This is a genomic window from Armatimonadota bacterium (genome assembly GCA_031459715.1).
Taxonomy (GTDB): Bacteria; Sysuimicrobiota; Sysuimicrobiia; order Sysuimicrobiales; family Humicultoraceae; genus Humicultor; species Humicultor tengchongensis.
In genome coordinates this window covers 1-83,530 of record JAVKIA010000008.1, presented here as the reverse complement: position 1 = coordinate 83,530, position 83,530 = coordinate 1, and the positions used below count along the sequence as shown (strand labels likewise).

84 protein-coding genes and 2 riboswitches are annotated in these 83,530 nt (G+C 69.5%); of the genes, 66 read left to right on the top strand and 18 right to left on the bottom strand.

Going from position 1 to position 83,530, the window contains the following annotated elements; translation table 11 throughout:
- The first annotated feature begins 94 nt into the window (after positions 1–94).
- Together QN152_05235 and QN152_05230 are read left to right on the top strand one after the other, a co-directional pair.
- Positions 95–415, top strand: coding sequence for a MazG nucleotide pyrophosphohydrolase domain-containing protein (locus QN152_05235; GenBank protein ID MDR7538922.1), 321 nt, complete (start codon positions 95–97; stop codon positions 413–415).
- A complete protein-coding gene (locus QN152_05230; protein ID MDR7538921.1) occupies positions 412–1,431 on the top strand; it encodes a dipeptidase in 1,020 nt (339 codons plus the stop codon). Before QN152_05235 ends, QN152_05230 begins: the two co-directional genes overlap by 4 nt.
- Here QN152_05230 and speB read toward each other — a convergent pair.
- Genes speB through QN152_05215 form a run of 3 tightly spaced genes read right to left on the bottom strand, consistent with a single transcriptional unit; the run spans position 1,428 to position 3,614 of the window.
- Positions 1,428–2,273, bottom strand: a complete 846-nt coding sequence (gene speB / locus QN152_05225; GenBank protein MDR7538920.1) for an agmatinase — start codon at positions 2,271–2,273, stop codon at positions 1,428–1,430. The two genes, QN152_05230 and speB, sit on opposite strands and share 4 nt — an antisense overlap.
- Before the next feature lies 1 nt (position 2,274).
- The gene (speE, locus tag QN152_05220; GenBank protein MDR7538919.1) at positions 2,275–3,123 is read right to left on the bottom strand and encodes a polyamine aminopropyltransferase; all 849 of its coding nucleotides are present in this window, start codon (positions 3,121–3,123) and stop codon (positions 2,275–2,277) included.
- Positions 3,120–3,614 (bottom strand): arginine decarboxylase, pyruvoyl-dependent, encoded by a 495-nt coding sequence (locus QN152_05215; GenBank protein ID MDR7538918.1) that lies wholly within the window; start codon positions 3,612–3,614, stop codon positions 3,120–3,122. The genes speE and QN152_05215 overlap by 4 nt, the downstream gene beginning before the upstream one ends.
- An 80-nt stretch (positions 3,615–3,694) precedes the next feature.
- Between QN152_05215 and QN152_05210 the strand changes: the two genes are divergently transcribed.
- The 5 genes from QN152_05210 (at position 3,695) to QN152_05190 (ending at position 9,654) form a co-directional block, all read left to right on the top strand.
- The gene (locus tag QN152_05210; protein MDR7538917.1) at positions 3,695–4,045 is read left to right on the top strand and encodes a VanZ family protein; all 351 of its coding nucleotides are present in this window, start codon (positions 3,695–3,697) and stop codon (positions 4,043–4,045) included.
- Positions 4,042–5,784, top strand: coding sequence for an ATP-dependent DNA ligase (locus QN152_05205; protein ID MDR7538916.1), 1,743 nt, complete (start codon positions 4,042–4,044; stop codon positions 5,782–5,784). Before QN152_05210 ends, QN152_05205 begins: the two co-directional genes overlap by 4 nt.
- Before the next feature lies 1 nt (position 5,785).
- Complete coding sequence (locus QN152_05200; protein MDR7538915.1) at positions 5,786–7,471, top strand: hypothetical protein; 1,686 nt, start codon at positions 5,786–5,788, stop codon at positions 7,469–7,471.
- 109 nt (positions 7,472–7,580) lie between these two features.
- Positions 7,581–8,846 carry an ABC transporter substrate-binding protein gene (locus QN152_05195; protein ID MDR7538914.1) on the top strand — a complete coding sequence of 422 codons (1,266 nt, stop codon included), beginning with the start codon at positions 7,581–7,583 and terminating at the stop codon, positions 8,844–8,846.
- 22 nt (positions 8,847–8,868) lie between these two features.
- Positions 8,869–9,654: an ABC transporter ATP-binding protein gene (locus QN152_05190; protein MDR7538913.1), complete on the top strand. Its 786-nt coding sequence runs from the start codon at positions 8,869–8,871 to the stop codon at positions 9,652–9,654.
- A gap of 4 nt (positions 9,655–9,658) precedes the next feature.
- Here the strand turns inward: QN152_05190 and QN152_05185 are convergent, their stop codons facing one another.
- From QN152_05185 to QN152_05160, 6 genes are all read right to left on the bottom strand, one after another.
- Positions 9,659–11,803: a glycogen debranching N-terminal domain-containing protein gene (locus QN152_05185; GenBank protein ID MDR7538912.1), complete on the bottom strand. Its 2,145-nt coding sequence runs from the start codon at positions 11,801–11,803 to the stop codon at positions 9,659–9,661.
- Between the two features lie 84 nt (positions 11,804–11,887).
- Positions 11,888–12,934: a glycosyltransferase family 4 protein gene (locus tag QN152_05180; protein MDR7538911.1), complete on the bottom strand. Its 1,047-nt coding sequence runs from the start codon at positions 12,932–12,934 to the stop codon at positions 11,888–11,890.
- Positions 12,935–13,018: 84 nt separating this feature from the next.
- Complete coding sequence (locus QN152_05175) at positions 13,019–14,059, bottom strand: branched-chain amino acid ABC transporter permease (GenBank protein MDR7538910.1); 1,041 nt, start codon at positions 14,057–14,059, stop codon at positions 13,019–13,021.
- The gene (locus QN152_05170; GenBank protein ID MDR7538909.1) at positions 14,056–14,976 is read right to left on the bottom strand and encodes a branched-chain amino acid ABC transporter permease; all 921 of its coding nucleotides are present in this window, start codon (positions 14,974–14,976) and stop codon (positions 14,056–14,058) included. The genes QN152_05175 and QN152_05170 overlap by 4 nt, the downstream gene beginning before the upstream one ends.
- A complete protein-coding gene (locus QN152_05165) occupies positions 14,973–16,922 on the bottom strand; it encodes an AMP-binding protein (protein MDR7538908.1) in 1,950 nt (649 codons plus the stop codon). Before QN152_05165 ends, QN152_05170 begins: the two co-directional genes overlap by 4 nt.
- Positions 16,919–17,791 carry an ABC transporter ATP-binding protein gene (locus tag QN152_05160; protein ID MDR7538907.1) on the bottom strand — a complete coding sequence of 291 codons (873 nt, stop codon included), beginning with the start codon at positions 17,789–17,791 and terminating at the stop codon, positions 16,919–16,921. The genes QN152_05165 and QN152_05160 overlap by 4 nt, the downstream gene beginning before the upstream one ends.
- 54 nt (positions 17,792–17,845) lie before the next feature.
- Here QN152_05160 and QN152_05155 point away from each other — a divergent pair, with 54 nt between their 5' ends.
- The 10 genes from QN152_05155 (at position 17,846) to QN152_05110 (ending at position 27,188) form a co-directional block, all read left to right on the top strand.
- Positions 17,846–19,144 carry a phenylacetate--CoA ligase family protein gene (locus QN152_05155; GenBank protein MDR7538906.1) on the top strand — a complete coding sequence of 433 codons (1,299 nt, stop codon included), beginning with the start codon at positions 17,846–17,848 and terminating at the stop codon, positions 19,142–19,144.
- Between the two features lie 156 nt (positions 19,145–19,300).
- Positions 19,301–19,471 carry a 30S ribosomal protein S21 gene (gene rpsU / locus QN152_05150; protein ID MDR7538905.1) on the top strand — a complete coding sequence of 57 codons (171 nt, stop codon included), beginning with the start codon at positions 19,301–19,303 and terminating at the stop codon, positions 19,469–19,471.
- A gap of 112 nt (positions 19,472–19,583) precedes the next feature.
- Entirely contained in the window at positions 19,584–20,012 is a 429-nt protein-coding gene (locus tag QN152_05145) for a GatB/YqeY domain-containing protein (protein ID MDR7538904.1), read from the top strand.
- A gap of 66 nt (positions 20,013–20,078) precedes the next feature.
- A complete protein-coding gene (locus tag QN152_05140; GenBank protein MDR7538903.1) occupies positions 20,079–20,528 on the top strand; it encodes an NUDIX domain-containing protein in 450 nt (149 codons plus the stop codon).
- Between the two features lie 13 nt (positions 20,529–20,541).
- Positions 20,542–21,843, top strand: coding sequence for an aspartate aminotransferase family protein (locus tag QN152_05135; protein MDR7538902.1), 1,302 nt, complete (start codon positions 20,542–20,544; stop codon positions 21,841–21,843).
- 304 nt (positions 21,844–22,147) lie between these two features.
- Positions 22,148–24,802: an alanine--tRNA ligase gene (gene alaS / locus QN152_05130; protein ID MDR7538901.1), complete on the top strand. Its 2,655-nt coding sequence runs from the start codon at positions 22,148–22,150 to the stop codon at positions 24,800–24,802.
- Positions 24,799–25,257, top strand: a complete 459-nt coding sequence (gene ruvX / locus QN152_05125; GenBank protein ID MDR7538900.1) for a Holliday junction resolvase RuvX — start codon at positions 24,799–24,801, stop codon at positions 25,255–25,257. The genes alaS and ruvX overlap by 4 nt, the downstream gene beginning before the upstream one ends.
- Before the next feature lie 80 nt (positions 25,258–25,337).
- Positions 25,338–25,664, top strand: a complete 327-nt coding sequence (locus tag QN152_05120; protein MDR7538899.1) for a DUF1292 domain-containing protein — start codon at positions 25,338–25,340, stop codon at positions 25,662–25,664.
- 10 nt (positions 25,665–25,674) lie between these two features.
- Complete coding sequence (gene mltG / locus QN152_05115) at positions 25,675–26,661, top strand: endolytic transglycosylase MltG (GenBank protein MDR7538898.1); 987 nt, start codon at positions 25,675–25,677, stop codon at positions 26,659–26,661.
- A complete protein-coding gene (locus QN152_05110) occupies positions 26,658–27,188 on the top strand; it encodes a YqeG family HAD IIIA-type phosphatase (protein MDR7538897.1) in 531 nt (176 codons plus the stop codon). The genes mltG and QN152_05110 overlap by 4 nt, the downstream gene beginning before the upstream one ends.
- 44 nt (positions 27,189–27,232) lie before the next feature.
- Here the strand turns inward: QN152_05110 and QN152_05105 are convergent, their stop codons facing one another.
- Positions 27,233–27,397: a hypothetical protein gene (locus tag QN152_05105; GenBank protein MDR7538896.1), complete on the bottom strand. Its 165-nt coding sequence runs from the start codon at positions 27,395–27,397 to the stop codon at positions 27,233–27,235.
- Between QN152_05105 and QN152_05100 the strand changes: the two genes are divergently transcribed.
- The 14 genes from QN152_05100 (at position 27,396) to QN152_05035 (ending at position 39,522) form a co-directional block, all read left to right on the top strand.
- Positions 27,396–27,749, top strand: coding sequence for a hypothetical protein (locus tag QN152_05100; protein MDR7538895.1), 354 nt, complete (start codon positions 27,396–27,398; stop codon positions 27,747–27,749). The two genes, QN152_05105 and QN152_05100, sit on opposite strands and share 2 nt — an antisense overlap.
- Positions 27,746–28,690: a transglycosylase SLT domain-containing protein gene (locus QN152_05095; GenBank protein ID MDR7538894.1), complete on the top strand. Its 945-nt coding sequence runs from the start codon at positions 27,746–27,748 to the stop codon at positions 28,688–28,690. Before QN152_05100 ends, QN152_05095 begins: the two co-directional genes overlap by 4 nt.
- Before the next feature lie 39 nt (positions 28,691–28,729).
- Positions 28,730–28,840, top strand: a riboswitch (cyclic di-GMP riboswitch).
- A gap of 138 nt (positions 28,841–28,978) precedes the next feature.
- The gene (locus QN152_05090; protein ID MDR7538893.1) at positions 28,979–30,085 is read left to right on the top strand and encodes an ABC transporter substrate-binding protein; all 1,107 of its coding nucleotides are present in this window, start codon (positions 28,979–28,981) and stop codon (positions 30,083–30,085) included.
- A gap of 24 nt (positions 30,086–30,109) precedes the next feature.
- Positions 30,110–31,054, top strand: coding sequence for a TAXI family TRAP transporter solute-binding subunit (locus QN152_05085; GenBank protein MDR7538892.1), 945 nt, complete (start codon positions 30,110–30,112; stop codon positions 31,052–31,054).
- Positions 31,055–31,870, top strand: a complete 816-nt coding sequence (locus QN152_05080; protein ID MDR7538891.1) for a hypothetical protein — start codon at positions 31,055–31,057, stop codon at positions 31,868–31,870.
- A 3-nt stretch (positions 31,871–31,873) separates the two neighbouring features.
- The gene (locus QN152_05075) at positions 31,874–32,635 is read left to right on the top strand and encodes a hypothetical protein (GenBank protein MDR7538890.1); all 762 of its coding nucleotides are present in this window, start codon (positions 31,874–31,876) and stop codon (positions 32,633–32,635) included.
- On the top strand, positions 32,635–33,672 hold the full coding sequence (locus tag QN152_05070) for a hypothetical protein (GenBank protein MDR7538889.1): 1,038 nt from the start codon (positions 32,635–32,637) through the stop codon (positions 33,670–33,672). Before QN152_05075 ends, QN152_05070 begins: the two co-directional genes overlap by 1 nt.
- A 143-nt stretch (positions 33,673–33,815) precedes the next feature.
- Positions 33,816–33,893: riboswitch (cyclic di-GMP riboswitch) on the top strand.
- Between the two features lie 180 nt (positions 33,894–34,073).
- Positions 34,074–34,916, top strand: a complete 843-nt coding sequence (locus QN152_05065) for a sigma-70 family RNA polymerase sigma factor (protein ID MDR7538888.1) — start codon at positions 34,074–34,076, stop codon at positions 34,914–34,916.
- A 17-nt stretch (positions 34,917–34,933) separates the two neighbouring features.
- Complete coding sequence (locus tag QN152_05060) at positions 34,934–35,287, top strand: roadblock/LC7 domain-containing protein (GenBank protein MDR7538887.1); 354 nt, start codon at positions 34,934–34,936, stop codon at positions 35,285–35,287.
- Positions 35,288–35,558: 271 nt separating this feature from the next.
- Complete coding sequence (locus QN152_05055; protein MDR7538886.1) at positions 35,559–35,957, top strand: GspH/FimT family pseudopilin; 399 nt, start codon at positions 35,559–35,561, stop codon at positions 35,955–35,957.
- Positions 35,958–35,966: 9 nt separating this feature from the next.
- Positions 35,967–36,410, top strand: coding sequence for a type II secretion system protein (locus QN152_05050; GenBank protein MDR7538885.1), 444 nt, complete (start codon positions 35,967–35,969; stop codon positions 36,408–36,410).
- Complete coding sequence (locus QN152_05045) at positions 36,385–37,140, top strand: type II secretion system protein (protein ID MDR7538884.1); 756 nt, start codon at positions 36,385–36,387, stop codon at positions 37,138–37,140. Before QN152_05050 ends, QN152_05045 begins: the two co-directional genes overlap by 26 nt.
- Positions 37,141–37,183: 43 nt before the next feature.
- Complete coding sequence (locus QN152_05040; protein MDR7538883.1) at positions 37,184–38,479, top strand: hypothetical protein; 1,296 nt, start codon at positions 37,184–37,186, stop codon at positions 38,477–38,479.
- 119 nt (positions 38,480–38,598) lie between these two features.
- Positions 38,599–39,522, top strand: a complete 924-nt coding sequence (locus QN152_05035; GenBank protein ID MDR7538882.1) for a DUF4143 domain-containing protein — start codon at positions 38,599–38,601, stop codon at positions 39,520–39,522.
- On the opposite strand, the gene gspE (QN152_05030) is transcribed toward QN152_05035, so the two are convergent.
- Entirely contained in the window at positions 39,507–41,795 is a 2,289-nt protein-coding gene (gene gspE / locus QN152_05030; protein ID MDR7538881.1) for a type II secretion system ATPase GspE, read from the bottom strand. The genes QN152_05035 and gspE (QN152_05030) overlap by 16 nt on opposite strands.
- A 234-nt stretch (positions 41,796–42,029) precedes the next feature.
- On the opposite strand from gspE (QN152_05030), the gene QN152_05025 reads away from it, so the two are divergent.
- The 14 genes from QN152_05025 to QN152_04960 all read left to right on the top strand — a co-directional run bounded on the left by QN152_05025 (position 42,030) and on the right by QN152_04960 (position 55,937).
- The gene (locus QN152_05025) at positions 42,030–43,571 is read left to right on the top strand and encodes a DnaB-like helicase C-terminal domain-containing protein (GenBank protein MDR7538880.1); all 1,542 of its coding nucleotides are present in this window, start codon (positions 42,030–42,032) and stop codon (positions 43,569–43,571) included.
- Positions 43,572–43,595: 24 nt separating this feature from the next.
- Entirely contained in the window at positions 43,596–43,874 is a 279-nt protein-coding gene (locus tag QN152_05020; GenBank protein ID MDR7538879.1) for a helix-turn-helix domain-containing protein, read from the top strand.
- Positions 43,871–44,110: a hypothetical protein gene (locus QN152_05015; GenBank protein ID MDR7538878.1), complete on the top strand. Its 240-nt coding sequence runs from the start codon at positions 43,871–43,873 to the stop codon at positions 44,108–44,110. Before QN152_05020 ends, QN152_05015 begins: the two co-directional genes overlap by 4 nt.
- Before the next feature lie 66 nt (positions 44,111–44,176).
- Positions 44,177–44,443, top strand: a complete 267-nt coding sequence (locus QN152_05010; GenBank protein MDR7538877.1) for a hypothetical protein — start codon at positions 44,177–44,179, stop codon at positions 44,441–44,443.
- A gap of 97 nt (positions 44,444–44,540) precedes the next feature.
- Positions 44,541–46,391, top strand: coding sequence for a type II secretion system ATPase GspE (gene gspE / locus QN152_05005; protein MDR7538876.1), 1,851 nt, complete (start codon positions 44,541–44,543; stop codon positions 46,389–46,391).
- A gap of 50 nt (positions 46,392–46,441) precedes the next feature.
- The gene (locus QN152_05000; protein ID MDR7538875.1) at positions 46,442–47,629 is read left to right on the top strand and encodes a type IV pilus twitching motility protein PilT; all 1,188 of its coding nucleotides are present in this window, start codon (positions 46,442–46,444) and stop codon (positions 47,627–47,629) included.
- A 15-nt stretch (positions 47,630–47,644) separates the two neighbouring features.
- Positions 47,645–48,868, top strand: coding sequence for a type II secretion system F family protein (locus QN152_04995; GenBank protein MDR7538874.1), 1,224 nt, complete (start codon positions 47,645–47,647; stop codon positions 48,866–48,868).
- Between the two features lie 4 nt (positions 48,869–48,872).
- On the top strand, positions 48,873–49,331 hold the full coding sequence (locus QN152_04990) for a type II secretion system protein (protein MDR7538873.1): 459 nt from the start codon (positions 48,873–48,875) through the stop codon (positions 49,329–49,331).
- 227 nt (positions 49,332–49,558) lie between these two features.
- Positions 49,559–49,981, top strand: coding sequence for a prepilin-type N-terminal cleavage/methylation domain-containing protein (locus QN152_04985; GenBank protein MDR7538872.1), 423 nt, complete (start codon positions 49,559–49,561; stop codon positions 49,979–49,981).
- Between the two features lie 67 nt (positions 49,982–50,048).
- Complete coding sequence (locus QN152_04980; GenBank protein MDR7538871.1) at positions 50,049–51,698, top strand: glycosyltransferase family 39 protein; 1,650 nt, start codon at positions 50,049–50,051, stop codon at positions 51,696–51,698.
- Entirely contained in the window at positions 51,695–53,242 is a 1,548-nt protein-coding gene (locus QN152_04975) for a glycosyltransferase family 39 protein (protein MDR7538870.1), read from the top strand. Before QN152_04980 ends, QN152_04975 begins: the two co-directional genes overlap by 4 nt.
- The gene (locus tag QN152_04970) at positions 53,239–54,000 is read left to right on the top strand and encodes a glycosyltransferase (GenBank protein MDR7538869.1); all 762 of its coding nucleotides are present in this window, start codon (positions 53,239–53,241) and stop codon (positions 53,998–54,000) included. The genes QN152_04975 and QN152_04970 overlap by 4 nt, the downstream gene beginning before the upstream one ends.
- A gap of 118 nt (positions 54,001–54,118) precedes the next feature.
- The gene (locus tag QN152_04965; GenBank protein MDR7538868.1) at positions 54,119–55,435 is read left to right on the top strand and encodes an O-antigen ligase family protein; all 1,317 of its coding nucleotides are present in this window, start codon (positions 54,119–54,121) and stop codon (positions 55,433–55,435) included.
- Between the two features lie 64 nt (positions 55,436–55,499).
- Positions 55,500–55,937, top strand: coding sequence for a GtrA family protein (locus tag QN152_04960; protein MDR7538867.1), 438 nt, complete (start codon positions 55,500–55,502; stop codon positions 55,935–55,937).
- Positions 55,938–55,949: 12 nt separating this feature from the next.
- Here QN152_04960 and QN152_04955 read toward each other — a convergent pair whose 3' ends face one another.
- Positions 55,950–56,384, bottom strand: coding sequence for a hypothetical protein (locus QN152_04955; protein ID MDR7538866.1), 435 nt, complete (start codon positions 56,382–56,384; stop codon positions 55,950–55,952).
- A 225-nt stretch (positions 56,385–56,609) separates the two neighbouring features.
- Here QN152_04955 and QN152_04950 point away from each other — a divergent pair, with 225 nt between their 5' ends.
- On the top strand, positions 56,610–57,557 hold the full coding sequence (locus QN152_04950) for a MoxR family ATPase (GenBank protein MDR7538865.1): 948 nt from the start codon (positions 56,610–56,612) through the stop codon (positions 57,555–57,557).
- Positions 57,558–57,644: 87 nt separating this feature from the next.
- Here QN152_04950 and QN152_04945 read toward each other — a convergent pair whose 3' ends face one another.
- From QN152_04945 to QN152_04935, 3 genes are all read right to left on the bottom strand, one after another.
- Positions 57,645–59,057 carry an NYN domain-containing protein gene (locus QN152_04945; protein ID MDR7538864.1) on the bottom strand — a complete coding sequence of 471 codons (1,413 nt, stop codon included), beginning with the start codon at positions 59,055–59,057 and terminating at the stop codon, positions 57,645–57,647.
- Between the two features lie 134 nt (positions 59,058–59,191).
- The gene (locus QN152_04940) at positions 59,192–59,626 is read right to left on the bottom strand and encodes a DUF86 domain-containing protein (protein MDR7538863.1); all 435 of its coding nucleotides are present in this window, start codon (positions 59,624–59,626) and stop codon (positions 59,192–59,194) included.
- Complete coding sequence (locus tag QN152_04935; protein MDR7538862.1) at positions 59,616–60,035, bottom strand: nucleotidyltransferase domain-containing protein; 420 nt, start codon at positions 60,033–60,035, stop codon at positions 59,616–59,618. The genes QN152_04940 and QN152_04935 overlap by 11 nt, the downstream gene beginning before the upstream one ends.
- Before the next feature lie 152 nt (positions 60,036–60,187).
- Between QN152_04935 and QN152_04930 the strand changes: the two genes are divergently transcribed.
- From QN152_04930 to QN152_04895, 8 genes are all read left to right on the top strand, one after another.
- Positions 60,188–61,345: a DUF58 domain-containing protein gene (locus tag QN152_04930; protein MDR7538861.1), complete on the top strand. Its 1,158-nt coding sequence runs from the start codon at positions 60,188–60,190 to the stop codon at positions 61,343–61,345.
- The gene (locus QN152_04925; protein ID MDR7538860.1) at positions 61,333–63,609 is read left to right on the top strand and encodes a DUF3488 and transglutaminase-like domain-containing protein; all 2,277 of its coding nucleotides are present in this window, start codon (positions 61,333–61,335) and stop codon (positions 63,607–63,609) included. The genes QN152_04930 and QN152_04925 overlap by 13 nt, the downstream gene beginning before the upstream one ends.
- 1 nt (position 63,610) lies before the next feature.
- Positions 63,611–64,816, top strand: a complete 1,206-nt coding sequence (locus QN152_04920; GenBank protein ID MDR7538859.1) for a phospholipid carrier-dependent glycosyltransferase — start codon at positions 63,611–63,613, stop codon at positions 64,814–64,816.
- Positions 64,807–65,562: a glycosyltransferase family 2 protein gene (locus QN152_04915; protein MDR7538858.1), complete on the top strand. Its 756-nt coding sequence runs from the start codon at positions 64,807–64,809 to the stop codon at positions 65,560–65,562. Before QN152_04920 ends, QN152_04915 begins: the two co-directional genes overlap by 10 nt.
- 335 nt (positions 65,563–65,897) lie before the next feature.
- Positions 65,898–66,269, top strand: coding sequence for a hypothetical protein (locus QN152_04910; GenBank protein ID MDR7538857.1), 372 nt, complete (start codon positions 65,898–65,900; stop codon positions 66,267–66,269).
- The gene (locus tag QN152_04905) at positions 66,259–66,846 is read left to right on the top strand and encodes a prepilin-type N-terminal cleavage/methylation domain-containing protein (GenBank protein MDR7538856.1); all 588 of its coding nucleotides are present in this window, start codon (positions 66,259–66,261) and stop codon (positions 66,844–66,846) included. Before QN152_04910 ends, QN152_04905 begins: the two co-directional genes overlap by 11 nt.
- A 38-nt stretch (positions 66,847–66,884) precedes the next feature.
- Positions 66,885–69,077, top strand: coding sequence for a DUF4900 domain-containing protein (locus QN152_04900; GenBank protein ID MDR7538855.1), 2,193 nt, complete (start codon positions 66,885–66,887; stop codon positions 69,075–69,077).
- Positions 69,074–69,520: a prepilin-type N-terminal cleavage/methylation domain-containing protein gene (locus QN152_04895; GenBank protein MDR7538854.1), complete on the top strand. Its 447-nt coding sequence runs from the start codon at positions 69,074–69,076 to the stop codon at positions 69,518–69,520. Before QN152_04900 ends, QN152_04895 begins: the two co-directional genes overlap by 4 nt.
- Here the strand turns inward: QN152_04895 and QN152_04890 are convergent.
- Both QN152_04890 and QN152_04885 read right to left on the bottom strand, forming a co-directional pair.
- Complete coding sequence (locus tag QN152_04890) at positions 69,505–70,815, bottom strand: hypothetical protein (protein MDR7538853.1); 1,311 nt, start codon at positions 70,813–70,815, stop codon at positions 69,505–69,507. The genes QN152_04895 and QN152_04890 overlap by 16 nt on opposite strands.
- 20 nt (positions 70,816–70,835) lie before the next feature.
- Entirely contained in the window at positions 70,836–72,023 is a 1,188-nt protein-coding gene (locus QN152_04885; protein MDR7538852.1) for a hypothetical protein, read from the bottom strand.
- Positions 72,024–72,316: 293 nt separating this feature from the next.
- Between QN152_04885 and QN152_04880 the strand changes: the two genes are divergently transcribed.
- From QN152_04880 to QN152_04845, 8 genes are all read left to right on the top strand, one after another.
- Complete coding sequence (locus QN152_04880; protein ID MDR7538851.1) at positions 72,317–72,865, top strand: prepilin-type N-terminal cleavage/methylation domain-containing protein; 549 nt, start codon at positions 72,317–72,319, stop codon at positions 72,863–72,865.
- Positions 72,866–72,915: 50 nt separating this feature from the next.
- On the top strand, positions 72,916–73,713 hold the full coding sequence (locus tag QN152_04875; protein ID MDR7538850.1) for a hypothetical protein: 798 nt from the start codon (positions 72,916–72,918) through the stop codon (positions 73,711–73,713).
- Positions 73,714–73,811: 98 nt separating this feature from the next.
- A complete protein-coding gene (locus QN152_04870) occupies positions 73,812–74,312 on the top strand; it encodes a type II secretion system protein (GenBank protein ID MDR7538849.1) in 501 nt (166 codons plus the stop codon).
- Between the two features lie 179 nt (positions 74,313–74,491).
- Positions 74,492–75,574, top strand: coding sequence for a type IV pilus assembly protein PilM (gene pilM / locus QN152_04865; GenBank protein ID MDR7538848.1), 1,083 nt, complete (start codon positions 74,492–74,494; stop codon positions 75,572–75,574).
- Entirely contained in the window at positions 75,571–76,131 is a 561-nt protein-coding gene (locus QN152_04860; GenBank protein MDR7538847.1) for a PilN domain-containing protein, read from the top strand. Before pilM ends, QN152_04860 begins: the two co-directional genes overlap by 4 nt.
- Positions 76,128–76,742 carry a type 4a pilus biogenesis protein PilO gene (gene pilO, locus QN152_04855; protein ID MDR7538846.1) on the top strand — a complete coding sequence of 205 codons (615 nt, stop codon included), beginning with the start codon at positions 76,128–76,130 and terminating at the stop codon, positions 76,740–76,742. The genes QN152_04860 and pilO overlap by 4 nt, the downstream gene beginning before the upstream one ends.
- 52 nt (positions 76,743–76,794) lie before the next feature.
- The gene (locus tag QN152_04850) at positions 76,795–77,697 is read left to right on the top strand and encodes a diguanylate cyclase (protein MDR7538845.1); all 903 of its coding nucleotides are present in this window, start codon (positions 76,795–76,797) and stop codon (positions 77,695–77,697) included.
- Between the two features lie 87 nt (positions 77,698–77,784).
- A complete protein-coding gene (locus tag QN152_04845) occupies positions 77,785–78,777 on the top strand; it encodes a sensor domain-containing diguanylate cyclase (GenBank protein MDR7538844.1) in 993 nt (330 codons plus the stop codon).
- A 2-nt stretch (positions 78,778–78,779) separates the two neighbouring features.
- Here QN152_04845 and QN152_04840 read toward each other — a convergent pair whose 3' ends face one another.
- Positions 78,780–79,433 carry a hypothetical protein gene (locus QN152_04840; protein MDR7538843.1) on the bottom strand — a complete coding sequence of 218 codons (654 nt, stop codon included), beginning with the start codon at positions 79,431–79,433 and terminating at the stop codon, positions 78,780–78,782.
- 110 nt (positions 79,434–79,543) lie between these two features.
- Here QN152_04840 and QN152_04835 point away from each other — a divergent pair, with 110 nt between their 5' ends.
- From QN152_04835 to QN152_04820, 4 genes are all read left to right on the top strand, one after another.
- The gene (locus QN152_04835) at positions 79,544–80,320 is read left to right on the top strand and encodes a prepilin peptidase (GenBank protein MDR7538842.1); all 777 of its coding nucleotides are present in this window, start codon (positions 79,544–79,546) and stop codon (positions 80,318–80,320) included.
- 123 nt (positions 80,321–80,443) lie between these two features.
- Positions 80,444–81,088, top strand: coding sequence for a hypothetical protein (locus QN152_04830; GenBank protein MDR7538841.1), 645 nt, complete (start codon positions 80,444–80,446; stop codon positions 81,086–81,088).
- 23 nt (positions 81,089–81,111) lie between these two features.
- Positions 81,112–82,806 (top strand): AMIN domain-containing protein, encoded by a 1,695-nt coding sequence (locus QN152_04825; protein ID MDR7538840.1) that lies wholly within the window; start codon positions 81,112–81,114, stop codon positions 82,804–82,806.
- 7 nt (positions 82,807–82,813) lie between these two features.
- Positions 82,814–83,290, top strand: a complete 477-nt coding sequence (locus QN152_04820) for a hypothetical protein (protein ID MDR7538839.1) — start codon at positions 82,814–82,816, stop codon at positions 83,288–83,290.
- The last annotated feature ends 240 nt before the right edge of the window (positions 83,291–83,530 follow it).

Genomic DNA, 83,530 nt, shown 5'->3' with positions numbered 1-83,530 from the left:
ATAGCAGGTTGATTGGGAGTGACCGTTGCGACCCGCCCCCGGAGGGCGGAGGAGCTGCGAAGGCGAATGGTGCCTCGGTACCTCGGGGGGGACGATGGATTTCTACCAGTTCCAGCAACGTATCGCCACTATCTACGGGGAGCGTGACCGCGTGCGCGGTCTGGACGGGACCTTCCGCCGCCTGGTGGAGGAGGTGGGAGAGCTGGCCCGGGCGCTGCGCCGCCGCGACCCGGCGGCGCTGGAGGAGGAGGTCGGCGACGTCCTGGCCTGGACGGTGAGCGTCGCCGCTCTGGCCGGGGTGGAGGTCGCCCGCGCCGTCGCCCGCTACGCCGCCGGCTGCCCCCGCTGCGGCGCTGACCCCTGCGCCTGTCCGGGAGAGCACCCTTTGGTCCTGCGGGCCGGCCGGGATGGATGAGCGCGGCGCACCTGGTGGCGCTGCTGGCGGTGGGCCTGGGGGTGGCGGCCGTGAGTGACTACCGGCAGGTTCACCGCGACGCGGTCGTGGTCGACCTGCATGCGGACACGCTGCTGGATCTGGCAGAGGGGAAGCGCACACTGGACGGGGCCTCCGGTGGCGGACAGGTGGACCTGCCGCGGTTGCGCCAGGGCGGGGTGGACGTCCAGGTCTTCGCCGCCTATATCGACCCACGCCTGGCCGAGCGCGGCCGGCAGCGGGCGGAGGAGCTGATCAGCGCCTTCCACCGGGCCATGGAGCGCCACCGCACCGAGATCCTGGCAGCACGGACGGTGGCAGAGATCGAGGCGGCCGGCCGGGCCGGGAAGATCGCCGCGGTTCTCTCTGTGGAGAACCTGGGCGATGCCCTCCAGGGCGAGGTGGCGCGCGTGGATTGGCTGTACAGCCGGGGCGTGCGCCTGGCCAGCCTGACCTGGAACCGGGCCAACGCACTGGCCGACGGCGCGGCGGAGGCCCGCCACGGCGGGCTCTCCCGCCTGGGGCGGGACGTCCTGGCGCGGATGGAGCGGCTGGGGATGGTGGTGGACGTCTCACACCTCTCCGCCGCGGCGTTCTGGGATGTGGTGGCGGCGACGCGGAGCCCGATCATCGCTACCCACTCCAACGCTGCCGCCGTGCAGCCCCACCGGCGCAACCTCACCGATGAGCAACTGCGGGCCATCGCCGTCCGGGGTGGGGTGGTGGGGATCAACTTCTACCCGGAGTTTCTGGGAGGTCCCAGCCTGGAGCGTGTCGTCGCCCACATCGACCACATGACCGCGGTGATGGGAATCGACCACGTGGCCCTGGGCTCGGACTTCGACGGGATCGAGAAGGTCCCACAGGGGCTGGAGGATGTTTCCCGGCTGCCCAACCTGACCCAAGCGCTGCTGGAGCGGGGCTACACCCCCCAGCAGGTGCGCAAGATCCTGGGGGAAAACGCCCTGCGTGTCTTCCGCCGGGTGTGGGGGCGCTAGCTGCGGTCAGAGCGGCGGCCGGCCCAGGTGAGCAACGCCTCGCGCACCAGTAAGGCCGCCAGGACGCATGTGCGAATGGAAGGGTCGTACGGCGGCGCCACCTCCACCAGGTCCAGGCCGACGACCCGCAACGGGGCCAGGGTGCGTAGCAGCGCCAGCAAGTCCTCCGCCGCCGGGCCGCCCGGCTCAGGGTTCCCCGTGCCCGGTGCGGCCGCGGGGTCCAGGACGTCGATGTCCACCGAGAGGTAGAGCGGGCCTTCTTCCAGGCGCGTCCACAGCGGGTGGCCCACCAGGAGCGTCCGCTGCACCGCCAGCAGCCGTCTTGCCTCCGCAAACTCCTCACGGGTCCCCGCCCGGGCGCCCAGCAAGGCGATGCGCTCTTCTCCCACCACTTCCGACAGGCGGCGGACCGTGCAGGCGTGTGACCAGGGTGTCCCCTCGTACGCCTCCCGCAGGTCCAGGTGCGCGTCCAGCACGAGGACCCGCAGGCCGGGGTGGCGCGTAGCCAGGGCGCGGACGGCGCCCACGGTCACTGTGTGCGTCCCCCCAAGGATCACCGGGAGGCCGGCGGCCTCGCTTACGGCGCGCGCAACTTCCTCCACCATCTCCTCGGGGGGAAGGTGCTCCACCGGCAGGTCTCCAGCGTCCAACAGGGCCCTCTCCTCCAGGTCGCGGTCGAGCAGGGGGCTGTACGACTCGAGGGACTGCGAGGCCCCGCGGATCCCCGCGGGCCCAAACCGGGCACCGCGGCGGAAGGAGGCCGTGCGGTCGTAGGGGACTCCCAGCAGCGTGGCCGTGGGGGCCGACCCCGGGGGGAGGGCGGAGCGTGCGGCCAGGAACACCCTACGCGGTCATGCCCAGCTCGCGGGCGAGGAAGGGCGGCAGGTCGAAGGCGGCGCGGAAGCCTGCGGGAGTCAGGTACTGCAGGCCGAACCCGGCCGTGCGCCGCGTCACCTCCTCTGCGGGGGTCTGCGCCGGGTCGCCTCCGGTTGTCCCGACGGTGAAGGACCACAGTGCCCCCGGGTACGTGGGGACCGTGGCCAGGTAGGTGCAGACCAGGGGGAAGGCCTTCCCCAAACCTGCTCGCACGGCGCGCAGCAGGTCCAGCTGGTAGAGGGGGGAGCCGCTCTGCACGGCTACGAGGCCCCCTGAGCGGAGGCGGCGGCGGAGGTCGGCGTAGAAAGCCTGGCTAAAGAGGCCCACCGCCGGCCCCTTGGGGTCGGTGGAGTCCACAAGAATCACGTCGAAGGTCTCGGTGGACTCGCGCACGTAGCCGATCCCGTCGGCGATGACCAGGCGGGTGCGCGGGTCGTCGAAGGCTCCTCCGGGGATCTGGGGGAGGAAACGCCGGGTGACCTCGACCACCTCCCGGTCGATCTCCACTATCACCGCCTCCGCCAGAGGGTGCTTCAGCGCCTCCTCCAGGAGGCCGCCGTCTCCGCCGCCGATAATGAGCAGGCGGCGGGGCGCGGGGTGGGCCAGCAGCGGCACGTGCGCCAGCATCTCATGGTAGATGAATTCGTCGCGCTCGGTGGTCTGCACCGCGTCGTCCAGTACAAGGATGCGGCCGAAGTCCGAGTTCGCGATTACGCGAATCTCCTGGAAGGAGGACCGTCCCCGGTACAGCTCCTGGTCGATCCGGTAGGCGTGGGCGAAGCCCGCTCCCCCGGCGTCGTGCAGCCACTGATTCATCTCGTCCCTCCCTGAGGCGGGGCGCCGTCAGGTGCCGGCCACATCAGCGCCGCGGCCACCACGCAGCCAGTGCGCTCCACCACGTGCTCGCGGGAAGCAACGTGCACCTCGTCCAGGCGCAGCTGGCGAAGGCGGAAGGCCTCCTCCACCATGCGTCGGACGATCAGCTCGGCGTTCTCCGCCGTCCCCATGTGCGAGTACTCCATGATCACCCCGTAGGCCTCTCGGCAGATGCCGACACCTAGGGCGGCGGCGATGCGCTCCCCCGGGGTGTGGCTTACGATCTGGGCGTAGACCGCCGGCACCAGCATCCCCGGATAGAGCCGGGGCAGGGGCACCACCGAGGCGCCCGGGGGCACGATGCTGGTCACCTTAATGAAGTTGAGGTTGGCGATCCCGGCGTCCATCAGGGCGCGGTCGAAGGCGTTCAGCTCGGTGGCTGCCTCGCCCGCGCCCGCCACCAGGCTCACTGCTTTGGGGAACTCCCACATGGCCCGCCTCCCTCTGTGGTCAACGCCTCCATTAACCCCATGAGGGATTGGGGCGTCAAGGGCGAAGCTATATTGGTGGTATGATCTACCGTCCGTCGCCTCGTCTGGCCCGGGTACTGGTGGTGTTATGGGCCGCCGGGATCCTGGTCTTTTCGCTCACGCCCGACCCGCCGGGGGGCGGCCTGGTGCCGGACAAGGTGGCTCACATCGTCGCCTACGCGCTCCTGGGGCTGCTGCTGCGGTGGGCACTTCCCGATTCGTCCCCGGGGCTCCCGACCACGGTGACGGTCCTGGCCGTGGTGACCTACGGGGCGGTGCTGGAAGGGCTGCAGGGGCTGCTGCCCGGGCGGCAGGCGGAGTGGTGGGACCTGGGTGCTAACACGCTGGGCGCTGTGGCCGGCGTCCTGATAGGAGGCTGGCGCGCCGGATGAAATACCAGGTGCTGGCCGAAGCCTATGCGGCCATCGAGCGGACGACCTCCCGCCTGCAGATGACCGCTCTCCTGGCCGACCTCTTCCGCGCTACTTCTCGGGACGACATCGCCCGCGTCGTCTACCTGACCCAGGGGAAACTCTACCCCGACTTCGAGGGGATCGAGATCGGCGTGGCTGAAAAGACCGCCCTGCGGGCGGTGGCCCAGGCCGCAGGCGTTCCGGAGGAGGCGGTGGCGCGGCGACTGGCCCGGGAGGGAGACTTGGGGACGGCGGCGGAGGCGCTGCTGGCGGGGCACCCCCGTCGCCAGCCGACCCTGACCGTGGATGAGGTCTACACCGCCCTGGACCGCGCCGCCCGCGCTTCCGGCAGCGGAGCCCAGGCGGCGCGCCTGGCAGAGGTGGCCGGCCTGCTGCAGCGGGCTACGCCGCTGGAGGCGCGTTACCTGGTACGCACCGTCACCGGTAAGCTGCGCCTGGGCGCGGGGGACATGACGGTGCTGGACGCCCTGGCCGAAGTCTACGGCGGCGGGCGGCAGGCGCGTGCCGAGGTGGAGCGTGCCTACAACCTGACCTCCGACCTGGGGTTTGTCGCCGCCCGCATCGCCCGGGGCGGGCTGGCCGCGGTGCGCCGCGTCTCGGTGGTGGTGGGCAAGCCCATCCGGCCCATGCTGGCGGAGCGCCTGGGGGACGCCCGGGAAATCCTGCAGAAACTGGGCGGCCGCTGCATCGCTGAGTTCAAGTACGACGGGGAGCGGCTGCAGATCCACCGCCAGGGGGAGGAGGTGCAGATCTTCTCCCGCCGCCTGGAGCGGATCAGTGCCCAGTACCCCGACGTTGTGGCGCTGGTGCGGACCTACCTGAAGGCGCGACAGGCGATCATCGAGGGGGAGGTGGTGGCCGTTGACCCGGACAGCGGCGAGCTGCGCTCCTTCCAGGACCTGATGCCGCGGCGGCGGAAGTACGGCATAGCGGAAGCGGTGCGGGAGATTCCCACCGCCCTCTTCGTCTTCGACGCCCTTTACCTGGATGGGGAGGACCTGACCCGCATGCCCTACGCCCGACGGCGGGCGGCACTGCAGCGGGTCATCACCACCGGGGAACGCTTCCAGCTTGCCGCCTCCCGGGAGGTGGAGGACCCGGAGGCTCTGCAGGCCTTCTTCGAGGAGGCCATCGCCGAAGGTTGCGAGGGGCTGCTGTGCAAGGCCCCGGGCGGGGTCTACCAGGCCGGGGCGAGGGGATGGCTGTGGATCAAGTTCAAGCGGGAGTACCGCAGCGAGATGAGCGAGCCGGTGGACCTGGTGGTGGTAGGGGCGTTCCACGGCCGGGGCAAACGCGCCGGCGCCTACGGCGCTCTGCTCATGGCAGCCTGCGACCGCGCCACCGACCGCTTCTTCACCGTGTGCAAGGTCGGGTCGGGCTTCAGCGACCGGGACCTGGCTGAGCTGCCCCGCCGCCTCAAGCCCCACCTGCGCAGCACCCCCGACCCCCGGGTGGAGTCCCGCCTGGAGCCCGATGTCTGGTGTACGCCGGAGCTGGTGCTGGAGATTGTGGGCGCCGAGATCACCCTGAGCCCGGTGCACACCGCGGGGTGGGACCGCTTCCGCCAGGGCAGCGGCCTGGCCATCCGCTTCCCCCGCTTCACAGGCCGCTACCGCGAGGACAAGGGGCCATCCGACGCCACGACCGTGGAGGAGATCGTGGAGATGTACCGGCGGCGCCTGCGACGCACGGCCTGACGTGGGGCGGTCGCTGGCCTTCCTGGGACTGATCCTTTCGGGACTGATCCTCCTGGGGCCGATTCCTCTGGGGACGGTGATCCTGCTGGAGCTATCTCCGGCGCGGGCCGATCCGGCCTTTGTCCTGGGAGCCAGCTTTGCGCGGCCGCCGACCTTCCTCCCGCTGCGCCAGGCCGGAGTGCGCACCGTCAAGCTCACCGCAGACTGGAGTGCCATCGAGCCGGCCCGGGGGAAGCTGTCCTGGGCGGACCTGGATCTGATGGTGGAGACGGCCCGGCGCGCCGGGTTGCAGCCGGTGGTCGTCCTGACCTTCACCCCGACCTGGGCCTCGCTGGCCCAGGGCGCGGAGGCACGCGACCCCCTGGTGGCCACACGGATGCCCCCACGACAGATCGCGGACTGGGAACGCTTCGTGGGTGCGGCGGTACGCCGCTATCGGGACCGGGTCAGGGACTGGCAGGTCTGGACCACACCCGCCCTGCCGCACTTCCGCGGCACCGCCTCCGAGTACCTGGCCCTGCTGGTGGGGGCACGCAGGGCGTCTCAGGCCGCAGATCCGACCAGCCGTATCGCCGCCGCGTCTCCGCCGGGATTCGATCTGGCCCACGTGCAGCGGCTGATCACCCAGGCACCCGATGCGGTCTCCATTATCTCTCTGGCCCCAGCCGGCCTGTCCCCCGAGCGGTGGCTGCGACCGCTGGCGGCCCTGCGACAGCGAATCCTGCAGGAGGCCAATAGGGCGCTGTGGCTGGAGTGGACGCCCGGCGCCGGCCTTGAGGCGGGAGCTCTGGTACGGGCGGTGGCGGTGGCGCGGGCCGCCGGGGCGGAACGCCTCTTTGTGGTCCCAGAGGCGCGGCAGGTGGAGGAGGCGGCTGGGGGGATACTGGAGGTCCTGCAGGACATGGCGTTCGGCGGCCACCTGGTTCGCGATCCCGGGGTATATGCCCTGGTCTTCGGGGCGCCCGACCAGGCAGCGTTGCTGGCCTGGCGGACGGGTGACCCTGCGCCGCTGGAGGTGCCCGTCCTGGCGGGAGCGCGCGTGCTCTCGACGGACGGGACGGCTGTGGCCTCTTCCGGCGAGGGCAGGGTCCGCCTCCTCCTGGGCCCCGCCCCCGTGCTGGTCAGCGGTATCGCCCCGGCTCTGGTGGAGGAGGCGGTGGCGACGCAGCGGCAGCGGGGGCCTCTCCTCCCGGTGGTCCCCCCGGAGGAGGACTACTCCCGGGCAGCCGGGGTCAGCCTGCGTCCGGGACAGGAGACCGGCGGGCGGGGCCTCTCACTGGTTCCAGGCGTGCGCGGGGCGGCGCCCGTAGAGACGGTAGAGGTGAACGGCGAGGCGGCGCTGCGCATCCCGCCGGGGCGGGAGGCCGCCTTCATCTACTTCGACGTAGACGACACCTTCCTGTTCTTCAACGACGGGAGGTTTCGGGTCACGGTCACCGTGGAGACCCTCGGCGCCAGGGCGCCGCAGAGCCTGGGCTTCAACCTTTTCTACGATGCCAGGAGCGGGTACCGCTTCACCCCGTGGCGGTGGGTGGAGCCGGGGGAGGGGTGGACGACGCAGGCCCTCACGCTGGAGGACGCCAGCTTCGCCACCACCGCCGGATGGGACTTCGCCATCAATGCGGGAGGAAACCGCCGTGAGGCCCTGGTGATCCGTGCCCTGGCGGTGCAGAAGGTGGCGCGCTAGCCCCCGTCGAACCTTGGCCATCAAATCTAGGTCCTCCGGAGGAACTAGCCCCCTGGCATTACCATTTGCCGGGGAGCTTGGGACCTGGATCGTCGAGGGGGGAGGCCAGGTGGGAGGGTGGGCGAGACACTGTGCGCTGGCGCTGGGATTCCTGCTCCTCGTTGCCATTGTGCCTGTGGCGGCGCAGGCTCCGCCCATCCCCGCCAGCATCAAGGTGGGGGCGCTGTTCGACACCACCGGCCCCACGTCCGACGTGGGCAAGGACTACAGTGTGGGGGCGCTGCACCACGTCCGCTACATCAACGAGGTGCAGGGCGGGATCCGGGGCAAGGTGAAGATCGACCTGGTCTGGTCGGATTACGCCTACCGTATCCCCGACGCCCTGGCGCTGTACCGGAAGTACCGGGACGTGGACCGGGTGAACGCCATCATTGGGTGGGGCACCGGGGATACGGAGGCTCTCAAGGAGCAGATCTCCGAGGACCAGATCCCCTACATCTCTGCCTCCTACTCCTCGCACCTGAACAACCCGGCGAAGACCCCCTACAACTTCTACCCGGTTTCCTCCTACTCCGATCAGCTGCGCGCGGTGCTGAAGTTCGCCGCCGAGCTGGCCAAGAAGGAGCGGATCGCCAGGCCCAAGTTCGTCTTCGTCTACCCCACACACCCCTACGGCCAGGCTCCCATCCCCGCGGGCAAGGCCTACGCCCGGGAGCTGGGGTTCGAGGTGCTGCCCGACCAGATCGTGGAGCTCGCCGCCCTGGAGGCCCGCTCCCAGGTGAGCGCCATCAGGGCCGCGGGGGCGGACTTCGCCTGGTTCGGGGGGACGACCAACTCCGCCTCGGTCACCGCGCGTGACGCCAAGCAGGCGGGGCTGAAGACCCGCTGGTTCGTCAACGTCTGGGGCTTCGACGAAAACATGATCCGGCTGGTGGGCGCGGCCGCGGAGGGGGTCTACGGCAGCACCCCCCACGCCTACTACGGCGAGCCGGGGGTTGCCGGCATGCGCACCATCTTCGACGCCTACAGGCGTTTCGAGGGGAAGGAGGTCCCGGCGTTCCAGTGGGGGACAACGCAGACGCCCTACATCGCCTCCTACATCCGCGGCTGGCTCAACGTCTTCCTGCTGAAGAAGGCTCTGGAGATCATGGTGGACAACTGGGCATCCTACCGCAGCTTCAACGGTCCGGCGGTGCGCTCGGCCATTGAGCTGCTGAAGGAGTGGGACCCGGACGGCCTGGCCCCGCCCATCACCATCACCCGCACCGACCACCGGCCTTCCACGACCACGCGCATCGTCCAGGTGCAGGACGGGCGGATCCGCGTCGTCCAGGGGGTCACGGTGGAGCGGCGCCCCGACTGGCTGGGCTTCTGAGAGAGAGGGCGGCCGCTGCGCTGTGCTTTCGCTGAACAACATCGAAGTCGTCTTCTGGGGGACCATCCTGGTGCTCAAGGGGGTCTCCCTCTCCGTCCCCCGCGGGAGCATCACCGCGCTCATCGGCGCCAACGGCGCGGGGAAGACCACTACGCTGAAGGCCATATCCGGCCTGGTGCGGCTGGAGCGCGGGGAGGTGGCCCGCGGGAGCATTGAGTTCGACGGCCAGCCTATCACCAACCGCCTGCCGGAGGAGGTGGCCCGCCGCGGCGTCGTCATGGTGCGGGAGGGCCGCCGTCTCTTTGAGGAGCTCTCAGCCGAGGAGAACCTGCTGGTAGGGGCCGCCCTCCACCCCCGCGGCCGACGGGAGGCCCTGGACCTGGTCTACACGTACTTTCCCCGGCTAAAGGAGAGGCGGCACGTGCGCGCCGGCTATCTCTCCGGCGGCGAGCAGCAGATGCTGGCCATCGGCGCCGCCTGCATGGCCCGTCCCAAGCTCCTGCTGCTGGACGAGCCCAGCCTGGGGCTGGCCCCGCTGGTGGCGCAGGAGATCTTCGCCCTGGTGCGACGGCTGAACCGGGAGGAGGGGATCACCATCTTCCTGGTGGAGCAGAACGCCCGCATGGCGCTGCAGCTGGCAATGTGCGGGTACGTCATGGAGAATGGGAAGATCGTCCTGGACGGGCCGGCGGAGCGGCTGCGCGAGGATGCCGACGTCAGGGAGTTCTACCTGGGGATGAACAAGAGCGGGCGGCGCAGCTTCACCGAGGTGAAATCCTACACCCGGCGCAAACGCTGGCTGGCCTGAGCAGTCAGACCTCCTCCGGGGACCAGGGGCGCTCCACCACCTCCAGCGTGCCGGTGCGTACGGAGGCCGTCCAGCGCGTCTGTTCGCCTTCGCGGAACACTTCCAGGTCGACCACCGCCTGACCCACCGACACTCCCGCAAGGTGCAGCCTTGGCAGCCACTCGGGCAGGGTGGGGTGGAGGAGAAGGCGGCCGCGCGGGGCGTCGGCCCTCAAACCCAGCATCATGCGCAGAAGGGCAAAAACCGCCCCTGCCGCCCACCCCTGGGGGACGTTGGCCTCCGGATACTGCACGGGGAAGGAGCGGGGACCCCGCTGCAGCCCGGCAAACAGCTCGGGGAGGCGGTAAGCGTGGAAGTGGGCAGCAGCCTCCAGGATCCCTTCGGCCACCCGCAGCGCCTCGCCCACGAATCCGTACCGTTTGAACCCCAGGGCGATCAGGCTGTTGTCGTGCGGCCAGACCGCACCCACCTGGTAGCCGAAGGGGTTGAAGGCGGGGTGGCTGCTGCTCAGCGTCCTGATGCCCCATCCGGAGAACATATCGGGCGCCATCAGGCGGGTGACTACTCCCCGCGCCTCCTCCGGAGTGGCGATGCCCGACCACAGCGCATGCCCCGCATTGCTGACCACGCTGCGCACCGGACGCTTGCTCCCGTCCAGAGCGAAGTAGTAGGTCCCCTCCTCCGGCCACCAGAAGGCCTGGCGGAAATGTACCTGAAGTGCGGCCGCTTCGCGGCGCAACCTTGCGGCCTCCTCGGGCCGGCCCAGCGCCTGGTAGAGCTCGGCCATGCGCCGCTTGGCGTCGTAGGCGTAGCCCTGGAGCTCCACCAGGGCCACGGGAGGCGGCACGTCGGCTCCCTCCGCGTCCACCACGGCATCTCCTGAGTCTTTCCATCCCTGGTGGGTGATCCCCCGGGGGGAACGGCGGCGGTACTCCTGGAACCCATCACCGTCCAGGTCGCCGTGCTCCTCCACCCAGGCCAGGGCGCGTTCCGCCACCGGCAGCAGCTCCGTCACCAGCTCCATGTCCCCCAGCCAGCGGTAGGTCTCGTGTAGGGTGATCAGGTACAGCAGGGAGGCATCGGCCGTGCCGTAGTACGGGGTATGGGGGATCTCCTGGAACTCTGCCAGCTCCCCGTGACGCACCTCGTGCAGGATCTTGCCGGGCTGGGCGTCGCGCCAGTCGTCCACTGCGGTCGCCTGCAGGGCGCCCAGCTCCCGCAGCACCGCCGGGGCGAACTGGCCGCTCACGGGCAGAGTCTGCAGGCTGATGATCAGGCTGTCCCGGCCGAAGAGGGTGGCGAACCAGGGGATGCCCGCGGCGACCACGCAGTGCTTCTCGGCGGAGTCGGCTGCGGCCAGGCGCAGGACCGTCAGGTCTTCCACGGCCTGGCGGTAGGTCTGCCTCAGGTCCTGGTCAGGCGTGGCGCAGGTGGCGAAGGCAGCGTACCACTGTTGCCGCCGCTCCTCCAGCTCGTCCAGCAGGGCGGCACCGCAGGCAGCGGGCGCCTCCAGGACCCGGTCCCCCAGCAGGGGGATGAAGTGCAGGCAGGCATGCCAGGGGATCCGCGGGGGCAAGGTGAGCTCGAAGATGATCCGCGGGGCGGCCACATCCGGCGGCGTGTCCGCGCGGGCGACGCGCAGGATCAGGCCCCGCCGGTAGTGTGCCCGCTGGTAGAGCCAGCGGATCTCCTCCGCCGCCGCGCGCACCTGGATGGTGCGCCGCCGCGGCATCTCCAACCCCCGGATCTCGAAGAGGTCGGCGAAGTCGCAGTCCGCCTCGATGACCAGGGGGAAGGTCACCGGCCGCAGCCCGTAGTTGGTGACCTCCAGGTCATCGTGCACGCCTCCGCGCAGGGTGCGCTGCAGGTGGAAGCCCAGGGTGCCGCGGCGCACCCGTCCCTCCGGCGCCTCGAACTCCGGGTTGACGTAGAGGAACTCCGCCGCGTAGTGGCGCAGCGGCGCTGAGGAGACCAGCAGCCAGGGACGGTGCGCCAGGTGCAGGCGGTAGGTGGAGAGCAGCCGGGTGTCGCTGACGAAGAAGCCGTGCTGCTCGATGGCTTCCACCTCCCCCTCCGGCGAGGTGACGAAGAGGCTGCTCCCCTCGACCAGGGCGATCCGGGCTGGGCCCAGCTGGATGCGCGGCGCCACGGGTTCTAGCCGACCCCAGAAATTCGCTGCCGCGAATTCCCGGGGACCCCGGGCGGTCCCAGGCGAGATCTCCCGGACATGGCCCTAGGCGGCGACGGGCTGGGGCGCCCGCACCAGTAGCGTTTGATAGACGGCTTCGTAGGCGCTGGTCATGCGTGCGGCGCTGAAGTGCTCCTCCACGTGTCGCCGGCAGGCCTCCCGGGAGATCTCCGGCACCCGGCCTACAGCTTCGATCATCTCCTTGAGGGTGCGGCAGACGAATCCGGTCCGCCCGTGGACCACCACCTCGGGGACCGCGCCGCAGGCAGAGGCAATCACCGGAGTCCCTGTGGCCATGGCCTCCACCATGGTGATGCCAAACGGCTCCGGCCAGTCCACGGGGAAGAGGTAGGCGTAGGCTCCGCCCAGCAGCTCGTCTTTGGCCGCCTCGTCCACCTCCCCCACGAACTCCACCAGAGGGTGGTCCAGCAGCGGCTTGATGGCGTGCTTGAAGTACTCGCTGTCCGCAGGGTCCACCTTGGCCGCGATGCGCAGCGGCATGTCCACGGCACGGGCGATCTCGATGGCCCGGTCCGGTCGCTTCTCCGGGGAGATGCGGCCCAGGAAGACCAGGTACTCCCCCGGCTGCTTCCGCAGGACGAAGTGCTCGGGGACGATGCCGTTGTAGACGTTGGCCACCCAGTTCGCGCGCGGCAGGTGCTGCCGCTGTGCGAAGCTGATGGAGACCAGGGGCGCCTCCGGGAAGTAGCGGTAGACCCGCTGCACCTCCTCCAGGTCCAGGCGGCCGTGGAGGGTGGTCAGGGTTGGGGTACGGGTGAGGCGGGCGAAGGGGAAGGCGAAGTAGTCGGCATGGTTGTGGATGATGTCGAACTCCCCGGCCCGTTCGTAAACCATCCCCAGCTCGATGGTAGTGAAGGCCACCGCGTCGTGGAGGCGACGGGCCAGCCGCAGTCCGCGCTCGCAGACCGGCACCAGGTGGGCTGAGGTGTGGCTGTCGCCGCTGGCGAACAGGGTCACCTGGTGGCCGCGGCGCACCAGCTCTTCGGTCAGGCCGTAGACGACCCGCTCTGTGCCGCCGTACATCTTGGGGGGCACGCTCTCGTAGAGCGGCGCGATCTGAGCGATGCGCATGGCACTCCCTCCTGAAGCCACGGGGTGGAAAACCAGGAGGCAGGCCCGCCGGGGCCTCCCCGCACAGAATTGTAGCGGAGCGGCTCAATAGGTGAAGGGCCAGAGGTCCAGGTAGCGCTTCAGCTTTCGCGCCAGGTTGGCCAGACCGCCAGGCTCCCAGATGAGCAGGCCGATGAGCACCGCGCCGAAGACTATCTCCCGCACCGAGGTTGCGGCTTTGCCGAAGCCGGGCGCCAGGGCCACCACCGCCGGGGTAACCATCTTCAGCACCTGCCCCAGCAGGATGACGAAGGCCGCCCCCAGGTGAGGACCCCAGATGCTGTGCAACCCGCCGATGACGATCATAGCGATGAAATCGATGGACTGGATGATGCCGAAGTGCTCGCTGCTGATGACTCGGTTGTAGTGGGCGAAGAGGCTGCCGGCCACCCCGGCGTAGAGGGCGGACAGCGCGAAGGCCAGCGTCTTGGTGGAGAGGAGGTTCACACCCAGGACCTGCGCGGCGTAATCGCGATCCCGTACCGCCATCAGGGCCAGCCCCACCCGGCCGCGCACCAGGTTAGCGGCAAAGACTCCCCCCACCAGCCAGACGGGCAGCAGAAGGAAGTAAAACATGGTCTCTCCGCGGATCTCCAGGCCGCCCACCCGCGGTGCCGGCACCACGTTGCCCCCCGAGCCGCCCACCGTGTGGACGATCACGTACTCGGTGATGAACTGGAAGGCCAGGGTGGCGATGGCCAGATAGAGCCCCTTGATCCGGAGGGAGGGGAGGCCGACCAGCGCCCCCACCAGAAACGCGGTCAGGCCCGCCAGCGGCAGGGCCAGGAGGAAGGGCAGCCCCAGGCGGGTGGTGGCCAGCCAGGAGGTGTAGGCGCCCACGGCCACGAAGGCGGCGTGGCCCAGGGAGATCTGGCCGGCGAAGCCAGTGAGCAGGGAGAGCCCCACGGCACCGATGGCGAAGATGCCGATGGCGTTCAGCAGGAAGAGGTAACGGCCCAGCAGCAGCGGCGCCAGGAGCAGCAGGAGCAGCAGCAGGCCAAACCCCGCCCGGGTGAAGCGCATGTCCAGCAAGGCCATGTCCTGGGCGTAGGAGGTCTTGAAGTCGCCGGCGGGGCGGATGCTCACAGGCGCTCGATGTGTTCGGTGCCGAAGAGGCCGTGGGGGCGGATCAGCAGCACCAGCAGGATCACCAGGAAGGGGGTGATCTCCTTGAACCCGTAGAGGGAGAACCCGGGCAGGCGGATGTGGGCGTCGATGTAGCTGCCGAGGACGTTCTCCACCACCCCAATGATGAAGCCACCGAGGATGGCCCCGGGGATGCTGTCCAGCCCGCCCAGGATGACCGCGGCCAGGGCCTTCAGGCCGACGAAACCCAGGGCGAAATTGACCCCCAGCCACAGCCCCAGCAGGATACCGCCCACAGCGCCGGCCACGGCGGCGAAGGCCCAGGCGGTGGCAAACACCCGTCGCAGGCTCACCCCCAGCGTGGAGGCGGTGAGCTGCTCGTTGGCCGCGGCGCGCATGGCGATGCCCCACAGGGAGTAGCGGAAGAAAAGGGAGAAGAGCACCAGCAGCAGCAGCGCCGCTGCAGCGCTGACCACGCCCACACGGGGAACGGCCAGGTCCCCCAGACGCAGAGCGTCGGCGGGCAGCACCGGGGGGAACTGGCGGGTGTCGCCCCCCCAGATGCCCACCATCAGCCCGCGGATGATGTACCCCAGGGCCAGGGTGACGATGATCACCGAGAGGAGGGGCTGCCCGAACAGCGGCCGCATGACCGTCCGCTCCACGGCCACCCCCAGGGCGGCCGATGCCAGCAGGGTGGCCGCCAGCGCCAGGAGGAAAGCCGGCAGCGCAGGCAGGGCCAGGCTGCGGGTGAGGGCGATGGCCAGGTACCCGCCGAAGAGGACCAGCTCCCCGTGGGCCAGGTTGAGGATCTTGGTGGACTTGTAAACCAGGGCAAACCCCAGGGCGATGAGGGCGTAGATGGAGCCCACGGCCAGGCCCACCGCCGCCCCCTCCAGGACGAAGGTCCCGCTCACGCCTCCACCGAGAGGATGCGCATCACCGGCCGCAGCTCCGCAGTGCGCCCGTCCTCGTAGCGCACGGTGACCACCGCCTGGAAGCTCTCCGCGCCCGCATAGATGGCGGTGATAAGGTGGCGGTAGCGCTGCTGGATATGTCCCCGGCGCAGCTTGCGCGTGCGGGTCAGCTCCTCGTCGTCGGGGTGGAACTCCTTGTACAGGGAGACGAAGCGCCGCAGGCGCCAGGCCGGCTGCAGGCGGAGGTTGGTCTCCTGCACCAGGCCGCGCAGCAGCTCCAGCACCTCCGCCTTCTGGGAGAGGTCGGTGTAGGCGGTGAAGGCCAGGCCCCGGTCTTCCGCCCACTTGCCCACGGTGCGCATGTCGATGTTGAGGATGGCCGCCAGGTAGGGCTGCCCGTCGCCCACCACCATGGCCTCGCTGATGTAGGGGGTGAACTTGAGCATGTCCTCGATCACCCGCGGGGCCACCCGGGTGCCGTCCGCCATGGTGATGACGTCGCCCATGCGGTCGAAGAGGATGATGTCCCCGGAGGGGTCCAGCGTCCCGTAGTCGCCGGAGTGGAGCCAGCCGTCCTTCAGGGCTGCGGCCGTGGCCTGGGGGTTGCGGTAATAGCCCAGGAAGACCGAGGGGCTGCGCTCCAGGATCTCCCCCTGCGGCGAGAGGCGGACCTCGGTGTTGGCGATGGGGGCGCCCATGGTCCAGAAGCGCACCTGGCCATCGCGGTGCACGCAGGAGATGCCGGCGATCTCCGTCTGGCCGTAGATCTGCTTCAGGTTGAGTCCCAGGGCGCGGAAAAACTTGTGGTAGTCGGGGCCCAGGGAGGCTCCGCCGTTCCAGGCCACGCGCATGCGCACCAGCCCCAGCTTGTCCAGGATGGGTCGGTAGACCGTCCAGGTGCAGACGGCGCGCAGCAGGCGCAGCCACGCCGGAAGGGGGCGCCCCGCCGCCTCCAGCTCTACGGCCTGGACGCCCAGGCGCATGGCCGCGCGGTAGATGGCCTGCCGCAGACGCCCCGCGTCCAGGATGCGCACCGTGACCATAGTGTGCATCCCCTCGTAGATGCGGGCCGGAGCGAAGGTGAAGTGCGGGCCGATCTCCCGGAAGTCCCGCTGCGCGGTCTCCGGTTCCTCGGGGAAGTTGACGGTGAAGCCTACGGTCTGGTGCAGGCTGTAGGAGATCATCTGCTCGCCGATCCAGGCGAAGGGCAGGTAGCTGACGAACTCGTCGCTGGAGGTGATGTGCGGTTCCACCGTCAGAAAGTTTTCCGCCTGGCTGAGGAGGTTGCGGTGCGAAAGCATGGCCAGCTTGGGCATGGCGGTGGTGCCAGAGGTCTGGCAGAGGATGGCCACGTCCTCGGCGTGGGTCGCAGCCACCAGCCGGGTGAAGGCCTCGGGGTCTTGGGCGTGTGCCTCCCGTCCCAGCTCCTCCACCTGACTGAAGGGGACAAGCTTGGGGTGGCGGTAGCGCCACATGCCGCGCCAGTCCTCCACGACGATCCGCTTCACAGTGGGCAGCCGGTCCTCCACCTGCAGGACCTTGTCGGTCTGCTCCTGGTCCTCGCAGAAGACCATGCGGGCGCCGGCGAAGTCAATAAGCGCCGCCAGCTGCTCGGCCAGGCTGTCCTGGTACATGCCGCAGGAGACGGCTCCCAGGGTCTGCGCCCCCATGGCCATGTAGTACAGCTCCGGACGGTTGTCGCCGATGAGCATGAGCACGTCGCCGCGGCGCAGGCCCAGCGCGGCCAGCCCCAGTGCCACGGCCCGGGCGTGCTCCAGGTACTCCCGCCACGTGATCTGGCGCCAGATGCCGAACTCCTTCTCCCGGAAGGCCACGCGCCCGCCGAACCGCTGCGCGTTGGCCAGCAGACGCTTGGGGAAGGTGTCCGCCGCCGCAAGGGTCGCGGGCGCTGCAGGGGTGGGCGTGGCCACGGCCCGGGCGGTCACGTTCCGCTCCTTCCGCGGGGAAAAGGTCCTGCCCGGCCGGTTCCGCCCGGTGCGGCCTCCTCCGGCCCGCCCCCGTTTGCCACCGCGTGCTCCTCGCCCAGGTAGGCGCGGATCACGTCGGGGTGATGCTGGATCTCCTGCGGCGGCCCCTCGGCGATCTTCTTGCCGTAGTCCATGCAGATCAGCCGGTCGCACAGGTCCATGATCACGCCCATGTCGTGCTCGATGAGGATCATGGGCAGCCCGCGCACCTCGCGCAGCTCCAGGATGTAGCGGGCCATGTCCGCCTTCTCCTCGGCGCTCATCCCGGCCATGGGCTCGTCCAGCAGGAGCAGTGCAGGTTCCATGGCCAGGGCCCGGCCCAGCTCTACCTTCTTCTGGATGCCGTAGGGCAGCTCGGCGACGCGGTGGTGGCGGAACGCCTCGATCTCCAGGAAGTCGATGATCTCCTCCACCCGGGCACGGTGCCGCAGCAGCTCCCGCTGCGCCGGACCCCAGTAGATGCCGCTGGCCACGACGCCGCTACGCATGTGGATCAGCCGCCCGGAGGTGATGTTGGCCAGTGCGCTCAGCGCCGGGTAGAGGGCAATGTTCTGGAAGGTGCGGCCGATGCCCAGGCGGGCCCGCAGGTGTGGCGGCAGCCCGGTGATTTCCCGCCCGGCGAAGATGATGCGCCCGCTGCGGGGGTGGTAGAAGCCGTTGATGCAGTTGAGGACGCTGGTCTTGCCCGCGCCGTTGGGCCCGATGATGCCCAGCAGCTCCCCGGCGCGCAGGGAGAAGGAGAGCCCGTCGACGGCCACCAGCCCGGCAAAGGCCAGGGTGAGCCGCTCTACGGCCAGGACGGTATCGACCAGCGGCAGCTCGGCCATTAAAAGGGGAATTAGGCCTGCCCCCCAGGCGCTTCCTGCCCGGGAGGGTCACGGATGGCCGGGCAGCGCTGCTCTGCACCCGGGCGAGGTCAGGGGCGGTGCGGTGCCGAATCTTCCTGGCCGGTGGCGGAGTTCTACGACCCTGCAGAAGGTCTGTCCCCGGAGGCCTGGCATGCGCGGCTGGCCCGGAGGCTGGGGGAGACCGTGGCCCTGGCCTGGGCGCGTACCGCGGCGGGGCGCCGCGCGGTGGCGGCTGCCGGGCGTCCGCTAGCCGATCTGCGCTGGCCGGAGGACCTGGCCCTCCTGCCGTTGTTGCGAAAGGCTGACCTGCCCGCCCTGCAGGCGGCCGACCCGCCCTTCGCCGGGTGGGTGGCGGTACCCGTGCAGGAGCTGAGCCACATCTTCGTCTCCCCGGGGCCGATCTACGATCCCGCCGGCCGGGGCGAGGACTACTGGGGGTTTGCGCCGGCGCTGCACGCTGCCGGGTTTCGCCGTGGTGACCTGGTGCTGAACACCTTCGCCTACCACCTGACTCCGGCAGGCCACATGTTCGACCGGGCGCTGGCAGCCCTGGGGTGCGTGGTTATCCCGGGCGGGGTAGGTAGTACCGAGATCCAGGCGCGCACCGCCCGCGACCTGCGCATCCGGGGCTACATCGGCACGCCGTCCTTCCTGGCCGCGCTCCTCCAGAAGATCGACGGGCCATCGCCGTTCGCTGTGGCCTTCGTTTCCGGGGAGATGTTGCCCGACGCGCTGCGCCGCGACCTGCAGGCCAGGGACATCTGCGTCTTCCAGGGGTATGCCACCGCCGACGTGGGGCTAGTGGCCTACGAGTGCCCAGAGCATAACGGCCTGCACCTCTCGCCCCGTGTCTTTGTGGAGATCATTGACCCCGAGCGCGGTACCCCGCAGGCGCCGGGCGCGGTGGGAGAGGTGGTGGTTACCTTCCTCAGCGAGGTTTACCCTCTGCTGCGGCTGGCCACCGGAGACCTCTCCACGCTGGACCCCTCGCCCTGCCCCTGCGGACGCGGGAGTCCCCGCCTGGCACGGCTGGTGGGCCGGGTGGGAGAGGCAGTGAAGGTCCGGGGCCTGTTCGTCCACCCCGAAGAGGTGCGCCGGGCGTTCATCCGCATTCCGCAGGTGGACCGCTACCAGCTGGTGGTCTCCCGAGAGGGGCACCGGGACCGGCTGCTGGCCCGGGTGGAGCCGTCCGCCGGTGCGCCGCTGGACCCGGCGGCGGTGGCGGCGCGACTGCGGGAGGCGATCACCCTGCGCGTGGAGGTGGAAGTCCTGGCGCCGGGCACGCTTCCGCCCGAGGTTCCCCCGCTGCTGGACACGCGGCGCTGGGAGTGAACTCCGCGCGGTGACTGCGCAGTGAGGCCTCGTGGTGTATCATAAGTGGTAGTTTGCGATTGGCCACCGCGGCCGTGCGTCCCTGCAGGGTGTGGCCCCCGGGAGCACGTCCGGGAAATCTCCATGGTCGGGCGAATCGAGAAAGTAGGTGGGGGCGTGGCAGAGGTCCGCGTGGGCAAGGACGAGAGTCTGGACAGCGCCTTGCGACGGTTCAAGCGCCAGGTGAAGCGGTCGGGCATCCTCTCGGAGGCCAAGCGCCACGAGCACTACGAGAAGCCCAGCGCCAAGCGGCGGCGGAAGCTGGCGCGGCGGAAGCGCGGCCGCTAGGCCCATGTCCGGGGATTCCTGCGCAGCGCTGCCCGGAGCCCCCAGAAGTCCGCGGCAGCGAATTTCCGGGGCGGGCTAGCGCATCCCTGCGGCGGTGAGTCTGGGAGAGCGGTTGGAGGCAGACCTGCGGCAGGCCCTGCGGGCCGGCGACGCCGTGCGCGTCTCCACCATCCGGCTGGTCCGCGCCGCCATCAAGAACGCGGAGATCGCCAGGCAGCGGCCGCTGTCAGACGAGGAGATTCAGGACATCCTCCTGGGCGAGGTGAAACGCCGGCGGGAGGCCATCGAGGCCTTCGAGCGCGGCGGGAGGGAGGACCTCTCCCGCCGGGAGGCGCTGGAGATGGCCGTACTCACCGAGTACCTGCCCGCGCCGCTATCGGAGGAGGAGCTGCGGCGGATCATCGCCGAGGTCATATCCGAGCTGGGGGCTGCATCTTCGGCGGAGGCCGGCCGCGTCATGGCCGCCGTCATGCCCCGGGTGCGGCGCCGGGCGGAGGGCGCGGTGGTCAGCCGGCTGGTGCGGCAGGCGCTTGGGGGCTGACCTGCGCAGCACCGCGCCGGGGCGGTCGGCGGAGCGTCCATGGCACGACGGAGAGCAGGCAGACCGGTGAAGCGGGCCCGCAGCGCCGGGGGAGTGGTCTTCCGCCACACCCCCCAGGGTCCGCAGATCCTGCTGCTGCAGCACCAGGGGGGCAAGTGGATGCTGCCCAAAGGGACCATCGAGGCGGGGGAGACGCCGGAGGCAGTGGCCCGCCGGGAGGTCCGGGAGGAAGCCCGCCTTTCCAACCTGCGTGTGGTCGGCGACCTGGGACTGGAACGTTATTTCTTCTTCTGGCGCGCCGAGGACACCTACTACGACAAGACGGTGCACTACTACCTGATGGAGTTCCTGGGCGGGGAGGAGCCGGTGCCGCAGCGGGAGGAGGGGTTCATCGCCTGCGAATGGGTCTCCCTGGACGAGGCGGTGGCGCGCGTCGGATACAAGGAGACGCGGGAGATCATCCGCCGCGCCCGCGCTCTGCTGGAGGCCGAGTCGGCGGCCCCCGCCGGGGGATAAGGGGAGGCCGGCGATGATTCCCGACCCACAGCAGCGGCGGCGCATCGTCCGGGAGACCTTCGACAAGTACGCCCGGTTCATCAACCCCGGGCTGGTGAAGCTCTTCCGCCTGGGCGGGGAGGCTGTGGAGTGGGAGGCGGAAGGGGCGGTCGTCCGGGACATCGAGGGAAAGGAGTACCTGGACTTCTCCGGAGGGCCGGGGGTCTTCATCCTGGGGCACCGCCACCCACGCGTGGTGGAGGCAGTGATTGCCCAGATGCGACGCATGCCGGCCTCGGTGCGGGCCATGGCCCGGCCGCCGGAGGCGGACCTGGCGGCGCTGCTGGCCCAGGTCACCCCCGGGGACCTGCAGTACAGCTTCTTCTGCCACAGCGGCACCGAGGCCAACGAGGGAGCGATCAAGCTGGCGCGTCTGGCCACGGGCAGGCCGGGGATCATCGCCACCGAGGGGGCCTTCCACGGCAAGACCCTGGGGGCACTCTCTGCCAGCGGGCGGGAGAAGTACCGCGCGCCTTTCCAGCCCCTGGTCCCGGGCTTCAGGCACGTGCCCTTCGGCGATGCGGCCGCGCTGGAGGCGGCCATCGACGACCAGACGGCGGCGTTTCTGGTGGAGCCTATCCAGGGGGAGGCTGGGGTGATCATCCCGCCTCCCGACTACCTGCCGCAGGTACGGGAGATCTGTGATCGCCGCGGCGTCCTGCTCATGGTGGACGAGGTGCAGACGGGGATGGGACGCACGGGCCGCATGTTCGCCTGCGAGCACGCGGGGGTCACTCCTGATGTGCTCACCATGGCCAAGGGCCTGGGCGGGGGCGTGATGCCGCTGGGCGCGTTCATCGCCCGCCCGGCGCTGTGGGAGAAGATGGCGGCCGACCCCTTCCTCCACTCCTCCACCATGGGGGGAAACCAGGCGGCCTGTGCCGCCGGCGTGGCTACCATCCAGACCATCCTGGAGGAGGGACTCATCCCCCGCGCCGTGGAGCTGGGGGACCTGCTACTGGCTGCTCTGCGCCGCGTGCAGCAGCGCTACCCGCGGCTTGTCCGCGACGTGCGGGGGAAGGGGCTGCTGGTGGGCGTGGAGCTGGAGAGCGCGGATGTGGCCCTGATGGTGGCGGCCTGGTCGCTGGGCCGGGGCCTGATCGTCTACTTCTCGCTGAACAACCCCATGGTGCTGCGTCTCGCCCCTCCCCTGGTGATCACCCCGGAGCAGATCGCCACAGGAGTGGAGCGTCTGGAGGGGGCCCTGGCCGACGTGGCAGGGCTGCTGGCGGAAGCGGAGGCAGAGGTGTCCTCCTCAGCCGGCACCGGGGGTTGAGGGGCGGACAGATCCGGCTATAGTAGATACGCATCCACAACCGCGATGCGGGGGTCAATCCCCGGGGTGGCCCCAAGAGAGGAGGCGGCGGTGCAAGCCTCCAGTCGCCAGGGGGAAAGCCGCCCCCAAGCCGCGGACGAGCGACGCCGCCGGGACCTGGCCGGTCCCCGGGTTCAAGTCCGCCGGGTTTCGCCCGTTAGCGCGAGCATAAGTGCCGGGCCGCTGCAGGGTCCGGAAGCGGGGTGGTACCGCGGGAGCACCTCTCGTCCCTTGGGATGAGAGGTTTTTTCTTGGGGGGAGTGTGATGACGGAGACAACCTGGACCTGGACGCGCATCCGGGAGACATTCCTGCAGTTCTTCGCCCAGCGGGGGCACACTGTGGTCCCCAGCTCCTCGCTGGTGCCGGCCGGCGATCCCACGCTGCTGTTCACCAACGCCGGGATGGTGCAGTTCAAGAACGTCTTCCTGGGGCTGGAGCAGCGGCCGTACGACCGGGCGGTGACGGTGCAGAAGTGCCTGCGTGTCTCCGGCCACCACAACGACCTGGAGGCGGTGGGACCCAGCCCGCGACACCACACCTTCTTTCTCATGTGCGGCAACTTCGCCTTCGGCGCCTACTTCAAGCGGGAGGCCATCCGCTACGCCTGGGAGCTGGTGACGCAGGTGTACGGCCTGCCCCCGGAGCGGCTGTATTTCACCGTCTTCGAGGGCGACGAGCAGGCGGTGCAGGCCTGGCGAGAGCTGGGCATTCCCTCCGAGCGCATCTTCCGCATGGGGGAGAAGACCAACTTCTGGATGATGGGCGACGTGGGCCCGGTGGGGCCCACCAGCGAGCTGCACTACGACTGGGGACCGGCCTACTGCACTTGCGGCCGCCCCGACTGCAGCGTGGCCCTGGACAACGACTGCGGCCGCTGGCTGGAGATCTGGAACCTGGTCTTCATGCAGTACGACCAGGGTCCCGACGGCCGGCGCACGCCACTGCCGCGGCCGGGAGTGGACACGGGGATGGGTCTGGAACGGATGGCCGCCGTCCTGCAGCAGCGGTACAGCAACTTCGACACCGACCTGTTCGCCCCGCTGCTGGCCCGCATCCGCACGCTGCTGGGCCACTCTGCTGAGGAGATGCAGGAGGCTATCGTCGCCTACCGGGTCATGGCCGACCACGCCCGCGCCGCCGCCTTCCTCATCGCCGACGGCGTGATGCCCGGAAACGAGGGACGGGCCTACGTCCTGCGGATGATCATCCGCCGCGCTGTGCGCTACGGGCGGCGGGTGGGGCTGGAACGCCCCTTCCTCAGCGAGGTCGCCGACGCGGTGGTGCAGGCCATGGGCGCGGTCTACCCGGAGCTGGAGCAACGCCGCGAGTTCATCCGCCGCACGGTGATCGCGGAGGAGGAGCGGTTCGGCCAGACGCTGGCCGTGGGGCTGCAGCGGCTGGACGAGGCCATCGCCGAACTGCGGCGCACCCGCCAGGTGATCCTGCCCGGGTCCGTCGTCTTCCGCCTCTATGACACCTTCGGCTTTCCCGTGGAGATGACCCGGGACATTGCCCGCGAGCAGGGGCTGGCGGTGGACGAGGCCGGCTTCCAGGAGGCGATGGCGCGGCAGCGGGAGCGGGCCCGGGCGGCCAGCGGGTTCAGCGGCGAGGAGGCGGCGGCCGCGCGCCTGCTGGCCGACCTGCCGGAGACCACCTTCCTCGGCTACCGTGCCTATCAGGCGCGGGCCAGGGTGCTGGCCCTGCTGCGGGGGGGCACCCGGGTGGACGAGGTCAGCCAGGGCGAGGAGGTGGACGTGGTCCTGGACCGCACGCCCTTCTACCCGGAGGGTGGCGGGCAGGTGGGCGACACCGGACGCATCGCCCACCGCCGCGGGGAGGTGACGGTGACAGACACGCAGCGGGTGGGGGAGGGGGTGATCGTGCACCGGGGCCGTCTGGTCCGGGGGACGGTGCGCGTGGGAGACGGTGTGCGCGCCGTCATCGACCGGGGACGGCGGCGGGACATCATGCGCAACCACACCGCCACCCACCTGCTGCATCGGGCGCTGCACGAGGTCCTGGGGGAGCACGCCCGGCAGGCCGGCTCGCTGGTGGCCCCTGAGCGCCTGCGCTTCGACTTCACCCACCTCTCCGCCCTCACCCCCGAGGAGCGCGCCGCCGTGGAGCAGCGGGTCAACGAAAAGGTGCTGGAGGCGCTGCGGGTACGCCCGCGCTGGATGCCCTACCAGGAGGCGCTGCGGCGGGGGGCGATGGCCCTCTTCGGGGAGAAGTACGGGGAGCGCGTGCGCGTGGTGGAGATCGACGGGTACAGCCGGGAACTGTGCGGCGGTACGCACCTGAGCGACACGGGGCAGGTGGGGCTGTTCAAGATCGTGGCCGAGGGCAGCGCCGCCGCCGGCATCCGTCGCATCGAGGCGGTGACCGGGCGGGGGGCCATGGAGTACCTGCGCGCCCAGGAAGGAGCGCTGCGGGAGGTTGCAGAGCTGCTGCGGGTGGCACCTGCGGATGTGGTCTCCGCGGTGCGCAAGCTCCAGGATCGCCTGCGGCAGTTGGAGCGGGAGCGCGCCACCCTCAGCCCGGAGGAGGTGCGCCGCCTGGTGGAGGAGGCACCGCAGATCGGCACGGTGAAGGTGGTGATCTACCGCAAGGACAACCTGTCGCACGAGGCCCTGCGCCGCGTGGGCGACCGGGTGCGGGACCTGGCGCCGTCCGCGGTGGCCGTCCTGGGCAGTGAGAGCGACGGTAAGGCCAACCTGGTGATCATGGTCGGCCCGGAAGCGGCGGCGCAGGGGATCGAAGCGGTGGCCCTGGCGCGGCAGGTGGCGCCCATCGTGGGCGGGAGTGGGGGCGGAAACGCCACCCTGGCCCAGGCCGGCGGCCGCGACCCCAGCCGTCTGCCCCAGGCGCTGGAAGAGGCCAGGGCTCAGGTGGCCGCGCTGCTGGCGGCACGGCGGTGAGCCGGATCCTGGCGCTGGATGTCGGGGAGCGCCGCATCGGGGTGGCCCTCAGTGACCCCAGCGGCACCGTGGCCCAGCCTCTGCTGACAATAGAGCGGCGGGGGTGGGAGGCGGACCTGGCCCGGATCGCCGAACTCGTACGCGCGCACGGTGTCCGCCTTGTCGTCGTCGGCTACCCCTACACCCTGCGCAAGGAGCGGGGAGCGCAGGCCGGTCGGGTGGATCGCTTCATGGCCCGGCTGCGGGGGGCCGTGGAGGCGGAGGTGGTCCCCTGCGACGAGCGCCTGACCACCGTGGCCGCGGAACGGGCGCTGCTGGCCGGCAACGTGCGCCGCGCCCGGCGGCGCGGGCTGCGTGACGCCGTCGCCGCCGCCCTTCTCCTGCAGGGCTACCTGGACCGGGAAGGAGAAGGAAGGTCCCGTCGCTGTGAGGGGAAGGAGGCTCCTTCCTTGTGAACGGGGACAGGGAGGTGGTACACTGCACGCGTCCCGACGTCGAAGCTGCGACGGCCGGGCGTCGCGGCGGGAGGTGCCCCGTGAGCAAGCACGGTGAGACCATCAGCCTGGTGGACGACCAGGGGAACGAGCACGAGTTCAGCATCGTGGACGTCATCGAGGTGGCGGAGCAGCGCTACGCCATCCTCCAGCCTGCGGAGGGCGGGGAGGAGGCGGTGATCTTCCGCGTGGAGGACGACGAGACGCTGACCACGGTGGACGACGAGGAGGAGTTCGACCGCGTGGCCGCCGCGCTGCGGGACCTGGAGGAGTACGACGCCATCGAGATCGCCGACGACGCGGAGGCAGAAGGAGCAGGGGATGGCGAGGCGGAAGGCGAGGACGAGGACCCATCCGCCGGGGAGTGATGCCTGAGGCGTGCGCGGCATCACTGCCGTCGTCATGGTGGGGGCCCTGGCGCTGGCCGGGGCCGTCCTCGTCTCCTCCGGGCTGCAGCCCGCGGCGCGGGAGGCGCCGCAGCGGGTGGTGGTCATCCCCCCGGGAGCCTCGCTGGATCAGATCGCCGGAGTACTGGCCGAGGCGGGCGTATTGCGCTCCCCGCTGGCCTTCATCCTGGCCGCCCGCATACGTGGCGTAGGCGGGCGGCTGCAGTCGGGGGAGTACCTCCTCTCGGCCGCTATGTCCCCGCTGGAGATCCTGGAGAAACTAGTCCGGGGTCAGGTGCTGCTGCACCGCGTCACCATCCCCGAGGGCTACACCGCAGACCAGATCGCCGACCTCGTGGCCATGAAGGGCCTGGCGGAGCGGGAGGCCTTCCTCCGTCTGGTGCGGGAGGAGGGCGGCTCCTTCGCCTTCGACTTCCTGGAAGGGCGGCGCAACCTGGAAGGCTACCTGTTTCCGGATACGTACGCCTTTCCCCGAGGTCTGGTTGAGCGGCAGATCGTGCAGGCGATGCTCGCCCGGTTCGACCAGCGGGTCAGCCCCGAGCTGCGGCGGGAGATCCGCGCCCTGGGTATGACCCTGCAGGAGGCCATCACCGTCGCCTCCATGGTGGAACGGGAGGCCAGGCTGGAGGCGGAGCGCCCGATCATCGCCGGGGTGATCTACAACCGCCTGCGGCGGGGCTGGCGGCTGGAGATCGACGCCACCGTCCTCTACGCCCTGGGGCGGCGCGGCGGCCCGCTCACCGCGGCCGACCTCCTGGTGGACTCCCCGTACAACACCTACCGCCAGGCCGGGCTGCCGCCCGGTCCTATCGGCAACCCTGGCCTGGCCGCCATCGAGGCGGCGGCCCGCCCCTCCTCGACGCCCTACCTGTTCTACGTGCTGCGGCCCGACGGCAGTCACGCCTTCAGCACCACACTGCAGGAGCACCTGCGCAACATCCGGCGGTGGCGGCGGTGAGGCTGCGCGACCTCCTGCGGCCGCGCCTGTGGCTTCCTTCCATCACCGACGTGGACGTGACGTGCTTGCGGGTGCGAGGGATCCGCGGCATTGTCCTGGACCTGGACAACACCCTGGTGCCCTACGGTGCCGCCGACCCTCCCGCGGAGGTCTGCGCCTGGGTAGCGCGGGCGCAGGCAGCGGGCTTCCCCATGGTGCTGGTGACCAACAACCGCTCCCCCCGGAGCCGCGCGCTGGCCGAGCGTCTGGGCCTGCCCATCGCCCCGGGGTGGGCCAAGCCCGCCAGTTCCATGTTCCGCCGGGCCATGGAGATGATGGGGACAACGCCGCACCAGACCGCGCTGGTGGGCGACCAGCTCCTCACCGACATCCTGGGGGGCAACCGCCTGGGGCTGTTCACCATCCTGGTGGAGCCTCTGGGGAGGCGGGACTTTCCCGCCACTCGCTGGATCAACCGCACGGTGGAGCGGATGGTCCTGCGGCTGCTGCGCCTCTCCGGCCCACCGCGCTCCCCGCGAAGTCCGTGAGCGCGGCCCAGGTCTGTGGGTACGCAGGCGCGGGCATATAGTGGCTAGATCAGGACCTCCAGGGGCTTCTGTGCGCGCGCGCCGCCACCCGACCCGTACCGAGCCATACCCGCCGTCGCCGCCGGACGGCTCCGCCTGAGGCCGGAGGGCGGGGCAGTGGAGTCGTCGAAGTCCTCCCGGTCGTTGGACGCGCTGACGAAGTCATCCATGTCCCTGCGGGCGATCCTCCAGGAACTGACCCCCGACGACGCGCAGGCGGCGGCGGTCGGCGCCATGGACGGGACCGTGGTGCAGGCGGTGGTCAAGGACCTGGAGGCCGACCTGGGGCGGATGGGCCAGGACCTGGCCGTTCTGCTCAAGTTGGGCGCATACTGTGCGCGCAAGCTGGACGGAGGGGAGGTGGACTCCGTCTCCCTCTCCAGCGACCGCCTCTCCCTGCTGGTGGTCATGCTCACGGCGGAGCACTTCCTGGTGATCGTGCTGCGTGCGGGGGGCAATGTGGCCCGGGCCCGGCTGGCGATCAAGAAGCGCCGCAGCGAGCTGGTCGACCTGCTGACGTGAGGGACGGGCAGGTTGCCGCGGGCCTGGCCCTGGCGCTGGCGGTGGCGGCGGCCAGGCCGGCGCCCCTGGCCGCGGCTTCCACTCTGGACGCAGGAATCGCCCTCTACCGGCAGGGGCACCTGGCGGCCGCGGCGGAGGCCTTCCACCGGGCGGTGCGGGAGCGGCGAGGCCAGGCACAGCCGCGGTTCTGGCTGGGGATCACGCTGGTCCGTCTCGGCCGCCCCCTTGAGGGCGCCGAGGCGCTGCGGGCCGCTGCGGTGCTTGCTCCGCGAGACGGACACGTCTGGCTGTGGTGGGGGCACGCCCTTGCCTCCAGCGGCGACCTGCCGCAGGCTGAGCGGGCGCTGCAGCGCGCGCTCCTCCTGGTCCCCCGGGGGGCGGAGGCGGAGGTGGCCCGCCAGGGGCTGCGTGCCATCCGCGGAATGGCCCTGGGCGGCATCCCGGCGGGGGCGTGGCCGCCCGCCCTGGACCCGCGCGTCTACGCCGCCATGGCCCGCTTCTACAACGCCCGCCTGGCCGCAGAGGACGCCCAGGTCATCGCGGAGGCCATCCTGGGGTTCTCCCGGCAGTACAACCTCGACCCCCGGCTCATTGCCGCCGTCATCGCTGTGGAATCCGGATTTTCTCCCACCGCCCGCTCCCACCGGGGCGCCAGAGGGCTGGGGCAATTGATGCCGGAGACGGCTGCCGCCCTCGGCATCCACCCCGACGACCCCGTGCAGAACATCTACGGGACGGTACGCGTGCTGCGAGGGAACCTGGATCACTTCGGGTGGGAAAACCTCCACCTGGCCCTGGCGGCGTACAACGCCGGAAAGGGCGCGGTGCAGCGGTACGGCGGCATCCCGCCCTACGAGGAGACGGTGCTCTACGTGCGCAACGTGGGCGACCTCTACCGCCGGCTGCGTGTCGTCTACCCGGCAGGGGCGGGCAGGGTCTAGGTAGGCCGCGCTCCGGGTATGGGAAGGACGGGTAGGTGCCTGCGATAAGGGCAAACCCACCGCGAGGTGGGGACGCAAAGCCACGGGACCCAGGGGAGATGCCGCAGCGTCCGCGGGCGCGCTGCGGGTAGGGTCAGCCGGGCTGCCGACAGGCGAGGACAGCTACGGTTCATTCTGGCGCAGCGCCCTCGGCCTCTCGGCATTCAGGCGAGGCTGAGGGCGCTGCGCCGTTCGTTGCTCCGGAGACGTCCTCCGGCAGGAAGGTGCCATTGGCTGATGAGGCAAGCGATGAGCCGGCCACCGTGGGGGCTGCTCCTGTCGGTCCTCCTGTTGCCGGCGTGCGCGCCGGCCGCCTCCACGGCCGGCGCGGCGCTCACCCTGGGGGTGATCGTACCGCCCGCGGAGGGGACGCGCGGTGCGGCCGCTTTCCTTGAGGGAGCCGAGCTGGCCGCAGGCCAGATCAACGCCGACGGAGGCGTGCGCGGCCGACCGCTGGTCCTGCTGCGCCTTGAGGAACGGGCCATCGAGAGTGCCCCCCAGCTCGTGGCCGCACTGGCGGCGCGGGGAGCGGTGGCCGTCCTCGGGCCGCTTGGCGACGCCTCCGCCGTGGCCGCCGCCCCCGCGGCGGAGCGCCACCGCCTGGTCCTGATCACGCCGGGCGCGGCCGTCCCGCTGCCCTACGGCGGACACTACGTCTTCCGCACGGCGCTGCCGGCGCACAGCCAGGCGCAGGCCGTCGCCGCCCACCTGGTGGACCGGTTAGGAGCGCGCCGCATCGCTGTAGTGCACGACAGCAACGCCTACGGGACCATGGTTGCCCTGGCCTTTGAGCAGGCTGTCCGGGCCAGGGGTGCCGTCGTCACCGGGTGTCGCCTCTTCCGGCAGGGGGAGCGGGACTTCACCCGGCACCTCCGGGGGGCTCTCGCCGAGGGGGCGCAGGCCATCTTCCTGGCGGCGTATCCCCCGGAGGGGGCGCTCTTCCTGCGACAGGCCCGCGCCGCGGCTCCCGGCCTGCCCGTCGGAGCAGGTGGCGCCCTATACACCGAGGACACCTCCACCTGGGCCGGGACCGTCGCCAACGACCTGTACGTGCCGGCGGGTTTTCTGCCGGACGTCCCCCTCCCCCTTGTCCGCAGCTTCGTCGCCGCCTACCGCGAACGGTACGGCCGTACACCCGAGCAGATCGCAGCCCAGGCCTACGATGCGGTGCGCGTGCTGGCCTTTGCCCTGCGCCGCGCGGGGGCGGACCGGGAGCGGATGCGGAACGCGGTGGCGACGCTGCGGCGCTTCCCCGCCGTCACCGGCAACCTGACGTTTGACCGCTTCGGCGACCCCCTGGGCGCTGTGGTGGTAGCGCGCCTCAGCGGGGGGCGCTTTGTGGCAGTGAGGCAGTAGGGGGAGTGGCCGACGCGCTGCGCGGTGGTCCTGATCCTGGCCGGCGCCATCGGCCTGAGCGGTCCGGCGGAGGCGGGCCAGCGCACGTACGTCGTGGTGGCCACCGGCGAGGTGGGAGGCGTCTACTTCCCGCTGGGGACCGCGCTGGCCGAGATCTGGTCGGCGACGGTTCCGGGAGTACAGGCGATGGCTCAGGTAACTGCCGGCTCCGTGGCCAACGTTCGGCTGGTCGCCCGCGGTGATGCGGACGTGGCCTTCGCCCAGCACGACGTCGTCTGGTATGCCGCCCGAGGGGTGGAGCCGTTCGCGGAGCTGGGCCGGCCGCTGGCAGGGAACCTGCGCGGCGTGGCCATGCTCTACCCGGAGGTAGTGCAGGTGGTGACGCTGAAGGGTCGGGGGATCAACGGTATCACCGATCTGAAGGGGCGGCGCGTGGCGGTGGGAGCACCAGGGAGCGGGACCGCAGTGAACGCCCGGCAGATCCTGCGTCACTTCGGCCTGGATGCCGCCCGCATGCACCAGGAGTTTCTCACCTTCGCCGAGGCGGCCGACCAGCTCAGGGACGGGCTGATCGACGCCGCCTTCTTCACCGCGGGCATTTCCACCGCCGCCGTGCAGGAGGCGACGGCCGGAGGGGACCTGCAGCTATTACCCATCCCGCGGGCTGCAGCGGACGCCCTGCGCGTGCAGTATCCCCTCTACAGCGCCGCGGAGATTCCGGCACGCGCCTACCGCGGGCAGGACCGTCCTGTGGATACCGTGGCGGTAGTGGCCATGCTGCTGACGCGCCAGGAGGCGGACGAGCAGCTCGTCTACAGCCTGACCCGGGCGTTGTGGGAGCATGCTGACCGACTGCGCCGGGCCCACGCCCGTGGCCAGGATATCAGCCTTGTGGCCGCCCGCCGGGGGATGCCCATCCCCGCGCATCCGGGGGCGCACCGCTACTACAGGGAGCGGGGGATCAGGTAGATGCCTGCCCTCTCCCGGCTGCAAGCGGAGACGCTGCTGCGGGTGGCCCGCGCGGAGCGGCCGCTGTACGACGACCTGCGGCCCGCCTATCTGCGTCTCGACCCGCTGGTGGCGCTGCTGCGGCGTCGTGGCTTCAGCGGCCTGATGTACGCCGCCGGCCGCCCCGGAGAGGCGGCGCTGTGGTTTGACTGCGGTCGCCTGCACGGTGCCTGGGTGCTGCCCGCGGGTGCGGGCGACGTGCTGCTGCAGCAGGAGGACCCCCTGGCGGCGCTCCGCCTGGTGTGGGCGGACCCGGACGCGCTGGTCTCCGTCCATCCGGGGTCGGCTCCGCCACTCGGCGCTGCCGCCGATGCCGCGCTGCGCGGGGCGGAGGAGAAGGACGGGCGGGGCGCGCCTGCGGATGGGCGCGCCGCAGGCGGCGGGGCCGGACTGGTGGCCCGGCTGCGCGGTCTGCCGACCCCCCGGGTGGCGGCTGGCGGTGAGGGTTCAGGTCGCAGCCCGGGAGCTGTGCCGTGGGAGCGGTTGCTGCCTGAGGCGCTGGCGCGGGTGCGACGGCACCGTGGAAGCCCGCTGGCCCTGCAACTGGAGGAGGCGGCCAATGCGGCGATGGCACCACACGCCACCGCCTCCGGGGGCGCGATACAGGGCCGCCTCAGCCCGGAGCAGGGCGCCGCCGCCCTGCGCCGCGTGGCAGAGGGGCTGCGGCGGGTGGCCGGGTCGGCCTTCACGGAGCGGCTGCTGCTGACGCTGGCCCGAGACTTCGCCTGCGAGGACGCCGTGAAGCAGATCCTGCAGTCCGCAGCGCAGGGAGACTGAGAAGTGGTCGCGCTGATGCTGCCGCTCCTCCTGGTCGCCGCCGGCCTGGCGGTCTTCCTGCCCGTGCCGGTAGACGCGGGCGCGCGCCTGGTGCAGCACCTGCTCAGCCTCACCTTGCAGGTCCTGGCCGCGGCTGCTGCGACGACGGCCCTCCTGCGGGCGGCGCGCACCTACGGTCCCCGAGACCGCGAGCGACGTGTCTGGCACCTGGCGGCCTGGGCACCGGGGGTGTGGGTGGTAGGGCTGCTGGTCTACGCCCTGCGGGAGTGGTCCGGCCCGGCGCGCCTCTACCCGTCCGCGGCCGACGCCTTCCAGGTGACGGCCTTCCTCCTGCTGCTCGCTGCCCTGGGGGATGAGTTCCTCCTGGTGAGCCCCATGCTCCCGTCGTGGCAGCGGCTGGCGCTGGCGGGTTGCGGTGCGCTGCTGGGGGTTACGCTGGTCGGCTGGTTCATGTGGCCGGTGCTCTCCAGCCCGCTCCACCCCCTGGAGAAGGGTCTCGACCTCTTCTACGCTGGCATGCCGGCTCTGCTGGTGCCGCTGGCCCTGGGACCGGCCATCGCCTTCCGCGGCGGCGTCTCCGGATACGTCTGGCTGGGGGTGGCTGCAGGCGTGGCCTGCCTGGCCCTGGCCGGTCCGGGCCTGGCCTACCTGGCCTCCTACGAGCTGTACACGCACGTTCACCCGGTCAACCTGTTGCGCGTGACCGGGCTTGCGGCGCTCTCCGCCAGCGGGACCTGGCACCGGCGGATGATCGAGGCACTCTGATGGCGGTACGCGGCGGCACTGCGTCGCTAGTCCTCACCCCTGCCCGCTGGGCCACCTGGGTGGCGCAGCGGCACCAGTGGAACGGCTACCTCTGGCTGCGCTGGCCCGAGAGCGAGGCGGTCCTGCTCTTCGTCGACGGCCGTCCCCGCATCCACCTGTGGGACGGCAAAGGGTGGGCGGAGGGGGAGCACGCCCTCACCTCAGTGGCTCGCCGCCTGGAGCGGATGCCTCCGCCGCGCTGGGGACAGGTGCCTCTTCCGGCGCGCTGGGCGGCGGCACTGCGCGACCTGGCGCTGGTACATCCGGCCCTGCCGGCGGAGGTCGTCTCCACAGAAGCCTGGGTCCGGTGGGCCCAGCAACACGGGTTCAACGGCGTCGCCGTGCTCATCGGCGATGCTGCGGCCGCGTGGATCGTGCAGGACGGCCTGGTGCGGGCGGCGCGCTTCCACCAGGGAGCTGTCCTCGGGACAGACGGTACCTTCCCTTTGCAGGAGGGGCTGCTGCAGATCTACCGCGGCCGCGTGGCCGTGGACCTCTTCCCGCCCCCGGAGCCTTCACCGCAGCGGGAGCCCGCACAGCAAGAGCTCGCCCCGTCGCAGCGGGAGCCCGGGCAGCAGGAGCCCGTCCCCTCGGGTGAGGCGGAGGCGGTTTCCCCGGTCGCGGCGGATGAGCCCCCCTCCGCGGTCCCGCCACCTGTAGAGTCTCCCCTACCCGTGCCGGCAGAATCCAGGGAGCCCACGGTGGTCCCGGCCGGGAGTGAGGTGTCTCGTCGATTTCGGGGCGACGAGCGCTTCCTCCTGGCCCCCACCGTGGACCTGGCCAAACCCGAGGCGCTGCGCGACCTGATCATCCGGTTCGGCCAGGAGATCGTCGGGTGGCTCCCGCTGCTGGACGGCAGCCGCACCCTCGAGGAGGTTGCGCGCGCGGCGGCCGTCCCGCTGGACCAGGTGGACGGTGTCCTCAGCGGCCTGGTGGACCGCCGGCTGGTCTTCCGCCGCTACAGTCCTCGTCCCCGCGCCGGGCCGTCCGCATCCTGAGAAAATGGCGTGAAGGGGGCGGGAGGATCCGGGCGGAATCGGCGGAAGGTGGGGCGAAGGCCGCTGTGGACAGATTTCTTGCGCGACGCAGCAGGAGTTGCGGGAGGTGTGTAGAATAAGGTGAAGCACAACTTCATAGGAAGTCCCCGAAAAGGCAAACCCATCGCGAGGTGGGGGCGCAAAGCCACGGGACCAGGGAAGCGGTCGGCCGGGCTGCCGAAGGGAAAAAGGCGTTTGAAGTCCCCCTCGGTGGCACCACCGAGGGGGACTTCGCTTTCAGGCGGACATCGCACCTCACATCGCTGCATGCATCGCCGCTCTGAGCCTGCTGCCCCGACAGGCTCAACCTGCCGCGGGCATCTCACCGGCTTTCGGGGTCACGCCGCCGGAGGGGAGCACCGATGGCAGCCCGTGGCCAGCTGGGCACATATCCCACAGCAGCGTCCTCTCGCACGTCCACACCGCACGACGGAGGGGCGGCGCCGTCCCTGCCACCGCAACAACCGGCGCGGGGCGAGGACGAGCTGGTCGCCCGCTACCGGGCCACCCGCGACCCCGCGGTGCGGGAGGAGATCGTCCTGACCTGCACGCCGCTGGTGCGGCGCATCGTGGCCGACTTCATCTTCTCCGGAGTCCCCGGCGACGACCTGATGCAGGTAGGCTTCATCGGTCTGCTCAATGCCGTGGAGATGTTCGACCCCACACGCGGGGTCAAGTTCGTCACCTACGCCAGCCACCTCATCCGCGGGGAGATCCGACACTACCTGCGCGACCACCGGGACACCATCCGCAAGCCGCGCTGGCTGCAGAAGCTTAACCACCAGATCGAGGAGGCGGCGGCCCGGTACATCAGCGAGGAGGGGCGCTTCCCTCCGCTGGAGCAGCTGGCCTCGGAGCTCAATGTGGAGGAGGAAGGACTCCTGGAGGCCCTGAAGACGCGGGAGGTGCTGCGCACCATCTCCCTGGAGGCGGATGAGGAGACCGGTGACCTGCGCGTCGACCGCGACCGCACCCGGCACAAGTCTCCCACCGCCACCCAGCTCCCCCTGGAAGACCGCATCGTGCTTTTCGAGGCCATGGAAAAGCTGAACCCGCTGCAGCGGCGGGTGCTCTACTACCTCTTCTTCACCGACCTGACCCAGATGGAAGCAGCCAGACGGATCGGCATCTCACAAAAACACGTCTCCCGGGTGCTGGCCAACTCGCTGACCAAGCTGAGGGCGCTGCTGGACCCGGCGGTGTGAACGGGAGGATCCGGACGATGTCACAGATCAAGGACGTCCTGGCGGAGCTGGCCAAGGTGGAGGGCGTGCTGGCGGTGCTGGTCGTGGGCCGCGACGGCTTCGTCATTGAAGGCATCACCACCGAGGATGTGGACCTGGAGGGGATCGCCGCCATCGTGGCCAGCAACGTGGCGGCGGCGGAGGCCATGGGCACCGAGATGGTGCGCGGGATGATGCGCGGCCTTCTCATGGAGTTCGAGGAGGGGCCCGTGGCCGTAGGGCCGGCCGGCCCTGATGCCCTGCTGGTGGTGGTGGGCAATGCCCGCTGTAACCTGGGGCGCATCCGTCTGGAGATGAAGCGCAACAGCCAGCTGGCCGCGGCGCTGGTCTGAGATCCGGGCGCCCCCGCGGATTGCAGGGCGGCAAGTCCGCGGAGTGCGAGATCGTACCCCGCCCCCCCGCGTCGCATGGGGGCGTGGACTCCCACCCGGTCCACGCCCCCGCGGCGTGTCTATGGGCGGGCAGCGGCGGGCATAATGCCTGCGGAGCAGCAACGGGAAGGTCGTCAGAGCCATGTCGCCATCCGGGTCGCGCCGCGCCGCCCGCCGGTGCTGGAAGGTGTGCCCTGTCTGGACCGCATCAGGCCTCTCCACCCTGGAGAGCGTGATCGTGATCAGCGTACTGGGCGTCGTGGTGGGGATGAGCATCTCCGGCGTGCGCGGGGCCCTGGCCCGAGAGCGGGTGGACGGCTGGGTGCGCACCATAACCTACGACATCGCCGCCGCCCGCCAGGCCGCCCTGACGCGCCGCACCACGGTGACGGTCAGCATCACCTCCCACGCCTACACCGTCGGCGCCGCCGACGGAGGGACGCTGCGCCAGGCCCTCCTTCCCGAGGACATCGTCCTCAGCACCACCTGCCCGGCGGCTGCTTGCTCTTTCAACCGCCGCGGCGTGCCCCTGGCCGCGGGCACCATTACCGTGACCAACACCACCACCGGGCGCACATATACCGTGCGCATCACCCAGGGCACGGGTCGGGTGTCCTACAGCGAGCCCTGAGGTGCAGCGGTGCTGATCCCCCGCGTCGGGGAAGACGAGGCGGGCTTCACCCTGGTGGAGCTGGTCGTGGCTACCACCGTGCTGGCCCTGATGGCCACCACGGTCCTGGGCGGGCTGCTCTACGGCATGACCGAGGCGCGCCGGGGGAAGGTGAGGGCTGAGGCCGCGGCCTGGGTGCAGGCCGAGCTGGACTACCTGCGCCTGCAGGGCTACTCCTTCCTGGCCGATGATGTGGCCGCCGGGACCCGCACCCTGACCCACGACGGCGGGTATACCACCTACGGCGACCTCACCGAGCCGCGGATCCCTGCGGGGTTTCACCACGCCGTGATCCAGGCCCGGGACATTACGGATCCACCGCTGCGCAAGCTGACGGTCATGCTTTACGAGCGGGCGGACTCCCCGCCGTATACCATCCTCAGTACCTATGTGGCCAACTTCAGCACGCCCTAGCGTGCCCCGTCTCCCTGCAGCGAGGGCCGGACGGGTATCCCGGCCCGGTCCCGCCGGGATGACCCTGATCGAGGTGCTGGTGGTGATGGGACTGATGGCGGCGCTGGCGGGATCCATGACCACGCTGGTGGGGGCGGCGGTCCGCAGCAAGCTCATCGTGGCGGTGCGCTCTGCCGACACAGAGACGGCGCGGCAGACCCTGGAGTGGATGTCGGAGCGGCTGCGCAACGCCGGGTTGAACCTGGTCCCCGCAGAGCAGAGCGAGGCGCGCTGCCGGGACATGGTCGTGGCTGAAGACGCCGCCCTGCGGCCCACAGCGACGGCGGTATACGTCAGCGGGGAGATCCTGAACAGCGATACGGTCGCCGGCAACGAGGTGATCACCCTGGGCTACTTCCTGGGTCCCGATCCGGAGACGGGCACCCAGGTCGTCCTGGAATACCAGCAGTCCTGCGCCCCGGGGGCCGCACCGGTTACCATCCCCCTCTCCGACCCTCGGGTCACGGTGACGGCCCTGACCTTCGACTACTACTCCAGCGCCGGCCTGCGGGTAGTGGACCTGGCCTCCCCAGCAGAGATCCGGCGCATCCGCCTGATACGAATCACGCTCACGGTCCAGGCGTCGCAGGGCTCCTCCGGCGTGCAGGCCCAGACCTGGACGCGCGACGTGATGCTGCGCAACCCCGAGCCCAACGCCAATGCCTGGAAGAACCCCAACGAGGACATCTAGCCCTACCGCGGTCGGCGTCCCCGGCACCGCCGCCGGGTCGGTGATGATGTACATCCTCCTGATGATGGGGCTTGTCACCGTGATCACCCTGGGGGTGATGCGCTTCATCGCCGCCGACCTCTCCGCGGGTATCCGGCAGCTGCAGGCGGTGCGCGTCTTCAACATCGCCGAGGCGGGTATCCACTACGCGCTGGGGCGGCTGCAGCAGCCAGGGGCGGTGGGCTACCGGGGAGAGACCGTTACCCTGGAGGCCGGAGGCAGCGTGCTGGGCAGCGCGGCGGTCACCGTTAGCTGCCTGGACGGCCAGCCCCCGCCGTGCAGCGGCGCCACCGCCGCCTTCCGCCGCATCGTCTCCGTGGCCACGCTGTCTGTGCCCGGGCCCACCCGCACAGTGGTGGTGACGGTGGAGGGGTTTCCGCAGGGCACAAGCCCCTACGTCATCTGCGCCTACACCTCGGTCACGGTGAACCAGGGTATCACCATCTACGGGGACGTGGCCGCCGACGGCTCCATCAGCCTGCTCGGCCCGGCCAGCAGCCCGGCTCGGGTGCGCGCCGATCCCCCGCCGCCGTACACCAACAACGGCTACTACACGGGCAGCGCCCGGGCCACGGGTCCCATCACCTGCTCGCAGGGGTGCGCCACCCAGGTCCAGGGGACGACCACGCCTTACGCCCCCGGCCCCATCTGCCCGACGGTGGCGCTGCCCGAGTTCTCCCCCGGAACCAACGACCGCACCGTGACCACCGCGGGGTGGACCATGGACGCCACCACCGGGTACGACTGGGACGAGATCGTCCTGGAGGCGGCCGGAGAGTCGGGCGGCTGCACCGGTGCTACGCCCTTCACGGACCTGCGCATCGACACCGGCGCGGCCGGTACCACCACCGTGGTCAACGTGCGCACCCTGCGCCTGGGCCGCTGCGGCCGGCTGATCCTGCTGGGGGAGGGGAAGGTGGAGCTGCGTGTGGCCGAGCTCAGCAGCCAGGGGCTGGTTGTCGGGCAGTACGGCCGCTTCGGCATGCTGCCCACGGATACCGCCGAGACGCCCCAGCCGGCTCCCGCCGGCCGCCTGCGCATCTACGTCCGCTCCACCGCCCAGGATCCCGCCGCGGTGCAGATCGACCGGGCCAGTATCGTGGTGGGCACGTTCATCGTGCCCAACGGGCGCTGGGACGAGGACCGAGCCGTGGGCTACATCGGCAAGATGTACGGCGCCGTCCTGGCTCAGACGGTGGATGTGGACCGCGACTTCGTCTTCACCTACGACCCCACGGCGGAGATCGCTTCGCCCACCTACGGCAGCTTCACCCGGCTGCGCGCCTGGAAAGACCAGTAACGCAAAGATCTGCGATAGAAGCGCAATCTAGCCGTTAAGTGGGTGAATTTCACCCGCTGCTCACGGGCTCCGCGAATGTCTTGCTGCTCCCCCGCCTGTCCGAGTCCCTGGTCGGGCGTATGGAGGTCCTCACCCTGTGGCCACTCTCGCAGGGCGAGATCGACGGTGTGGTCGAGGACTTCATTGATCGGGCCTTTGCTTCCACATTTTCCCTGCGGGCCACCGTGGTGCCTCGGGAAGAGGTAGCGCGGCGTATCGCCTGCGGGGGATTCCCCCAGGTTGTCCTCCGGGCCTCCTCCCGTCGTCCCGCATGGTTCCGCTCCTACCTTACCACGATATCGCAGCGCACCGTGCGCGACCTGGCGGCGATCGAGCGGCTGCACGAGGTCCCGCGGTTGCTCAGCGCGCTGGCGGGGCGGATGGGGGCCCTGCTGAATGCCGCCGACCTCTCCCGCACCCTGGGAATTCCGCTGACCACCCTGCAGCGGTACCTGGCGCTCCTGCAGACAGCATTCCTCCTGTATCTCTTGCCGGCGTGGACGCCGGGGGTGCGCCGGCGCCTGCTGAAGTCCCCCAAGATCCTGCTGGTTGACACCGGGCTCGCCGCGCATCTGGTGGGGCTGGACAGTCGGGGCATGCTGGCGAACGTGGAACTGTGGGGAGCGTTTGTCGAGGCGTTTGTGGTCGTTGAATTGCTCAAGCAGACCGGGTGGAGCGCCACGCGCTGCTCGCTGTACCACTTCCGTACCGCGCGGGGGGAGGAGGTGGACGTGGTCCTGGAGGCCCCCGACGGCAGAGTGGTCGGCGTGGAGATCAAGGCGGCCGTCTCCATCGACGCCGGCGACTTCCGGGGGTTGCGCGTCCTGGCCCAGGCCGCCGGGCGGCGCTTCCTCCGGGGAATCCTCCTCTACTTCGGCGAGGAGGCTGTGCCCTTTGGGGACAACCTGTATGCCCTGCCCATCTCCGGCCTCTGGCAAGTGCCGCAGCCGCGCGTCATTGGACGCTCCGGCCGGGCGGCCCGGCGCGGTCAGTCGGCGACGTAGACCACCCGCAGGATCTCATCGATGGTGGAGACGCCGGAGAGGACCTTCTCCAGGCCGTCATCGCGCAGGGTCTGCATCCCCTCCCGCACAGCCAGAGCCTTGATCTCCGAGGAGGGGGCGCGCCGCACCACCAGCTCGCGGATGGCGTCGCTCATCATCAGCAGCTCGAAGACGCCGATGCGTCCCCGATAGCCTGTGAAGCGGCACTCCTCGCACCCCTGGCCGCGGAAGAGGGAGACCTCCCGCTGCGGGTCCAGTCCCAGCCGCTTCAGCGCGTCGGGGGGCGGGGTGTAGGCGATCTTGCAGTGGGGGCAGATCTGGCGGGCCAGGCGCTGCGCCAGGATGGCCACGGTGGAGGAAGCCACCAGGAAGGGCTCGATCCCCATGTCCACCAGCCGGGTGATGGCCGAGGCGGCGTCGTTGGTGTGCAGGGTGGAGAGAACCAGGTGCCCGGTGAGGGCCGCCTGCACGCCGATCTCCGCGGTCTCCCGGTCGCGCATCTCCCCCACCATGACTATGTCCGGGTCCTGGCGGAGGATGCTGCGCAGGGCGCTGGCGAAAGTCAGCCCGGCTTTGACATTGACCTGCACCTGGTTGATCCGCGGCAACTGGTACTCCACCGGGTCCTCCACGGTGACGATGTTCTTCTCCAGGCTGTTGATGGTCCCCAGGGTGGCGTAGAGGGTGGTAGTCTTGCCGCTGCCGGTGGGTCCGGTGACCAGGATCATCCCGTAGGGGGTGCTGATGGCCTGCTCCCACTGGCGCAGCGTGTCGCTGTGGAAGCCCAGCCGGTTAAGGCCAATGAGCGGGGTGGACTGGTCCAGGATGCGCATCACCACTTTCTCCCCGAAGATGGTGGGCAGGGTGGAGACCCGCAGGTCCACGGTGCGGCTGGGGGACTTGTAGTGGATGCGCCCGTCCTGCGGGCGGCGCCGCTCGGCGATGTCCAGGTCGGCCATGATCTTGGCCCGGGAGATGAGGGCGGCGCGCACGTCCCGCGGCGGCTTCATCACGTCGTGCAGCACCCCGTCGATGCGGTAGCGCACCAGCAGGCCGGTCCGCTGCGGCTCGATGTGGATGTCGCTGGCCCCCTGGCGGATGCCCTCGTCGATGATGGTGTTCAGCAGGCGGACCACAGGAGCGTCCTCGACCAGGGTCTTCAATAGCTCGATGGAGACCTCGTCCTCGCTGGACTCGGCCGTCTCCAGGGCCTCCTGCGCCACCGCCTCGCTGGCCGTCTCCATCTGGTAGTGGCGGTTGATGGCCGCCAGCAGGTCGTCCTCGGTGGTGATGACCGGCTCCACCTCCTGCCCGGTCATCAGGCGGACGTCGTCCACGGCGATGACGTTTAAGGGGTCGATCATGGCCAGCACCAGCCGGCCGCGCTCCCAGGTCACGGGCATCACCCGCAGCCGCAGGGCCAGGGAGTGGGGGATAAGCTTCACCGCGTCGGGGTCCACCTTCACCTCGGTCAGGTTGACGTAGCGGTAGCCCCACTGGCGGCCCATGGCCTGCGCCAGCTGCACCTCGGTGATCACCTTCATGTCCAGGAGGATCTGCCCCAGCCGTTCCCCGGTGCGGCTCTGGATCTCCAGGGCCTGGGAGAGCTGCTCGGGGGTGAGCAGCCCCATCTCCTGCAGCACCGTCCCCAGGGTCTCGGTGCGCCGCCCCCCCACCCGGGTGCCGCGCCGCACCGGGGCCTGGGGCCGCGCCTCCGTCCCGGCCTGTGTCGGGCCGGGGGCGGAGGGTGTGCTCTCGGCGGGCTTCATCTGCGTGGGCCGGGTCGGCATGGGCCCCGACGAAGGCGGTCCCACCTGCCCGTCCGGGGAGCCCGGGGCGGTGACGGGAGGCGGAGGGGCAGGCGCGGGACTGCGCGGCAGGGGGGGAGCCTCAGGCGACGCGGCGGGAGAGGCGGCCAGGCGGGCCTGGATCTGCGGGTCGTGGGGGGCCAGGGCCGCCGCCTGCTGGTAGGCTCGCAGCACCCCGTCGGTGCGCCCCAGGCGGAGGTAGACGTCCCCCAGGGCCAGCAGCAGGCCCACCGCCTCCTCGGTCGCCCCGCGCAGCAGGTACAGGTCCACCAGATCCACGTAGACCCAGGGCTCGTCGGGCAGCAGGTCGAGGAGACGGCGGTAGAGGGTGATGGCCTCCTCCACCGGACCCTGTTGCGCCTTCGCCCGCGCCTCGTGGTAGCGCAGGGCGGCTTCCAGCACCCGGTCCTCCGGGGGCAGGCCCAGGCGGGCTTTGTACTCCTCCAGGCGGATGGCGTCGCTCACAGGATCTCCGCAGGCACGTGAGGTGCTGGGTCCAGGGGATTCATGCCCCGGCGCGGGGCAAACCAGACGGCGACTAGGCGGCCCGGGTTGTGGGCATATGGCTACTTGCTATGCGGAGGTTCAGCCTACTATCCGCTGCGGTTGCATCCAAACCTGATCGAAGAGCGCAGTGAGTTTGTCAGAAGTTCCCGGGAAGCGTGCTCGCCGCGCCCCTCCTGCGGACGGTGAGTGAGCATGGACTACCACGACGTTGAGGCCTCCCTGCTCAGCGGCTTCCTCCGCGACCGCCACCTGTTAACTATCGCCCTGAACGAAGGGTTTCACGCGGACCTGCTGGCCACCCCGGTGGCCAAGCGGCTGGTGAAGGCCCTCTTCGACCTCTACGGGCGCAGCGCCGCGGTGGACGAGGTGGCGGTGCGCGCCTACCTGGACGACCACGGGCTGCTCTCTCCGGAGATGGAGCGGTACGTGGGGGCGGTGGTGGCGCGCACCCCGCCCAACGCCGGGCAGGTGATCGGCTACCTGGACCTGCTCAAGGCGCGGGAGAGCCGGGAGCTGCTGCAAAAGGTGCACGAGGAGCTGGGGGCCTTCCTGCACAAGGGGGGAGACCGGCCGCAGGACATGATCCAGATAACCAGCGAGGCCATCGGCCGGCTTATGGAGATTCAGAAGCGGCGCATGCGCAAGCAGGTCGCGCCCGTCTCCACGGCGCTGGGAGACCTGGTGGAGTTCGCCGACCGCTCTGACCCTGTGCGCCAGCTGGGATTCTCCATCCGCCCCTTCGACCGCCTGAACGAGGTCCTCTCCGGGCTGCGCCGCGGCTTCTACTACGGGCTGGCCGGAGCGCCCCGCCGGGGCAAGACCAACTTCGCCCTGGAGCTGGCCACCTTCATCGCCGCCAACCACCGCACCCCGGTCCTCTACTACACCTGGGAGCAGACACGCCGCGTCCTGGGAGCCCGGCTGATGGCCCGCGAGACCGGGCTGAACCCCACCTGGATCCTGGCCGGGGCCGACCCGGAGGGGCGCTCCATCGCCCCCAGGCTGCGCGAGGCAGTGCAGCGGATGGCCCGCTACGCCCCCTACCTCTACGTGGTGGAGGCGGGGCGGCAGCACACCCTGGACCGCATCCGCGCCCACGCCTACAACCTGATGCAGGAGTTCGAGACCTCCGACATCGTCATCTTCTTCGACTACCTGCAGAAGATCCCGCTCTCCGAGTATGTGGACGACCAGCGGGCGCGCACCGACTTCATCTCCACGGCCCTGGCGGAGATGAGCCTGGAGCTCAACTGTCCCATCTTTGCCATCTCCCCGCTGGACAAGGAGGGCTGCCGCCTGGACGAGCGTCCGGCGGACGAGGCCGAGGAGTTCAACGTCTACAACCGGCCCACCATGCACCACTCCATGGGCAGCGGGGACCTGGAGTACGACCTGGACGTGGCCATGGTCCTGGCCAAGGACTGGAAGGCCACGCACGACCTGGCCACCCTGCTGGAGTCCCGGGCGCGCAGCGAGGGGTTGGACCCGGCGCTGATGCCCAAGGTGGACATCATCAACCTCTTCGTGGACAAGAACCGGGATGCGCCGGAGACCGCTTCCTACATCGTGCAGTACGCCTTCTTCGTCACCCTGAACAAGTTCCTGGAGGTGGACTACAAGCTGGAGAAGGAGTACCGGCCCGACTTCCACGCCTTCGCCAAGACCCAGGAGATCTACACCTACCTGCGGGAGGGCGGGCACATACCCACGCGCGAGGTGGCGCCGCAGGCCTAGAGGCGGCGCGAGGAGGACAGGGACATGATCGTGGACCGGGAAGCGCCCATCTACCCCATCCGCACGGTGGCCCAGCTCACCGGCGTCAACCCCCGGCGGATCCGGGCCTGGGAGGAGCAGTACCACCTCATCGCGCCGGCGCGCACCGGCGGCGGGCACCGCCTCTTCTCCGAGGAGGACGTGGAACGGATCCGCTGGATCAAGGCCATGGTCGACCGGGGGATGAGCCTGAAAGGCATCCAGCGGGTGCTGCAGGCCCATCCACCGGCGGAGCTGGCCGCCGAGGGGAGGGGAGGCCGGTGAAGATCCAACTGGAGCGCCAGCCTATCGTGGTCTGGACCCTGCTGCACCGCATTGACGGCGAGCTGCCGCTGCCCCCGACCGCCCGCATCTCCGACCGCTTGAACCAGGCGCGGGACTTCCTGCCCATAACCAACGCCCGCGTCTACACCCTGGACGGGCAGTTGCTCTACGAGGCGCCGGTGGCGCTGCTCAACCGGCAGCAGGTGGTGATGATGCTGGAGCGCGAGGCCTCCTAGGGAGGCTGCGGCAACCAGATCCGGCCGGGCCAGCGGGCTGCGACCGGGACTGTGGGAGGGAGAACGATGGCCAAGGGAGTGACGTTCAGCGTGACGGTGCGAGACGCCGTGGGCAACATCTCGGTGGCGGACGCCCGCGGGGCGATCGACGAGCCGCCGGTGATCGAGCACGTGATCATCGACCCGCCGGTGGTGCCCTCGGGCGGGGTGGCCCGGGTGACCATCGTGGCCCGCGACCCGGAAAACGACGCCCTCACCTTCGAGGTCCGGGCCAGCGAGGGGACTCTGGAGCCCACCAGCGAGCCCAACGTCTTCCTCTGGCGCGCCCCCTAGCCGCATGTCCGGGAATTCCCCTGCAGCATTGCCCGGGCAGCGGCGATGAGCGGAGGCGGCGGGCGGCGAGCACCCGGAGGCATCCGGCGGAGGGATCATGGCTGAGCTGAACATCACCGTGCGTGACCCGCACGGGCAGGCCACCTCCCGCAGGGTGGAGGTGGACGTCGCGGGGGGAGACGCCGCTCCCGCGGCTCCGCCGTCCCGGGACAGTGGCGGCCCCGGTCGCTATACTGAGGCTTTGCGGGGTCATCCCCGGCGAGTTGCCCCGATGCGCAGACGCGTGCCCATGGGGCGGATCCTGGTGGAAGCCGGCCTCCTCTCCGAGGCCCAGCTGGAGCGCGCCCTGCAGCAGCAGAAGGAAACAGGCGAGCGCCTGGGCCGGGTGATCATGAGCATGGGCCTGGCCTCTCAGGAGGACATCGCCCGGGCCATCGCCAAGCAACTGGGCATCGACTTCGTCAACCTGGCGGACGTCCTGCTGGAAGAGGACGTACTGCTCCGCGTCCCCGAGCATATCGCCCGCCGTCACCACGTCATCCCCATCAGCGCCGACGACAGCAGCCTGGTGGTGGGTATGGAGGACCCGCTGGACGTGGTGGCCCTGGACGACCTGCGCAAGCTCACCGGCCTGGAGATCCGTCCGGTGGTGATAACCCCCGACGCCTTCCAGCGCGCCCTCAGCCAGTACCCCGTGGGGGTGGACCAGACGCTGGCGGAGATCCGCCCCGCGGAGACCTACGAGGAGGAGGTGGCCACGGAGCGGTTGCGCGCCGTGGCCGAGGACGCGCCCATCGTCCGCCTGGCCAACCAGGTTATCGTCCAGGCCATCCGTCAGGGGGCCAGCGACATCCATGTGGAACCGCAGGAGCAGCGGGTGCGCATCCGCTACCGCATCGACGGGGCCCTGTACTCGGTGATGACGCCCCCCAAACACGTGCAGGCGGCCCTGGTCTCCCGCATCAAGATCATGGCCGGGATGAACATCGCCGAGCGCCGCGTCCCCCAGGATGGTCGCATCGAGATGCGGGTGGACAACCGGGACATCGACCTGCGCGTTTCCACCATCCCCACCGTCTGGGGGGAGAAGGTGGTCATGCGCATCCTGGACAAACAGGGGGCCTTTGTGGGCATCGAGAAGCTGGGCCTGCTGCCGGAGGACCACCAGCGCTTCGAGCGCATCATCACCCGGCCCCACGGGATCATCCTGCTCACCGGCCCCACCGGAAGCGGCAAGACCACCACCCTGTACGCCATCCTCAACCGGCTGAACAAGGTGGAGGTCAACATCACCACCATCGAGGACCCGGTGGAGTACCAGCTCCCGGGGATCGCCCAGGTGCAGATCAACCCCAAGGCCGGCCTGACCTTTGCCACCGGGCTGCGCGCCTTCCTGCGGCAGGACCCGGACATCATCATGGTGGGGGAGATCCGCGACGAGGAGACGGCCAGGATCGCCATCCACGCCTCCCTCACCGGGCACCTGGTGCTTTCCACCCTGCACACCAACGACGCTGCCGGGGCGGTGACCCGCCTGGTGGACATGGAGATCGAGCCCTTCCTGGTCTCCTCCTCGGTGATCGGGGTGATCGCCCAGCGCCTGGTGCGGGTGCTCTGCCAGCACTGCAAGCAGTCTTATGTCCCCACCCCGGAGATGCTGAAGCGGGTGGGGCTGGCCGACCTAGCTCCGGTGCCCACTTTCTACCGGGCCACTGGCTGCGAGTACTGCAGCAACATCGGCTACAGGGGGCGGACGGGGCTGTTTGAGATCATGCCCGTAGACGATACCATCAAGGGGCTGATCGTCGACCGGGCGCCCAGCGGGCGGATCAAGGAAGCGGCCATCGCCGCGGGGATGCGCACCCTGCAGACCGACGGGCTGGCCAAGGTCCTGAACGGTACCACCTCGCTGGAGGAGGTCCTCCGCGTGGTGTTCGTAGAGGAGTAAGGCGCGGCCTTCGAGGAGGAGCGACGACAGGAATCCAGGGAGGGGCAGCCATGCACATCGACGACCTGCTGCGCGAGGTTGTGGAGAACCAGGGCTCGGACCTGCACCTCACCGCGGGCATCAAGCCCACCATGCGGGTGTGGGGGAAGCTGCAGCCCATGGAGCAGTACGAGGTGCTGACCCCTGAGGACACCTTCCAGCTTGGCTACAGCATGCTCAACACCTTCCAGAAGCAGAAGTTTGAGAAGTTCTGGGAGCTGGACCTCTCCTACGGGGTCCCCGGGCTGGGGCGCTTCCGGGTGAACATCTACCGGCAACGGGGGGCGGTGGGCATCGCCGCCCGGGTCATCCCCATGAGCATCCCCACCGTGGAGCAGCTGAACCTGCCCCCCATCCTCAAAGAACTGACCCGCAAGCCCCGGGGCCTGGTGCTGGTCACCGGCCCCACCGGGCATGGCAAGTCCACCACGCTGGCCTCCATGATCGACTTCATCAACAGCGAGCGCAGCGTGCACATCGTCACCATCGAGGACCCCATCGAGTACCTGCACACCCACAAGAAGTCCATCGTCAACCAGCGGGAGCTGGGCTTCGACACCCAGTCCTTTCCCAACGCCCTGCGGGCGGTGCTGCGGGAGGACCCCAACGTGGTGCTCATCGGGGAGATGCGTGACCTGGAGACCATCGCCGCCGCTCTGACCATCGCCGAGACCGGGCACCTGGTCTTCGCCACGCTGCACACGGCCAACGCCAGCCAGTCTGTGGACCGGATCATCGACGTCTTCCCGCCCCACCAGCAGCAGCAGATCCGAATTCAGTTCAGCAGCGTGGTGGAGGCGGTGATCTCCCAGCAGTTGCTGGCCAACGCCCGCTACAACGCCGCCAGGGCCGAGGGGCGGGTCACCCGATCCCGCCTGGGAAGCGCATCGCGGGGGGGCTGGCCTTCCCTGGACGAGATCGGCCGGGTCCCCGCGGTGGAGGTGATGCTGGCCACCCCGGCCATACGCAACCTCATCCGCGAGGCCAAGACCCACCAGATCGAGACAGCCATCCAGACCGGGGTGCAGTACGGCATGCAGACCATGGACCAGTCGCTGCGCGACCTTTACCTGAAGAAGCTGATCACCTACGAGGACGCCATCGGCCGGGCCATCCACCCGGAAGAGCTGCGCAAGATGATCCGCGAGGCGGGCGGCGAGGAGCCGGAGCCGGCGGTGCGCCTGCGGGTGCGATCATAAGGGCAGGTGAGGGCAATGGCCGTATTCCGCTACAGCGCCAAGGACCCCACAGGGCGGGTGATCGCCGGGACCATCGAGGCGGACAACGATGCGGTGGTGGTGGACCGCCTGCGGGAGATGGGCTTCTTCATCACCAACCTGGAACGGGCCCAGGAGCGCCGCGACGTGGGCGAGCTGCTGCAGGGGATGTTCGGCGTGGGCCTCAAGGACCTGGCCATCTTCTCCCGCCAGTTCTCCACCATGGTCAACGCCGGCCTGTCTCTGGTGCGGGTGCTCTCCATCCTGGAACAGCAGACCTCCAACAAGAAGCTGCGCGAGGTAGCAGCACAGGTGCGGCTGGACGTGGAGGCCGGCCGCCCCCTCTCCGAGGCCCTGGCCCGTCACCCTAAGGTCTTCAGTAGCCTCTACGTGAACATGGTCAAGGCCGGGGAAACCGGAGGGGTGCTGGACGAGGTCCTCAACCGCATCGCCACCTTCCTGGAGAAGGAGCAGGCGCTGCGGCAGAAGGTGAAGGCGGCCATGGTCTACCCGGCCCTGCTCACCGTGGCGGCACTGGGCGGGCTGATGTTCATGACCGTGGTCATTCTCCCCCAGTTCCAGAACCTCTTCCGGGAGCTGGGCGGGGAGGGGAGCCTGCCGCTGCCCACGCAGATCGCCATGGCCACGAGCGTGGTCATCCGCCGCTTCTGGTACCTGGTCTTTGGGGGCATCATCCTGCTGGTCTGGGGCCTGCGCCGCTACCTGCGCACCCCCCAGGGGCGGGCCCGCTACGACCGGCTGAAGCTGCGCCTGCCGGCCCTGGGCGACCTCAACCGCAAGATCGTGGTGGCCCGCTTCTCCCGCACCCTGGGGACGCTCATTGCCAGCGGGGTGCCCATCATGCAGTCCCTGGAGGTGGTGGCCAAGGCCATCGACAACACGGTGATCGGCGAGGCGGTGGACGCGGTGCGCGCCAGCATCCGGGAGGGGCAGACCATCGCCATCCCGCTGCAGTTCTCCGGGGTCTTCCCGCCCATGGTGGTGCAGATGGCCAAGGTGGGGGAGGAGACGGGGCAACTGGAGCAGATGCTGGAGAAGGTGGCCGACTTCTACGACGTAGAGGTGGAGACCACGGTGCAGAGCCTGACCTCGCTGCTCGAGCCGATGCTGATCATCTTCATGGGCGTGGTGGTGGGCGCCATGGTCATCTCGCTGTACCTGCCCATCTTCTCCCTGGCCACGGGCGGGGGGATCAAGTAGGGACGTGTTTACGTTCTTCCTCAACCGAAGACAGCGCACCACCCCAGGGGGCTTCCACAACCAAAGACGGCGCACCGCCCAGGGGGGCTTCACCCTCATCGAGCTGGTGGTGGTGCTGGCTGTGCTGGGGATCCTGCTGGCGCTGGCTGTGCCGCGCTACCTGGGCGCCCGCAAGCGAGCCTACAAGAGCGAGGCTGACCACCTGCTGCAGGAGCTGAAGACGCTCTCCTGGGCTTACTACCACGAGCACGAGTTCTTCCCCACCGCACCGGCAGATATCCCGTTCCAGATGCCCGCCGGAGCGGTCTGGAACACGCCCATCGTGGCCGCCGGAGGGGGCAGCGATACCTTCATTACCTGGACCACCAGCGGCCTTTCCGGCGGGGCCCTCGTGGGACCCGCGGACCTGTGCTCCGTGACGCTGAGCACCGACGGGTCGGCGTCCCAGGGCTGCAACTTCTAGGCTTTCTCGCGAGCCAGAGCCTCCGCCCCGGGTATTCAGGAGTCGGCTCGCCGGAGCCCCCTCCCAAAAAATGTCTAGGTCGATGCCGATCCGGGCATAGGAGGGTGGTGAACCCCAAGGATCGGCCGGAAGGGGAGGTGGGTGTGTTGAGGGGAGCGTTGTGCCGGGGCCTTCACCGACTTGAGCTATGACAAACCGCCAATAAGCACTGAAGGGAGGTAGGTATCTTGCTTCGGTTCTTCGTCGACCAAAAGCGGCGCACCGCCGAGGGGGGCTTCACCCTCATCGAGCTGGTGGTCGTGCTGGCCATTCTCGGTATCCTGCTTGCGCTCGCCGTGCCGCGCTACCTGGGCGCCCGCAAGCGCGCCTACAAGGCGGAGATCGACAACATCCTCCAGGAGGCGAAGACGCTCTCCTGGGCCTACTACCAGGAGCACAATGTCTTCCCTGACGACATCACCGACATCGCCCTGCAGATGCCCGCCGGGTCAGCCTGGCAGACGCCGACGGTGTCGGCTGGCGGAGGTAGCGCTTCGTCTATTACGTGGCAGGCTGTTGGGCAGTCCAGCGGATTCCCCGTGGGTAGCTCCGACTCGTGTTCGGTCGTCCTTAGCACCAACGGCGACTCCAACCAGGGCTGCAGTTTCTAGTCGATTCGAGCCGTGATTGGCGCGGAGGGTGGGACAAATCCCGCCCTCCGCGTTATCGTGTTCACAGATGGACGCTCACCTCGTTGAGACGCGATCCGATGTAGTGGTTGCAGCGAGAAAGCTGCGCCTCGATCTTCGCGTTATCATCGTTCCCCTTCTGGTAACAACGGCTGCCGCGGTCGGTGTTGCCCTCAGGGGATACGGCCTTAGCAAGGGCTTATGGTTTGACGAGGCATACAGTTTTTGGATCGCCCGGCAGCCCCTCTTGGATGTGCCCCGGCTACTCCGTGTCTACGATACCCACCCACCCTTCTATTACATGCTTCTCCACGTCTGGATGGCGATTGCAGGCCAAACTGAGGCTGCGATTCGCATTCCTTCTGCGCTCGCCGGGGCGGTCCTGATCCCGCTCACTTTTCTCCTGGCCCGCCGGCTCAGCGGAGCAACCGTGGGGGTGCTGGCCGCAGGGATTGTGGCTTCCTCGCCGTACCTCATCGCCGCATCTCAAGAAGCACGGATGTACTCGTTCCTTGGGGTCTTCACCCTGGGTGCTACCTATGCGCTCCTGCTTGGCTTAGAAGAGGGCAGGCGGCGCTACTGGGTCGCCTATGCGGCTCTGATGGTCCTGGCCGTCTACACGCATCACTTCGCCTTGCTGGTCCTGCTGGCGCATGCGGTCTACCTGGTTGCGACACTCCGGCATGGTCCTGCGCTCAAGTGGTGGCTTGCATGCGTCCTCGTCATCGTGATTGCCTATCTGCCACTGCTTCCGAGTTTGCCTCCACAGGTGACCACGGTCCGGTCGTGGCCGTCGATTCGGCCCCCGTTGCGCCTCAGCGACCTCGTTGATGTACTTGCGATGTGGAGCTTCGGAGGGGGCCTGTTCGGGACGGCAACGTACTTCCGCAAGGGTTTCTATTCAGGAGTAATCCCAGAAACGTGCGTTCTGAGTCCACTCCGCTTCACTGACCCGTCGCCGCCCAAGGTCTGTCTGGACCAGCCAGCCTACCCCCTGTTAGCACTTATCCCGTTTATCTTGCTGGTCCTGACAGGGGTGAGTCGGTTAGAAAGACGAGGACGCCTGCTGATTCTGGCGTGCTGGCTCGTTCCCTTCCTAATAGTGGCGCTCATCTCACTGCAGTGGAATTTCTTCCAGAAGCGCTACTTCTCCTTCTTGACGCCTTTCTTCTCTGTGCTGGTCGCTGCGGGGATTCTGCAGACGGTCCATACGGTGCGGCACATCAGGCCCGTAGCTGCAGCAGCCGGGCTGCTCGCGTTTCTAGGGGCGTATACTATTCCTGCTCTTTTCGCCTACTTCACTGCCCCGCCGACTCATGACTGGCGTGCAGCGGCCGCATACGTTCGCCAACATGCTTCGCGGGAGGACGTACTGCTGTTCATGCCCGCGTTCACCCGCCTGCCATTCGAGTACTATTTCCATGGAGATCAGGCTACGGTCTCGATTAACCCGCGCGAAATCCTCAAGGGGAGGCAAGTAGTGGGTTTCCGCGTGGAGGCTGATAGCAGAGCGATTGCCGCGCTCGCCCTACGCCACCCTCGCTTGTGGATCGTCGCCGCGGCGCCGATTGGGGTAGAGGGGCGCCATGAGCTGCTCCAGCAGGTGCCCGGCAGTTTTCGTGAGGCTGCCGGCGTCGGCTTTGGCTACGTTTACGTGTTCCGCTGGGATTCTCAGCGCTTCACTCCGGCGACCCGGTGATTCCTATCATTCCTGCAACGCGTGCGGCTCCCGCCCTGTGGCTAAAGTCTCAAGTCAGCGCCCTGGCCGGTGTTCTCTTGCTTGCGCTGGTTCTCCGCCTCTATGCCCTTGAAGCGAAGAGCCTGTCCTTTGACGAACTCTACAGCTTTTTCGTAGCCCGGCACACGCTTTCAGGCATCACGCGGCTGATTGGCCAACACGACACCCATCCTCCGCTTTACTACGCGACGCTCCGTCTGTGGATGGCGGCTGTCGGCAGCAGTGAGGTCGCGCTTCGATTGCTCTCCATACTTGGAGGTCTCACTACAGTCTTTCTTACCTACCTGGTGGCGGCTCGCCTCGCCTCACCGGCAGTGGGCCTGATAGCGGCATTGATCGTCGCCACGTCACCTTTCCACATCCAAGCGACGCAGGAAGTGCGCATGTATCCGTGGCTGGGTGTGTGGATCTGGTTGGGCGCCTGGGCCCTCCTGCAATGGCTCGATGGGGATCGCCGCGGGTGGCTTGCCCTCTACGGTCTCGCAACGGTACTGAGCCTCTACACGCATTACCTTGCCTTCTTCATGCTTCCCGCGCACGCAGTGTACCTGACCGCTACGCACACCTCTCGGCGAAAGATGATTGCCTGGGCGACGTGTCTACTCGCTATTAGCGTGCTCTACCTGCCGTGGGTGCCCATGGTGGCGCAGCAGGTCGCTTCCGGTCGCGGCTGGCCCCAGTTCCGACCTCCGCTTACCTATCACACCATCACAGATCTGCTGGGTTTTCTGGCTTTTGGCGGCCGCCTGTTCGGCATGGGGACCTACTTCACGGTTGGAAGGGCCGATCTCGTCACCCTCGCTCCTTTGCTGTTACCGTTTCTCCTGCTGGCCGCCTATGGGTTGTCCATCTTAGCTGCGACATCCTCCGCGTGGTTCCTCGCCTCGTGGGGAGGAGTTCCAGTCATCCTGGCTTTCGCCTTCTCAATCAAGTGGAACATCTTCTATCCTCGGTACTTCTCGTTCCTGGAGCCGGTATTTGCCATTGCCCTGGCTGCCGGGATCTACTACCTCGCGGCGGGATTTTCGTCCTATCGCTGGCTGGCAGTGGTGGGTCTGCTGCTGTTGCCCGTGTCGTTCTCTGTCCCGGTGCTTGCGGAGTATTACCGAGTACCCGGATACAGCGACTGGCGTGCAGCCTCCCGCTACCTTGAGGCAAGCATCAAGCCGGATGATGCACTTCTGTTCGTGCCCGCGATCGGCAGGGAGATGATGCGCTACTATCTTTCCTACAAGAACGAATCACTCGCCATGGATCCTGGCGAAGTTCTCAAGACGGATGTCACAGGCGCTCAAGCCGTGCTGGGCGCCGAGAAGATTGCTGCCATGGCCCGGCGCCACCCCCGGCTCTGGATTGTGGCCACGCTGCCGCTGGGCTATCCGGCGCGGAGCCGGCTCAACGAGATACTCGGTCCCTATTTCATCGAGACGTGGGGGCGGGATTTCCACCGCGTATACCTGTTTCTCCTGAAATCCAGAGTTAGGACGGCCTCCGCTGCGCCGTGATCTGGATTGTCCTCCCTGCGTACAACGAGGCCAGAAATCTCCCGGCATTAGGGGAAGGGATCGCCCGGACCATGAATGGCCTGGGCCAGCCGTACCGGGTTGTCATGGTGGATGACGGCAGCACTGACGGAACGAGGAGCGTGGCGGCTGCCCTCTCCGCACGTCTTCCCATCCGGGTTCTCGGGCACGACCACAATCATGGACTGCCGGCTGCCCTGCTCGCAGCCTTTCGTTGGGTCCTCCCTTTGGCGGGGCAGGATGATGCCATCGTCACCATGGACGCGGACAACACTCAGCCTCCTGAACTCATTCCCGGCATGGTGGCAGCACTCGAGCGCGGGGCGGACGTTGTGGTTGCCTCACGCTATGTGGCGGGCGCCGACCAGTTGGGTGTGCCTGTACTGCGCCGCATCCTCAGCCGCGGTGCCCGTATCCTCCTGGCCGTTCGGTTTGGTCTGCGCGGCGTTAGGGACTACTCCTCCGGCTTCCGGATGTACCGCGCCCGCCTCCTCCAGGCAGCAGTCGAGCGTTATGGTAGCAGCCTCATTGCGACACGGGGGTTCGCGGTGATGCCAGAACTGCTGGTGAAGTTGAGCGTGTTCCATCCAAAGATCGCAGAGGTTCCTCTGCGGCTGCGCTACGACCGCAAGCAGGGGAGAAGCAAGATTCGGCTGGCCCGGACTATTGTCGAGTACCTGCGGTTACTTGTCAGGCCCGGGGTTGCGCCTGCTTCCGCGCAGGGGGACCGGCATGGCTGAACCGCAAGTCACTGTGGAGAGCATGCTGCCTGCGAGCACGCCGGCTGGCCAGTCTCCCGTGGCAGTTTCCAAAGGCTGGAAGAGCCAAACGCATACGCACGTTCAGTCGCTGGGAAGGGTGGCCGTCCTGGTGGGCATCGTGGCGTTTTCAGCTCTGGTCCCCCTCATGCCCACCAATGACATGAAGGCAGACCTTACGCTCCTTTCCGGGCTCGTCCTGGTACTGGGGCTGTACTTCCTCTGGCGGGGAGGGGCTTTGTCCTCTCGGTCCCGGCTAGACCTGCCCCTCATCGTCTTCATCCTTGCAGCCTCTCTGGCGACCGTGCTGTCGCCCAGGTCCTTCCTCAGTTTCGTCCCCTCCCGCAGCCGCGGCGACGGGCTCCTGATCTACGTCGTCTATGTGCTGATGGGTTGGGCCGCAGCGCGGCTGAGACCCGACAGTGCAAAGCTTGTGCTCAGGGGCGGTCTGGCGGGCGCGATTGTGATCGCGGCCGTGGCGGTGGGACAGTTCTATGGCGCCGACCCTTTACGCCTGCTGGGATTTCGCGCCGTTGACCCCGGCGTGTTTTTCGGTATTCTCCCTCTGCCAACCGCGGATCTTCCTTACCACGGCTGGCGCAGCTTTGGCACGCTGGGGAACCCTATTTTTCTGGGGGGCTACACACTGCTTGTTCTGCCGGTCATCATCGCCTTCGTACTGGCTTCAGATCGCCGGTGCGCCCGCTATATTCTGCTTACCGCTCTCGCCGGGACCTACGCAGCACTGCTTGCTTCGGCGAGCCGCGCTGCCTTTGCCGGGTTGGTCCTCTCCGTAGGGATGCTCTTGGTGGTTCCCCCACGCCTTCCACGTCCGTGGAAGCGCCTGGTGCTGGTGGCTGGTGTCCTGGCGGCGGTGACTGCCTTGCTCACCCTGACGGGACCCGGAGAGGAACTGATGGGCCGGGCGAGGGGAGGGGTCAGCTCTCAGGACGGGTCGTTGCGGATGAAGCTGTTTGTGTGGAAGAATATCCTCCCCCTCATCGCCCAGCGTCCGATCTTTGGCTGGGGGTTCTCTAATCTCGCCGGACGGCTGCCCGGCATCGGGTCAAAGGAATACTTTGAGATCTACGGATTTGCCTTGTCGGGTATCGACACCGCTCACAATGAGATCCTGCACATAGCTTTCAGCACGGGTCTACTCGGGCTGGCTGCGTACCTGTGGATCTGGGCCGTGGTCCTCAAGGCGCTCCTCGCAGCCGTCCGCCACAGCGGCGAGCACAGGGCCGTGGCTGCAGGGATTTTGGCCGGTCTGGCCGGATACTTCCTGTGGCTTCAGTCCGCCTGGAGCCACATCGGCCCGGCCAACGTTTTCTGGACCCTGGCAGGGATCGCAGTGGCGCTGGAGAGGTCGGGGAAGGAGGCCGCAGCGTCTGCTGTCCTCACCTCGCAGCGGTAAGTCCGTGCAGACGGCCGGCCGGGAAGGCAACGGGACTCTGACCTTGGCTTATCCCAGAAGACTGGTGCCCACCGTACAGGCCACCGTTCGCTGGCTGACAGTGTTGGACGTGCGGCCCGTGCGATTTCTCCTGGTCGGCGTTACCGGGGTCGGCGTGAACACACTGGTTGTCTGGGCGAGCACGGCCGGTCTGTATCTCCAGACCACGCTCGCAGGTGTCCTGGCTGCGGCGCTGTCCACGTTCACGAACTTCATCCTGAACAACTTCTTCACGTGGTCGGACCGGCGCTCGTCCGACCTGCGTGTGGTTGCGGGGCGTCTGGTCCGCTACTACGTGACCACCGGCGGAGGCAACCTCATCTACCTGGCTGTCCTGACGGTACTGGTCGAGGTTCTCGGCACCCGGCTGTTTCTTGCTAACCTTGTGGCGATCGGCACAGGAGGCGTGTTCAACTACTGGGTGCACAATGTCTGGACCTGGGGGAAGAGACGTCGCCGGTGACGGGTAATCGCCTTAGGCTGGCGGCGGTTCGGCCCTCCCGTCCAGGACACACCACACACGTGCGGCTTTGGCCTCCGCTTCGGCATCTGGCAGGATCTGCTCTCCCGCCACCGCCGGAATGACGGGGACCTCCATGGCGCGCTCAAGGAGCGCAGCCCGTCTTGCTGCGCGCTCTGCGTCAGCCGGCACCACCTGGATCCGGGTGAGGATGCCCTGGAAGTAGCTGTGAGCCCGCTCGCGATACCGGCGCTCCAGGGCATCGCCGCTCAGCCACGCAAGCCGCTGGTCTATCCGGTCGACACGCAGGGCGAGGCGATCGACATGAGCTGCCAGCTGGTCCATACGGACTGCCAGCTGTTCCAGCGCCTCTGCCAGGCGCTGCAGTGACGATTCCAGCCGCCCAACCCTCGCCTCCAGCACCGCCTCTCCTCGGATGCCGCCTGCCACGCAAGATAACCGGCACCCAGTAGCTTTTCAAGCATAACACGACGCCCGATCCGAGCCGCGGGAGTCCGGTGGGGATACCGCCGGCGTCCCCACGCCCTGGGCCCGACAGAAAGGATCGGCCCGTTGGGCATAGAATTCAGGGGCCGCCGGCTTCTGGTCGGAGCAGAGCCGGCTGATCGGAGCCAGCCCGCCCCGCCAGTCTACGTGGTGAAGGAGACCTCGCCCATGAGGGTTGCCACTGACGCCCGGCGCCTCGTCGACAACATCGAGCGCGTCATCGTCGGCAAGCGCGAGCCCGTGGAGCTGGTGGTCACGGCGCTGCTGGCCGGCGGGCATGTCCTCCTGCAGGACGTCCCCGGGGTAGGCAAGACGATGCTGGCGCGGGCCCTGGCCCGCTCCATCGGCGGAGAGGTCTCCCGCATCCAGTGCACCCCCGACCTCTTGCCCGCTGACATCACCGGCAGCTCCGTAGTCGACCAGCGGGCCTTGGAGCTACGCTTCGTCCCCGGGCCCATCTTCGCCAACGTGGTCCTGGCCGACGAGCTGAACCGGGCCACCCCGCGCACGCAGGCCGCCTTCCTCGAGCCGCTGGACGAAGGCCAGGTGACCGTGGACGGCCGCACTCATCCGCTCCCCCAGCCCTTCTTCCTGCTGGCCACCCTCAACCCCACGGAGCACCACGGCATCTACCCTCTGCCCGAGGGGCAGCTCGACCGGTTCACCGTGGCCACCTCCCTGGGCTACCCCGGCTTCGAGGACGAGCTCCAGATGCTGGGCACGCACGTGGCGCGCCATCCCATCGACGATCTGGCGCCGGTGCTCACTCCCGAGGGAGTGGTGGCCATGCAACGGGAGGTGCGCGCGGTGTTCGTCAGCGAGGCAGTGCGCCGCTACGCCCTGCAGATTCTCGCGGCCACGCGCACCGCGCCCGGTGTGGTGTTGGGGTGCAGCCCGCGAGCGGGGATCGCCCTCCTGCGGGTGGCGCAGGCGCGAGCGGCAGCCGCCGGGCGGGAATTCGTGCTGCCCGACGACATCAAGGCGCTGGCGGTCCCCGTGCTCGCCCACCGGATGCTCGTCCGGCCGGAGACGGGCCCCGCCGCCGGCATTATCCGGACGCTCCTGGAGGAGGTCCCGGCCCCGCCGACGCTGGACGCCCCGGCCGGCCGCCCCTGACCTCAGCGCTGCTGGCAACCTGGTCGGTCACCGCCGGACACCAGGTGGGAGATGCCCCTGGTGTGGGAGAGCGACGGGTAAGGAGCATTACCTCGTGGGAATGCTTCCCGACACCTCCTCGGCCGCCCAGAGGACGTCGGGGCCAAGTTCCTGGTAGTGATCGGCGGCCAGGGCCAGGGCGCTGGAAGCGGATCCCGGAAAGGCCAGCACCTCGGTGCGGATCCCATGCCGCCTGCAGTAGACCAGCAGCGGCAGGAAGTCGCCGTCGCCGCTGGCCAGTGCGATGGCATCCACCCCGCCCGCGCGGGTGAGGATGTCCACGGCGATGCCCACGTCCCAGTTGCCGCTCCACGTGGCGCCCTCGCGCTTGATGGGACGCTGGAAGCGGACGCGGTAGGGCGGCTGGTAGTCGGCCAGGGTCGGCTGCGGCGGCTCCCAGACGCCCTCCACCGGGAGGCGGCCCACGTAGGCCACTGCCTCCGTCAGGGTACGGTCGCGCGTGGCCGCAGCCAGGATCCGGCTCAGGGAAACCTGGCTACGCTCGCCGAAGGCCGCCCGGGCGCTGTAGAGCAGGTTCTCGCCGTCCAGGAATACTGCCACACGCACGTCGCGGTCCTCCCGCCGACCAGGCAGCCGGTGGAGCCAGCGGCTCATCTCCTCGAGATCCGCCAGCAGCCGCCGGCGCTCCGCGTCGACTTCGTCCACCCGGGCGCGCCAGGTGGCCTCAGCCTGACGCGCGGCCTCCAATCCCTCCTGCAGGCGGGCCAGTTCTGCTGCCCCGGCCAGGCGGGTGGCTACGGCCTCCCGGGCCTCGTCGAGCTGACGGCGGAGCCTGGCCAGCTCACGCTGCAGCGCCTTCCGCTCCGAGGCGGCCGCCCGCAGCTCTGCCGTTGCCTGAACCAGCCTGCGGCTCAGGTCGGCGTTTGAGCGGGCGAGCCGGTCGCGTTCGCGCTCAGAGCGGCGCAACTCCTGGCGGGTCACCCGCAGGTCGGTCAGGGCCTCGGCGTGGGCGGACTCCGCGTCATCTACCTGAGCGTAGGCGGAGGAGACCTCCTGGTGCAGCGCCATGTGCTCGAGGGAGTGGATAAGGCCCCTGGCCAGCCCCCGGGGCACCTCGTGGGGGCTCTGCGCCAGGGCCCAGATCAGCCCGTCCAGGCGGCCTGGGTCCGAGGCGTGGATGACCTCCCGGACGAGGTTCTTCAGCGCCTCCTCGTCGGTGCCGGCACGGGCCACACCGGCACGCTCGTCCGGCAGCGATCGGTTCAGGACCTCGACAACGGCGCGGCGGACATCGGGCTCGTCCCACCGGTCCACCAGGGCGTCGGCGATCACATCGGGAGGCAGGGTGCTCAACCGGGTGCCGGGGAATGTCAGGCCGAGGCGGCCGGCAAGCTTCACCAGGGTCTGGCGTTTCACCCCGCCGGTGAGCAGCCAGGCGACCACGTGGGGGTCAGTGCCGGTCTCAGGGGCCATCTGCGGGCGGTGGGAGGGGCGGGGCAACGGAAGGGCTCACGGGGCGGATCGCTGCCACTCCCATCTTGCGCACCCGGATTCGCGGAGGCGTGCCTCTACTCCTTCTCGGAACGCCTCCGTGAGCCGCCCTGCGGTCCGGCCCTTCCGCCTGTCGGCCGGGGTCAGCGATGCGGCAGGGAGTCAAGAAACCGCTGCACGTGCTCCAGGTAGAGAGGGATGTCGGCAAGTGCCGCCCGGGCGGCCTGGTGGACCTTGCCCGGATCGATCTCGTTGTATTCGTGGGCCAGCCGGTTGCGCAGTCCGGCGGCCTGGGCGATGCGGCGGGCAAACTCGGGCGGCAGCACCTGCAGTTCGGCCAGCTTGAGGAAGGAATCAAAGAAGTCGCGCGGAGCGACGCCGCGTGTCTCCAGCGCAATGTGATAGTTGACGTCCAGCATCCTCCCGATCATCCGCTCCAGCAGCCGCTCGGCGGCCAGCTGACTCTCGAGGCGCGACAGGTACTCCTCCGGAGAGAGCTCGGCCAGCGGGCGCAGGCGGAGCAGGTCTTCGCCGATGAGCGTGATCTTCCTGACCACGACGTCCCGGTCAACCGGCATGGCGGAGCCGGTGGATGAGCGCCCTGGCCGCCTGCGCCTCCCGCTGGAGGTAGGGCTGGTATTCACTGAAGCGGCGGAAGGCGTAAACGCGGTAGCGACGGAAGTCGGTCTCCTCGCCGAAGAGCAGCACCGCCGTCTCGAAGATCTTCTTCAGGAACAGCGCGTCGGCATACGGGATGAGCGAGAGGTCGACTTCGACCTGTGGAAACACCCGCGAGAGATCCGCGGCCAGCTCGCCGAATGCGCGCATGGAGATCCTCTTCCCCGGCCTCGGCAGGACGGCGAGGTCGAGATCGCTGCCCGCGTGGGCTCGACCTGTCGCGCGGGACCCAAAGGCCACGATCAACCGCAGCCCATGCCGCTCGGCGACGCGTCTCAGCTCGCAAGCCTGCTCAGGGCTGATCTCCATCAGACCACCCCGGCTATGCTAGCACGCATGGGCCTCGCCAGGCCACTTCAAGCTCTCAAGAAGTGATTCTCAGGTCCGTCCGTGCGGCACCTGGGGCCGCCGTCGCCTGTGTGGGTATATTTTCGGTGGATGTAGCATTGAAGGGGTGCCGGATGCGGGTGCCGTCGTTGCGGCCGACACCTGAGGGCGCGGCCGCCCTGACCCTCAGCGGGTTCTTCTTCCTGCTGGCCACCAACCTGATGGCGGGTTGGCTCTTCTTTTTGACCGCGTTCCTGGTGGCGGTAGTGGTGGTGGGCGCGGCGACTGCCCTTGTGGGCACGCGGGCAATTCGGGTGGAGGAAGCGGTCGCCTCTCCTGCGGTGGAGGAGGGGACGGTCACGCTGCTGCTCCGGGTGCGCGCCGACCGGTCGGTCCGCTTCCTCCGCCTGGCGGCAGCGGCCGGCGGGCGGCGGGGCGAGGTCTTCTTCCCGGTGATGAGAACCGGAACCGGGGAGCACTCCTCCATCCGCCTGCCCGCCCCAACGCGCGGCGTCTATCCGTTGAAGCTCCGGGTCATCTCCCTGGGCCTGCTGGGCATGTTCCGCGCGGAGCGGGAGCTCCCCGGGCGGGCCGAGGTGGTGGTCCGCCCCCGCTATCAGGGGCTGAGTCACCTGCCGGTGGGCCTCTGCGCGGATGGAGGGCCGCAGGACCCGCAGCGCCGCCGCGGCGAGGAGCTCTTCGGCATCCGGGAGTACCAGTCAGGCGACCCGGCGCGCCACATTCACTGGCGCTCTTCGGCCCGGCACCGCCGGCTGCTGGTCAAGGAGTTTGCCGCCCCGCAGGCTCCCGAGGTGGCGATTGTCGTGGACACGGACCGCAGGCAGGCCGAGGCGGACCTGGACGCTGCGGCGCGGGCCGCCGCCTCCATCGCCTGGACCGCCCTGCGCCGCGACTGGCGTGTGACCCTGCTGTGGTGCGGACAGGACGGCCCGGCCGCCATCTGTGGCCCCTGGGAGCAGATCTGGGATGCCCTGGCCCGGCTGCGCGCTGACGGTCCGACGCTGGCTCAGGCTCTGGCCCGGATCAGCCCGCGGCTGTGCGGGAGTGCACCTGTCGCCGTAACCAGCCTCCCGACCGCCACAAGCACCCTACCGGCTGGTATAAACACCCCCTCCCCCGCCGGAAGCGCACGGCTGATCGCTGCGAGCGGCCCGTCGGGTCCCTCGCAGCTTCCCGCGCCGCCGATAGCTCCGGTGGTGCTGGTGGCTCCTGCGGGGTCTGCGGCCGGCTGGGAGTTCGATCGGGATGGAGGGGTCCGGTGCGCCCGCTGATTGTGCGCCTGCCAGGGGTGGGTCTGATAACGCGCCTGCGGCGCGGCGCATCCCCCCACGGCATCGGGGACGAAGGCTCACCGGCGCTGCGCGCCTGGACTGCGCTGGCGGTAGTGGTCAGCGTCTTTGCCATCACCGCGCACGAGGACTTCGGCCCCCTGCGCTACCAGATCGCCGCGCTGGTTGTCCTGGGGTTCCTGTTCTCATGGACCCGTCGCCGGCGCCGCAACACCTGGGTGAAGCTGGCCCTCACCGCAGGATGTCTGGCCGCGGCGGGGGCCTTCCTCCGGGCGCTCGCTCAGGACCCCTACCATACCAGCATCCCGCTCACCGTCTTCCTGCTCTGGCTGCAGACCCTGCACAGCTTCGACCTGCCACGCCGCCGCGACCTGCTCTTCAGTTTGCTCACCTCGGTGGTGCTGATGGCGGTGGCGGCGGCCTTCAGCGTGGATGTCACCTTCGGCCTGTTCCTGGTCCCCTACGCGCTGGCTGCCACGGTGGCCCTGGTCTACAACACAGTCGAAGCCGGTCTGGCTGCTGCCGGCGGGGTTGCAGCGGGCCCGGCATCCGGCCGGGGACAGGGGGACAGACCTCCGGCCTCGCCGCGCTTGCCGCTGGCGCGGGGGGAGGTCGTCCCCCTGGCCGTGGGACAGCTCGGTGCGCTGCTCGCCGTCGCCGGGGTGGTCTTCCTCCTGACCCCGCGGTTCCCCGGCCTGTTCATCACCGCGCTCCCGTTTACGCCCACCGTCCCCATCGGCGACCGCCTGCAGGGGAGCATCGTCAACCCCGCCTACCCGGCGGGGAACGACGAGGGCACTCAGGTTTTCAACCCCCGGGGCTACTTTGGGTTCGGGCCCAGCGTGGACCTGCGCCTCCGCGGCCGGCTGAACGAGCAGGTGGTGCTGCGCGTGCGCACCGCGGAGCGGCGAAACTGGCGGGGGCTGGTTTTCGACGTCTACACCGGGACCGGCTGGCGTATCCACGACCACCGCGTCCGCCAGCACTCCGCCGCCGTGCCCCCCATCAACCTCACCCACGGTCAGGACGACATCTACGCCTACCGAGGCCGCTCCCGCCGCCTGGTGCAGACGTTCTACATCCAGCAGGAGCAGCCTAACGTGGCCTTCGCCGTGCCGCAGGTGGAGCAGATCTACCTGCCAGGGGGCCGCGTCTATGTGGACCGCTACAGCAACGTGCGGCTGCCCTTCACCCTGGACCGCGGCATGATCTACACGGTGGTCTCCCGCCCTCTGGAGGCTACACCCGAGCAATTGCGGCAGGCCGGAGTCCGGTACCCGCCGCTCATTCTGGAGCGCTACCTGCAGCTTCCCCCGACCCTGCCGGCTCGGGTGGTCGCCCTGGCCCGTGCGGTCACCGCAGAGGCGGCCACCCCCTACGACGCCGTGGTGGCAGTGAACCGGTACCTGTGGAGGGAGTACCGCTACGACCTGACCATCGGCCCGCAGCGCCGTCCCGGTGATGCGGTAGACTACTTCCTCTTCGAGGAGCGCCGCGGGTACTGCGAGCAGTTTGCCAGCGCCATGGCGGTGCTGTTGCGCGCCGTGGGCATCCCCGCCCGACTGGTCACCGGCTACACGCCCGGGACCCTCCACCCCTTTACCGGCCTGCTGGAGGTACGCAACAGCGATGCCCATGCCTGGGTGGAGGTGTTCTTCCCCGACGTCGGGTGGGTGGAGTTCGAGCCCACGCCCAGCTTCCCCGACCCGGCGACACTGGGCGACCCTGCGGTACCGCGCTGGGGGTGGGAGGGGTTCGCCCGCTACCTCAGCGCCCGCCTGGCCGCGGTCACCCCGCCGGGGTGGGCGGCTACCGTGTTCCCGTCCGCGGGGCGGGCGCTCTCCCGGATGGCCGTGGCTGGTGTCGCCGCAGCGGTGGCGCTGCTAGCGGTGCGCGCCCGACGCGGGGCCGGCCCGGAGCCAGCGGATCCTGTCCTGAGGGCATACGGGCAGATGCTTGGCCTGCTGGCCCGACGCGGACTACGCCGGAGGGCGGCTGAGACCCCCCGGGAGTTTGCCGCACGCGTGGCTCCTATGGTCGGCGGACCGGAGGTCCAGGTGTTGACCACGGTGGTAGAGGCGGCGCTGTTTGGGCCCGATGGGCGCGTGACCGACGCGGCAGCGCTTGAGGAGATGGTGGCGCGGGTGCGGGCGGCTCTCCGGGTGGGTATAATCTGCCGGGATGTCGACCCTGACAGCCGCCCGCTTTTCCAAGGCCCGCAGCCACCCCGGATGAAGATCCGCTGACGTGCGGCACACCGCGCTGCTGGTCCTCCTGGTGATCGCCGCCTCCGCCCTGCGGGTCGGCCGGCTGGACGTCCCCTCGCGCATGGTCTTCGACGAGATCTACTACGCCAAGGCCGCCAGGCAGTACCTGCACGGGCAGGAGGTCACCGAGGAGATCACCCACCCGCCGCTGTCCAAGCTGATCATCGCCCTGGGCATCCGCTCTGCCGGCGACCGGCCCCTCGGCTGGCGCCTCGCCGGCGCCCTGGCCGGCGGGCTACTGGTTCTGCTCTGCGCCCTGCTTATCGCCGAGGTGCTGCGGGTGCCTTTCGCCACCCTGGCAGGGGCGCTGCTCCTGGCGGTGGACGGGCTGGCCTTTGTGGAGAGCCGCATCGCCAAACCGGACATCTTCCTGGCGCTGTTCCTGGTGACCAGCTACTGGGCCTTCTGGCGCTACCTGCGGCGTGGCCGGCCGGGATGGGCTTACCTCTCCGGGCTGGCGGCGGGGATGGCGGTGGCCACCAAGTGGACCGGCCTGGCCCCGCTGGCGGCCATCCCCATCTACCTGGTCATCCTGCTGGGGCAGGACCGCTGGACCGTTCCTAGGCGCCGCCACTGGCTGCACCTGGTCGTCGCCTACACGGTGGTCCCGGCCGCCGTGTACCTGGCGGCGTGGACGCCGTACCTGCTGGGCCATTCGCCCCGCGACCTGGTTCAGTTCCATGTCTTCATGTTTCGCTTCCACGCCGGCCTGACGGCCACGCACCCCTACCAGTCTCAGTGGTGGTCCTGGCCGCTGCTGTTGCGCCCCATCTGGTATGAGTTCGTCGAGGCGCCCCCCGGCGTCTACCGTGGCGTGGTCGCCATCGGCAACCCCGCCCTGTGGTGGTTCAGCCTGGGCGCCCTCGTCTTCGTGGCCTGGCACGCGGTGCGGACGCGGGACCCCGGCGCGGTGTTTATCGTCGTCGGCTTCCTGGGTAGCTACCTGCCCTACGCCTTCATCGGCCGGGCGCTCTTCCTCTACCACATGCTGCCCGCCCTGCCGTTCATGGTCATGGCCACCGCCGCCGTGCTGGCCCGCCTGCGGGTCACCCTGGGTCCAGCAGTGCCGCTCCTGTACCTGGGGGTGGCTGTGGCCTGGTTTGCTGCCTACTACCCGGTCCTGGCAGCGCTGCCCCTGGCCCCGGGGCGCTTCTACCGCCTGATGTGGCTGGGCACGTGGCTGTAAGCGAGCCCCCTGCCCCATGCGTCGGCCGTCCCACCATCAGCGCAGTGCTACCGACGTTCAATGAAGAGGCCAACCTGGAGCGCACGGTGCGCGCGCTGGTTCCCGTACTCAGCGGCGTCGCTGCGGACTACGAGATCCTGGTGGTCGACGACGGCTCAACCGACCGGACCGCGGAAGTGGCCCGCCGCCTGGGGGAGGAGGTGCCGTCCCTGCGGCTGCTGCGCCATGCGCGCAACCGGGGATACGGCGCGGCCCTGCGCACCGGGTTTGCGGCGGCGCGGCACCAGTGGATCCTCCTGCTGGACGCCGACGGGCAGTTCCTCCCTGAAGAGCTGCCGCGGCTGGTGGAGGCGGCGGCGGGCGCCGACCTGGTGCTGGGCTACCGGCGGTCGCGCGCCGACCCGGCGCCACGGCGCCTCTTCGCGGCGGTCTGGCGGGTGTTGGTGTGGGCGCTGCTGGGAGTGGTGGTGCGCGACACCAACTGTGGGTTCAAGTTGATGCGGCGGTCGCTGGTGCAGGCCCTGGACCTGCAGGCACACGGGGCAGTGATCAGCGCGGAGCTGCTGGCGCAGGCGCGCCGCCTTGGGGCGGTCATGGTGGAGGTGGCGGTGACGCACCTGCCGCGGCGGTGGGGACAGCAGACCGGGGGAAGCCTGCGCGTCCTGCTGCGCGCCTGCATTGAGCTGGTCCGCCTGTGGTGTCGCCTTCTGTGGCGGCGCCTTCGCCGCCTCCCCGGGGGCGGATAGCGCGCGTCGGCGGATACCTCCACAGGTTGCTCCCCCAATCGAACGACGAACAGCCATCCAGCCTGACAGAGGGGTGACCTGTCGCCTGACGGATTTTCCTGCCCTCCCCTGTGCAGCCGAGATAAGCATGGCAAAGACCTGCAACTCGGATCAGACGAAGCGTCCCCGGAGCACAGACAGGGCAGTTTTCCGCGCGGTGCCACGGAGAGGGTTTTGCTTTGTCACCGTGGAATTTCCCCGCACCCTGTATGGTGAGTGATGGCCTGGCGAGAGAGGGCAGGAGCGGATCAAGACGGCCGACCGCGCATATCGGCTTCTCCTTCGTCGAGCTCCTCGTGGCCTTATCGCTCCTGGCCCTGGTCTCCCTTTTCATCCTGCGCGCGTTCATCGCCGGGATGGCCCACGCGGGGCGGTCCAACGAGCGCGCTGCGGCCACCACCCTGGGTATGCAGGTGATGGAACAGATCCGGGCCAGCGCCAACCCCTACACGATGGTCGGGTTCACCGGCCTGCCCCGGACGTCGTTGCCCTTGCCCAGCCCCTACGACGGAGTGGTCAACCCCACACCGCACGTCTTCCAGGTGGCGGTGGATGTGGATCTGGACGACGCGCTTACCCTGACCACCGTTACGGTACGGGTCTACCGGCCCGGGGACTCCGAAAGCTCCCCCCTGGTGACCCTGACGACGATCCTCGATGACAGCTGACGGAGTCCACCCGCGGCGTCGCGATCGGATCCACCTGGCGGAGGGCTTCTCCCTGGTGGAGCTGGTGATGGCCCTGGCGCTGCTGGCGCTGGCCCTGGGAGGAATATACGCACTCGTCGTGGCGGGAGGGCGCTCGGCCAAAGTGACCAACGACTTCCTCCAGGCCCAGGCCCAGGTGCGGGCGGCCATCGACAGCGTTGTGGCCGAGGCGCGGTGGGCCCAGGCGGTGACTGCGGCGGGGCCGGACGCAGTTACGTTGTCCGTCCCCGGGGACACCCTGTTCTCTCCCGGCCCTTATGCGGTGACCTTCTCCTACGACTCTGCCGCGGGCACGCTCACCCGGCGGGTGGGTGCGGCACCGGCGGAGGTTCTGGCGTTCAACATCGTCCGTGAAGACGGCGGTGCGGGGGTGGTCTTCGAGTACTTTACGGCTGGAGGCGCTTCCCTGGGCTCAGCGCCCGCGGACCTCTCGGCCATAGCCCGCGTCCGGGTGACCGTGGTCACCACTGTGGGCGACGTCAGCCGGACCTTTGCCGCGGACGCCGCCCTGCGGGCGTACCCGCCTCCCACGCCCTAACCGACGTCCTCACCGGTACCATAAGCGGAGGGCAGCCGATGGCCAGACGCGGGGAGAACCAGGCAGGGCTGGCACTGGTGGGGGTGCTGGCGGTCGTGTTCGTGCTCACCGTGCTCAGCGCGCTGGTGCTGTACCTCAGCGGAAAGGAAGTCGGGCTGAGCGCGCTGCGGGCCAGAGGAGCGGAGGCGATGACCATCGCCGAGGGCGGCGCCTACGCCGCCCGGTCGGCCCTCATGGCGGTGATGAACACCGGTGCAGCCACCCCTACCGTGCGGGTTGACACCTCCCTGAACGGACCCGTACTGGAGACCCTGTGGGCAGGGGGCAGGCCGGGCGACCAGAACCCTCTGCGGATCCTGAGCTTCCTCATCGTTGATGGGCAGCGGCTGGACGTGCCCGCTACCAGCGACACCGACTGGGCGGTCTTCCCTCTGGACTGGGGGCTGGCCACCCCGCATCTGAAGCTGCGGATGCCTCCGCAGACCGGGTCAGGAGCGCCCCCGGCCGACCCGCAGCGCGTGGCCTCTCCCCCGGCGAATCCTCTGGGTGCCGGAAGCTACCGCGCTACCGTCCTGCTTCTGCCCGTGGCAGAGAACTCACGCCGACGCAGGGACGGCAAGTGGACCTGCTCCGGAGAGGTTGATCCTCCCGGGGAGCCGTGCTTCGTCCACCAGCTCAGTCCCGAGGCCGGTCAGGAGGAGTACGAGTTCTTCTTCGAGTACCGCGTCTTCAGCGATGGCCAGGCCGCCTCGCAGTTTCGGCGTCGCGTGACCCTTGCGGGTCGGTTCAGCATCACCGTGCGCAGGGAGAACTTTGCCAAGTACGCGCTCTTCACCCACGCCCACACCATGCCCGGCGGCGATGGCGGCCCCCTGGGGACGCCCATCTGGTTCACCAGCAGGACCACCTTCGACGGCCCCGTGCACACCAACGGGAGCGGAACAGACAACGAATTTCGCTTTGCATTCTTCCCGAAGTTCACCGATCAGGTTACCAGCGTCAGCCCATGCGCCCTGTACAACAACACCGGTAGCAACCTGAGGCTGTGTGCCCCTGGCCCCTACGAGAACGTGGATGCCCGGGGACGGCGCATCGACGCGCCGTTGAAACCCGACGGCACGCCTGCGGACGACCAGGACAATCCCCCGGCAAACTTTCAACGTGGAGTCGATCCGGTTGTGGTCGTGCCTCGCTTTACGTTCAACCAGAAGGCCATCGCCATCGGGCACGATCCGGGCGACATGGCTGGGCCGACTGGATGGGACCAGGAGGAGTGGAACGAACGCATCCGCCGGGTCATCCCCGAGCTCGACGATGGTGACGACGACGTTCCCCCGGGCATCTACATCCCGGTGCGGGATGACAACGGGAACCGTCGGTCCGATCCCAACGAGCCACTGGCTGGCGCGATCCTGGTGCAGGGGAACCTGGACAGCCTGACCCTGAACACCGTCACCGCCGGGTCGCCCGGCTGCACCGCGAGGGATGGGTGCGCCCTCTACCGGTTCGTGCAGGGCGGGAGGACGGTCACCGTGATCGTGGACCGCGCGGCGCAGACGACGACGGTGAACGACACCGCCTGGCCCTCCCCCCAGACCCGCACCTTCAGAGGCGTGCCCAAGGGCTACCAGGTCGATCCCAATCCCTCGAACGCCATGCTCGTCTACGTGGAGGGAGACCTCCGCGCTCTTGGCGGCACTCTCGAGGAGAAGGAGCAGGCCACCATAGTGACCGGCTGCTATCCTCGCCGGCGGCCGTGTCCCTACGGGAGAATCGACATCACGGGCCACCTGAGGTACGAGCGCCCTCCCGACCCGGCCGACCCCAACAGCAACCCGCTGAACGTGCTCGGGCTGTTTTCAGCTAACCATGACATCCGGATCCCTGTGGGATCCCCTGACGATCTGGTTATTCATGCCGTGCTTATGGCCGGGGAGCCAGGTGTCGACGACGGCCACAACAGCGCCGTGTTCGTCCAGAACTACAGCACCCGTCGGGTGCAGGGGCAGGTACACCTACTGGGTGGGATCATTGAAGAGTACTACGGGGCATTCGGCACCTTTGACGCCCGCACGGGGGCGCCGCGCAGTGGGTACGGGCGGGACTTCCGCTACGACCGCAGGATGGCCCGCGGCTTCTCCCCGCCGTACTTCCCCACGGCGAGCCTGTTTCGCGTGGATGCGAACAACCTCGCCGGGGTCAAGCCCACCTGGCGCGAGGGAGTCCCGTGAAGCGAGTCGGCGCCTGCGGGTTCAGCCTCCTGGAACTGGCCGTGGCGCTGGGGCTGGCCGCCGTGCTCCTGGCGCTGGCATTCACCGGGTGGCGGGGCTACACCGCGAAGCAACGCCTGCGCTACGGCACCGTCCAGGTGGCCACCGATCTGCGCCAGGCCCAGGAGCGGGCGAAGGCGGAGCGGGCGACGTACACCGTGACCTTCGCCGGAGGATCCTCCGCCTACCTCATCGCCCGCAGCGGCGGAGGGTTTGTGGAGAACGCCGCCCTCCCCTCCGGGGTGACGGTAACCGCCGCGCAGACCGTGACCTTCGACGCCTTCGGCCGCCCGGTGGATGCGATGGGCCAGCCGACCGCCTACACCGTCGTCGTGCAGAACAGCACCGGGAGTGGCTCCGTCTCGGTGAACCCCGCCGGAGGCATCTCCTACCAGGCGCCGTAAACCTGGCCGGGCGCCCGCGGACGCCACAGGATCCAGAGCAGCCAGGGGAGCCCAAGCAGGGCCAGGGCGCTCCACGCCCGCGTGGCCGGGTCGCTGAACAGCGTCCCTTCGATCCAGGCTGGCAGGGTGAAGGTCTGCAGGTAGGGCCGGCTGTAGGCGTACACCAGATTCACCAGGAGGAGCCCGCTCAGGGTGATGTAGGGTCCCCACATACGCCGGTCCACCGCCGGACCAAGGGCCAGGAAGGGCAGTGCAGGAAGCAGGTAGCGCTCGTGGACGCGCGTGGGCAACAGGAACGTGGCCACCAGCACGGTTGCCGCGGCCAGGACCACCCCGCGATCGGTGGGCCGGCGCCATGTCCCGGCCAGGACCACGGCCACACCCGCAGTGCTGAACAGGCTCCCCCACAGGGCCAGAGGCAGCCCGGCCAGCCGCTCGGCGTCACTGCGCCAGAAGCCCTGCACCGCGCCCCAGAGGTTGAAGGCCACCACGCTGCCGTAGGGGTAGACGCCGAGCGCGTTGCGCACCAGCGCGGCCAGCCTCCCCGGCCCCACCCTGAAGGGCGCGCCCAGCACCGCGGTGGTCATCGCGGCGATGAGCGCGGCGCCCAGGACGAGGTCCGGACGCGGGCGGAACCCCACCGTCCGGCCGGGCGGCAGCAGCGTCCGGCGGAGCAGGGCCGTCCCCAGCACCGCGAGCAACGGCCCCGTCTGCGGCTTGACCAGGAAGGCGGCGGCCCCCGCGCTCCAGGCCAGGGGGTCGCCGCGAAGGAAGAGGGCGAGGGCGGCCAGGGCCAGCAGGGCGCCTGCGCTGTCCGACTGTCCCCAGTAGGATCCCGTGAAGACAAGTGCGGGGTGGAAGAGGTAGAGGACCGCCAGCAGGAGAGCGGTGCGGGACGAGGTGAACCGCCCGGCCACCCGCCGCAGCAGCGCGGCGCCCAGAAGGTCGGCCGCCGCCGCCGGCAGCTTGAGCAGGAATAGCAGCGCCTGGTCATTGAAGCGCAGGTGCGCGTGCAGCGCGCCGATCAGCCAGAGGACGTAAAGGTAGCCCGGCAGGTAGTCGGCGAAATCCGTCCCGTAGAACCCCCGCGGGCCGCGCTGGGCAAGGGCCGCGGCCCAGCCCTTGAAGGTGGCGATGTCGCTGGGAAAGCCGCCGTAGGGCATGACCACTGTGCGCACCAGCGCCGCCAGCACCACCAGCGCCCACCACAGGCGCACCTCCGGCGCAGCGGGGGCACCCGCCACCAGCGGCTCGTCGCCGTCGATCTGTCGCCACGTCCCTGGCAACTGCTTCATCGCTTTGCCCCCGCCGGCCCTCACCATCCCAGGACCCGTACCCAGTAGACCCCAAGCCCGTTCATCGCCACCGACAGCGCCAGCAGGGCGTAATCCACCGGCCGGGGACGGTCGCCCAGGGCCACGGCCAGCATCACCAGGAGGAAGACCCACCAGTCGAGGCTGTAACGGTAGCCGAACTGCACCCACCCCACGGAGAAGTACAGGAGCATGGGCAGGGCCATGCAGCCCACGAGGGTGGCCCACCTGGCCCATCCCGCACGGCTGTGGGGGAAGAGCAGGCGGACAACGAAGGGGCTGGTGAGGAGCAGGGACATCCCCCACGGGGAGGGCCGCAGGTAGGGCGGGGTGGGCATGAGCTCGGGCGGGCGAAGGAGCATGGCGTAGAGGTGCTGGGGGACGTAGCGCAGGTTGAAGAACCCCCACCGCGCCACGGCCTGTGCATTGGGCGCGGCCATGGACAGCATACCGTAACCGGTCTGCAGGGGGTCGCCGAAGCGCAGCAGGTTGTAGGTCAGGTAGACCAGCGCCCCCGCGGCGTTTGCCGCCAGGAAGGCAACTACCGCCGCCGGCCGTCGGTGCCTCAGCCAGAGCAGCAGCCCAAGCGCCGGTGCAGCCAGCAGGACGGTGACGCGGGTGAGCCAGCCTCCCACCGCCACGGCGCTCAGGACAAATGGACGTGCGCCGCCGGCCAGTTCCCAGACCAGGAGTGCCGTGGCCAGCACCACGACCTCCTGGGCGAAGAACCAGGTGGTGCCGATGGCGGCTGCCGGCCACAGGACACTGCCAAAGGCCAAAGCGGCGCCGCAGAAGAGGCGGACAGCCGGTGGGATGCCCATCCGCCGCAGAGCGGCAACGAAGACGGCGACAGCCAGGGCCGCCACCGTCTGCCCCACCCGGCCCTGGTCTGTCGCCTCTCCCCACAGGGCCACCGCAGGAAGGAGCAGGAGGGCCGGAACCGGCGGGAACGGCGCGTACGTCCGCCCGCCCAGGTGGATGACGTCGTGGTAGTAGGCCGGAACGCCCGGAAGGTCCACGCGCCCCTGCAGAAAGCCCCTGGCCATGTACACGAAGTGCCGGTAGGCCTGGTTGGTGCGCGGCGTGGCGGCCAGGTAGACCGCAAGCACCACGACCAGGACGGCGGCAGGCTCCAGCCACCGGCGCCCGGCAGCGTGCGGGTGCGGTCCGTCGTCTGCGGCTGCGCTCACCGGGCGAGGGTGAGGGAGCGGGTGGGCGGGGGAAACGTCACGGGGCGCAAGGGCAGGCACCGCAGCGGCATGGGAGGGCAGATCCTCGCCGGCAGAGATTCGACGGAAAGGTGCTGAAGTCCCCCAGAGCGAGACCCCCGAAAGATCCGGTCCGGTTGCCGTTATGAGGTACGGGAGATGCTCCCGGGTGAGGGCCTGTGGGACAGGGGTGTGGGACAGGGGTGTGGGACAGGGCTGTGCGACAAGGGGGATTGGGCTCGACGGGGGCCGTGCGGCGCAGGGCCGGCTTCAGCATGGCGGCCGTGCGGGGGAGGGCAGGTTTCACCATCGTGGAGGTCCTGGTGGCCCTGACGCTGCTGGCGACAGTGGTCCTGCTGGCGACCCGCGCCCTGGTCACCGTGCTCACCGTCACCGGGTGGGGTGGGCGGGTGACGGTGGCCTCGGCCCTGGCGGCGCGGCAGATGGAGGCGATCCGCTCGCGGGTGGAGGCACGGCCCGACCGGACAAGCTGGCGGAAGGCCTTCTGTGATGTAGCGACGCAGCCGCCGACGGCGCTTGCCCCGCCCCACGGAGCCTACAGCTATCGGGTGACGCTGAACGAGCAGGCGGTAGCCGCATCAGGGGGACAGGAGGACCTGCTGCTTCCCTGCTGGTCGGTGGAGTGGCCGCGGGCGGGGTGCGGGACGCAGCCGGGGTATGCGCCCGACTGCGCTACAGACGCCGCTGTCGCCCAGGACAACCGGGTGCGCTGGGTCACCGTGGAGGTGTTCTTCCGGGACGAGGACCGGCCGGCGGCACGCGTGACCTCGGCGTTGATCAGAGGGGCGTGGCACCGGGAGTAGCGGGAGAGTCTTGCGGGGAGCCGGAGATGCAGCCCAGGAGCGGCCATCGGATGCGTGGAGGGCAGAGGGGAGCAGCGTTAGCCAGCGCCATGGTGGTCGTCTTCCTCCTCACGGTGGTGGTGACGGCGCTGGTACTGGCGACTATGGGGGAGACAGTACACGCCCTTGACCAGCGGCGCGGCAGCCAGGCTCTATACCTGGCGGAGGCGGGCGCATACCGCGCCCTGGCCGAGCTGCGCCGCCGCCTCTCCGCCGACCTCGATGCCGCCGTCCGCTCTGCCGATCGGGCGCTCCTTCGCGGCTCCTGCGTGGCCAACCGGGGCTGGGAGGTCATCGCCGCCTACGGCGGGCCCGGATGGGTAGACGAAGACGCCGCCGCCCCGGGGACCCGGCGGGCCTACCTGGACGTGGGCACCTCCAGCGCGCCAGTCCACGTACGGGCTGCGGATGGCGAGGCCCTGGGGTCCTTCTACGCCAGGATCTACGTGCGGCCCGCAGATAACGGTCTTCCTCCCGCCGCCAACACCTGCACCTCCGGCAGCGAGGAGGCCTACCGGATGTGGTTCGACTACTTCATCGTGGCCACGGGCGGGGCGGGCAACGCGGCCCGTACCGTCTGCCTGAAGAACCCCGGGAACCTGGCCGGGTGCGGCGCCTGGTTGGGCACCCGCTCTCCAGGGTCCGCGGCCTTCGACACGCCGCCACCGAACCACGGGTTCCAGCTGCTGATCGTCGCCGCTTCTTCCGACGACGGAGCACCCGGAGGATACGCCGCCCCGCGCTTCCCCCGGCTCTCCCCCGACGTGCTCTACGACCGCCCGCTCTGGGAGGAGCTGGCCCACTGGTAGGAGGTGTGTGCGCTGCGGGGTGTGAAGTGCCGGAAGGACCGAGGGGCCAAGGCAGAGGGCCTCCCGCAGGGAGGGCGACCACCTGGAGGATACGCAGCTTGAGAGGGAAGGTCTGGTTTGCCAGAGGAGGAACAGAACGCTTCTCGCTGGTGGAGAGTGCCGTGGCCGTGGGGATTGTGGGCCTGGCCCTGGCCCTGGCGCTCTCCGGGCGCGGGCTGGTCTACAACCGTCGGCTGGCCGGGGCGGCCCGAGCCCTGGGGACGGACATCCGCTGGGTGGAGCAGCGGGCACGGACGGAGCGGCGCTGCTGGCGGGTGGTGTTCGACCCGGGTGAGGAGAGCTACGCGATTCAATACCTGGAAGGGGGAAGGTGGACGCCCTCTGGCGGGTGCCGGGGGAGCTGGTCGGGGTACACCTCCGCGCCCCGCCGCCTTCCCACCGGCGTGGACCTCCAGAGCACCACCTTCGGCGGAGGCATCCTCACTGTCTCCCCGTTCGGCCATCCCAATGCCGGCACCGTCCTGCTGCGCAGCCCCGCAGGCGAGCAGCGCCGGGTCACGGTCAACGTGGGCGGCCGGGTGACCATCGCCCCACAGTAGGAAGCGTCTAGCGCAACCGGGCACGGGGTAGGATGCTCAGTGCGGCCCCTCCCCGCAGGGAGTGCCCAATGTGGCTCCTCCCGGCGGGAAGGGGTGTGGGCAGCGGCCCGGGCCGCAGGGCTTTTGCCCTGGCTGTCGAATTATTCAGGGTCACAACAGACCGGAAAGGCGGTCGCCATATGGGCTTCTTCAAACCCTCTCCGACCCTGGTAGGACTGGACATCGGCAGCGACCGGCTGAAGGTCGTGGAGTTGACCCGCACCGGGCGGACCTTCCACCTGGCCCGCATGGCCAGCGCTCCCTCGCCCGCCGCCGCGTTCCGTGACGGAGTTCCCGTCGCCCCCGACCAGGTTGGCGCCCAGATCCGGGCGCTGGTGGACAAGGCGGGCATCCGCGCCGATCGCGTGGTCGTCGGCGCCGGGGGGCAGAACGTCACCGTGCGCGAAGTCCGCGTTCCCCCCATGACTTCTCAGGAATTAACCGCCGCGGTGCGTTACGAGGCGGAGCGCTACCTGCCTTACAATGTGCAGGACGTGCACATGGACTACCAGGTCATGGGGGAGAGCAGCGAGGACGGCCGCAAGATGCTGGACGTGATCGTCGTGGCCACCCGCCGCGACGTGGTGCAGCGCCTGGTGGAGACGGTGGAGGCGGCGCGCCTCACCCCGGTGATCATGGACGTAGAGTCCTTCGCCCTTTTTCGCTCCCTGGCCGCGAACGGGGCGGAGACGCGCACGGTGGTCTACATCGACCTAGGGGCGGAGGCCTCCGACATCGTCATCAGCGAGGGCAAGCGCCTGCGGCTGACCCGTAACATCCCCGTGGGAGGGAACACCCTGATCCACGCCCTGCAGGAGACCCTGAGCGTGGATGCGGCCACGGCCAAGACCATGCTGGAGGAGCGCGCCGAGATCCTGGACGAGAACGTCATCCCCGACGACCTCACCGTGCAGCGCATCCACGATACTATCGCCCCGCAGATCGGGGACCTGGTTACGGAGATCCGCCGCTCTCTGGACTACTACCAGACGCGCGCCCGCGCCGCCGTGGTCTCGCAGATCGTCCTCACCGGAGGCCTGGCCCGGCTGCGCAACCTCAGTCGTGTGCTGGCCGCGGAGCTGGGCATCCCCGTAGAGATCGGCAATCCCTTCGCTGGCCTCCAGGTGAACAGCGCGGTCTTTCCCCCGGACGTGCTGGCGGCCATGGGCCCCATCATGTCGGTGGCGGTGGGACTGGCGTTACGAGGGGGGGAGGAAGCGTGATTCGGATCAACCTGCTGCCCCGGGCGCCGCGCCGGCGCATCAGCGGGCGGCCGCTGCTGGAGATCGGGGTCCCCCTGGTGGTACTGGTCGCCGTGCTCGTCTACTACCTGGGCCTGCAGGCCTCAGTTGCCGCCCTCGACCGCAGGGTCAAGGAGACCGAGGCGGAGATCGCCCGCCTCCAGCCCCAGGTGCAGGCGGTGGAGGAGCTGAAGAAGCGGATCGAGGAGGCGCGACGGAAGGAGGACCTCCTGGCCCGGCTGCTGGCCACCCAGCTCCCAGCTTCGGCCATCCTCACCAATATCCGGGTGCTCATCCCCCGCGACGTCTGGCTGACCACCCTCACCGTGCCCGACACCCGTACCTTCTCCCTGGAGGGGTACGGCATGAGCTACGTGGCCGTCGCCCGGCTGATGGACAACCTGGAGAGCGCCGGGATCTTTGAAGGGCTGGACCTGACCACGGCGGAGCGCGACCGCGTCGGCACCACCCCTGTGGTCAAGTTCTCAGTGAACGGCCGTCTGGTCCGCCCCAGCCAAGTGCCGGAGGGTCGCCCATGAGATTCAGCGGGAGAGAACGTCTCCTCCTCAGCGTCCTGGTCACCATCGCCATCATCGCCGTCTTCTACTTCCTGGCCTATACGCCCCTGATGGCGCGACGTGCCCAGTTGAGCGCGACCCTGCAACAGCGGCAGGCGCGCCTGGCCGAGATGCAGCAGGTGGCCGCGCAGCGGCAGGCGCTGGAACAGGAGTACGCGGCGCGCCAGCAGCGCATTGCGGCCATCGAGGCCAAGCTGCCGCCGGCGCGGGAGATCCCCACGCTGCTGCGGCAGATGCAGGCGGTGGCCACAGAGAGCGAGGTGACCCTGACGCTGCTGCGCCCGGGCCCTCTGGAGGCGCCGCAGGCGGGGCAGCAGGCGGGCGCAGCCCCTCCCGCCGGGCAGGCTGCCGGTCAGCAGGCTGCCGGTCAGCAGCCGGCGCCGCCGTACCGCCAGTTCCGCCTGGAGCTGGGGTTCGAGGGGTCCTTCGACCGGGTGCTGGCCTTCCTCCGCCGGCTGGAGAACTTCCCGCGGTTCATCGCCATGACGCAGTTCACCCTGGCCGTGCAGGAGCTGCCTACGCTGCGGCTGGCCGTGACCTCCAACACCTTCGTGCTGCCGGAGGAGCGGTAGTTATGGCCTGGCGGGGCAGAGCTTCCCCCGGGGACTGAGGCGGCCGGCGCATGTGAGTGCCGACCTGGCTGCGCTGCTGGCGGAAGAGCAGGATCACCTGGCGGAGGGGTGGGCGCGGTCCCTGGGTCGGCAGGCTCCGGCATTCGCCCACCGTTCCGTTCACGACCTGAAGGCGGCCGGCCGCGCCGCCATCGACGGTCTGGTCCGCTACCTGCAGACGGGAGACCCGACGGCGCTGCGCACCGCGGCGGGCAGCGAGGGCGTGCTACTGCTTGTGCGCGAGGCGGACCTGCCCGAGATCCTGCGCGGTCTGATGGCCCTGCGGGAACAGGCGGCTCACCTGCTGGGTCCGCGCCTGAAAGCCGCGTCGGGGGATCCTTACGCCCGCTTGGTCGCCGCGTTCGACCTCATGCTGGTAGAAGTGGCGCGGGAGGCGTGGGCGCGGCGTGAGCCCTCGGGGGAGCCAGCGGCGGAGCTGGAGCGACACCTGTCCAAAGAGGTCCGCCGCGCGCTGCGCTTTCGCCGCCCGCTGGCCCTGCTGCTGGTGCACCTGGACGGGTACGAGGAGCGCTGGCGCCTCCACGGAGCGGCGGTGGCGGAGGCGGCCCTTGGTATGGTCCACGAGATCGTCACCCGGCACACGCGGGAGGTTGACCTGCGCCTGCCGCTGGAGGGGGGCACGCTGGCCGTCCTCCTCCTGGAGACCGACCTGGCGAGGGCCAGCCGGGTAGCCGAGCGGATCCGCGCCGCCGCAGAAACCCAGGAGGGGGTGACGCGCTCGTCCCTGGTGGAGCACCTCACCGTCTCCGTGGGGCTGGCCGCCTTCCCCCTGCACGGCGACCGCCCCCCGGCCCTGCTGGCGGCGGCGCAGGACTCGCTGCTGCGGGCCCGCCGCCTCGGCGGCAACACCGTGGTCAGCGCCGACGATCTGCGCTCCGGCGAGCCTGTGGCCTGAGGCTGCAGGGTCCGCTCCTGAGGCCGCGGCGGCCGGGCCGTTTGCCCATGTCTACCCCGGCGCGGGCGGGGGAATACCACCAGTGGGTTGGAACCCATCCGTCTGAACGCCGCACTCAACTGGGTCATCGACACCGCCGCCGAGCTCGTGCCCGGGGGAGACCTGGAGGGGACGCTGGAGCGCTACCTCGACCGTCTTCTCGGGTGGCTGGGCGCCGACCAGGGGTCGATCATGCTCCTCCAGGAGGACGCCCTCTCCATCGTCGCCTCGCGCGGCCTGGACCGGGAGGTGCGGCCCGGCATGCGGGTGGGCCTGCACGAGGGGCCGGCCGGCGAGGTGGTCGTGCAGGGACGGCCACGGCTGATCATCGGGAAGATCGCCTCCCGGCGCAAGAACTTCCGGCCGCGCTCGGCCATGGTCATCCCTATCCGCGCCCGGGAGCGGATCGTCGGCGTGCTCAACGTGGGCAAGCTCTCCGGATCGGAGGACTTCACGCCGGACGACCTGCTGATCATCTCCGTGGTGGCCGCGCAACTGGCCTGGATCCTCTCCAACTTCGAGCTGATGTCCCGCATGTGGACCCTGGCCATCACCGACGAGCTGACGGGGCTGTACAACCGGCGCTACTTCTTCCTCCGTCTGCGCGAGGAGATCCAGCGCGCGGAGCGCTACGACAAGCCCATGTGCGTGGTTCTGCTGGACCTGGACGGGTTCAAGGAGCTCAACCGCAGCCACGGCCACCTGGTGGGCGACGAGATCCTGCAGCAGGTCTGCGGTGTGGTGCGCAGGAACCTGCGGGCCGTGGACATCCCCGCGCGCTACGGCGGGGACGAGATCGTGGTGATCCTCCCGGAGACTTCCGTGGGTGCGGGCCTGGCCATCATCACCCGCCTCCAGGCGGCCGTCAACAGTGAGGTCTTCGTGGGGCGTAACGGCGTGCCGGTGAAGCTTTCCCTGTGCGCCGGGATCGCCCAGTTTCCCGGGGACGCCGACGAGCCGGAGGCGTTGATCCGGAAAGCCGACATCGCCCTGCTGGAGGCCAAGGCGGGAGGAGGAGGCCGGATCCTGCTGGCCGACTGACGCTAGCTGCGGGCGGTGGCCTGCTCGCGGATGATCCGGGCGGCCTCGCGGTACGACAGCCAGATGCCGCTCTGCTGGAAGACCAGGTAGCGCAGGTACCCGGACAGCGACATGAACTCAGTCTCGGGAGAGAATGGCTTCAGGTTCTCCACATACGGGAGGGAGACAAACGCGACCTGCGCCTGGGTGTGGGGAGTGTAGACGAGGATGACGGCCACACTTCCACGGTCGAAGCCAAAGGCCAGCCCCAGGTGGTCGTACGCCACTCCGGGGATGCCTTCGACGACGATGTGGGTGTACTGCGGGCCGTATACGCGCCGCACCTCCGCCTCCGAGGAGCCCAGCCCGATCCCCTCAGGGGTGCGGAAGAGGCTGTTGGCAGCGGAGACGGCGTGGATGACGTCCCCGTCCCCGTACACGGTGATGCCGAAGCGGGCGAAGACGTACAGGGTGCCGTCCCGCACCACGCGTACCTCGGAGGGCGGGCCCAGGCGGGCGACCACCCCGCGCACGGACCGGCCGAGGATGATGCCGGCCAGGCTCTGCCCGGGGACGATCAGCACGGGCGAGGGAGCGGTAGGGGGCTGCTGGGCGACGAGGGGGAAGGAGAGGCCGAGCAGAACTCCGAATGCCAGTCCCATTGCGGGGAGTCGCAAGGAAGGTGCCTCCTCGTCCGCTGCTCCGATGACGCCGCGGGCCACTCCCGCTGCGCGCAAGTGCAACGAAAATCGATCTTGTATTCGTCAGGAAGGCGGATTTTCCTGCAGTGACCTGGGGTCTGGCCATGGCTGAGGCCGTGGCGGCGACGCTCCTGGGGGCTGTGGCCGGTAGCTTTGCCAACGTGGCCATTCACCGGCTGCCCCGACGGGAGTCACTGGTGGCACCGCGCTCACGCTGTCCCCACTGCGGCCACCCGATCCGGGCGCGGGACAACATCCCCCTGATCAGCTTTCTCTGGCTCCGCGGGCGCTGCAGGGACTGTGGCCAGCCGATCTCCTGGCGCTACCCTCTTGTGGAGGCGCTCACCGCCCTGCTCTTCCTGGCCGCCTGGCACTGGTTCGGTCCCTCACTGGGGGCGCTGCGCGCCTGGGTATTCGCGCTGATCATGGTGATTGTGCTCTTCGTCGACCTGGACCACCGCATCATCCCTAACGCGGTGACCTATCCTGGCCTGGCACTGGGCCTGCTCCTGGCACTGCCCGCCGGCCCCGGGGTCTTCCTGACGAGCCTGGGAGCCGCGCTGGGCGCGGGGCTGCTCTTCCTCCTGATCGCAGTCAGTAGCCGCGGGGGCATGGGCGGGGGAGACGTCAAGCTGGCTGCCGTCATGGGCGCCTTCCTGAGCTGGCCTGTGGTGGCGGCGGCCCTGTTCATCAGCTTTACCCTGGGCGGCTTGGTCGGCCTGGTCCTTTTGGCCACCGGCCGCCGCCGGCGCAAGGATCCCGTCCCCTTTGGTCCCTTCCTTGCCCTTGGAGGGCTGGCTGCCTTGTTTTGGGGCCAGACGATAGTTCAGTGGTATCTCAATTGGCCGCTACATGGCCTCTAGGGGCTTGCGAGGTGCATTCAAAGGCAGGATTCGCCATCCGGATGTCGAATACAGGTTGTCTATCGAAGGCATGACGGACGGGATCCGGGCATCTCTCACACTTTGATCAGGAGCTAGCGCCGAATGGACCGTCTTGTGACCCTGGTACGTCGCTATCCCGTCGCCTCGCTTGCGGTTCTCGTGGCCGTTGTGGCAGGGGTCCTCCTCTTCCGCCCCTCCCGCCCGTCCGCGCCCCGTGGAGTGGTGCAGCCCCGGCCGGCCCTCTCACCGGCGCCGGCGGTATCCCCGGTTCCTGCACCCCGGATGCCAGCCGCGGAGGTCTCTCCGGCCCCGGCCGCGACGCCCGCCCCTCCGCCCCCGCAGGCCGCCGGCCGCCCCGACCCCTTTGTCCCCCTGGTGACGGCTCAGGTGGCCCGGGCACCCGCCGCTCCCCGCCCCGTGAGCCTGCCACCCCCGGCGCCGCTGCCTCCGCCCCTGTTCCCCGGCCCGCCCACGCCTGTAGCTCCCGCTCCCGCGGCCCCGGCACCAGCCCCGGCTCCGGAGGTCACCCCGCCTCCGCCTCCGCCGCGGATGGCCGAGGCGGCCGAGCTGATCGGCGTCCTGGGGGATAGCGGGCGGGTGGCAATCATCAGGATCGCCGGCCAGGTCTACATCGTCGCGCAGGGTGAAATGATCCAGAACACCATCCGCGTTGAGCTGGTGGACGCCAGGGAAGGTCTGGTCGTCCTGGTGGAAGACGGCCAGCGCTTCGAAGTGCGATTCGGGTAGTGCAGAGGAGGAGCAGACAGCCCATGTGGCGGACCGTTCTTTGCAGCAGACGCTTTCGCATCCCGCTCACCCTGATCCTGGCCCTGGCGACGGTCACAGGCCTTCCCCTGTGGCCTGCCGCTGTCGCTGCCCCGGCGGTGCGCGTCACGGCCATCGGGGTGAAGGTCTTCCCTGGCGTAGTCCAGGTGGCCATCAGCGGCTCCGGTCCGCTACGCTTCCGCGCCTCGACCATGGCCGATCCGTTCCGCGTGCTCATCGACCTGCCCGGGGCACGCCTGGCCGAGACCGTGCCGGCGGTGCTGCCTGTGGCGCAGCCCCCCGTGCTGCGGGTGCGTGCCGGGCAGTTCCAGCAGGGGGTGGTGCGCGTGGTCATCGACCTGTCGGCGCCCACCGCCTACGAGGTGAGCTCGTTGGCCCCCTCGGTGCTGGCGGCACGCCTGATGGTACCGCTGCCGGCGGCGAAGCCAAAGCCCCCTGCGGTAGCCGCCGCCGTACCGCCCGCCGCCCCACCACCCATCGCCGCGCCAGCCACCACCCTGCCCGCGCCTGCTCTTTCCCCTGTGCCCGCCACCAGGGTGGGGAATGTGGCGGCCCAGGCTCCGTCTGGCGCCCCGGGGAGGATCACCGTCGACCTGCGCAATGCGGAGATCGCCGACGTCCTCAGCGCCCTGGCCAAGCTGTGCGGCTTCAACATCGTCACGGACGGGTCTGTCAAGGGCGCGATCACGGTTCGTCTGGTGGACGTGACCTGTGACGAGGCGCTGCGCTTTATCCTGGACGCCAACAACTTGGCTTTCCGCCGAGTGGGTAACAACCTGCTGGTGATGGCGGCGGAGAAGCTGGCCCCGCCCCCGGAGGTGCCGGAACCCGTCATCTACCCGCTGGGCTTCGCCGATGCGGAGAAGGTGCGGGCGGCCATCGCCGCCTCCGTGCCCGGGGTGCGCGTGGCCATCGACCAGCGCACCAACACCCTCATCGTCTTCGGCACCACGGCGCAGCACGAGCAGGTGCGGAAGATCCTGGCGGCACTGGACATTCAGATCCCGCAGGTGATGGTGGAGGTACGGGTGGTTGACATCAGCACCGACGTCCTGCGGGACCTGGGACTGGAGTGGGGTCTCACCGGGTACCAGGTCAACTTCACCGGCGTCACGGCCACCGGAGGCATCCCGGCCACGTTGACCATCAGCACCGCCGCACCGGTGGACCTGGGCGTCACCCTCACCGCCCTGGTCCGCGACCGAAAGGCCAGGGTGCTCTCCGCTCCCAGGGTGGCGGTGATCGATGGCAACAAGGCCACGGTCAACCTGGGCGAGGAGATACCGGTGCCGCAGCGCGACGCCCAGGGCAACATCACCTTCACCTTTAAACCGGTGGGGGTCAACCTGGAGATCACGCCCCGGGTGAACCGGGACGGCATCATCACCACCGTGGTGGCCCCCGAGGTGAGCTCCGTCCTGACGCTGCTCTCCACGCCCGCGGGGCCGGTGCCGCAGATCGCCTCGCGCAAGGCCAGCACCACCGTGCAGGTCAAGAGCGGGGAGTCCATCATCATCGCCGGGATGATCAGTGCCCAGGAGCGCGAGACCATCATCAAGGTGCCATTGCTGGGCGATATCCCCGTGATCGGGTCGCTCTTCCGGCGGACGACCACCGAGCGCACAGAGAGCGAGGTGATCTTTGTGATCACCCCCACGCTCCTGCCGGTGACGAAGTGAGGTCACGATGATGCGGCTCCTTGGGCGCTGGGGCGTGCGCACCCTGCTGCCGGCGGTGCTGCTGCCGGCGGTGACGGCGGCGGTGGTGCTGCCCGCGGCGGCGCAACCGGCGCTGCCGCCGTTCGACCAGAGCCGGATTTACGCGCGGGAGGCGGACTTCCAGCGGGCGATCCAGCCCTACCAGGCTGCGGTGGCGGCGGAGGCCCGAAACGCCCGGGCCCACTTCTGGCTGGGGTTCGCCTACCTCTACGTCTACCGGCAATTCCGCGCCGGGCTTGCGCCTTACGCGGCCGGCTACCTGCCGCGGGCGCTGGGCTCCCTGCGTCAAGCGGTGCAGCTGGACGAGAAGCTGCTCCCCGCCGTCCTGGCACTCCACGATGCGCTGGTGCTGGCGGGGCAGCACGGGGAGGCGGAGGCACTGGTCCGCCGCCTCTTGCCGCAGCAGCGGCCGCCCGGAGCGCTCTATACGCTTCCACCCGGATAGTCCCGCACGGACCGACGGCCACGGGCCGGGCGCGCTGCGCCCGGCCCGCAGCGTTCCTGTGCGCCATAGGCCCCAGTCCCTTCCGGCTGCGGCGGATAGCAGGTGAGCCGGCGGGTCGATCCGGCGCGGTTCCGGCTCTAGTGTCCTGAGTTAGAGATTCGTTGACAAAATCTTCCCACCGTCGTCAAGATCTGGTCTGCCGTTTTCGTCCACACGAAGGGCTTGGGGTGTGCGTTGGAG

Bases quoted from the DNA above. Each gene is read 5' to 3' on its own strand.
- QN152_05210 (MDR7538917.1), top strand. From the start codon at position 3,695: ATGATCTACCGTCCGTCGCCTCGTCTGGCCCGGGTACTGGTGGTGTTA.
- QN152_05065 (MDR7538888.1), top strand. From the start codon at position 34,074: ATGGCAGCCCGTGGCCAGCTGGGCACATATCCCACAGCAGCGTCCTCT.
- QN152_05180 (MDR7538911.1), bottom strand. From the start codon at position 12,934: ATGCGCATCGCTCAGATCGCGCCGCTCTACGAGAGCGTGCCCCCCAAG.
- QN152_05020 (MDR7538879.1), top strand. From the start codon at position 43,596: ATGATCGTGGACCGGGAAGCGCCCATCTACCCCATCCGCACGGTGGCC.
- QN152_05205 (MDR7538916.1), top strand. From the start codon at position 4,042: ATGAAATACCAGGTGCTGGCCGAAGCCTATGCGGCCATCGAGCGGACG.
- QN152_05040 (MDR7538883.1), top strand. From the start codon at position 37,184: ATGATGTACATCCTCCTGATGATGGGGCTTGTCACCGTGATCACCCTG.
- QN152_05215 (MDR7538918.1), bottom strand. From the start codon at position 3,614: ATGTGGGAGTTCCCCAAAGCAGTGAGCCTGGTGGCGGGCGCGGGCGAG.
- QN152_05045 (MDR7538884.1), top strand. From the start codon at position 36,385: ATGTGGCCAACTTCAGCACGCCCTAGCGTGCCCCGTCTCCCTGCAGCG.
- pilM (MDR7538848.1), top strand. From the start codon at position 74,492: ATGGGCTTCTTCAAACCCTCTCCGACCCTGGTAGGACTGGACATCGGC.
- alaS (MDR7538901.1), top strand. From the start codon at position 22,148: ATGACGGAGACAACCTGGACCTGGACGCGCATCCGGGAGACATTCCTG.
- QN152_05060 (MDR7538887.1), top strand. From the start codon at position 34,934: ATGTCACAGATCAAGGACGTCCTGGCGGAGCTGGCCAAGGTGGAGGGC.
- QN152_04820 (MDR7538839.1), top strand. From the start codon at position 82,814: ATGATGCGGCTCCTTGGGCGCTGGGGCGTGCGCACCCTGCTGCCGGCG.
- QN152_05000 (MDR7538875.1), top strand. From the start codon at position 46,442: ATGCACATCGACGACCTGCTGCGCGAGGTTGTGGAGAACCAGGGCTCG.
- QN152_04825 (MDR7538840.1), top strand. From the start codon at position 81,112: ATGTGGCGGACCGTTCTTTGCAGCAGACGCTTTCGCATCCCGCTCACC.
- QN152_04940 (MDR7538863.1), bottom strand. From the start codon at position 59,626: ATGCCGGTTGACCGGGACGTCGTGGTCAGGAAGATCACGCTCATCGGC.
- speE (MDR7538919.1), bottom strand. From the start codon at position 3,123: ATGAATCAGTGGCTGCACGACGCCGGGGGAGCGGGCTTCGCCCACGCC.
- QN152_05235 (MDR7538922.1), top strand. From the start codon at position 95: ATGGATTTCTACCAGTTCCAGCAACGTATCGCCACTATCTACGGGGAG.
- QN152_04930 (MDR7538861.1), top strand. From the start codon at position 60,188: ATGCGGGTGCCGTCGTTGCGGCCGACACCTGAGGGCGCGGCCGCCCTG.
- QN152_05080 (MDR7538891.1), top strand. From the start codon at position 31,055: ATGCCTGCCCTCTCCCGGCTGCAAGCGGAGACGCTGCTGCGGGTGGCC.
- QN152_05010 (MDR7538877.1), top strand. From the start codon at position 44,177: ATGGCCAAGGGAGTGACGTTCAGCGTGACGGTGCGAGACGCCGTGGGC.
- QN152_05105 (MDR7538896.1), bottom strand. From the start codon at position 27,397: ATGGATGACTTCGTCAGCGCGTCCAACGACCGGGAGGACTTCGACGAC.
- QN152_04935 (MDR7538862.1), bottom strand. From the start codon at position 60,035: ATGGAGATCAGCCCTGAGCAGGCTTGCGAGCTGAGACGCGTCGCCGAG.
- QN152_04980 (MDR7538871.1), top strand. From the start codon at position 50,049: ATGGACGCTCACCTCGTTGAGACGCGATCCGATGTAGTGGTTGCAGCG.
- QN152_04890 (MDR7538853.1), bottom strand. From the start codon at position 70,815: ATGAAGCAGTTGCCAGGGACGTGGCGACAGATCGACGGCGACGAGCCG.
- QN152_04995 (MDR7538874.1), top strand. From the start codon at position 47,645: ATGGCCGTATTCCGCTACAGCGCCAAGGACCCCACAGGGCGGGTGATC.
- QN152_04880 (MDR7538851.1), top strand. From the start codon at position 72,317: ATGGCGGCCGTGCGGGGGAGGGCAGGTTTCACCATCGTGGAGGTCCTG.
- QN152_04875 (MDR7538850.1), top strand. From the start codon at position 72,916: ATGCGTGGAGGGCAGAGGGGAGCAGCGTTAGCCAGCGCCATGGTGGTC.
- QN152_05230 (MDR7538921.1), top strand. From the start codon at position 412: ATGAGCGCGGCGCACCTGGTGGCGCTGCTGGCGGTGGGCCTGGGGGTG.
- QN152_04900 (MDR7538855.1), top strand. From the start codon at position 66,885: ATGGCCAGACGCGGGGAGAACCAGGCAGGGCTGGCACTGGTGGGGGTG.
- QN152_04830 (MDR7538841.1), top strand. From the start codon at position 80,444: ATGGACCGTCTTGTGACCCTGGTACGTCGCTATCCCGTCGCCTCGCTT.
- QN152_05035 (MDR7538882.1), top strand. From the start codon at position 38,599: ATGGAGGTCCTCACCCTGTGGCCACTCTCGCAGGGCGAGATCGACGGT.
- gspE (MDR7538876.1), top strand. From the start codon at position 44,541: ATGGCTGAGCTGAACATCACCGTGCGTGACCCGCACGGGCAGGCCACC.
- QN152_05155 (MDR7538906.1), top strand. From the start codon at position 17,846: ATGGCCGGGCAGCGCTGCTCTGCACCCGGGCGAGGTCAGGGGCGGTGC.
- QN152_05070 (MDR7538889.1), top strand. From the start codon at position 32,635: ATGGCGGTACGCGGCGGCACTGCGTCGCTAGTCCTCACCCCTGCCCGC.
- QN152_04905 (MDR7538856.1), top strand. From the start codon at position 66,259: ATGACAGCTGACGGAGTCCACCCGCGGCGTCGCGATCGGATCCACCTG.
- pilO (MDR7538846.1), top strand. From the start codon at position 76,128: ATGAGATTCAGCGGGAGAGAACGTCTCCTCCTCAGCGTCCTGGTCACC.
- QN152_05135 (MDR7538902.1), top strand. From the start codon at position 20,542: ATGATTCCCGACCCACAGCAGCGGCGGCGCATCGTCCGGGAGACCTTC.
- QN152_05090 (MDR7538893.1), top strand. From the start codon at position 28,979: ATGAGCCGGCCACCGTGGGGGCTGCTCCTGTCGGTCCTCCTGTTGCCG.
- QN152_04950 (MDR7538865.1), top strand. From the start codon at position 56,610: ATGAGGGTTGCCACTGACGCCCGGCGCCTCGTCGACAACATCGAGCGC.
- QN152_05100 (MDR7538895.1), top strand. From the start codon at position 27,396: ATGTCCCTGCGGGCGATCCTCCAGGAACTGACCCCCGACGACGCGCAG.
- QN152_05025 (MDR7538880.1), top strand. From the start codon at position 42,030: ATGGACTACCACGACGTTGAGGCCTCCCTGCTCAGCGGCTTCCTCCGC.
- QN152_05160 (MDR7538907.1), bottom strand. From the start codon at position 17,791: ATGGCCGAGCTGCCGCTGGTCGATACCGTCCTGGCCGTAGAGCGGCTC.